This is a genomic window from Enterococcus sp. DIV2402 (assembly GCF_017426705.2).
Lineage (GTDB): Bacteria > Bacillota > Bacilli > Lactobacillales > Enterococcaceae > Enterococcus_F > Enterococcus_F lowellii.
In genome coordinates this window covers 2,702,501-2,817,843 of sequence record NZ_CP147251.1, presented here as the reverse complement: position 1 = coordinate 2,817,843, position 115,343 = coordinate 2,702,501, and the positions used below count along the sequence as shown (strand labels likewise).

General features: G+C 35.4%; 118 protein-coding genes, 1 tRNA gene, 1 rRNA gene, 1 other RNA gene and 1 pseudogene (2 of these 122 running past the window's edge). 86 read left to right on the top strand and 36 right to left on the bottom strand.

What is annotated here, in order from left to right; genetic code table 11:
- Positions 1–260: the end of a TetR/AcrR family transcriptional regulator gene (locus DOK78_RS13765; protein ID WP_207941731.1), read on the top strand. 328 nt of this gene lie to the left of the window's left edge; the window shows 260 of its 588 coding nt (coding positions 329–588); the start codon falls outside the window, past its left edge; it ends in the stop codon at positions 258–260.
- Between the two features lie 88 nt (positions 261–348).
- On the opposite strand, the gene DOK78_RS13760 is transcribed toward DOK78_RS13765, so the two are convergent.
- Positions 349–789 carry a flavodoxin gene (locus DOK78_RS13760; RefSeq protein WP_207941732.1) on the bottom strand — a complete coding sequence of 147 codons (441 nt, stop codon included), beginning with the start codon at positions 787–789 and terminating at the stop codon, positions 349–351.
- Between the two features lie 158 nt (positions 790–947).
- Here DOK78_RS13760 and map point away from each other — a divergent pair, with 158 nt between their 5' ends.
- The 12 genes from map (at position 948) to DOK78_RS13700 (ending at position 9,898) form a co-directional block, all read left to right on the top strand.
- On the top strand, positions 948–1,712 hold the full coding sequence (gene map, locus DOK78_RS13755; RefSeq protein ID WP_207941733.1) for a type I methionyl aminopeptidase: 765 nt from the start codon (positions 948–950) through the stop codon (positions 1,710–1,712).
- Positions 1,713–1,725: 13 nt separating this feature from the next.
- A complete protein-coding gene (locus DOK78_RS13750) occupies positions 1,726–2,661 on the top strand; it encodes a YihY/virulence factor BrkB family protein (RefSeq protein WP_207941734.1) in 936 nt (311 codons plus the stop codon).
- A complete protein-coding gene (locus DOK78_RS13745; protein WP_207941735.1) occupies positions 2,661–3,779 on the top strand; it encodes a glycosyltransferase family 4 protein in 1,119 nt (372 codons plus the stop codon). Before DOK78_RS13750 ends, DOK78_RS13745 begins: the two co-directional genes overlap by 1 nt.
- A 93-nt stretch (positions 3,780–3,872) precedes the next feature.
- The gene (locus DOK78_RS13740) at positions 3,873–4,820 is read left to right on the top strand and encodes an ABC transporter substrate-binding protein (RefSeq protein ID WP_207941736.1); all 948 of its coding nucleotides are present in this window, start codon (positions 3,873–3,875) and stop codon (positions 4,818–4,820) included.
- Positions 4,804–5,559 (top strand): ABC transporter ATP-binding protein, encoded by a 756-nt coding sequence (locus tag DOK78_RS13735; RefSeq protein ID WP_207941737.1) that lies wholly within the window; start codon positions 4,804–4,806, stop codon positions 5,557–5,559. Before DOK78_RS13740 ends, DOK78_RS13735 begins: the two co-directional genes overlap by 17 nt.
- Positions 5,556–6,305, top strand: a complete 750-nt coding sequence (locus DOK78_RS13730; RefSeq protein ID WP_207941738.1) for an ABC transporter permease — start codon at positions 5,556–5,558, stop codon at positions 6,303–6,305. Before DOK78_RS13735 ends, DOK78_RS13730 begins: the two co-directional genes overlap by 4 nt.
- A gap of 108 nt (positions 6,306–6,413) precedes the next feature.
- Positions 6,414–6,860 (top strand): CopY/TcrY family copper transport repressor, encoded by a 447-nt coding sequence (locus tag DOK78_RS13725; protein WP_207941739.1) that lies wholly within the window; start codon positions 6,414–6,416, stop codon positions 6,858–6,860.
- Positions 6,857–7,066: a copper chaperone CopZ gene (gene copZ, locus DOK78_RS13720; protein WP_207941740.1), complete on the top strand. Its 210-nt coding sequence runs from the start codon at positions 6,857–6,859 to the stop codon at positions 7,064–7,066. The genes DOK78_RS13725 and copZ overlap by 4 nt, the downstream gene beginning before the upstream one ends.
- 174 nt (positions 7,067–7,240) lie before the next feature.
- Positions 7,241–7,780: a type II toxin-antitoxin system Phd/YefM family antitoxin gene (locus DOK78_RS13715; RefSeq protein ID WP_207941741.1), complete on the top strand. Its 540-nt coding sequence runs from the start codon at positions 7,241–7,243 to the stop codon at positions 7,778–7,780.
- A gap of 171 nt (positions 7,781–7,951) precedes the next feature.
- Positions 7,952–8,281, top strand: coding sequence for a DMT family transporter (locus DOK78_RS13710; protein WP_207941742.1), 330 nt, complete (start codon positions 7,952–7,954; stop codon positions 8,279–8,281).
- Positions 8,278–8,589, top strand: coding sequence for a DMT family transporter (locus DOK78_RS13705; RefSeq protein ID WP_207941743.1), 312 nt, complete (start codon positions 8,278–8,280; stop codon positions 8,587–8,589). Before DOK78_RS13710 ends, DOK78_RS13705 begins: the two co-directional genes overlap by 4 nt.
- A 139-nt stretch (positions 8,590–8,728) precedes the next feature.
- Positions 8,729–9,898 carry a pyridoxal phosphate-dependent aminotransferase gene (locus DOK78_RS13700; protein WP_207941744.1) on the top strand — a complete coding sequence of 390 codons (1,170 nt, stop codon included), beginning with the start codon at positions 8,729–8,731 and terminating at the stop codon, positions 9,896–9,898.
- Between the two features lie 163 nt (positions 9,899–10,061).
- On the opposite strand, the gene DOK78_RS13695 is transcribed toward DOK78_RS13700, so the two are convergent.
- The gene (locus tag DOK78_RS13695) at positions 10,062–10,547 is read right to left on the bottom strand and encodes a GNAT family N-acetyltransferase (RefSeq protein ID WP_207941745.1); all 486 of its coding nucleotides are present in this window, start codon (positions 10,545–10,547) and stop codon (positions 10,062–10,064) included.
- Positions 10,548–10,697: 150 nt separating this feature from the next.
- Here DOK78_RS13695 and DOK78_RS13690 point away from each other — a divergent pair, with 150 nt between their 5' ends.
- Positions 10,698–11,588, top strand: coding sequence for a phosphate ABC transporter substrate-binding protein PstS family protein (locus DOK78_RS13690; protein WP_207941746.1), 891 nt, complete (start codon positions 10,698–10,700; stop codon positions 11,586–11,588).
- 55 nt (positions 11,589–11,643) lie between these two features.
- On the opposite strand, the gene DOK78_RS13685 is transcribed toward DOK78_RS13690, so the two are convergent.
- From DOK78_RS13685 to DOK78_RS13675, 3 genes are read right to left on the bottom strand one after another with little or no spacing between them, the layout of a single operon-like run.
- Complete coding sequence (locus DOK78_RS13685; protein WP_207941747.1) at positions 11,644–12,009, bottom strand: YbaN family protein; 366 nt, start codon at positions 12,007–12,009, stop codon at positions 11,644–11,646.
- An 8-nt stretch (positions 12,010–12,017) separates the two neighbouring features.
- The gene (locus DOK78_RS13680; RefSeq protein ID WP_207941748.1) at positions 12,018–13,721 is read right to left on the bottom strand and encodes a sensor histidine kinase; all 1,704 of its coding nucleotides are present in this window, start codon (positions 13,719–13,721) and stop codon (positions 12,018–12,020) included.
- The gene (locus DOK78_RS13675; protein ID WP_207941749.1) at positions 13,718–14,425 is read right to left on the bottom strand and encodes a response regulator transcription factor; all 708 of its coding nucleotides are present in this window, start codon (positions 14,423–14,425) and stop codon (positions 13,718–13,720) included. The genes DOK78_RS13680 and DOK78_RS13675 overlap by 4 nt, the downstream gene beginning before the upstream one ends.
- A gap of 131 nt (positions 14,426–14,556) precedes the next feature.
- Here DOK78_RS13675 and DOK78_RS13670 point away from each other — a divergent pair, with 131 nt between their 5' ends.
- From DOK78_RS13670 to DOK78_RS13645, 6 genes are all read left to right on the top strand, one after another.
- Positions 14,557–15,021, top strand: coding sequence for a DUF523 domain-containing protein (locus tag DOK78_RS13670; protein ID WP_207941750.1), 465 nt, complete (start codon positions 14,557–14,559; stop codon positions 15,019–15,021).
- Entirely contained in the window at positions 15,022–15,360 is a 339-nt protein-coding gene (locus tag DOK78_RS13665; RefSeq protein ID WP_207941751.1) for a putative DNA-binding protein, read from the top strand.
- 15 nt (positions 15,361–15,375) lie between these two features.
- Positions 15,376–16,797, top strand: coding sequence for a signal recognition particle protein (gene ffh / locus DOK78_RS13660; RefSeq protein WP_207941752.1), 1,422 nt, complete (start codon positions 15,376–15,378; stop codon positions 16,795–16,797).
- A gap of 54 nt (positions 16,798–16,851) precedes the next feature.
- On the top strand, positions 16,852–17,685 hold the full coding sequence (locus tag DOK78_RS13655) for a S66 peptidase family protein (protein ID WP_207941753.1): 834 nt from the start codon (positions 16,852–16,854) through the stop codon (positions 17,683–17,685).
- 73 nt (positions 17,686–17,758) lie between these two features.
- The gene (locus DOK78_RS13650; protein WP_207941754.1) at positions 17,759–17,947 is read left to right on the top strand and encodes a CsbD family protein; all 189 of its coding nucleotides are present in this window, start codon (positions 17,759–17,761) and stop codon (positions 17,945–17,947) included.
- Between the two features lie 172 nt (positions 17,948–18,119).
- A complete protein-coding gene (locus DOK78_RS13645) occupies positions 18,120–18,833 on the top strand; it encodes a hypothetical protein (RefSeq protein ID WP_207941755.1) in 714 nt (237 codons plus the stop codon).
- Between the two features lie 43 nt (positions 18,834–18,876).
- On the opposite strand, the gene DOK78_RS13640 is transcribed toward DOK78_RS13645, so the two are convergent.
- The 3 genes from DOK78_RS13640 to DOK78_RS13630 are packed head-to-tail and all read right to left on the bottom strand — an operon-like array spanning position 18,877 to position 21,382.
- Positions 18,877–20,109, bottom strand: coding sequence for a hypothetical protein (locus DOK78_RS13640; protein WP_243430622.1), 1,233 nt, complete (start codon positions 20,107–20,109; stop codon positions 18,877–18,879).
- On the bottom strand, positions 20,106–20,999 hold the full coding sequence (locus tag DOK78_RS13635; RefSeq protein ID WP_207941756.1) for an ABC transporter ATP-binding protein: 894 nt from the start codon (positions 20,997–20,999) through the stop codon (positions 20,106–20,108). Before DOK78_RS13635 ends, DOK78_RS13640 begins: the two co-directional genes overlap by 4 nt.
- The gene (locus tag DOK78_RS13630; RefSeq protein ID WP_207941757.1) at positions 20,996–21,382 is read right to left on the bottom strand and encodes a GntR family transcriptional regulator; all 387 of its coding nucleotides are present in this window, start codon (positions 21,380–21,382) and stop codon (positions 20,996–20,998) included. Before DOK78_RS13630 ends, DOK78_RS13635 begins: the two co-directional genes overlap by 4 nt.
- A 141-nt stretch (positions 21,383–21,523) precedes the next feature.
- Between DOK78_RS13630 and DOK78_RS13625 the strand changes: the two genes are divergently transcribed.
- On the top strand, positions 21,524–22,069 hold the full coding sequence (locus tag DOK78_RS13625) for a dihydrofolate reductase family protein (protein ID WP_207941758.1): 546 nt from the start codon (positions 21,524–21,526) through the stop codon (positions 22,067–22,069).
- 179 nt (positions 22,070–22,248) lie between these two features.
- Positions 22,249–23,277, top strand: a complete 1,029-nt coding sequence (locus DOK78_RS13620) for a glycoside hydrolase family 18 protein (RefSeq protein WP_207941759.1) — start codon at positions 22,249–22,251, stop codon at positions 23,275–23,277.
- Between the two features lie 67 nt (positions 23,278–23,344).
- Here the strand turns inward: DOK78_RS13620 and DOK78_RS13615 are convergent, their stop codons facing one another.
- From DOK78_RS13615 to DOK78_RS13600, 4 genes are all read right to left on the bottom strand, one after another.
- Positions 23,345–23,773: a GNAT family N-acetyltransferase gene (locus tag DOK78_RS13615; RefSeq protein ID WP_207941760.1), complete on the bottom strand. Its 429-nt coding sequence runs from the start codon at positions 23,771–23,773 to the stop codon at positions 23,345–23,347.
- A 140-nt stretch (positions 23,774–23,913) separates the two neighbouring features.
- On the bottom strand, positions 23,914–24,465 hold the full coding sequence (locus DOK78_RS13610; RefSeq protein WP_207941761.1) for an NADPH-dependent FMN reductase: 552 nt from the start codon (positions 24,463–24,465) through the stop codon (positions 23,914–23,916).
- 67 nt (positions 24,466–24,532) lie between these two features.
- Positions 24,533–24,742 carry a helix-turn-helix domain-containing protein gene (locus DOK78_RS13605; protein ID WP_207941762.1) on the bottom strand — a complete coding sequence of 70 codons (210 nt, stop codon included), beginning with the start codon at positions 24,740–24,742 and terminating at the stop codon, positions 24,533–24,535.
- Between the two features lie 13 nt (positions 24,743–24,755).
- Positions 24,756–25,301: a hypothetical protein gene (locus DOK78_RS13600; RefSeq protein WP_243430623.1), complete on the bottom strand. Its 546-nt coding sequence runs from the start codon at positions 25,299–25,301 to the stop codon at positions 24,756–24,758.
- A gap of 201 nt (positions 25,302–25,502) precedes the next feature.
- Between DOK78_RS13600 and rpsP the strand changes: the two genes are divergently transcribed.
- The 7 genes from rpsP to DOK78_RS13565 all read left to right on the top strand — a co-directional run bounded on the left by rpsP (position 25,503) and on the right by DOK78_RS13565 (position 30,378).
- The gene (gene rpsP / locus DOK78_RS13595; RefSeq protein WP_207941763.1) at positions 25,503–25,778 is read left to right on the top strand and encodes a 30S ribosomal protein S16; all 276 of its coding nucleotides are present in this window, start codon (positions 25,503–25,505) and stop codon (positions 25,776–25,778) included.
- A gap of 11 nt (positions 25,779–25,789) precedes the next feature.
- Positions 25,790–26,035, top strand: a complete 246-nt coding sequence (locus DOK78_RS13590) for a KH domain-containing protein (RefSeq protein ID WP_207941764.1) — start codon at positions 25,790–25,792, stop codon at positions 26,033–26,035.
- 155 nt (positions 26,036–26,190) lie between these two features.
- On the top strand, positions 26,191–26,451 hold the full coding sequence (locus tag DOK78_RS13585; RefSeq protein ID WP_207941765.1) for a hypothetical protein: 261 nt from the start codon (positions 26,191–26,193) through the stop codon (positions 26,449–26,451).
- 37 nt (positions 26,452–26,488) lie between these two features.
- Positions 26,489–27,397 (top strand): hypothetical protein, encoded by a 909-nt coding sequence (locus DOK78_RS13580; protein WP_207941766.1) that lies wholly within the window; start codon positions 26,489–26,491, stop codon positions 27,395–27,397.
- Positions 27,398–27,528: 131 nt separating this feature from the next.
- The gene (locus tag DOK78_RS13575) at positions 27,529–28,389 is read left to right on the top strand and encodes a VOC family protein (protein WP_207941767.1); all 861 of its coding nucleotides are present in this window, start codon (positions 27,529–27,531) and stop codon (positions 28,387–28,389) included.
- 147 nt (positions 28,390–28,536) lie between these two features.
- Complete coding sequence (locus DOK78_RS13570) at positions 28,537–29,214, top strand: ABC transporter ATP-binding protein (RefSeq protein ID WP_207941768.1); 678 nt, start codon at positions 28,537–28,539, stop codon at positions 29,212–29,214.
- Positions 29,215–29,226: 12 nt separating this feature from the next.
- On the top strand, positions 29,227–30,378 hold the full coding sequence (locus DOK78_RS13565; protein ID WP_207941769.1) for an ABC transporter permease subunit: 1,152 nt from the start codon (positions 29,227–29,229) through the stop codon (positions 30,376–30,378).
- A 126-nt stretch (positions 30,379–30,504) separates the two neighbouring features.
- On the opposite strand, the gene DOK78_RS13560 is transcribed toward DOK78_RS13565, so the two are convergent.
- On the bottom strand, positions 30,505–31,098 hold the full coding sequence (locus DOK78_RS13560; RefSeq protein WP_207941770.1) for a TetR/AcrR family transcriptional regulator: 594 nt from the start codon (positions 31,096–31,098) through the stop codon (positions 30,505–30,507).
- A gap of 183 nt (positions 31,099–31,281) precedes the next feature.
- Between DOK78_RS13560 and DOK78_RS13555 the strand changes: the two genes are divergently transcribed.
- The 3 genes from DOK78_RS13555 to DOK78_RS13545 are packed head-to-tail and all read left to right on the top strand — an operon-like array spanning position 31,282 to position 34,272.
- Complete coding sequence (locus tag DOK78_RS13555) at positions 31,282–32,166, top strand: ABC transporter ATP-binding protein (protein ID WP_207941771.1); 885 nt, start codon at positions 31,282–31,284, stop codon at positions 32,164–32,166.
- A 16-nt stretch (positions 32,167–32,182) separates the two neighbouring features.
- Positions 32,183–33,796 (top strand): ABC transporter permease, encoded by a 1,614-nt coding sequence (locus tag DOK78_RS13550; protein ID WP_207941772.1) that lies wholly within the window; start codon positions 32,183–32,185, stop codon positions 33,794–33,796.
- A gap of 50 nt (positions 33,797–33,846) precedes the next feature.
- Entirely contained in the window at positions 33,847–34,272 is a 426-nt protein-coding gene (locus DOK78_RS13545; protein ID WP_207941773.1) for a universal stress protein, read from the top strand.
- 19 nt (positions 34,273–34,291) lie between these two features.
- Here the strand turns inward: DOK78_RS13545 and DOK78_RS13540 are convergent, their stop codons facing one another.
- The gene (locus tag DOK78_RS13540; protein WP_207941774.1) at positions 34,292–35,770 is read right to left on the bottom strand and encodes a helix-turn-helix domain-containing protein; all 1,479 of its coding nucleotides are present in this window, start codon (positions 35,768–35,770) and stop codon (positions 34,292–34,294) included.
- Positions 35,771–36,520: 750 nt separating this feature from the next.
- Between DOK78_RS13540 and amaP the strand changes: the two genes are divergently transcribed.
- From amaP to rplS, 6 genes are all read left to right on the top strand, one after another.
- Positions 36,521–37,084 (top strand): alkaline shock response membrane anchor protein AmaP, encoded by a 564-nt coding sequence (gene amaP / locus DOK78_RS13535; RefSeq protein ID WP_207941775.1) that lies wholly within the window; start codon positions 36,521–36,523, stop codon positions 37,082–37,084.
- A gap of 13 nt (positions 37,085–37,097) precedes the next feature.
- Positions 37,098–37,292 carry a DUF2273 domain-containing protein gene (locus tag DOK78_RS13530; protein WP_207941776.1) on the top strand — a complete coding sequence of 65 codons (195 nt, stop codon included), beginning with the start codon at positions 37,098–37,100 and terminating at the stop codon, positions 37,290–37,292.
- Positions 37,293–37,315: 23 nt separating this feature from the next.
- Positions 37,316–37,861 carry an Asp23/Gls24 family envelope stress response protein gene (locus tag DOK78_RS13525; RefSeq protein WP_207941777.1) on the top strand — a complete coding sequence of 182 codons (546 nt, stop codon included), beginning with the start codon at positions 37,316–37,318 and terminating at the stop codon, positions 37,859–37,861.
- A gap of 43 nt (positions 37,862–37,904) precedes the next feature.
- On the top strand, positions 37,905–38,150 hold the full coding sequence (locus DOK78_RS13520; protein ID WP_207941778.1) for a GlsB/YeaQ/YmgE family stress response membrane protein: 246 nt from the start codon (positions 37,905–37,907) through the stop codon (positions 38,148–38,150).
- 288 nt (positions 38,151–38,438) lie between these two features.
- Positions 38,439–40,127, top strand: a complete 1,689-nt coding sequence (locus DOK78_RS13515; protein ID WP_207941779.1) for a methyl-accepting chemotaxis protein — start codon at positions 38,439–38,441, stop codon at positions 40,125–40,127.
- A gap of 173 nt (positions 40,128–40,300) precedes the next feature.
- The gene (gene rplS, locus DOK78_RS13510) at positions 40,301–40,648 is read left to right on the top strand and encodes a 50S ribosomal protein L19 (RefSeq protein ID WP_207941780.1); all 348 of its coding nucleotides are present in this window, start codon (positions 40,301–40,303) and stop codon (positions 40,646–40,648) included.
- A gap of 486 nt (positions 40,649–41,134) precedes the next feature.
- Here rplS and DOK78_RS13505 read toward each other — a convergent pair whose 3' ends face one another.
- Positions 41,135–41,506 (bottom strand): DUF3021 family protein, encoded by a 372-nt coding sequence (locus tag DOK78_RS13505; RefSeq protein WP_207941781.1) that lies wholly within the window; start codon positions 41,504–41,506, stop codon positions 41,135–41,137.
- A 661-nt stretch (positions 41,507–42,167) separates the two neighbouring features.
- Between DOK78_RS13505 and DOK78_RS13500 the strand changes: the two genes are divergently transcribed.
- The 9 genes and pseudogenes from DOK78_RS13500 to DOK78_RS13460 all read left to right on the top strand — a co-directional run bounded on the left by DOK78_RS13500 (position 42,168) and on the right by DOK78_RS13460 (position 49,714).
- Complete coding sequence (locus DOK78_RS13500; RefSeq protein ID WP_207941782.1) at positions 42,168–42,599, top strand: PTS sugar transporter subunit IIA; 432 nt, start codon at positions 42,168–42,170, stop codon at positions 42,597–42,599.
- On the top strand, positions 42,583–43,056 hold the full coding sequence (locus DOK78_RS13495; protein ID WP_207941783.1) for a PTS system mannose/fructose/N-acetylgalactosamine-transporter subunit IIB: 474 nt from the start codon (positions 42,583–42,585) through the stop codon (positions 43,054–43,056). Before DOK78_RS13500 ends, DOK78_RS13495 begins: the two co-directional genes overlap by 17 nt.
- Complete coding sequence (locus DOK78_RS13490) at positions 43,053–43,832, top strand: PTS mannose/fructose/sorbose/N-acetylgalactosamine transporter subunit IIC (protein WP_207941784.1); 780 nt, start codon at positions 43,053–43,055, stop codon at positions 43,830–43,832. The genes DOK78_RS13495 and DOK78_RS13490 overlap by 4 nt, the downstream gene beginning before the upstream one ends.
- A complete protein-coding gene (locus DOK78_RS13485; protein ID WP_207941785.1) occupies positions 43,829–44,644 on the top strand; it encodes a PTS system mannose/fructose/sorbose family transporter subunit IID in 816 nt (271 codons plus the stop codon). Before DOK78_RS13490 ends, DOK78_RS13485 begins: the two co-directional genes overlap by 4 nt.
- A gap of 3 nt (positions 44,645–44,647) precedes the next feature.
- Positions 44,648–45,694 carry a tyrosine-protein phosphatase gene (locus tag DOK78_RS13480; RefSeq protein WP_207941786.1) on the top strand — a complete coding sequence of 349 codons (1,047 nt, stop codon included), beginning with the start codon at positions 44,648–44,650 and terminating at the stop codon, positions 45,692–45,694.
- Between the two features lie 19 nt (positions 45,695–45,713).
- Positions 45,714–47,600, top strand: a complete 1,887-nt coding sequence (locus DOK78_RS13475) for a BglG family transcription antiterminator (RefSeq protein ID WP_207941787.1) — start codon at positions 45,714–45,716, stop codon at positions 47,598–47,600.
- Positions 47,601–47,760: 160 nt separating this feature from the next.
- The gene (locus tag DOK78_RS13470) at positions 47,761–48,378 is read left to right on the top strand and encodes an FMN-dependent NADH-azoreductase (protein WP_207941788.1); all 618 of its coding nucleotides are present in this window, start codon (positions 47,761–47,763) and stop codon (positions 48,376–48,378) included.
- A gap of 109 nt (positions 48,379–48,487) precedes the next feature.
- Positions 48,488–49,218: pseudogene (locus tag DOK78_RS13465) on the top strand (class I SAM-dependent methyltransferase).
- A 157-nt stretch (positions 49,219–49,375) separates the two neighbouring features.
- Positions 49,376–49,714 carry a glycine cleavage system protein H gene (locus DOK78_RS13460; protein WP_207941789.1) on the top strand — a complete coding sequence of 113 codons (339 nt, stop codon included), beginning with the start codon at positions 49,376–49,378 and terminating at the stop codon, positions 49,712–49,714.
- A gap of 53 nt (positions 49,715–49,767) precedes the next feature.
- On the opposite strand, the gene DOK78_RS13455 is transcribed toward DOK78_RS13460, so the two are convergent.
- On the bottom strand, positions 49,768–51,588 hold the full coding sequence (locus DOK78_RS13455; RefSeq protein ID WP_243430626.1) for a heavy metal translocating P-type ATPase: 1,821 nt from the start codon (positions 51,586–51,588) through the stop codon (positions 49,768–49,770).
- Between the two features lie 295 nt (positions 51,589–51,883).
- On the opposite strand from DOK78_RS13455, the gene DOK78_RS13450 reads away from it, so the two are divergent.
- Positions 51,884–52,333, top strand: coding sequence for a GNAT family N-acetyltransferase (locus DOK78_RS13450; RefSeq protein ID WP_207941790.1), 450 nt, complete (start codon positions 51,884–51,886; stop codon positions 52,331–52,333).
- 87 nt (positions 52,334–52,420) lie between these two features.
- Positions 52,421–54,394: an alpha-amylase family glycosyl hydrolase gene (locus DOK78_RS13445; protein WP_207941791.1), complete on the top strand. Its 1,974-nt coding sequence runs from the start codon at positions 52,421–52,423 to the stop codon at positions 54,392–54,394.
- Between the two features lie 53 nt (positions 54,395–54,447).
- On the opposite strand, the gene DOK78_RS13440 is transcribed toward DOK78_RS13445, so the two are convergent.
- Both DOK78_RS13440 and DOK78_RS13435 read right to left on the bottom strand, forming a co-directional pair.
- Positions 54,448–54,756 (bottom strand): hypothetical protein, encoded by a 309-nt coding sequence (locus tag DOK78_RS13440; RefSeq protein WP_207941792.1) that lies wholly within the window; start codon positions 54,754–54,756, stop codon positions 54,448–54,450.
- Positions 54,757–54,866: 110 nt separating this feature from the next.
- Positions 54,867–55,694 carry an AraC family transcriptional regulator gene (locus DOK78_RS13435; protein WP_207941793.1) on the bottom strand — a complete coding sequence of 276 codons (828 nt, stop codon included), beginning with the start codon at positions 55,692–55,694 and terminating at the stop codon, positions 54,867–54,869.
- A 116-nt stretch (positions 55,695–55,810) separates the two neighbouring features.
- Between DOK78_RS13435 and DOK78_RS13430 the strand changes: the two genes are divergently transcribed.
- From DOK78_RS13430 to DOK78_RS13420, 3 genes are all read left to right on the top strand, one after another.
- On the top strand, positions 55,811–56,689 hold the full coding sequence (locus tag DOK78_RS13430; protein WP_207941845.1) for an EamA family transporter: 879 nt from the start codon (positions 55,811–55,813) through the stop codon (positions 56,687–56,689).
- A gap of 277 nt (positions 56,690–56,966) precedes the next feature.
- Positions 56,967–58,154: an elongation factor Tu gene (gene tuf, locus DOK78_RS13425; protein WP_207941794.1), complete on the top strand. Its 1,188-nt coding sequence runs from the start codon at positions 56,967–56,969 to the stop codon at positions 58,152–58,154.
- A gap of 164 nt (positions 58,155–58,318) precedes the next feature.
- The gene (locus DOK78_RS13420; RefSeq protein WP_207941795.1) at positions 58,319–59,257 is read left to right on the top strand and encodes a hypothetical protein; all 939 of its coding nucleotides are present in this window, start codon (positions 58,319–58,321) and stop codon (positions 59,255–59,257) included.
- Positions 59,258–59,332: 75 nt separating this feature from the next.
- Here DOK78_RS13420 and trmD read toward each other — a convergent pair whose 3' ends face one another.
- Positions 59,333–60,070, bottom strand: a complete 738-nt coding sequence (gene trmD, locus DOK78_RS13415) for a tRNA (guanosine(37)-N1)-methyltransferase TrmD (protein ID WP_207941846.1) — start codon at positions 60,068–60,070, stop codon at positions 59,333–59,335.
- A complete protein-coding gene (rimM, locus tag DOK78_RS13410) occupies positions 60,060–60,584 on the bottom strand; it encodes a ribosome maturation factor RimM (protein WP_207941796.1) in 525 nt (174 codons plus the stop codon). Before rimM ends, trmD begins: the two co-directional genes overlap by 11 nt.
- Positions 60,585–60,698: 114 nt before the next feature.
- Here rimM and DOK78_RS13405 point away from each other — a divergent pair, with 114 nt between their 5' ends.
- The 5 genes from DOK78_RS13405 (at position 60,699) to DOK78_RS13385 (ending at position 65,734) form a co-directional block, all read left to right on the top strand.
- The gene (locus tag DOK78_RS13405; protein WP_207941797.1) at positions 60,699–61,385 is read left to right on the top strand and encodes a response regulator transcription factor; all 687 of its coding nucleotides are present in this window, start codon (positions 60,699–60,701) and stop codon (positions 61,383–61,385) included.
- Entirely contained in the window at positions 61,382–62,368 is a 987-nt protein-coding gene (locus DOK78_RS13400; RefSeq protein WP_207941798.1) for a sensor histidine kinase, read from the top strand. Before DOK78_RS13405 ends, DOK78_RS13400 begins: the two co-directional genes overlap by 4 nt.
- A gap of 92 nt (positions 62,369–62,460) precedes the next feature.
- On the top strand, positions 62,461–63,222 hold the full coding sequence (locus DOK78_RS13395; protein ID WP_207941799.1) for an ABC transporter ATP-binding protein: 762 nt from the start codon (positions 62,461–62,463) through the stop codon (positions 63,220–63,222).
- 1 nt (position 63,223) lies between these two features.
- Entirely contained in the window at positions 63,224–65,236 is a 2,013-nt protein-coding gene (locus DOK78_RS13390) for an FtsX-like permease family protein (RefSeq protein ID WP_207941800.1), read from the top strand.
- Between the two features lie 63 nt (positions 65,237–65,299).
- A complete protein-coding gene (locus DOK78_RS13385; RefSeq protein WP_207941801.1) occupies positions 65,300–65,734 on the top strand; it encodes a universal stress protein in 435 nt (144 codons plus the stop codon).
- A gap of 54 nt (positions 65,735–65,788) precedes the next feature.
- Here DOK78_RS13385 and DOK78_RS13380 read toward each other — a convergent pair whose 3' ends face one another.
- A complete protein-coding gene (locus DOK78_RS13380; RefSeq protein ID WP_207941802.1) occupies positions 65,789–67,216 on the bottom strand; it encodes a peptidoglycan DD-metalloendopeptidase family protein in 1,428 nt (475 codons plus the stop codon).
- A gap of 194 nt (positions 67,217–67,410) precedes the next feature.
- Between DOK78_RS13380 and DOK78_RS13375 the strand changes: the two genes are divergently transcribed.
- Together DOK78_RS13375 and DOK78_RS13370 are read left to right on the top strand one after the other, a co-directional pair.
- Complete coding sequence (locus DOK78_RS13375) at positions 67,411–68,073, top strand: winged helix-turn-helix domain-containing protein (RefSeq protein ID WP_207941803.1); 663 nt, start codon at positions 67,411–67,413, stop codon at positions 68,071–68,073.
- A gap of 12 nt (positions 68,074–68,085) precedes the next feature.
- Positions 68,086–68,550 carry a GAF domain-containing protein gene (locus tag DOK78_RS13370; RefSeq protein ID WP_207941804.1) on the top strand — a complete coding sequence of 155 codons (465 nt, stop codon included), beginning with the start codon at positions 68,086–68,088 and terminating at the stop codon, positions 68,548–68,550.
- Positions 68,551–68,632: 82 nt separating this feature from the next.
- On the opposite strand, the gene DOK78_RS13365 is transcribed toward DOK78_RS13370, so the two are convergent.
- Complete coding sequence (locus DOK78_RS13365) at positions 68,633–70,180, bottom strand: helix-turn-helix domain-containing protein (protein WP_243430627.1); 1,548 nt, start codon at positions 70,178–70,180, stop codon at positions 68,633–68,635.
- A 143-nt stretch (positions 70,181–70,323) separates the two neighbouring features.
- Here DOK78_RS13365 and DOK78_RS13360 point away from each other — a divergent pair, with 143 nt between their 5' ends.
- The 7 genes from DOK78_RS13360 to DOK78_RS13330 all read left to right on the top strand — a co-directional run bounded on the left by DOK78_RS13360 (position 70,324) and on the right by DOK78_RS13330 (position 77,619).
- Positions 70,324–71,883, top strand: a complete 1,560-nt coding sequence (locus tag DOK78_RS13360) for a PTS transporter subunit EIIC (RefSeq protein WP_207941805.1) — start codon at positions 70,324–70,326, stop codon at positions 71,881–71,883.
- Between the two features lie 4 nt (positions 71,884–71,887).
- Positions 71,888–73,243 (top strand): class-II fumarase/aspartase family protein, encoded by a 1,356-nt coding sequence (locus DOK78_RS13355; RefSeq protein WP_207941806.1) that lies wholly within the window; start codon positions 71,888–71,890, stop codon positions 73,241–73,243.
- Between the two features lie 13 nt (positions 73,244–73,256).
- Complete coding sequence (locus DOK78_RS13350; protein WP_207941807.1) at positions 73,257–73,724, top strand: PTS sugar transporter subunit IIA; 468 nt, start codon at positions 73,257–73,259, stop codon at positions 73,722–73,724.
- 304 nt (positions 73,725–74,028) lie between these two features.
- Positions 74,029–74,395: a transfer-messenger RNA gene (ssrA, locus tag DOK78_RS13345) on the top strand.
- Positions 74,396–74,612: 217 nt separating this feature from the next.
- Positions 74,613–75,446 carry a PRD domain-containing protein gene (locus DOK78_RS13340; protein WP_207941808.1) on the top strand — a complete coding sequence of 278 codons (834 nt, stop codon included), beginning with the start codon at positions 74,613–74,615 and terminating at the stop codon, positions 75,444–75,446.
- 2 nt (positions 75,447–75,448) lie between these two features.
- Positions 75,449–76,849 carry a PTS transporter subunit EIIC gene (locus tag DOK78_RS13335; RefSeq protein WP_207941809.1) on the top strand — a complete coding sequence of 467 codons (1,401 nt, stop codon included), beginning with the start codon at positions 75,449–75,451 and terminating at the stop codon, positions 76,847–76,849.
- On the top strand, positions 76,846–77,619 hold the full coding sequence (locus DOK78_RS13330) for a ChbG/HpnK family deacetylase (protein WP_207941810.1): 774 nt from the start codon (positions 76,846–76,848) through the stop codon (positions 77,617–77,619). The genes DOK78_RS13335 and DOK78_RS13330 overlap by 4 nt, the downstream gene beginning before the upstream one ends.
- A 50-nt stretch (positions 77,620–77,669) precedes the next feature.
- Here the strand turns inward: DOK78_RS13330 and DOK78_RS13325 are convergent, their stop codons facing one another.
- Positions 77,670–78,440 (bottom strand): Cof-type HAD-IIB family hydrolase, encoded by a 771-nt coding sequence (locus tag DOK78_RS13325; RefSeq protein WP_207941811.1) that lies wholly within the window; start codon positions 78,438–78,440, stop codon positions 77,670–77,672.
- Between the two features lie 145 nt (positions 78,441–78,585).
- On the opposite strand from DOK78_RS13325, the gene DOK78_RS13320 reads away from it, so the two are divergent.
- Genes DOK78_RS13320 through DOK78_RS13310 form a run of 3 tightly spaced genes read left to right on the top strand, consistent with a single transcriptional unit; the run spans position 78,586 to position 81,079 of the window.
- Complete coding sequence (locus DOK78_RS13320) at positions 78,586–78,921, top strand: SdpI family protein (RefSeq protein ID WP_207941812.1); 336 nt, start codon at positions 78,586–78,588, stop codon at positions 78,919–78,921.
- On the top strand, positions 78,918–79,634 hold the full coding sequence (locus tag DOK78_RS13315) for a response regulator transcription factor (RefSeq protein WP_207941813.1): 717 nt from the start codon (positions 78,918–78,920) through the stop codon (positions 79,632–79,634). The genes DOK78_RS13320 and DOK78_RS13315 overlap by 4 nt, the downstream gene beginning before the upstream one ends.
- On the top strand, positions 79,634–81,079 hold the full coding sequence (locus tag DOK78_RS13310; RefSeq protein ID WP_207941814.1) for a sensor histidine kinase: 1,446 nt from the start codon (positions 79,634–79,636) through the stop codon (positions 81,077–81,079). The genes DOK78_RS13315 and DOK78_RS13310 overlap by 1 nt, the downstream gene beginning before the upstream one ends.
- Positions 81,080–81,139: 60 nt before the next feature.
- Here DOK78_RS13310 and DOK78_RS13305 read toward each other — a convergent pair whose 3' ends face one another.
- The 3 genes from DOK78_RS13305 to DOK78_RS13295 form a co-directional block, all read right to left on the bottom strand.
- Positions 81,140–81,625 (bottom strand): hypothetical protein, encoded by a 486-nt coding sequence (locus DOK78_RS13305; protein WP_207941815.1) that lies wholly within the window; start codon positions 81,623–81,625, stop codon positions 81,140–81,142.
- Positions 81,604–82,353: a hypothetical protein gene (locus DOK78_RS13300; RefSeq protein ID WP_207941816.1), complete on the bottom strand. Its 750-nt coding sequence runs from the start codon at positions 82,351–82,353 to the stop codon at positions 81,604–81,606. Before DOK78_RS13300 ends, DOK78_RS13305 begins: the two co-directional genes overlap by 22 nt.
- Positions 82,354–82,468: 115 nt before the next feature.
- Positions 82,469–84,619 carry an LTA synthase family protein gene (locus DOK78_RS13295; RefSeq protein ID WP_207941817.1) on the bottom strand — a complete coding sequence of 717 codons (2,151 nt, stop codon included), beginning with the start codon at positions 84,617–84,619 and terminating at the stop codon, positions 82,469–82,471.
- A 213-nt stretch (positions 84,620–84,832) separates the two neighbouring features.
- Here DOK78_RS13295 and DOK78_RS13290 point away from each other — a divergent pair, with 213 nt between their 5' ends.
- From DOK78_RS13290 to ybaK, 3 genes are read left to right on the top strand one after another with little or no spacing between them, the layout of a single operon-like run.
- A complete protein-coding gene (locus tag DOK78_RS13290; protein ID WP_207941818.1) occupies positions 84,833–85,999 on the top strand; it encodes a class I SAM-dependent rRNA methyltransferase in 1,167 nt (388 codons plus the stop codon).
- Between the two features lie 17 nt (positions 86,000–86,016).
- The gene (aroD, locus tag DOK78_RS13285; RefSeq protein ID WP_422389685.1) at positions 86,017–86,769 is read left to right on the top strand and encodes a type I 3-dehydroquinate dehydratase; all 753 of its coding nucleotides are present in this window, start codon (positions 86,017–86,019) and stop codon (positions 86,767–86,769) included.
- A gap of 12 nt (positions 86,770–86,781) precedes the next feature.
- Entirely contained in the window at positions 86,782–87,264 is a 483-nt protein-coding gene (ybaK, locus tag DOK78_RS13280; RefSeq protein WP_207941819.1) for a Cys-tRNA(Pro) deacylase, read from the top strand.
- 89 nt (positions 87,265–87,353) lie between these two features.
- Here the strand turns inward: ybaK and DOK78_RS13275 are convergent, their stop codons facing one another.
- The gene (locus DOK78_RS13275) at positions 87,354–88,616 is read right to left on the bottom strand and encodes an NAD(P)/FAD-dependent oxidoreductase (protein ID WP_207941820.1); all 1,263 of its coding nucleotides are present in this window, start codon (positions 88,614–88,616) and stop codon (positions 87,354–87,356) included.
- Positions 88,617–88,729: 113 nt separating this feature from the next.
- Between DOK78_RS13275 and gdhA the strand changes: the two genes are divergently transcribed.
- Both gdhA and DOK78_RS13265 read left to right on the top strand, forming a co-directional pair.
- Positions 88,730–90,076 carry an NADP-specific glutamate dehydrogenase gene (gdhA, locus tag DOK78_RS13270; protein ID WP_207941821.1) on the top strand — a complete coding sequence of 449 codons (1,347 nt, stop codon included), beginning with the start codon at positions 88,730–88,732 and terminating at the stop codon, positions 90,074–90,076.
- A gap of 85 nt (positions 90,077–90,161) precedes the next feature.
- Positions 90,162–91,508: a glucose-6-phosphate isomerase gene (locus tag DOK78_RS13265; RefSeq protein ID WP_207941822.1), complete on the top strand. Its 1,347-nt coding sequence runs from the start codon at positions 90,162–90,164 to the stop codon at positions 91,506–91,508.
- A 59-nt stretch (positions 91,509–91,567) separates the two neighbouring features.
- Here the strand turns inward: DOK78_RS13265 and DOK78_RS13260 are convergent, their stop codons facing one another.
- The 6 genes from DOK78_RS13260 to DOK78_RS13235 form a co-directional block, all read right to left on the bottom strand.
- Entirely contained in the window at positions 91,568–92,116 is a 549-nt protein-coding gene (locus tag DOK78_RS13260; RefSeq protein ID WP_243430629.1) for a histidine phosphatase family protein, read from the bottom strand.
- Between the two features lie 135 nt (positions 92,117–92,251).
- Complete coding sequence (locus DOK78_RS13255) at positions 92,252–92,401, bottom strand: hypothetical protein (protein ID WP_207941823.1); 150 nt, start codon at positions 92,399–92,401, stop codon at positions 92,252–92,254.
- A 301-nt stretch (positions 92,402–92,702) separates the two neighbouring features.
- On the bottom strand, positions 92,703–94,505 hold the full coding sequence (locus tag DOK78_RS13250; protein WP_207941848.1) for a glycerophosphoryl diester phosphodiesterase membrane domain-containing protein: 1,803 nt from the start codon (positions 94,503–94,505) through the stop codon (positions 92,703–92,705).
- Positions 94,506–94,592: 87 nt separating this feature from the next.
- The gene (locus tag DOK78_RS13245; protein WP_339076291.1) at positions 94,593–95,135 is read right to left on the bottom strand and encodes a TVP38/TMEM64 family protein; all 543 of its coding nucleotides are present in this window, start codon (positions 95,133–95,135) and stop codon (positions 94,593–94,595) included.
- A 133-nt stretch (positions 95,136–95,268) separates the two neighbouring features.
- Entirely contained in the window at positions 95,269–95,736 is a 468-nt protein-coding gene (locus tag DOK78_RS13240) for a threonine/serine exporter family protein (protein WP_207941825.1), read from the bottom strand.
- The gene (locus DOK78_RS13235) at positions 95,733–96,494 is read right to left on the bottom strand and encodes a threonine/serine exporter family protein (protein ID WP_207941826.1); all 762 of its coding nucleotides are present in this window, start codon (positions 96,492–96,494) and stop codon (positions 95,733–95,735) included. The genes DOK78_RS13240 and DOK78_RS13235 overlap by 4 nt, the downstream gene beginning before the upstream one ends.
- 327 nt (positions 96,495–96,821) lie before the next feature.
- Between DOK78_RS13235 and DOK78_RS13230 the strand changes: the two genes are divergently transcribed.
- Positions 96,822–97,397, top strand: a complete 576-nt coding sequence (locus tag DOK78_RS13230) for a TetR/AcrR family transcriptional regulator (protein WP_207941827.1) — start codon at positions 96,822–96,824, stop codon at positions 97,395–97,397.
- Between the two features lie 55 nt (positions 97,398–97,452).
- Here DOK78_RS13230 and DOK78_RS13225 read toward each other — a convergent pair.
- Positions 97,453–97,539 (bottom strand) — tRNA-Ser (locus DOK78_RS13225).
- Between the two features lie 80 nt (positions 97,540–97,619).
- A complete protein-coding gene (locus DOK78_RS13220) occupies positions 97,620–98,423 on the bottom strand; it encodes a Cof-type HAD-IIB family hydrolase (RefSeq protein WP_207941828.1) in 804 nt (267 codons plus the stop codon).
- Positions 98,424–98,708: 285 nt separating this feature from the next.
- Between DOK78_RS13220 and DOK78_RS13215 the strand changes: the two genes are divergently transcribed.
- A complete protein-coding gene (locus DOK78_RS13215; protein ID WP_207941829.1) occupies positions 98,709–100,148 on the top strand; it encodes an NCS2 family permease in 1,440 nt (479 codons plus the stop codon).
- Positions 100,149–100,417: 269 nt separating this feature from the next.
- Positions 100,418–101,620, top strand: a complete 1,203-nt coding sequence (locus tag DOK78_RS13210; protein ID WP_207941830.1) for a multidrug efflux MFS transporter — start codon at positions 100,418–100,420, stop codon at positions 101,618–101,620.
- A gap of 43 nt (positions 101,621–101,663) precedes the next feature.
- Here DOK78_RS13210 and DOK78_RS13205 read toward each other — a convergent pair whose 3' ends face one another.
- Positions 101,664–101,867 (bottom strand): YjzD family protein, encoded by a 204-nt coding sequence (locus DOK78_RS13205; protein WP_207941831.1) that lies wholly within the window; start codon positions 101,865–101,867, stop codon positions 101,664–101,666.
- Positions 101,868–101,987: 120 nt separating this feature from the next.
- On the opposite strand from DOK78_RS13205, the gene dnaE reads away from it, so the two are divergent.
- The 9 genes from dnaE to DOK78_RS13160 form a co-directional block, all read left to right on the top strand.
- A complete protein-coding gene (gene dnaE / locus DOK78_RS13200; protein ID WP_207941832.1) occupies positions 101,988–105,305 on the top strand; it encodes a DNA polymerase III subunit alpha in 3,318 nt (1,105 codons plus the stop codon).
- Positions 105,306–105,468: 163 nt separating this feature from the next.
- The gene (gene pfkA / locus DOK78_RS13195; protein ID WP_207941833.1) at positions 105,469–106,431 is read left to right on the top strand and encodes a 6-phosphofructokinase; all 963 of its coding nucleotides are present in this window, start codon (positions 105,469–105,471) and stop codon (positions 106,429–106,431) included.
- Between the two features lie 75 nt (positions 106,432–106,506).
- On the top strand, positions 106,507–108,291 hold the full coding sequence (pyk, locus tag DOK78_RS13190) for a pyruvate kinase (protein ID WP_207941834.1): 1,785 nt from the start codon (positions 106,507–106,509) through the stop codon (positions 108,289–108,291).
- A 227-nt stretch (positions 108,292–108,518) separates the two neighbouring features.
- On the top strand, positions 108,519–109,073 hold the full coding sequence (locus tag DOK78_RS13185; RefSeq protein WP_207941835.1) for a YceD family protein: 555 nt from the start codon (positions 108,519–108,521) through the stop codon (positions 109,071–109,073).
- A gap of 57 nt (positions 109,074–109,130) precedes the next feature.
- A complete protein-coding gene (rpmF, locus tag DOK78_RS13180) occupies positions 109,131–109,310 on the top strand; it encodes a 50S ribosomal protein L32 (RefSeq protein ID WP_207941836.1) in 180 nt (59 codons plus the stop codon).
- Positions 109,311–109,501: 191 nt separating this feature from the next.
- Complete coding sequence (gndA, locus tag DOK78_RS13175) at positions 109,502–110,923, top strand: NADP-dependent phosphogluconate dehydrogenase (RefSeq protein WP_339076290.1); 1,422 nt, start codon at positions 109,502–109,504, stop codon at positions 110,921–110,923.
- 140 nt (positions 110,924–111,063) lie between these two features.
- Complete coding sequence (locus tag DOK78_RS13170) at positions 111,064–111,750, top strand: response regulator transcription factor (protein ID WP_016175539.1); 687 nt, start codon at positions 111,064–111,066, stop codon at positions 111,748–111,750.
- Positions 111,747–113,261 carry a HAMP domain-containing sensor histidine kinase gene (locus DOK78_RS13165; protein WP_207942612.1) on the top strand — a complete coding sequence of 505 codons (1,515 nt, stop codon included), beginning with the start codon at positions 111,747–111,749 and terminating at the stop codon, positions 113,259–113,261. The genes DOK78_RS13170 and DOK78_RS13165 overlap by 4 nt, the downstream gene beginning before the upstream one ends.
- Positions 113,262–113,874: 613 nt before the next feature.
- Positions 113,875–115,343 (top strand): 16S ribosomal RNA (locus DOK78_RS13160) (it continues 89 nt past the right edge of the window).

Here is a 115,343-nt window from a genome sequence, read left to right as displayed (position 1 = left end):
CTGAATTAGAAGAATATTCCTATGATTATTTCTATGATGGAGTCATTAAAGGAACCGAATATGAAGAATTATCTAATGAAAAACTAGTTTCGCTTTATACAGGTTTTTGGATTGTTGTGTCTGGTGTAGCTGCTTTGACTTCTTCTAGTATTATTACACCTTCAAGAGAAGAAACGATTGAACTATTAGAAGATTCATTTGATATGATGAAAACGCAAAATCGTCCAGTTGATCTTTCATTCAAAACATTACGTCCATAATAAAAAGAACGTCGTGTGCTGTAGGACTCCAAAAAGTTAGTACAAAAAACTAGCTTTGGGAGGTCGCTTCAGCTTACGACGTTCTTTTTTAAATTTTTTCAACTAAAGATTTAGCGAATGCTTCAAGATTTTGAATATCTTCTTCTTCGGCGGCTAAATCAACTTTAACATTTTCAGCCCCTTTGACCGCCCCGGTTTTGATGAATGCCTCTTCAAAATCATCGACTGCTTTACAGAAGAAATCATAAAAGGTATCGCCTGAACCACAAACACCAAAGATTTTTCCTGACAAATCTAATTCTAATAAGTCATCATAAAAATCCATGATTTCATCAGGCAAATGCCCGTCGTCATATGTGTAAGTTGCTACAACACAAATATCAGCATCTTCAAAATCAGAAGCGTCAACTTGCGTACATTCATCTATTTCAACTTCAATGCCCATATCTTCCATTGTTTCAGCAACGATATCAGCAATTTCTTCGGTATTTCCAGTCATGCTTGCATAAATAATTTTTGCTAAGGTCATAATATCCTCCATTACATAATTAAAACTTGTATTTTAGGTTGATTATAGCAAAATAAACGTCTAATGGAAACTATCGGTTAAACTGGATGGAAGGAATTTGGAAAAAAATTCATTCCTATGGTAAAATAGATAAGATTTCAACAAAGGGGATAAGAAGAATGATTACATTAAAATCACAAAGAGAAATTGAACGTATGGCAGAATCAGGTGCCTTATTAGCAGAGGTACATAAAGAATTACGTACATTTATTAAACCAGGAATTACTAGTTGGGACATTGAAGTATTTGTTCGCGACTACATTGAAAGTCACGGTGGTGTTGCAGCTCAAATTGGCTTTGAAGGCTACAAATATGCTACTTGTTGCAGTATCAATGATGAAATCTGCCATGGTTTTCCAAGAAAAAAAGTCTTGAAACAAGGCGATTTAATTAAAGTAGATATGTGTATTGATTTAAAAGGTGCTATTTCGGATTCTTGTTGGTCTTATGCTGTTGGCGAACCAACACCGGAAGTGAAAAAATTAATGGAAGTAACTAAAAAAGCTTTATACTTGGGTATTGAACAAGCACAAGTAGGAAATCGCATTGGAGATATCGGTCATGCAATTCAAACGTATGCAGAAGCAGAAGGTTATGGTGTAGTTCGTGATTTTATCGGACATGGCATTGGTCCAACTATCCATGAAAGTCCAGCTGTTCCTCATTATGGAGAAGCTGGGAAAGGCCTACGCTTGAAAGAAGGTATGGTTATTACGATTGAACCAATGATTAATACTGGCACTTGGAAAATGAAAATGGATCCAAATGGTTGGACAGCTTACACATTAGATGGTGGGTTAAGTTGCCAATATGAGCACAGCTTGGCAATTACTAAAGATGGTCCACGTATCTTGACTTCTCAAGGTGAAGAAGGTACCTACTAAAAAGGAGAAGGCGATGAATGCACTAAAAAAATTCCGAACGAATAAAGAAGTGACACGCTTTGTCCAAACCGTGCAAGCACGGGTGACTGATTCAGAATTAAGTACAAGCTCAATTGTGGTTGCGTATTATTTATTGCTTTCATTGTTTCCATTGCTGATTGCTGTGGGAAATTTGTTGCCATTTTTGCAGATTGACCCCAATACAGTTCTACCTTATATTCAAGAAATCATTCCAGAACCCGTCTACGATTTCTTAGGTCCAGCAATTAAAGACCTTTTAACACAAGGTTCAGGTAGCATGTTGTCTATTTCAGCGATTGCCACATTATGGTCAGCAAGTCAAAGTATCAATGCTTTGCAAAAAGCCTTGAATAAAGCGTATGGTGTAGACGAAAGAGGCAATTTTATTATTGTTCGTATTGTATCCGTTGTGGTAGTCGTCTTATTGTTAATTGCGATTGTCGGAGTGACTCTGATTGTTGGGTCAGGTAAACTAATTTTAGATCAGTTGCAACCGATTTTACTATTTTCAGATGAGATTATTCGTACTTTCCAAACAGTAAAATGGCCATTGACAATTGTGACGATGATGACATTAATGAGTGTGATTTATTGGATTACACCAAATGTAAAGGTGCGGTTACGTTCCGTTCTTCCAGGTGCTGTTTTCGCCACAATTGGTTGGATGTTATTGTCACAAGTTTTTGGTTTGTATGCGCAATATTTTGCTGCAAGAGTCAGCGGTTATCAAATTATTGGAAGTTTTGTTGTCCTTATGCTCTGGTTGAATTTTGCTGCTACGGTTATCGTATTAGGTGGTGTCCTCAATGCGGTAGTTGAAGAATTTGTTGGTGGTGAAGTTGTTGAGCGAACTGGACCGGTCGACAAAGTGAAAAAAGGCTTCAAAAAACATTGGTCCAAAAAGAGTGATGAAAGTGAGAAAAGCTAATGGGATTTACATTTCAATTTATTGTAAGACTATTTCTGACAACGATTCTTGCAGCCATTTTGACACCTTTAATCAAGCTCCTTGCATTTAAAATTGGTGCAGTGGATAAGCCAGGAGAACGGCGTATTAATAAAAAAACGATGCCTACTGCGGGAGGATTAAGTATTTTTCTTGCTTTTTCTATCGCCGTATTGTGGGAGTTTAGTGATACATTAGATGTTCATCGAATTTGGCCCATGCTTTTAGGTGCCACGATTGTAGTTATAACTGGCTTGATGGATGACGTGTTTGAATTAACACCTATGCAAAAAACGATTGGCCTCACCTTAGCCGCGTTAGAAATTTATTTTATTGCAGGCATTCGGATTAGCACGGTTTCCATCCCATTTATTGGTTACTTTAATCTAGGGTGGTTAAGCTTACCTGTTACTTTATTATGGATTTTAGCAATTACCAATGCAGTGAATTTAATTGATGGCTTAGACGGCTTAGCTGCGGGTGTCTCGATTATTGCTTTAGTAACTATGGGCTTAGTTAGTTATTTCTTTTTACCAAGCAATGGGGTTATATTAGCCATTTTAATTTTTACACTGGTTGCGGCAATTGTTGGATTTTTCCCGTATAATTTCTATCCCGCAACTATTTTTCTAGGGGACACTGGGGCTTTATTTTTAGGTTTTATGATTTCAGTCTTTTCACTTCAAGGATTGAAAAATGCCACATTTATCTCAGTTTTAACGCCAATGTTTATTTTAGGCGTACCGATTACAGATACGATTTATGCAATGATTCGTCGTCGTTTTAATAAACAACCCATTTCTTCTGCAGATAAAATGCATTTGCATCATCGTTTATTGTCATTAGGATTTACGCATCGTGGGGCTGTTTTAACGATTTATGCGATGGCGATGGTCTTCTCATTTATCGCTTTATTGATGAACTATGCCAGTAATTGGGCGATTGTTTTATTGATTATCAGTACAACATTTGGTTTAGAATTATTTATTGAATTGATTGGTTTAGTGGGTGAAAATCGACAACCACTAATGAAAACCTTGAAATTTTTAGGAAATCGTAGCTATCGACAAGAAGTAATGAAAAAAAATAAACAGAAGTAAAACATTTATCCTTCGTGGTAAATGTTTTTTCTTTTTTTACAGAAAATAGTGGTAAAATAAATAGTTGAGAATAGATGAAAGGAATTGTTAATAATGAAAAAATTACTTGTAAGTTTTGGCTTAATGACGTTATTTTTAGTGGGGTGTGGAAATGCTAGTGAGAACAAAACAGGCGCTTCTGAGTCTGAGGATGCAACACCAACGGTTACAGTTGGCGTAATGCCTTCGACAGATAATATGCCATTTATTGTAGCGCATGAGCAAGGTTTTGATAAAAAGCATGGAGTCACTATTGAATTAGAAACCTTTAAATCAGGTAAAGACCGTGATGCCGCTTTTCAAGCAGGAACTGTTGATGGAATCAATGCCGACTTAGTAGGCGTAGCTGCTTATTTACAAGGAGGTATGGATGTCAAAATTACTAGTTCAACATTTGGTCAGTTTGACTTAATCGCCACAGCAGAAACTAAAAGTGTGGAAGAGTTAAAAGGAAAAGAAGTTATCGTGTTAAAAAACCAAGGGCCCGAATATGCTGTCGATCAAATTTTAGCTCAATCTGGGATGACAGGTTCAGATGTCAAAATTGTGGATGTTCCGCAAGTTCCTAGTCGTGTAGAATTATTGCAAAACGATCAAGCGGCAGCAGCAATTTTACCTGAACCTTTTGTGACAATGACAACAACGAAAGGTATGACTAATTTAGGTTCAACGCGTAGCATAGGGATTAATCCATTTGTCTTATGTTTTACAACAGAGGCAATTGATGAAAAGTCAGACGCATTACAAGGGATGTACGATGCTTACAATGAAGCAGTAGATTGGATGAAAGAACATGATAAATCAGAATACATTCAATTATTTATTGATGAAATTGGTTTCCCAGAAGAGTTAAAGGAGGACATTCAAGTTCCTGAATATCCACATGCAAGTCAAGCAACGGCAGAAGATATTACTAAAGCGTTTGAGTGGGCGAAGGAAAAAGGCATTTTGAAAGAAATGATTGAGCCAAAGGATGTATTGAGTGATGTCTACTTTAAATAAAAGCTTTCAAATAAAAAATGTTTCTTTCGAGCTTGAAGACAAAACGATTTTACAAGATATCTCTTTAACGCTGGCAGATCAAAAAATTTATGCATTAATTGGGGCTTCTGGAGCGGGCAAAACGACCTTGCTACAATTGCTGGGAGGGTTAAAAGAACCCACTAAGGGAACACTCACTTATGCCGAAAAAAGCCCTAAAGATGTTGTGATTTCTTTAGTTCCGCAAGAATATGGATTGTTACCGTGGCAAACTGCGCGTCAAACTGTTTTGGCAGGAAGAAAAATTAGTCAAAAGCAACGACTTACACAAGACGATCAATTAGCTGTACGACAATTATTTGAACAAATGCAACTAACTGATGTGGCGGATAAATATCCAAATCAACTAAGTGGTGGACAAAAACAACGTGTAGCGATTACGCGTGGCCTTGCAAGTCATAGTGAGTTATTGTTAATGGATGAACCTTTTTCTGCATTGGATGCTTTTACAAGGGAAACCGCGCAACAATTATTTTTAGATAGTTGGCATCAAGCACCGCGTTTAACCGTGTTTGTTACGCATGATATTGAAGAGGCATTATTATTGGCGCATGAAGTGATTGTTTTAGCACCCAATCCTGGGCGTATTAAACATAAAATGACTTCTCCTTTCCAAGAAAAAGAACACTTGGCTGGCGAACGCCAATCTGAGCTTCTGTTTCAAACGACACAAGTGTTGCGAAAGGAGATTGAAGGATGAAAAAAAGTCTTCGTCAATTCTTGGGTGCAGTCGCAGCGATTATTTTGATAGGAGGTATTTGGTGGCTGGGCAGTTTTACCTTACAAAAACCCTTATTACCGACACCAACAGTTGTTTTAGCGCGCATTCCTAATTTGTTTGCAGAAGGGATGTTTCAACATTTACAGGCTAGTTTCTATCGAGTGATTGTCGGTATCTTTCTCTCTATTTTGGGTGGTTTTGGGTTAGGCTTAGTGATGGGGAGTTTTCCAAAATGGAATCAGTTTTTTGATCCCTTAATTTATTTAACTTATCCAATTCCTAAAATGGCCTTATTACCGATTGTCATGCTACTGGGTGGATTAGGTGATGGGTCAAAAATTACCATGATTGTCTTAATTGTTTTGCCTCAAGTCACCATTTCGGTTCGAGATGCCGTGAGAGAAATTCCTCATCATTATTATGATGTATATCGTGGTTTAAAAGCGACTCGTTGGCAACAGTTTTCTGCGATTACTTTTCCAGCTACCTTACCCGCGATGTTTAGCTCAACGCGTATTTCATTAGGAACAGCGATTTCTATTTTGTTTTTCACTGAAAATTACGGCACTGAATTTGGAATGGGCTATTTCATTATGGATGCTTGGACGCGGATGGACTATCCGGCGATGTATGGGGGTATTTTAATTTTGAGTAGTTTCGGCTTCTTTTTGTTCCTGTTGATGGATTTTCTTTCATGGTATTTCTTTAAATGGCAACGAAAATGAATCGGATTCCAGAAGTAATTCTTCTGGAATCTTTTTTTAAAAAAGTGAGCGTTTATTTTTGACAAAAAAAGATTACAGTTGTAAATTATATAAGAAGGAGGGATGTTGATGACCATAATCAATGAACCAGTAAAAATTAGTGATTCTGAATGGGAAGTGATGCGTGTCATTTGGAATAATGAACAAATCGATGCAACGACCATTAACGAACTTCTCAGTGAATCAAAAGGGTGGAAAATTGCCACAATTAAAACTTTATTAGGACGATTAGTAAAAAAAGATGTTTTACATACTGAACGAGAAGGCAAAAAGTTTCTTTATTCGGCAAAAGTGAGTGAATCAGAGACTGTTCGTAGCGCAACGGAAAATCTATTTTCACATATTTGTGCACGTAAAGTTGGTCAAACCATTGCCGATTTAATTACTGAAGTCGAATTAACTTCAGCAGACATCCAAGCAATTCAAGAGGTACTAACAACCAAACAACCTGTAAAAGAGATTGCTTGTAATTGTATTCCAGGACAGTGTGAGTGCCAAAAGGAGGAAAATCAATGAAACAAAAATTTGCGATTAAAGGGATGAGTTGTGACCATTGTGCAAATCGTGTTGAAACAGCAATCAATGAATTACCGGGTATTCAAAAAACAAAAATTCATTTGAAAAAAGGCCAAGGTGTGGTTAAATTTGACGAAGCGCAAGTTAGTGCGAATGAGATTGCCGAAAAAGTCAGTGCAATTGGTTATGAAACGACGATAGATTAAGGAAAAAAGGCAGAGATTTTACGTCTCTGCCTTTTTTTAACTAGACAGGCGAACGTATGTTTGTTAATATAAGTAAGAAATAGTTTGTGGTTTTCACCATGTTTTTTCGATTCGGATGAAATCTACAGGAAAAGTTATGATATAATGTGAAAGTTAAGACAAGGAGGGGAAAAAATGGAACTGAAAAAGCTCGAAGTTCCCACAACTTCAATAACCGAAGTGAAGAAGTCTCCCATGGACGTATTTAGCCAAGCGCGCGAAGCAGGTACCGCTGTGTATGTATTTAATCGTGAAAAAATCGCAGGTGTGATGCTTACGCAAGAACAGTACGAAACATTACTGCAAGAACTACATGAATTAAGAGCACGTCCAAATCAGCAACCGATACAGGAAGTAGAATCAGAACAAGTCTCGGTGAAGGGCATGGAAGATTTTTCTAATACGTTACGCAAGGCATTGATTACTGGATCAACAATGTCTGCTAAAAATGTGGATGAACGAATGGTTGCTTTAGGTTTTATTACGAAAAAGACGGGTTTTGGTGGCGTGATAGATATGATTCATGAACTAAATGAGACGGGTAAACTTGTCTATCAATTAAGAAAAAAATCAGAAAATAAAACGATTACGGCGGAAATTATTGCTGAACATGACAATAATTCGCATTTATTCGATAAATTAATTATTAGAAAAATCTACTTAAAAACAATATAGCATAGCTACCGAAGTGAACATTGCTTCGGTTTTTTTGCTAGTTGACTTTAAGAAACAGAATGAGTATAATTCAGTGAAATATGAAATACACATCGCCGGATGAACGCAAGAAACTAACTTTTAGGCCTCGTAAGTTAGTTTGTTGCCTTTTTTGCGTTTAAGGAGGAAAATATGGCATTTACAAAGTTATTAATCGCAGGATTGCTAGAAATATTTTGGGCATTTACCCTAGGAAAGAGTAATGGTTTTACCCATCCAGGTTGGGGAATCGTGACAATCATCGTATTGCTTATTAGTTTATATTTCTTAGAGTCTGTCGTGCATCGTTTTGGTGTGGGGATTACCTATGCTGTTTTCACAGGAATTGGGACAGCGGGTACGGCTATCTTAGATTTAGTCGTTTTTCATGAACCAACCAATATATTTAAGTTCATTAGTTTGATTGTCTTGTTAATCGGGATTGTTGGCTTGAAATTAACGGATAAGGAGGCAAGCAAATGAGTTGGTTATTATTAGGAATTGCTGGCTTAATGGAGCTCGTTTTTGTTATCTGTTTGGAAAAAGCGAATCACGGCAACAAAGGTTGGCTGTTATTTTCCATAGTGGCTATTTTAATTTCGATTTATTTATTAGGTCAAGCGACAACCTATGTGTCATTAGGTGTGGCCTATGCAGTATGGACGGGCATTGGATCTGTATTAACTGTAGGGTATGGTATTTTATTTTTAGGTGAAAGTCGTAATAAATCGAAGTTATTTTTTGTGTCTTTCATTGTTGTTGGGATTATCGGACTAAAATTGTTTAGTTAAAATAATTCGTTCATGTTTCTTAAAAATCGTGGACGAATTTTCACTTCTAAATTGTTAGAAAATTTCGATAAAAATAATAAAAAAATGACAAAAATCTGTGAATTTATGGTAGGATATCAACAATGAGGAGTGAGGAATAATGACGGATTTAACAAAACGATTCAATAAACAAGTGGATAAAATTGCAGTATCTTTAATTCGCCAATTTGATGAGCGTGTTTCAGATATTCCAAACATTTTAAAATTAACGCTAGGTGAGCCAGATTTTAATACACCAGAACACGTAAAACAAGCTGGGTCACAAGCGATTGAGGATAATTTTAGCCATTATACTGGGATGTCAGGTTTACCAGATATTCGTCAAGCAGCGAGTAAATTTTTAGAAGAAAAATACCAAGTTAGTTACGACTGGCAATCAGAAGTTTTGGTTACTGTTGGAGCAACTGAAGCTATTTCTGCTAGTTTATTAGGAATTTTAGAAGCTGGCGATAAAGTTTTACTACCATCACCAATTTATCCTGGATATGAGCCTATCATCACTTTAGCAGGTGCCGAGCCTGTCTACATTGATACAAGTGACAATGGCTTTGTATTGTCTCCAGAAGCGCTAGAAGCGGCTTTAGAGGAACATGGAGAAGCGGTAAAAGCAGTGATCTTAAATTATCCAAGTAATCCGACTGGAGTAACTTACTCTCGTGAAGAAGTAAAATCTTTAGCAGAAGTGTTGAAAAAATATCCAGTTTTTGTTATTAGTGATGAGATTTACAGCGAGTTAACGTATGACGAGGCACATGTGTCAATTGCCGAATATTTGCGTGAACAAACGATTTTAATCAATGGATTATCAAAATCACATGCAATGACAGGGTGGCGAATTGGTTTTATTTATGCACCGAAAGAGTTAACGAAAGAAATCATCAAAGTACATCAATATTTAGTAACAGCAGCAGCGACTGTTTCACAAAAAGCAGCCGTACGTGCGTTAATTGAAGGAATCAATGATGCACAGGTGATGAAAAAAGAATATCAAGCGCGTCGTGATTTCGTTTACGATAAGATGACAAGCTTTGGTTTTGACGTTGCGAAACCCTCAGGAGCCTTTTATATTTTTGCTAAAATTCCAGCAGATTGTCTTCAAGACTCAATGGAATTTTGTGTAGAATTAGCGCAAAAAGAAGCGTTAGCAGTCATCCCAGGAATTGCATTTGGTGATGCCGGTGAAGGGTATATCCGTATCAGCTATGCTGCAAGCTTAGAAAACTTAAAAGAAGCTATGGCACGCATGGAGCGTTACGTCAAAGGAAATTAAAAGGCAGTCGCAAGGAATTCCTTGCGATTGTTTTTTTGTAAAGAAATAGTAAGTCAGAATTTATGGAAAGAATACATTTAATAGGCTAGGAGCGTGAGGGTAGTTACTGTAAAAATTAGATGATTTGCTGCGACTATCGAGGTAAGCAAATAGAAAAAGATAACTAGCATAACTTATTTTCTAATAAAATTTCTTTATTAAAGAATGTTATCGTCATGTTTTCTTGTATAGGATGAACTTCTTTTTGTTGAATATATCCTGCTTTTTGGTAAAAATGAACTAGTTTTTCTTCTTGTAAAATGGTACTTAGTTGCCAGCGTTTAATTTCTGAAAAGTGTTTTTCGGCTAATGCTAAAGCTTGTTGTCCAAATCCGTGGTTTTCTTGTTCTGGTAAAATAGCAATGGGAGAAATTCTAGCATGTGTTTGCATATCATTTAGGACAATCCGAATAAAGCCGATTTTTTCAGAAGTTACAATAAAGAAAAAATAATTGTTTGATTGATGATACTTTTCGGCTAATCGTTTGAAGGTTTGAGTATAAGGCGATGTTTGATGGTCGTGATAAGTCTCATACAGTTTTTTAAACGCCATTTTCTGAATGTGTAATACTTCGGATAACTCATTTTCTTTCACGGGAATAAGTTGCATGATTTCTCCTCCTACAGCCTTTTTAACAAGAGCATAACATGTTTACACAATTTTTACATATGTTGATGAATTCTTTACATAAAGTCCATCAGGGATTTACATTCGCTTGTTAGACTATGGGTGTGAGAAAGAGAGAGGAGAATTTCATCAATGAAAAAAATCACAGGATTACTAGTATTAGCAGGAGTATTATTAGCAGGCTGCGGCGGAGGGAATGGTTCTACTAACGAATCTTCTTCATCAGCAAGTGGCTCAAATGAAAAAGTAGAAATCGTAGCTGTTGGTTCAACGGCGTTACAACCTTTAGTAGATGCAGCCAAAGATAGTTTTAGTGCTGAAAATCCAAATTACACCATTTCAGTTCAAGGTGGTGGTAGCGGAACAGGGCTAAGTCAAGTAGCAGCAGGTGCAGTAACAATTGGAAATTCAGATGTATTTGCTGAAGAAAAAGACGGTGTTCTAGCCGATGAATTAGTTGACCATAAAGTTGCTGTAGTAGGGATGGCGCCAGTCGTGAATAAAGAAGTTGGCGTTACTGATATTACTAAACAACAATTAATTGATATTTTCACAGGTAAAATCACAAACTGGAAAGAAGTTGGCGGCAAAGATCAAGAGATTGCTGTTGTCAACCGCGCATCAGGAAGTGGTACACGAGCAACTTTTGAAAAATGGGGCTTAGATGGAGCTGAAACGATTCAGTCACAAGAACAAGATTCTTCAGGAACTGTTCGTAAAATTGTTGCAGAAACACCAGGAACAATCAGCTACTTGGCATTGTCTTATATTGACGATTCCATGCAAGAATTATCAATTGATGGTGTGAAACCAACACCTGAAACAATTCAAACAAATGAATGGAAAATCTGGTCTTACGAGCATATGTATACAAAAGGCGAACCTGATGCAAACGTCAAAAGTTTCTTAGATTATATGTTAACAGATGAAATCCAAAACGGTGTCGTAAAAGAATTAGGTTACTTACCAATTACAGACATGAAAGTTGAACGTACAGTTGATGGTGAAGTAAAAGATTTATAAAAAAATAAAAATAAGTGACTATCTTTCCCCCTATGCGATAGTCACTTATTTTTTTTTATGCGATTGTTTTAATTTTAAAAATAAAATACAACATTAAACAGCACCAAATACCAGCTAGCATCAATTGTAATAAGGGACGTTGCTGAACCATCAAAAAACTAAAACCCATTGTTAGGGTGACGGTAATCATCGCACGCCGTTTTGTTTGTCTACTCATTCCTTGACCATTCACAAAAGTAGCAAGATGCTTTTCATAAAGGGAGGTCTGAATGAACCATTGATGCATCCGTTCAGAACCCTTGGCGAATGAATAAGTTGCTAATAATAAAAAAGGAACAGTAGGTAAAACGGGAAGGACTGTTCCAGCTGCTCCTAAACCAAGACTTGCGCAACCTAATGTCAGATAAAATACTTTCTTCATTTCTCCTCCTAGTTCATCGGTAAGAAGACATGGAATGTTGAGCCAACACCTAAGTGACTATCCACATGAATGCTTCCTCCTAAAATTTCCACATAATCCTTGACGATTGCTAACCCTAATCCTGTCCCACCAGAATTGCGAGCCCGCGCTTTGTCGACACGATAAAAACGCTCAAAAATCCTTACTTGTTCTTCCTTTTCAATGCCAATACCAAAATCTTGAACATAAAAGACTAGTCCACTTTTTTCTGCAAAATGAATTTTGATTTCTCCTTGAGGTAACGAATAATTGATGGCATTTTCAATTAAGTTTTTGCAGATAGGAGTAAACAATTCCATTTTTGTTGTAAAGAATAGATTCGTATCTCCTTCAAGGGTTATAGTAAGTTGTTTTTCTTCAATTACAGGTGTATAATCCGTTAAAATTTGTTGAAAAACTTGGTCCACATTAATTGTTTGAATGTGGTAATCAATATCTGCGCTTTTTGAAAGCTGAATGATTTCTTGAATTAAATTCTCCAAACGATAAGCGTCTTTTTGCATGATTTTTAAAAAGGCAGTTAACGTTTCTGGATTATCTTTTGCGCCATCTAGCAAAGTTTCTGTAAATCCAATCAATGAAGTGACAGGTGTTTTCAATTCATGAGAAACATTTCCAACAAAATCTTTTTGCAATTTTTCTAATTGACGGATACGCGTTAAATCATATGAAACGCCCAAAATTTGTTTGGCTTCTTCAAAATAACGCAAGGTGATATCTAGGACCCGCTCATTAGTTGTTTGAATTTCTTCATGGGTAAAGGGATGTTTGTCATTAATTTGATAAATCATTTGAATTAACTGTGTATCTGTAATTGTTTCAGTGAATGATCGCTGTAAAGGGGCAGCAAAATTGCCAAGTTGTTCTTGCATGGTAGCATTCATGAGCAATAACTTGCCGTCTTCATCAATAATAAAGACACCAATCATTAATTCATTTAAAAGAGTATACAGTCTTTTTTCACTGGCGCTATAGGCTTGATACGTATGGCTCATTTGCTCACTTAACAGGTTCACGCTTTGATACAATTCTTTCCATTGTGGTGAAGACTGCATAATAATTTCTGGATTATCGGGATGTTTAATCATTTTTTTGATTACTGGTAAAATTGTTTCAACCGGGCGATTACGACGGCGTAAGATTTGTAAAATAATGCCGCTTAATATCAACCAAAAAAAACTATAAACAAGAAAAATAGCTTGTTTCATTCTTTGAGCACTAGGCAAGAAGTTTGCTGTCGGTTCGGCGATGCGAATAATCGCTTTTAATTGTCCATCTTCTTTAATTGGAATTGCTACGTAGAGCAATTCTTTATGTAATGTTGGACTCATTCGAACGGCTCGCCCTAATGAACTTCCTTTTAATACAGCATTTACTTCAGGGCGTTTGGATCGTGTACCAGACAGTGTAGAATCATACGTATCAAATAAAATATTTCCCTTTTCATCCAACGAAGTAATCCGTTCTTCAGAATCGATGACATATTGTTTCGCAATGGTTTCTAAAGATTGGTCACTGGCAGAGAGACGGATAAATAAATCAGCTTTTTGTTGTAAATACGTTTCATGTTGCATGAGTACTTGCTGGTCATAAAAATTACGGATGAATTGCCAACTACCGATGAAAATAGTGAAAAGTAAGAGTAACCATCCGAGGTAGTTTTGTTTTTTCATCCTTCATTTGGCTCCAAAAATTTATAGCCAAAGCCACGAACAGTTTGTAAGTATTGGGGATGTTTTGGATCTTGCTCAATTTTTTCACGTAAATGACTCACATGGACATCAACAATGCGACTTTGACCGTCAAAATCAAAATGCCAAATTCGTTCTAATAAGGTATCGCGGTCAATGACGCGTCCTTTACGTTTCATAAAGTAGACAAGCAATTCAAACTCTTTCGGCGTTAAAACGATAGGTTTTCCGCTGACTGTCACGTGATAATTGGTCACGTCTGCGACGATTTCACCGACGATTAATTCTTCTTCGCTTTCTTCTTGATTGGCTTGTTTACGAGGTTCCATTCGGCGGAAAATAGCTTTCATTCGAGCTAACACTTCTCGTGGGCTAAACGGTTTCGTTAAATAATCATCTGCCCCAATTTCCAAACCTAAAATACGATCGATTGGATCATCTTTAGCTGTTAAAACTAAAATGGGGGTTTCGATTTTTTCTTGACGTAATTTTCGCGTGATTTCAATACCATCCAAATTTGGTAACATCACATCTAAGATTAAAAAGTCAAATGAGTGTGTTAAGGCAAGTTCATAGCCTTCTAATCCATCACTGGCACTGGTCACTTGATAACCTTCTTTTTCTAGATTAAATGTTAATAAAGTGACGATTGATGGTTCATCATCAACGATTAAAACTTTTTTCATGAGGAAACTCCTTGCAAAACATATTTTTGAAACTAGGTTTATTTTACCATGAATGCACGCTAGGGACTATTGTCAGCTCTAAATAAATGTTATAATATAAAACGACTTTAGTAGAAACGAGGCGTGATAAAATGATTGGGATTAGTGCGTGTCTAGGTGGTATTTGTTGCCGTTATGATGGGAATCATCAAGAAGTTGTCGGTTTAACTAAACTAATTGAACAAAATCAAGCCATTCGTGTTTGCCCAGAAGTCCTAGGGGGCCTACCCATTCCGCGTGATCCTGCTGAAATTGTTGGTGGTAATGGTTTTGATGTCTGGGAAGGCACGGCACATGTAGAAACGAATCAAGGGGAAGACGTGACGAACATGTTTAAAGATGGCGCCAAACGTGCTTATGAGAAATTACAAGCGCAAGGCATCACACAGCTCGTCTTAAAAGATAAAAGTCCCTCTTGTGGCAGCCAAATCATCTACGACGGAACATTTTCGGGAACTAAAGTTCAAGGCGTGGGCGTTGCTACAGCGTATTTTATCTTACAAGGAATGACAGTTCAATCGGAAGTTCAATGGTTAGCACAGCAAGGAGGGGAATAGATGGAAATCGAAAAAACAAATCGGATGAATGCTCTCTTTGAATTTTATTCAACGTTGCTGACAGAAAAACAAATGAATTATATGGAATTGTATTATGCGAATGATTTTTCTTTAGGAGAAATTGCAGAAGAATTTAATGTCAGTCGTCAAGCAGTTTATGATAATATAAAGAGGACCGAAAAAATTCTAGAAGACTATGAACGGAAACTACATATGTTTTCTGATTATATCGTTCGTAGTGAATTATTGGATCAATTAAATGATTACTTAGCCAAGCAATACCCGCAAGATGAGAAGCTGGCTAATTTTGTGCGGGATATACAAGAAATCGAAGAATAAAGGAATGAATAAAAGATGGCATTTGAAAGTTTAACAGAACGTCTGCAACAGGCGATGAGCAAGCTTCGTAAAAAAGGCAAAGTCTCTGAAGCAGATGTAAAAGAAATGATGCGCGAGATTCGTTTGGCATTGTTAGAAGCCGACGTTAACTTGCAAGTGGTAAAAGAATTTACAAAAAATGTGCGTGAACGCGCGATTGGTGTAGAAGTATTAGAAAGCTTATCTCCTGCACAACAAATTGTAAAAATCGTTGATGAAGAATTAACCAAAACATTAGGTTCTGAAGCAGTTGGTATTGAGAAAAGTCCTAAGATTCCAACGGTGATTATGATGGTTGGTTTGCAAGGTGCAGGTAAAACAACCTTTGCTGGTAAATTAGCCAATCATTTAATTAAAACAGAAAAAGCACGTCCTTTAATGATTGCAGGTGACGTTTACCGTCCAGCAGCGATTGATCAGTTGAAAGTATTAGGCCAACAATTAGACGTGCCTGTGTTTGATATGGGAACCGATGTTAGTCCAGTGGAAATTGTCCGTCAAGGGATGAAAGTAGCTCGTGAAAAGAAAAATGACTATGTATTAATCGATACCGCCGGTCGTTTGCATATCGATGAAGCATTGATGGATGAGTTAAAACAAATCAAAGCAATCGCTGAGCCCAATGAAATTCTATTAGTTGTTGATGCCATGACCGGTCAAGACGCGGTAAATGTTGCCGATAGTTTCAACCAACAATTAGGTATTACGGGGGTTGTTATCACCAAATTAGATGGTGATACTCGTGGTGGTGCGGCACTATCGATTCGTTCGGTCACAGGTGCACCAATTAAATTTACAGGTACAGGTGAAAAATTAACTGATTTAGAAGTTTTCCACCCAGATCGTATGTCTAGCCGTATTTTAGGTATGGGTGACATGCTGACCTTAATCGAAAAAGCCCAACAAGATTACGATGAGAAAAAAGCCGAAGAATTAGCGCAAAAAATGCGTGAAAATAACTTTGACTTTAATGATTTTATTGAGCAATTTGAACAATTAGAAAACATGGGGCCTTTAGAAGATTTGATGAAGATGATTCCGGGAATGAGTCAAATGCCAGGATTAGAAAACTTCAAATTAGATCCAAAAGACATTGCGCGTAAAAAAGCGATGATTTATTCAATGACCCCTGCTGAACGTGAAGACCCCGATTTATTAAATCCAAGTCGTCGTCGTCGAATCGCGGCTGGTTCTGGAAATAGTGTCGTTGAAGTCAATCGTATGATTAAACAATTCAAAGAATCACGTAAAATGATGCAACAAGTTTCAAAAGGAAACATCAACAACATTCCAGGCATGGATCAAATGTTTGGTGGTGGCGTTAAAGGGAAACTTGGTAAAATGGCAATGAACCGTATGGTGAAGAAAAACAAGAAGAAAAAGAAAAAACGTAAATAAAAATAGCCGAGTCAACAGCGATGTTGACTCTCTTTTTGTAGAAGGAGGCATACGATGCAGTTAAAAACAGGTGATACCATTGCGCTGGTTGGGAATTCCAATCCCCAAACCAATCCGCAAGAAATCGAACAGTTATGTCGATTATTGCAAAACATGGGCGTGATAATTGTCAAAAGTCCCTTATTATTTGATGAGGCTACAACCAACGCCTCTAAAAAAGCTACTGTACTCCAAAGTTATTTTGAAAATCCGACCATCAAAGCTATTTTTGATATTTCCGGTGGCGATTGTGCCAATAGCGTGTTGCCTTATTTAGATTACGAACAACTGGCAAAACATCCAACCCCGTTCTTTGGTTACAGTGATTTGACTGCTGTGTTAAATAGTTTATTAGGCAGTCAATCAACCGAATTATTTCAGTTGAAAACATTACTTTGGGAGGAAACGGGGCAACAACGTCAAAAATTTTATGAAACGTTTTTTGAAGGCAAGAAAACCTTGTATGATGTAGAATGGGAATTCGTCCAAGGAAAAGCAATCAGCGGGATAGTTATTGGCGGGAACATTCGTTGTTTTCTAAAGTTAGCAGGCACAAATTATTTACCAGATGTAAGCAATAAAGTGTTGTTTCTTGAAAGCTTTGGTGGAGATAAACATGCGCTTTTTTCTATGTTGCATCATGTATTTCAACTGCCCAATATCGAACAAATTAAGGGAATTTTATTAGGAACCTTTACTAGTTATCAAAAAGCCGAAAGTTACCCAATTGAACAGCTAGTAAAAGACGTACTCCCATTTGATGTTCCGATTGCCAAAACAACACAAATTGGACACGCAAAAAATTCACGTGCACTTTCTTTAGGAAAAGTTATTCAATTACATGCGTAAATATCATATTATTGGTTCTTTCTAAAAAAGGATGTTATTATAAAGATACATTCATGAAAAGGAGAGATACACTATGGTAAACAAAGAACAAGTTGAAGGTAAAGTAACCGAAGCTAAAGGGAAAGTAACTGGTGACGACTCCGAAGAATTAAAAGGCAAAATCAAAGAAAAATACGGTGAAGCCAAAGAAAAAGCCGAAGAATTAGTGGATGACGTCGCTAGTAAAGTGAACGATTTATTCGATAAAAAAGATAAAAAATAAAAATAAAATCAATTTAAAACGGTAGCGATTGTTTATTACAATCGCTACCGTTTTTTATATTTACGACGTTTAGGCATGAAATAATAACGTTTGGGGCAAAAATGATTTTTGTCAATGGTTCTAGCGTATAATGAATTTATCTGAACAGCAAGAATGAAATGGGAGGATAATTATGAAAAAATGGATTTTTGGTGTACTTGTGGGGTTAATCATATTTGGGGGCGTTGCGTATTGGTCAATAGGACAAAAACAGCAGGTTGCAGGAAAAGCGTTAATTCAAGTGAATAAAAATAACCATCAAGTCAGTTTAACAGGAGACCTGCGCAAGCAAGTTAAACAGCTAACCAATAATGGCTATTTAAAAGAAAATATTACTAAAAAAGAAGTCGATACGTTAGCCAAAGAGTTGAAAAAATTGAAAAGAACCAATCAATATCTAATTTCGGAATATCATTTGGATAATATCTCCTTTGATGATTTTGCTTTTGTAGAAAAACAGCTAGATATTGTTTATGAGAAATTAGAAATTCAGGAGTCAGTGAACGAGTTATTTGAGTCTAAGGATATGGCATTAAATGGCGCAAAAATCAAAGATGACTTACCGTTAAAAACAAATTTAAAAGACTCGGAAATTATCGTTTTGCGTCGTGATTTGCATAACGTTTTTGGTAGTCGAGATGTCGACTTCCAAGAAAGCATTGAACGACTTTTAGCAACAACAGAAGAACAATTACGTTTGAAAAATTCTGCGCTAGACAAATTGAACAAAGCGCAAAAAGAGCAACATTTAACTGAAATAGACCAACATTATGTTGAAATGGTAATCGATATTTTGAACAATGAAAAAGATAAGGCACAAATAGAAACTGAATTAAAAAAGTTTTAATTGAAAAATCCGTTCCCGAATCAAGGAACGGATTTTTTGCGTATCATTTTTGTTGTATGCGTAAGTCACGTTTGGCAAGCAACCAATTGCGAATGTTTTGAGAGTAGACAAGAGTAACACTGACGACGATAATCACAACAATTTGTATCAACAAATCTCTCCAAAAATAAGGATATTCGTTCACTACCATACCCGTCAAATCAAAGTTCAATAATCCAAAGAATAGGAGGCTTCCAATAATTATGGTAATACAAACCGGTAATCGGATTTCTGGTGAAGTAACAAATTGTCCATTATTTTCTAAAGAAATTTTATGAAACATGCGTTCACCAAGGTATAAAAAGAGGAGACTTACTCCAAATAGAATCAGTAAGAACAGCCAAGGACTACCTGTTTTTCCTGGTTCTGTAACAAAAAGGGCTGTAGCCGAAACAAAGCGGACTTGCGGGAAAAAATACGTAACCATAAGATTTAAGTTTGAATATGCCCAATTAAAATTCCCGGATAAAAGCAAGATACCTGCCAAGATAGCTAAGACACCAAAGACTAGATTTCCTAACATTGTTCCAAAGAAAATACCAGCTGTCAATGCGAAAACAAGATACATCCAATGACTAAAGCTAGAGTACAGTAATTGTAACAAGGTAACATTCATGTAGGGTTTTGGAATACCCCAATACAGGATGAGTGAATAACTCACAATCATGAGAGCTAAAAAACCAAGAAGTGGAAGAGCGACATAAACGACTTTTCCAAGAAATAATTCTCGACGTTTAAAAGGAAGTGAGAATAAAAAGCGATTGAAATTTGTTTTTTGATCGACAAAAAACAAGAGAAACCCTAAGCAGAAAATGACACGTGCAACTATTGTGATGTAACTATAAAGTTGTGAAGAATACCAACCACCAACTTGATAGTCATTCGCTTCACCTTCAATCAATTCGTAATCATTATTCGTGTAATCAGATAGGGTGCTCTCTGCTGGCGCTAAGTGAGAGAAATAAAACTTATCAAAAACTGTTAGAGCATCATCGCGATATTCTTGAATCGATTGATAATAAACAGGTATTTCATGTTGATAGTCTTTAATTTGATAAGATGTATCTTTGTCATAGCTATGACTAAACTCTTCCGAATAGAAATACTCTTTTAGTTCATACCAAGAACCAACAGAGTTAACTCCTGAGCCAACATAAATGAATGTGAACACTCCCATCAGTACCAGCAATATTTTTCCGTAACGTTGATAATAGATATTTTTAAGCATTGAATTCATACATATTTCAACTCCTTTGTCAGAGATTCGTTTGCTAAGTTTGCTTCAAATAAATCTTCTAGTGTTAAAGGTAATTCCTCAAAAACAATGGGTTCTAAGGCATTAATTTTATTGGCTAGTTCTTCTGTAAAATTTTCAAACAAAGCAGTAACAACCCGGCCTTGGAAAGCTAGAGCTTTTGAATGTTGTTTGACTAGCTCAGGAACTTTTTTTGTTTTAAAGACCATTTGAATTTTTTTAGCTTGTTCACGAACTTCTTCCAACCGATAATCATGGGTAATGGTGTTCCCTTTTAATAGTAAGGCACGGTCAATAATATTTTCTAATTCATTGAGATTATGTGACGCAATTAACGTTGTTCGCTTACTCTCGCTCATATTATCTAACAATAGTCTAATCACTTTTTTCCGAACGATAACATCTAATCCATCAAAAGGCTCATCCAATAGTAAATACGTTGCATTTGAAGCAATGGCTAAAATCATTTGGAAGAGGCCTTGCATACCTTTAGACATGCGATTGTAAGATAAGCGCAGGGATAACTCGTGTTCTTTTATCAAGGATAAAAATAAATCTTGATCAAAGTTAGGATAAGCAGCTCGATAAAAGGTATTGAGTTTTTTTAAAGAATACTGACCCAAAAAGTTTTCTTTTTCATCAATATAAAAAATATGCTGGCGTTCTTTGGGAAAAAGTTCGATATTTTCGTTGTTAATGGTTATTTCTCCACCGTCAGTATAATAATGACCGGCTATTGTTCTAAATAGTGTGGTTTTTCCTGAACCATTCCGACCAATCAGGCCAACAATTTCATTTGTTACTAAGTCAAAATTGACATCTTCTAAAATAGCTTGTTGATCGATTTTTTTTGTAAGGTGTGCGACTTTCATGCTTGTGAACCTCCTAAATCTTTTTTTGCTTGTTTCAACCACTGCTGAATTTCTTCATCGGTGACTTGTAAATGCTTGGCTTCAATGACTAAAATGTGGAACTGTTGTTGCAATTCTTGGATTCTGTGTTCATCACGAGGCATGTTCTCTTGCTTTTTTACAAAAGTTCCTTTACCTTGAACTGTCACGAGTACTTGCTCAGATTCCAGCACCTTGTATGCTTTGCTTACAGTATTAGGATTCATTAACAACTGTTTGGCCATTTCGCGAACAGAAGGCACTCTTTCACCAGGTACTAAGATGCCATGAAGAATATCTTCTTTAATCCCGATGACTAACTGCTCATAGTAGGGACGACTACTGTTTTTATTAATGGTAACCATGTCAGACTCCTTTCTGTATGACTAAAGTGTACTACGGATAGTCATACACTTGTTTGTGTGTACTATTATGAGTGGTACACTTTAAATTTGCAAGCCTTTTTTTCATATTTTTGTTAAACTTAGAGAAAAAGGAGGTCTATTATGCGTAAAATTGTATTTTATGGCGCCATCAGTTTGGACGGATTTTTAGCAGATGAACAGGATAATTTACAGTGGTTATTTGATACGGATTTAGCGGGCGTTTCCACCTATGAAGCATTTGATAAAGATGTAGATACCGTTGTTATGGGAAGAGTAACTTACGAGGAAACGAAGAAAATTTTAGGTGATGAAAACCTTTTTCCCGGTAAAGAAAAAATTATTTTTTCACGAACAGAAAAGGAAGAATTAGAAGAAGGACGTTATGTTTCTGGAGATACGGTCACAATTTTAGAAGAATTACAAAAACAAGCAGGCGATAGTATTTGGATTGTTGGTGGGGGTGGTTTATTTACAGAATTGGTTATGGCGGATATGATTGACGAATTTTGGATACAAATTGCACCAGTTCTTTTAGGAAAAGGGAAACGTTTATTTGAAGAAGGCAAGTACCGTAAACGGTTAGAATTTGTGGAAACTACACAAATGGGTGAATTAACAGAATTGCATTTTCGAAAAATAACAGCAAACAAGTCAAACACACGCTAGCTAAAAAACACATATTGAATAATTGAAACCCTTTTCTTAAGATAGACATTAAGGAAGGGGTTTTTTGAGTAAAAAAGAGAAACACCTATAACTCTACAAATGATGTCGCTTAATAATCCCTCCATGAGTATCAGTAACGTATCTTTAACGATCAAAAAAATAAAAAATGAGGTGTACACATGACAGAAGTAATTGCGTATCTAGATGACAACAAAGAGTGGACGAAAGAAGAGATTGTAGCAACGGATTTAACATGTATTAATTATGCCTTCGCCAATATTATCGGATTAGAGATTGTGCGTGACTTAAAGAAAATTCATTTGATTAATGAACTAAAAGCAGAGCATCCTCACTTAAAGACATGTATTAGCATTGGAGGATGGAGTGCAGATGGTTTTTCAGAAGGGGTAGCAACGAAAGAAAATCGCCAAATATTAATTAAAAATTTAATTGCCTATATGCAAAAATACCAGTTTGACGGCATTGATTTGGATTGGGAATATCCAGGAATGGATATTGCAGGAATTAAAGCTTCAGAAGACGATGCTCAAAATTTCTTGTTTTTTGTGCAAGAATTACGCTCTCAATTAGATGAGTTAGGTGCAAAAAATCAGAAGTCGTACTGGTTAACAACCGCAATTGGCGCAGAGAAAAAATTGTTGGATACTATGAGTCCAAATGATCGTTATGAATATATTGATTTTCTCGATTTTGTTAATGTGATGACTTATGATATGCGTGGTAGCTTTACTAAAACTGCTGGACATCACACAAACTTAGCATCTTATAGTCAATTAGAAGGCGAATTAAGCACACAACAAGCAGTAAAAAATTTACAGGAAAAAGGGGTTCCAGCTGATAAAATTGTCATTGGCGCAGCTTTCTATAGTCGCATGTGGACAGGGTTTCCTAAAGATGCAACACATCCAGTTGGGTGTCCAGCAGAAACATTTGGTAACCAAACAGAAAATTATCATTCTCTAAAAAATAAATTAGCGAATCATCCAGAATATGTTTTTTGGGATGATGAAGCGAAAGCGTCGTATTATTTTGATGGTCAAGAATTTATTTCCTATGATGATGCACAATCTATGAAAGAAAAAGCCCGATACGTTAAAGAAAATAACTTACGAGGGCTGATGTTTTGGGAATATTCTTTAGAGCTTGTAGACTTATTACCACCTGCTGCCGAAATTTTGCTTAGATAATCATATCTTGTACACCCTTGCAAATTGCAAGGGTGTTTTTGTCGATTGTGTTGAATAAGAGCTATGGTTACGTCCAAGTCATCACAAATTCAGATTCATTTGTATGCGCATCTAGTTGTTTCTTTTCGATGAGAAAATTTTCTGCTAAATAGAACTTCACAGCCTTATTATTTTTTTCGAAAACTGTTAGTGTAAGCTGCTCATGATTGGCTTTTGCTGCATGTAGTAGTTTTGTTCCAATCCCCAAATTTCTATAGGATTTCTCAACAAACAAACCTGCAATATAATTGTCCATCAGCCCGATAAATCCCAGAATTTTATCGTTGGTGGTATAAATATATAGTTCAGACTCGGGTAAAGTTTTTTTGACGAAGGGCAATTGCTCTTGCCAATAACGCTTATCGATGAAAGCGTGAGCGTCAAGATTACTATTTAGCCAAAGTGTTAGTAACTGAGCCAGTTGTTTCTCGTTTACTGTATGGAGTTTTTTCATCATAGCAAGCCTTCTTTCTTTTTTTAATTTATAGTATACCAAAAAAGAAAAGGTTATCTGAGAGTAGTTACTATTTCTATTTTCTACAAATAAAAAGTGAGTAGCAATTATCGCTACTCACTTTTTATTAATCAAATTAGTCTTTAAGCTAGTTTTTCAAAAAATTCAATATATTTGTTAGTAATTAATTGGAAGAAGTTAACAGTATCATCAATGAACGTACCATCTTCATTTAATAAATTGAGGACATTCCCAATATATGCTTCTGGTTGTTGCAATGTTGGCATATTTAAAAAGACTAGAGACTGACGTAAATGATGATTTGCACCAAAACCACTAACTGCGCCTGGAGAAACACTTACTACTAAAGCAGGTTTTCCATCCCAAGCACTTTCACCATAAGGTCTTGAACCAACATCAAGTGCATTTTTGATTGCTGCTGGAACTGAACGATTGTATTCAGGTGTAAAGAAATACACGCCATCAACTGTTTTTAATTCTTCTCTAAAACGTGTCCAGCTTTCTGGAACACTGCCTGCTACATCTAAGTCTTCATTGTAAAGAGGTAGATCGCCAATTTCTATAAATACTGCTTCATAGCCTTCTGGTAACAGATTTACAAATGTTTCTGCTGCTTTACGATTGAATGAATCCTTACGTAAGCTGCCGACGATAATGCCAATTTTTTTGCTCATGATAATTCCTCCTTTAAATGTTTACACTTGTATCTTACTAAAAGTTAGTTAAAAAGACAAAGAATAACTACTTTTCTTCTTGATATTCCAAAATATCGCCAGGTTGACAGTCTAAAGCTCGACAAATTGCTTCTAAAGTAGAAAACCGAACGGCATTGACACGTCCATTTTTTAGTTTTGAGAGGTTAACATTACTAATGCCAACTTTCTCAGACAATTCATTGAGACTCATTTTTCGATCAGCCATTACACGATCAAGTCGTGAAATAATCGCCATAGTCTATCCCTTTCTAAACAGTTTCATCCACTTCATATTGTAACACAGCACCGTATTTAAAGACTTCAATTAACAAAGAAACGCCGATTGCAAATAATAAACTGGCATCTATACCAATACGTATTTCAAAGGAGCGTGTAAAAATATATGAGATGATTGGATCAATAATCATTGGAGCAAGTGCATATACATAAAGCCAAAAAGCAATGTTATTCAGTTGTTGGATAATTTTTGAATCAAACACAGGCAAGCCATATGAAATTTTTTTAAATAATTGTTTCGTTTGATAAAAAATTATGATTAACAGTGAGTTATATAAAATTAAACGGGCAAGCGAAAGATTTCTCAACATTGTTTCTGATGTGGAATCAAAAGTTTGAGAATAGTTAAAGAAGAGACCAAAATTTTCTGATGATTTTTTTATATCAAAGGTTAGTGGATAATGAAAAAAGACTAACAAGATAAGGGCAATAACGGTAAGAAATACAAAAAGAAAAAATAAAAATTGAAAAATCAAAGCGAAAAATTTTGCTCGCTTTTGAATTTTTTGTAGATTCATCAAAAGAATCCCCTTTCTTTTTTATTTTATTTTAGCAGTTTATTTAATGAAAAACAATTAATAATTAACGTTTATCATTAAAAATAGAAAGAAATACTATTTTTTTGAAAAAAGTTCAACGTGTAAAGAAAAAACTCTTTACACCTTTGTCAAAACCTGTTAAACTAGCTCTTGTGATTAAAACCAATGGAGGTGTAAATAATGGCAGTAAAAATTCGTTTAAAACGCATGGGTTCTAAAAAGAGTCCTTTTTACCGTATTGTAGTAGCAGATTCACGTTCTCCTCGTGACGGACGTTTCATCGAAACAGTAGGTACTTATAATCCTTTAACAAACCCAGCTAAAGTAACAATCAAAGAAGACTTAGTTCTTGATTGGTTATCAAAAGGTGCGCAACCTTCTGATACAGTTCGTAACTTACTTTCTAAAGAAGGCGTTATGAAAAAACATCACGAAGCTAAATTCTCTAAGAAATAAGGAGATAAAGTATGAAAGATTTGACAGATTTAGTCTTAACAATCGTTCGTCCTTTAGTAACCCAGCCTGACAAAATTTCTTTAGAAATTGTGGAGTCAGACGATTTCTTTGAATATAATTTATCTGTTGCACCGGAAGATATTGGTCGCATCATCGGTAAACAAGGTCGTGTAGCAAAAGCTATTCGTACAATCGTTTATGGGGTGCGCACAGAAGGACCTAAAAAAGTTCGTCTAAATATCTTGGACGGTAAATAAGCATGAACACCAAGTTGTCTTAGTAGGATAACTTGGTTTTTTTGTTATTTTTTATGAGAAACGAATAAAAATTTTGTATGAAAAATCAGTCTTTAGCACCATGTTCCTTGACCAAATTCCAAGGATAATAGAAAATAAAGAGAGGAGGCGATTGAATGGAACAACTGATTGCTTTAGTTATCGTGATTTTACTTATTGTTTTTATTATCAAAGTTGGTTCAGCCATCTGGCGTTTATTAGGGATTTTATTGTTAGCCTTTCTTGTGTGGGTTTTCCGATCGGAAATTATGGCACAAATTAATGAATGGGCACGAATGTTAGGTTCTGAGAATTTCTTAGAACAGGCAAAACAGTTTTTTGTAAGTATTTTGGAAAAGTTAGTTCAATGGTTTGGTGACTTTATTAATCAATTTTAATCACCACTAGTGATAGACGAAAGAAGAGGCGAGAAAGATGAAAAAAATAGCATTCGTTGGTATTCCAATGTTTTTACTCTTATTGGTGGGATGCGGACAAACTAGCGAGAAACCAGGAGAAACAGTAACAACAAATGAAACCGAAGTAGCAGAAACAACTCAGACAAGCGATTCATCAAAAGCGGAATCCAGTATGAATACTACGACTGAGGAGTCAACGACAGCAGAAACGAATGCATCTACATCTAGCGTTGAATCAGAAACAACTAATACGTCATCAGCAACCAATACGTCAGTAACTGAAACGGAGTCATCTGAGACTACTGCGTCAAATGAAGAAACTCAAACAGATGCGATGACACAATTGCAAATGAATTTTCCAACCATTGCCTTTCCAACAAATGTTCCACATACACAGGGCAATGTCGTCAACGTAGCAAGTTCAGGTGATGAAAATCAATTGTCAGTTTTATATTATGATATGTCTACACCTATGATTTTGAACAAGCAGGAATTAAATTATGAAACACCGATTGCAGGTTTCCAACAATCAATTTATCCATCAGAAACAGAAGCGAAAATTGCAGTGGAATTACGGGTTGATATGAGTGGTCAGCCGGTTGATTTAGGCTATAACATTACGGGCTATCAACAAGGTGCTGCAGGTTCTTCCTATGTAGCATGGAAAGAGGGAAATTGGAACTTGCTGGTACGTGCAAATAACCTGGAACAACAAGATCCAGTAGCAATGGCTAAGCAAGTCGTAGAATATTTAGAAGTAGCCATGCTACCAGCACCGCAACACATTGGTCAAATCACTATCGATATGGGTGGTTCTGGCTATGAAACCAATCTAGTCACATGGCAAGTTAACAATGTCGTGTACACGATTAATCATCAAGATGCAATGGCAGCTTTACAAATGGCTGTTTCAACCTTGCAATAGACAAAATACCGTTGAAATTTTTTCAGCGGTATTTTTTTACTATAAATTGGCAAATGGCTAAGCAGATTTATAACACTTACATTTAGTAAGAGTTATAATGAGATGACAACAAATGAAAGAAGGGGTAAATGATGGGCATTCAACAAACAACATTTCAATTATCTGAACAAACACATCCAGGAATCGTTGCTTTAAAAGTAGCTGATTTACAAAAGATGACAAACTATTATCAAGGAATTGGTTTACAGATATTAGAAACAACGCCACAACAAAGTATTTTAGGAGTGGAACAAACACCGCTATTAATTTTAAACCAAATTGCATATCCTAATCCGTTAACTCGAAAAACCGGATTGTATCATGTCGCATTTGTATTACCAACTAGAAAAGATTTAGGAAATACTCTTTTTCACTATTTGACAGCGAAAGTGCCTATTTTGGGTGCAAGTGACCACGGGTACAGTGAAGCTTTGTATCTGACCGATCCTGAAGGAAATGGCATTGAAGTTTATCGAGACAAAGATATGTCAGAATGGGATATTCGTGAAGATGGAGAGATTGTCGGTATCACGATTGAAATGGATGCGGATGGTGTTTTAGCTGCGGGTGATCGCAGTCGCAAAGATTTTCCTGAGGGAACGAAAATTGGACACGTACATTTAAAAGTAGCTGATTTAGAAACAACTGAAACATTCTACACTGAAATTTTAGGTTTTTCATTAAAAAGTGATTTTGGGCAACAAGCTAAATTTTTTGCAGCGGGGAACTACCATCATCATATAGGAACAAATATTTGGAACGGCCGTCAGTTACCGCCAATGGATGAGAAAGATTTAGGTTTGGAATATGTTACCTTTTTAGTGAATAGTCAAGAAGAACTGGATAATTTAGAAACAAACTGGCAAGCAAAAGAAGTTCTTTATGAAAAGATAGACAATCAATTACAAATTATTGACCCAAATGGGATTAGTTTTTATTTTCAAGTACAGTAATCATACGCAATAGATAAAAAATGCGGAATAATTTCTTAAATAAAAAGAAATTGTTTCGTGTTTTTTGTTTGGATTTTGGAACATTGATGACTAGAAATAAGATTTAATGGTAAAATAAAACACAATAAGTCATAACGAGGTGAAAAAATGTTAGAAGTAAAACAAGTGCATGTCGCATTTAAAAATCAACTAATTTTAAAAAATGCTTCTTTTACTGTTGAAGACAGTATGATTGCTTGTTTAGTTGCACCGAATGGTAGGGGAAAAACAGCCTTACTTAATGTTATCTGTGGTTTAGTGCCTAGCAAAACAGGTGGTATTAAATGTAATGGTATTTCTTTACGTTCTAAACGTCGGGCTTTTTTACATCAATTATTTTATGTGCAAAGCACGGAAGATTTATTTGGAAATTTAACCGTGAAAGATCACTTGCGCTATGTGAAAAAAATGTGGCAATCCACAATTGATATTACAAAAGTATTAACACGAGTAGAGTTAACAAATAGTCAAAACAAGCAAATTCAGCAGTTGTCTTTGGATAAAAAACAACAAGTATTGCTAGCGATGGCGATTGTCAGTGACGCGCCTGTTTTGTTAATGGATGAACCTTTAAACGGTTTGGATGTTGAAGCTACACGAAAATTTGAAGAAATTTTTGTTGAATTGCGTGGACAAGGAAAAACAATCGTATTTGCCTCTCATCAGTTAGATAGTATCGAACGAGTAAGTGATAAATTATTATTTTTGAAAGACCAACAAATTCTAACCGTTGAAAATATGGGGCAAGATGTCGAAATGCAATATGGAGAAATGTATTTAACTTAGGAGATGAATGAAATGTTTGAACAAATGCGTATAGAAATGAAGCGCTATATAAAATCAAGGTTTGCATTCTTCTCCTTTTTATTATTAGCCCTTCTTTTTTTGGCAAGTTTATTTAGTGGTTTGGCGAAAGCAAACACGCAACAATTGACGATGTTGGGTGCCATTCAAGAAACCACTTCACAAGTAGAGGCGAAAGCAAATCAATTATCAAAAGACAAAAAAACAGAAGAATCAGATCGTGAAAAAGAACGATTAACATACTTAGAACCACTAATCTCAGCATATTCATCAACAGGAGATGCCCAAACCCGCAATGAGTTAAACTTAGCGTATGCCAACTTTAATTTGCAAGAATTTACAGCAGGGCGTCAAAAGGATATTCAGCTGATTCCATATCCAAATAAGGAACAAGAAATTACGCAAGCTTCCTTGCAACAAGATGTTTTATATTATCAATATCTTGTCGATCATAAATTAACCGAAGTTCCAGATAGCCGGAATCAACCAGCAGTGAATTATCTGTCAAACCAACTTATTTATCGGATTTCATCTATTTTATTATTTGCTTTTTTAGCCATTCAGGCAGCACATTTCTTTATGTTAGATAAACGACAAGGTTCGATTCGTTTTCTCAACGTGTTACCAATTTCTAAACATAAATTAGTCATGAGTAAAGTGTGGACATTCTTTTTACTGAATACAGGCTTATTTATAGTGGTGGCAGTTATCGCTTTAGTAGTAGTCACCCTTTTAAATGGATTTGGTCATTTAAGCACACCGATTGTTCAATCAATGGTTGGGAAAACGGATGTAGCAACTATAGGAGAATTCTTACTTGCATACAGCGGTCTGTTTATCGCAGGAGTTTTCTTCATATCCATGTTTAGTGCGTTTATTAGCTTGTTTACTCGATACTTTATTTCGCACATAGTTTGGATATTCGCTTTATTAGTCGTTGTACAATTTGGTTGGCTACAAGCGAACAATGCCCATGAATGGTTCTATTATCTCCCCTTCCATTATTTAGATATTTCAACCATGCTATTTGGTGAAACATCGATGTTTATGCATCCAATTGGATTAGGAGCAGTCATTTTAATTGACTGGGCAGTGGTCTTTTATGTGTGTATGTTACTCACATTTGGTTTCCGCAAACGATTATAAACAAACGTCTTATGTAGGGGTTATAACTACATAAGACGTTTTTAGTTAGGGAATGGAAGATGAGCAGATAGATAGTCCATTCGAATATATAGCATATAATTGGTGAACCAACACTTAGTGTGTGTTTTACTTGGGTGCCATGCCTGCTAAAAGGATTTCTGTCCATTCCTCACTATAAGGCAACATTCGTTCGTAGATAGTTGGGTGTGACATGCCTTCAACCAAAGATTGAAAATATAAAATTAAAAATTCATCTGAATATTTTAAGTCAACTTTGCCTTCTTTACGGCCACGGTGAAAGAGATCAAGGAGCATATCAATACTTTCTTTTGTATATTTTTCCATCAAGATAGATAAGCCGTTTTCGTTTTTTTCGGTCATATAAACCATCATGTCTAAATAAAATTGTTTGCTAATTTGATTAATTGCGCGCATTTTATTTTGGCTTAAGGCGATTAATGTTTCTTCAAATGGGAGATTTTTTTCCATTTCAGCATGGGCTTGTTGGCGAATTTGATCGATAAATACTGCAAACGTTTCATGGATCAATGTTTCCTTATTACCAAAATATTTAAAAATAGTGGTTTTACCAACATTTGCTTCTCTAGCGATGTCTTCGATCTTTAAAGATTGGATGCCTTGTTTCTGATTGATTAAGGTAAATGTAGCATCAATAATTTGTTGTCTTTTTTCTAACGTTCTTTTTTCAAATCCATTCATCAAATACCCTCCATTAACAAACTTTTTTTACCTAATTATTCGCAATTTTCTTTCCTATATAGTATAAGGAATAAATTACATACTTTCAAATGATTAAAGTTCATAACTTGATGAAAATTTGTTTGACCTTAGATTGGAAGCTCACTATAATGGGTGCATGCGTAAGCAAGGGAGGTTCAGAAAATGACAGAAGTAGTCAAAGTAAAAAATGTTCAAAAAAAATTCGGGAAATTCCAAGCATTGTCGGACGTTACATTTACTGTTGATGCAGGTGAAGTCGTTGGATTTATTGGTCCAAATGGTGCTGGGAAATCAACGACTATTCGGATTTTATTAGGAATTATCAACCGTCAAGCAGGAGAAGCTCAAATTTTTGGGAAAGATGTTTGGAAAGACAGCCTTGACATTCATAAACGAATTTCCTATGTGCCTGGTGATGTAGCTTTATGGGGAAGTCTAACAGGTGGCGAAATTATTGATTTATTTATGAAATTGCATGGAGGTGGAGACCAGCAAAAACGAGACGAATTGATTCAACGGTTTGAACTGGATCCCAAGAAAAAAGCGAAGAGTTATTCGAAGGGAAATCGACAAAAAGTTGGGTTGATTGCAGCATTATCTGTTCACTCCGATTTATATATTTTTGATGAACCGACATCTGGTTTAGACCCGTTAATGGAAGCTGTTTTTCAAGACGAAGTAGAAAAGTTAAAACATGCAGGTAAGGCAATTTTACTTTCGTCTCATATTTTAAGCGAAGTGGAACGTTTAGCAGACAAAATTGTAATTATTCGTCAAGGTAAGGTCGTTGAAACAGGAGTACTAAATGAATTACGCCATTTAACACGTTCAACAATCACTTTAGAAACAATCCAGACAATCAGTGATTTTGCACGAGTGGTTGGAGTGCATGATTTTCAACAACAAGATGAACATAGTGCAGTTTTTTCAGCTGATAATCATTTTATTAATGACATCTTAGTTGAAGCTACCAAATTAGGTGTGAAAAAATTTGAATCTGTCCCTCCAACGTTAGAAGATTTATTTATGCGTCATTATGAAGGATAGCTTAGGAGGGGAATAAATGAATGAAAAATTTGCTCGTAGCGGAGTATTATTTGTCCAATATTTGAAAAGAGATTGGACAAAAATTATTTTTTGGCTCATTGGATTAGGAATTTTTTCTGGTGGTTTTGTACCAGCCTTTGAAGAAATTTCTAAAGGGCAAGGCTTAGTTGGGATGTATGAAACACTGAAAAATCCTGCGATGATTTCTATGGTAGGTCCTACTGCTGCAAAAACCGCTACCGATTACACGATTGGTGCTATGTATGCTCATACGATGTTACTTTTTTGTGCACTATTTGCGATGATTGTTACTGCTTTGCATGTGGTTAGTCATACACGTAAAGAAGAAGAGTTAGGTTTAACCGAGTTGATTCGTTCTTTTCAAGTGGGGCGCCAAGCTAATTCGTTAGCAGTTGTTTTTGAAATTATTCTCATCAATAGCATATTAACAATCATCATTGCTGGCATGATGGGATTTTTCCAAGTATCATCAATTGATTGGGAAGGTTCATTTTTGTTTGGTTTATCGATTGGTGTAGCAGGTATTTTTGGTGGTCTACTGGCACTCGTTTTTGCTCAACTTATGCCGAATTCATCCGGAGCAACTGGCATAACTTTGGGAATAATCGGAGTGCTTTATATGGTACGTGCAGGAACGGACGTCTCTAACGAGGATTTGACAGCGTGGAATCCGCTAGGTTGGACCTATCTAACGTATCCTTTCACTGAAAATAATTGGATGTATCTTTATTGGTTACTGATAGGTACGTTAGGCTTATTTATCTTAGCGGTACTTCTAGAGAATTATCGGGACATGGGTGCTGGTTATCTGCCTGAAAAAACAGGGCGAGCGTATGCTAAACGGTCGTTGCTTTCTATTCGTGGTTTTTTGATTCGGATTAATCAGGGAATGATTGTGGGTTGGCTGGTTGCTTTTGCAGCATTAGGTGTTGCCTATGGATCAATTTATGGCGATATGCAGAAATTTTTAGATAGCAATGAGTTGATGAAACAAATGTTTACGCATACTGGAACTTCGATTGAAGCTTCTTTTACCAGCACGATTGTTGTTGTTTTAGTGATGTTCGTGGCTATTTTACCGATTGCGATTATCAACAAATTGTTTGCCGAAGAAACCCATTTACGCTTTAGTCAACTTTATGTAACGAAAGTAACGCGAGCAAAATTATTTGTGACAACTATGCTTTTAGCAATGCTAGTTAGTATCATTGGTATTTTTCTATCTGTTAGTATGCTCGGCGGAAGTGCTCTTTATGTAATGAATGAGTCTGCTACTATCACCGTTTATGATTTTCTAGCAGCTGGCTTTAATCTTTATCCAGCAGTATGTTTTTTCATAGGATTATCCGCTTTTCTTTTAGGCTGGTTTCCAAGATTAGGCATGGTGAGTTATATTTATTTGAGTTATGCGTTCATATTGGATTATTTTGGCGGAATTTTAGATTTACCTGATTGGTTTGCGAAAACAGGAATCTTTAAGTGGCTACCTAAATTACCAATGGAGGCTTTTGATGGTGTAGCTTTCAGTAGTATATTGGCAATTAGTGTTTTACTAGTAATACTTGGATTTTATGGATACAAACACCGCGATTTATTGGAAGGTGCGTAGCTTTTTTGTTAAAATAAAAGAAGAAGCTATCCGTAGAAAGGGTGTTAATGGTGCATAAACATATATTAGTAGCAATTGATGGTTCAGCGATGGAAAGAAAAGTGATTGCGAAAGCTGTAGAAGAAGCAAAATTAAAAGAAGCCAGTTTGACAGTCGTACGAATCTTAGATACTCCTAGCTATTTATTAAATTCACCGCGTTTGATGAAGATGATGGAAGGAACACGCAAGTATTTAGTAGAAGAGTTAGCCAGTATTAAACAAGAGATTGCTCAAACATTACCTGAGGACAGTCTATCAGTGATTGTTTCATATGGTAATCCTAAACAACAAATTATTGCTTATGCTACCGAACCAGAACGAGCAATTGATTTAATTATTATTGGTGCAACAGGCGAATCTGAAGAAACACTCGCTGGTTCTACGACAACATATTTAATTAATCGTGCGCCATGTGATGTGCTGGTTGTACGCTAAAAAAGTGACGCATTCTCGATTAAGAATGCGTCACTTTTGTTTCTTCTAATAGCGTAGAAGTAAGTTGAATAAGGGCTTCTTCAATTTTAGAAAAATCATTTTCTGAAATTTTGGAATTAATTAAAATAATGGGTACCAAGTTTTTGAAGTTGGTTACATAATCGTCCAGCTCATTTAAAGATGTCGTACTTAAAATAATATCGGCTTGATGAATATCAGTTGTAAACTCAATAAAATATTGATCACAAAAGCGTGTTGAAACGCGAAATTCAATATGCTTCGTATATAGAAACGTTAAATCAGAACGAATAAAAATTTTGATTCTTGGAAAGAATATTTTTTTAGGAACAAGATAAAAACATAGTAATAAACTTTCGATTCTAAAATATTCATAGGCTGATTCAGATGTTTTTTGAAGAAATTCTTGCCACAAACTATCGTATTTATCAAATAAAATAGGATAGAGCGTTTTTAATTCGTCGCTATAATGCGTGGTAAAATTATTCAAGCTATTTTCATCAGGTTCAAAAAAGTGATTAGCTAATAATTGTTTGACAAATTTTTTATAAATAAATTCTTTTTGAATATCTGTTAGTGGAAGAAATTTTTCTTCAAATAGTTCAATCCAAATCTCTGCATCTTGTAACGGTAAAACTTTTTCAAGCGATGATAAGTTCACTTGTAGATGGAAATCAATAATATCAGAGCTGTAAATTGCTATTACTAATAGTTGCCAATCTTCATTTTTCCAATCAGTTAAGAAAGGTGGACGTTTTGGTAAAGCAAAACCTTCTAGAATTTGTTTTTCGTTGTCATCATAAGTGAGTGGCCAACCGTATTTCACAGCCGAATTGATAATAAATACCCAAATCGATAAAATTTCAATTGTTTGACTATTCGATTCAAGAGATAAATCAGCAACAATTTGTTCGGATAATTGATTAATTGTTGCCTTGTTTTCGACCCAAGAAATAAATGAAAACTGGCGATGAATCGTAAATAAAAAGACAAAAAAGAAAGAACGTAATTTATATTCTTCACCACTAATTGTAATTTCGTTTGACAAAGTAATTCGGAGCTTGTGTTTTTTTAACGATGAATTAATGTCTTTGATTTTCCGGCGCAATTGCGATTCACTAATATAATGACTATTACAAAAAGCAATGGTGGAGATGGAACGTTTAAGTAATAACTGTTGCAATAACTCATAACCTAATTCGGACGAAAAAATAGTCGCAAGTAATTTTTGATAATTGATAGAAGGTTGTCGTGTTAATTTAATTCCATTTCGCTGATCAATAATTAGTGTTGAAACATCAGTAGGATAGGTTTGTTCAATCTCTTCTTGCAATTCTCGACAGATTTTTTTTATCGTTGATTGACTGTAGTCACCCACAATTTGTGTGAGTTCGCGACTAGAGATAAATTGTATTTCTTCTTCTAAAGCAAATAAAATGTTTTGTTTCAACCAGGCAGTTGAAGAAATTCCGTACATCATAGTTGTTGGTCCTTTCTTGACACACGCTTTAGATGGATAAAAGTTAAATATTTGTTATTTTAATTATAGCCAAAAACAGTTTAGAAAAAGAAAAGCACTTTTATGTTATCTAAAACTTATGTGTTTTATTATACGTTTTTCTTAGGGAGAAAAGATACTACTTTCATTTAAATATCCACACTGGTATAAAATATGAAATAGGTATGATAGGAAATATATCAAAGATTATGTTAAAATGTTATTGTAAGCGGATACTTAAAACCGACTAACCAAAATATCTATACGGTTGCTAAAATTCAAGTTTTTTTATCCTTTCTTTATGTGTGCTATCCTTTGATAGAACAGGAACAAGTGTAATTTTTAATTTGTAAATTGTCCAGTGTAGGTTAAAAAATGGCGGTTATTTTGAAAAAAAGCGTTGTACAATGAATGTATCGATAACAAAGAGGGCAAATATTAAGTAACAATTTAAGTATGTTTAAAAAAAATATGAACATTGTTTCTTTTGATTTAAAAATAATCATACGATATAATGTGATTGTAAGTTTACACGTGTAAAATTTTTAAAATAACAAAAACATTATGTTCTTTTTCGAAATTCGTACGTATTTTGATCTGCCGTTTTCTCTTTTTCGATTGCTCCATTCATTATATACCATTTTAAAAAGGAATGCGCATCATTTCCTTTTAAGCAAAACTTGTATGATTTATTTTTAAATGCAACCATTTTTTGTTAAAAGAGGTGAAAGTATGAATAAGATATGGAAGTGGCTGATAGGAATTTTTTTGCTCTTGACAATTAGTATTTTTGCTTTTGTGATGATTGAAAATCAAACTGTAACATATCTCCCGTTTCGCTTGCTTTCTATGTATGATTACCCATTTATTGGTGGCATCATCCCTTACTTTTTATTCTGGGGAAGTATGATTTGCTCGATTATCCTTTTAGTCTTGCTCGTAGTGGTGATTTTTTATCCAAGCGCGAAGCATTCAATTACTTTAGAGGATGAAAATGGCAAATTAACTATCCAAAAAAAGGCAATTGAACATTTTGTTTTGCAAATTGTTCGTAAAGAACCTTTTCTTGAAAATCCCTCAGTGAAGGTAGTTATGCGTAAGAAAAATATTAAAGTGAAGATTCAAGGGAAGATGCGGAAAGTAATTGCTGTTCCACAGCAACAACGCTTATTGATTGAAGAAGTCACGGCTGAACTTAGACAATTGTTAGGTACTTCAGACAAATTGACTACACAAGTTGTTTTGGAAGATTATCAAGAAACCAAAAAAAGCAACGATTCTCGTCGTGTAGAGTAAAGGAGAGGATCACATGAACGGACTATTTCAACAATACCAATATCCGATAATAGGTGGAGTGGCAGGTTTGATCTTGGCGATTCTTCTCATTACAGTCGGTTTTTTCAAAACAATATTGGTTATATTTTTAACAATTCTTGGCGCGTATCTAGGTTTTTATTTGAATTCGATCGGTTTTTTCGATTCATTTAAACGACCTAAAATATAAAATAATTATTAGGAGGAACTAACATGGAAAAACAACCAAACGTACCAGTAGTACCAAATAAAGAAGTGGCACCAAAAAATATTACAGGAGAACTTACTTTTGACGATAAAGTAATTCAAAAGATTATTGGCATTGCTTTAGAGGAAATTGATGGGTTATTAACGGTTGATGGTGGATTCTTCTCAAATTTAGCTGAAAAATTGGTTAATACAGACAATGTAACATCAGGAATCAGCACGGAAGTTGGTAAAAAACAAGTTGCGGTTGATATGGATGTTGTTGTTGAGTATGGCAAAGATATTAAAAAGATTTACGATGAAGTCAAAGAAGTAATTGCACGAGAAGTGGGCAATATGACACATCTTGATGTAATTGAAGTCAACGTAAATGTAGCAGACATCAAATCGAAAAAAGAATACGAAGAAGATAGCGAAACTGTTCAAGATAAAGTAACAGATGCAGCAAGTACTGCAGGTAGCTATATTTCAAAACAATCAGCCAAAGCGAAACGTGGCGTAGATAAAGGCGTTAACGAAATTCAAGAACGTACAGAACCTCGTGTAGAATAAAAACATGAGGATGAATTAAACGAAAGCAAAGGAGAGGAACAACATGGGATTATTATGGTCATTAATTGTAGGTGGCGTTATCGGAGCAATTGCAGGAGCAATTACTAACAAAGGTTCCTCCATGGGAATTATTGCGAACGTTGTAGCTGGATTAATCGGTTCAGCAGTCGGACAATCATTACTAGGAAATTGGGGACCAAAGCTTGCTGGTATGGCAATTTTACCTTCAATTATCGGAGCAGTGATTGTGGTAGCAGTCGTATCATTCTTTACTAGAAAATCTGCGTAGATTCAATTAATTCCCCAAAATTCTTACTAAACAGGAAGTAGAATTTTTATAATAAAAGCTGGTAGATTAACCATCCCTAATCTACCAGCTTTTTATTTGCGTTGTTTTTTTAATGTGAAATTCACAAATTTCTTTGTGGAAAAGCCTATCATAGAATGGATATACTTATATAACGAAGGTTTTTCTTTTTTAGGAATGGTTTAAAAGATTAAACTTTGTGAAATTACAACCGATAAGAATAATAATCCTGTTACATTGATAGGAAATAATTAAATTGGGGTTGTTGGTATGAGTATAGGCAAAAAATTAACTCTTTCATTTTCCGTATTGATTCTATTGTTAGCAGTATCCATAGGGCTAGCTATTTTTGATTTGAATAAAATTCATCGACAAGTGGAAGAAGCGTTAGATCATCGCTTGTCACAATTAGTATATATTGCAGATATACGGTATGAAGGAGGGATGCAATCCAACCATATTCGCGCTGTTATTTTAGATCCCGAAACTGCCGTTCATCGAGAAAACTTAGAACTGGCTGATAAAAATTTAGACAATAGTCTTGTTGAGCTAGGCAAAGATCTTCCCTCGAATGAATTTAGAGGTTACTGGGAAAGTGCAAATACCGCTAATCAAGAAATTAATGAGGCAATCACTGAGGTACTTGCTACTGTTGATGCTGGAAATATAAGAGAAGCGACAGAAATTGCCAATACACGCATTCAAGAAATTAATACCAGGATGTTCCAAGCAGCAGAGGACATGTTGACATTTCAAACTAAACGCATGGATGCGATTAATAAAGAAACCGAGAAAACTGTGTCCAATTCAATGATTATCTCAATAATTATTTTTATAATTAGTTTAGGTGTGGGAATAGGCTTGATTGTTTATGTACGACGAGTAATTACGATGCCTTTATTACGAGTCATCCATATAGCACAAGAATTTGGAGAAGGAAATTTAGCAACAGAAGACATTCAAGTATCATCTAAGGATGAGGTTGGGCAATTAGGAAAAATTTTTAACGAATCCAAACATAATGTTCGCAGATTAATTGTCAGTATTCAGCAAAGCGCTGAGATTCTAAGTAGCTCATCTGAAGAGCTATCTGCAAGTGCAGAAGAAGTTTTAGCAACCACGGAAGAAGTCGCTCACCAAGCATCCAAGACAACTGATATTGCACAAAATTCTGCAAGTGCGGCCAATGAAAGCTCATTTGCGATGGATGAGACCGCACAAGGGATTCAACGGATTGCTGAAGCTACTCAAGTATTATTTGATTCATCTAATGCAACAAATGAACTAGCCACAAATGGAACCACTGTTGTTAATCTAGCACGTCAACAAATGACAAATATTAGCGAATCAACAGGTTCAGTCAATGACTTGATTCAAAAATTAGCAAAGGAAACAGAAGAAATTGAAAATATTGTTAGGATTATTACCAATCTAACCGATCAAACTAATTTGCTGGCTCTAAATGCTACGATTGAAGCAGCTCGTGCAGGAGAACAAGGCAAAGGATTTTTAGTTGTCGCGGATGAAGTACGAAAATTAGCAGAAGAATCCAAACAATCTGCCACATCCATTACAAAATTAACGACAGAAATTAAGAATGATACAAAAACTGTAGCAAAAGCAATGGAAAGCACGTTGCCAGCTGTTGAAAAAGGGGTAGACGTTATTACCGATGCGGGCAATTCATTTGAAGCCATTGTTGGAGCTGTTCATGAAATGACAAACCAAATTCAGGATATTTCAACTACCTCTGAAGAACTATCTGCAAGTGCTGAACAAGTTTCAGCGTCAGTTGCAGAAATCGCTACAGGATCAGAAGAAACATCGACTAATATTGAAGCAATTGCCGTTTCAATGAATGAACAATCTGAAACGATTAATGATGTAGCAACTGTTTCGATGTCCCTTAGTCAAACTGCGCAAGGATTACAAGAAGAAGCTCGTAAGTTTAAAGTATAAATTAAACGTCCTATGTCTGAAGAATAAAAATGAGAATGACAAGAAAATTTTCTTTACACCTAATATGAAGTATGCTAAGATATTTCAGTGAGTGTAATGCTCAACTATTACAATATTCCGCTGAAGTGACGAAATACTTTATGAATATTTGGAAATAAGGAGAATGATAAATTATGAATCCATTGATTCAAGAACTAACTCAAGAACAATTACGTACTGACATCCCAGCTTTCCGTCCTGGTGACACTGTTCGCGTTCATGCGAAAGTTGTCGAAGGTACTCGTGAACGTATCCAGTTATTCGAAGGCGTTGTTATCAAACGTCGTGGTGCTGGAATCAGCGAAACTTATACAGTTCGTAAAGTTTCAAACGGTATCGGTGTAGAACGTACATTCCCATTGCACACTCCACGTGTTGCACAAATTGAAGTTGTTCGTTACGGTAAAGTACGTCGTGCAAAATTGTACTACTTACGTGCATTACACGGAAAAGCAGCTCGTATCAAAGAAATTCGTCGTTAATATTTTGTTATCTGACAAACGAGAAACTCTTGTTAAATCAAGGGTTTCTTTTTTTTTATTAGTATATTTATAAGAAAACAGATGATGAATATGCTCAAATGGCAGTGAGTAGGGCTGCAAAGGCAGTGCAATAGCGTACTGTGCGTTAAAAACACTGCAAAGTGGTTGGACAAGATTTGTTCCTGATGGGTGGGATTGATTGTGCGGGGATTGTAAAGTGAAACAATCAAAGCAATCACTAAGACTACCAATGAATAGAAAGTACGTGAGTTGTATAATTTAATTATTGATTCGTATAAGTTCGAATTTTTGTTTCCAGTATAATGGATAAAAAACTCTAAAGTGTCGATTGTTTCTATTATACTGGAAACAAAGAGATGAGACTGTGATTGTCAGAAAAATTTTATCTTGTATTCAGGTAAAGACCACGATGAAAGAATGGTTTGGGCTTTTTTTCTAAAATAAAAATAGGTGACCATCACACGATTACCAATTAAATTTTTTAGCAAGAAATAACAGAACACTCCATAAAATCGCTCCTGTTACTAAAAAATAGCCAAAAATGACTAAAGCATCGGTAATATTTTGCAATGGAAACCATCCGCTAAATAATAAGATTGGATAGATTGTTAGTAACATTAATAAAAAATGAATGACAGTTTTTTTGGTCAAACTCCATTGATTAATATCGTATATAACTGTAGCGAAACCAACGATAAAAGCAATCAATGCAGCATAAAAAGTTCCTTTTGCGTCTGTAATACTGTTTTGTAAATAGAGAATATACGCTATGATACTCATAATCACAAAAGGAATTCCACCACGTAACATACCTTTTAGAAATAACTGGATTTTCATAAGCAACCTCTTTTCTATTTACATAATTTTAAAAGATTCACTTTCATTCTACCATATCTAGGGGAAGCTTGAATGAGATTGTCAAAACTTTATAAAAGCAGAACCGCTCTAACATGGAGGACATAGTCTATTTTAACTAGAACTATTAAGTGAATCGGGCAAATACAAATCACGAATTAAAACCCCAAGTGTGGCTTATTTTAAGCCACACTTGGGGTTTTAACGAACGAGGAGAGGCTATTGTTTATTTGCTTTTTGGATGAAGGAATCTACTTGTGCAGCTGGAATTTCCATCATTTCTGCAGCATGTAAAGTATATTTTCCGACTATCTGTATCGCTTAATAGATCCAGAACCTTATTGTTATTTAATATACAGTAGGTAGGGCGTATGCTGAATACAGCAAAGTTTTCTTGAAAGCAATTTAAGAATGCAGATAGTGCGATGCAGTAAATGTAGTTAATTAAGAGAGGAGAGGGGATTGCCATGAAAAATGAGTGTAGGTACGTTTTATTATTCAAAATACTGTTGATTCGTAGTAATTCCCTTTTGTTAGTGAAAATCACGTTGTTGAAAACGTTTTTAATAGATATATAATAAATTATACAAACAGGAGATGTTTGTAAGTGAAAAAATAAAAGGTATTGAAAGGGGAAAGTGAAATGTCAGATACAATTGGTTTATTAATTATGACGCATGGAGATTTTGGTAAAGCAGCCATTGAAAGTGCAGAATTAATTGTTGGAAAACAAGAAAATTACGATACAATGAGTGTTTTTGTCGTAGACCAAGTCGATGATTTGAAGCAAGAAATGTTTGATAAAGCAGATCAACTAGCAACAACAAAAGGTTTATTGGTTCTAACCGATATTGTTGGTGGAACACCCATTAACTTAGCAAGTTATTTATTGGAAAGAGAAAATACGATTGTTGCATCCGGAGTCAATCTACCAATGTTACTAGAAGTATTGATGGCTCGTACAGGGGATTTTGCAACAATTGAAGAAACATTACGTAGTGCTTATGCACAAGGTCTAACAGTTCGTACAAACGCAGATTTGGAAGGAGAAGAAGATGATGAGTATAGTCTTTAGTCGTATTGATGACCGTTTAATTCATGGTCAAGTAGTAACAACATGGGTGAATATGCATAAGGTAGAACAAATTATTGTTTTAAATGATAAGGTCGCAGGAGACAAAACACAAAAAAGTATTTTAACAATGGCAGCACCTGCTGGAATCAATGTACGTGCATTCCCAGTTGAAAAGTTTGGTGAAATCATTAAGAAAAACGCGATTACACGTCGTACGATGCTATTATTTACAAATAGTGAAGATGTTTATCGTGCAGTAGAAGCAGGAATTCCAGTTGAAGAATTAAACGTTGGAGGTATGCGTTTCCAAGAAGGAAGAGAGCGTTTAACAAAAGCTGTCTCAGTTACACCAGCTGAACGTGAAGCTTTCAAAAAATTATTAGAGAAAAGTGTGAAAATAACAATTCAAATGGTTCCAAATGATGAAAAAATTGACTTAAAGGAGGTCATTTCATGATATCAGCATTATTAATTGCAGCGTGGGCCGGTATTTGTGCAATTGATGATATTGGTACACAAATGATTCGTCGTCCATTATTAATTGCTCCCGTTGTTGGCTTAATTATGGGCGATTTAGAAACTTCTCTTTTAATTGGTGCCACTTTAGAAGTTATGTGGATGGGTGTCGGAAACGTCGGTGCTTACTCTGCACCAGATATTATTTCTGGTACAGCCATTGGTACTGCATTAGGAATTGCGTCAGGCGGTACAGCGACTGCGGTTGCTCTAGCGGTTCCAACTTCACTGTTAGCACAGCAATTATTAGTTTTATATCGTTCTAGTATTGTATATTTGAACCCGATTGCCGATAGAATTGCCGAAACTGGGGACTTTTCAAAGATTTTTCGTATTAACTACATTCCAATGTGTATTGCCTTCTTAATTCGCGCCGTACCTACTTTCTTAGCAATTTATTTTGGTTCAGGTGCTATCGATACTGTTGTTGCAGCTTTACCTGAAGATATTATGAAAGGGTTAACAGTTGCTGGTTCAATTATTCCTTCTGTCGGTATTGGCTTATTAATGTTAATGATGATTAAAAAAGGGGAACTATGGACATTTTTAGTAGCTGGTTTTACTTTAGCGGTTTATTTAGGATTATCCGTATTGCCAATTACTTTAATTGCTTTGCCAATCGCATTAATTTACGATTTAGCAACACAACAAAAAGTAGTCGTTCAAAGTTCTGCTGGTACAGTAGATGATGAAGATGAGGAGGATTATGATCTATGAGCGAACAGACAAATAAAGTAACTGAAAAAGACTTGACGAAAGTCTTTTGGCGAATGCAGTTATTAAATGTAACGAATAATTTTCAATCGATGCAAGCGATTGGTTTCTTATCTAGTTTTGCCCCTGTCTTAAATCGTTTATATGCAGACAAACCAAAAGAATTACGTGTAAAAGCGATGAAGCGCCATCTGGAATTTTTCAATAGTCATGTCAATGCCGATGCTTTGATTTTAGGAATTACAGCAGCAATTGAAGAAACAACGGATGAAGATCAAAAAGAAACAGTTACAGGGATTAAAACAGGCTTGATGGGTCCTTTAGCTGGACTTGGCGATAGTATTTTAAAATTTACTTGGTTACCAATTTGTGGAAGTATCGGAGCAGCCTTAGCTTTAAATGGAAGTATATTAGGTCCAATTTTGATGTTTTTACTATACAATTCATTGAATGTAGCAAGTAAATATTATGGAATTCATTTAGGTTACAAAAAAGGAATGGACTTAATTGAGGGAACAGGTGGCAACATCCTACAACGTCTTGCGAACATGGCGAATGTTGTTGGTCTAATGGTTATTGGTGCTTTAATCGCTTCAGTTGTTAAAGTGAATATTGTGTCTGAAATTGCAGCTGGGGAAAATGTTATTGCCTTTCAAGAAATGTTTGATAAAGTAATGCCAGGACTATTTAGCCTATTAATTACTTTTATTGTTTATAAAATTTTGAAAAAAACCAATGGGAAACATGCGCCTTTATTAATTGTGGGAATCATGATTATTTCAATTATCTTAACTATGTTAGGAATCTTAGGGTAGCCTATGGTAAATAAATATGAAGTAACCCAAGTAGCAACAAACCAGTTTCATTTTCAAAGACCTACTTCTGAACAGGCGCAAGAAGTAGCCATCTATGTGATAACATCACCAGATGAACGTCCTGGTGAATTAATCGTTAAAACAAATGAAGATGAAATTACGGTAGAAGTGGATGCAACAAACAATCGTCCTTATTTCTATATTCAAACTGAAAAGGAAGGTTATACAGTTGCCGAACGTACATTACCGGTTGAAGGAATGAATAATTTCCGTGATATGGGTGGGTACGAAACCGCTGATGGACATACCGTGAAATGGGGAAAATTATATCGTTCGGATCATATTCATAATGCGACAGAAAATGGTGTTTCCTATTTGAATAAATTAGGAATTCATACAATTATCGATTATCGAAGTGATGATGAAATATCTAAATATCCGAATAAAAGATTAACTCCGGAACCAAAAACGGTTCATTTAGATCCTGCAGCCCATGCCGCAGAATTAGCCGCACAATTCCAATCATCAAAGGAAAATGAAGACATTAATTTAATTACCAAAATTATTGAACAACAAAAAGCGGGTACATTAGTAAATCAAGCAGATGTTGTATTGAAGCAATATCGAGTATTTGCTAATAAAGACGAATCAAAAAGAGCGTTTGCGGAAATGCTCAGAGTGGTAGCTCAACCTGATGCACCAGCAGTTGTTCAACATTGCCGAGGTGGAAAAGATCGTACAGGCTTTGGTGCGATGCTTGTGTTAGGCGTATTAGGAGTACGTAAAGAAGATCTTATCGCAGATTATTTACTAACTGCTAAAAATCGAGAAGAGCGTAACCGAGTTAAAATGGAAGGCTATAAAAAATTAACGACGGATCAAAGTGTATTGGATCATTTATATTCATTTATTGATACAAAATCCGAATTTTTAGAAGCATCTATAGATACAATTATTGAAACATATGGTTCAATTGAAAATTATGTGACTTCCGAACTCAAAATAACGCAAGAAATGATTGACACTATGAAAGAGCTTTATTTAGAATAGTGGTAAAGGAGGTGAGACTATGCACTTAGGAATATCTGAGAAATTAAAATTTTTAGATGAAAAACCTAGGCACAAAGCATTGTTTCTCCTTCTTTTTCGTGCAGATGATTATTTGACGAGTGAAGAGCTAGCTGACCAACTTAAGGTGACCTCCCGAACCATTAAAACCGATATCAAACAGTTGAAAGAAGAAATTGACAGTCCAGAAATGGCGATTGTTTCCAAACGCTCACTTGGGTATAAGATGGAAATCCTTGAAAAGGAATACGAGAATAAAATTAAAGAATTTTATCAAATTTTTCCATCAACAACAATTGAAAGTGAGTTTGATCATCGCGTAAATTATATTGTCCGTTGCTTTTTATCATCAAAAAAACCAATTAAAGTAGAAGAAATTCAAAGAAAATTAGTTATCAATTATTCAATTAATCGTGAACTGCAAGAAGTAAAACAAATGCTTTCACAATATGATTTATCTTTAGTTAGTCGTCCACATTATGGCATGATGATTAAAGGAGCAACCTTCAAAAAAGTTTTATTAACTATTCGAATGTATCGCTATTTTGACAAGAATGCCAGTAATGATTTTGGTATTCCAGAATATAGTGCGTTTTTCTATTGTGACAATTGTGAAAAAGAAAAAATTCGACAAACTTTTTTTAAATCAATTACTAAATCTCGTATTGTATTTTCCGATATTAATGCTGAACGTTTTATTGTATATTTGCTCTATTTTCGTAATCAAACTTTATATAAAAATACTATCACGTTAGGTTTACCAGAAATTTTATTTGAGTATAAGGAGACAGATGAGTATTATTTAGTGATAGAAATTCTTCAAAAATTACGAAATAAATTTGAGGGCTTTGAATTTACTGAAGAAATTATTCAGTTTTTGACCTATATTGCGATTTTTAGTACCGATTTATATCGTTTTGTTGATTGTAGTAAAGAAAATTATAATTATTTAATTAATTTAGCAGAAGAAACTAGAAATTTTTTATTAAGAGAAGTCTCTGAATATTTACAAATTGATGCATTTGATGATTATACATGCTTAAAAGATTTATTAAAAATTATGATTCCTATCAGTCTAAAAATTATGTTGAATGTTTCTGATAGCATCGATTTAAGATACAATGATTTCAAAAATGATGGTCATCAACCTATTCTTCGCTATTATATGAAAAAAATCTATAAAAAATTTTTTAAGACATATCATTATCATTTTTCAAAACGTGAACAGCACTTAATCTTTTTGACTTTTTATGGAATGTTAAATCGAATTGTGTTAGAACACAGAAAATTAAATGTAGCTATTATTGCTATTGATGGACGTTTATCAACGCAGCAATTAAAATTTAACCTTCAACATCATTTTTCTGAATTTATTGATCGAATTGAAACAAAAGTGCTTTATGAACTAGATTTGCAAAGTAATCATGCATATGATCTTTATTTATGCTCAAATTATGGCAAAAAATTAAATATTCAACATAATCCAATTTATTTTGTTGAAGAAGAAATGGATGAATTACAATATATAGATTCATTGAAATATTTATTTTTCCAAGCGTTTGAGTATGAAAAAAAATTACCACCGTTTAGTTTTGAGATTCAAGCATTAGAAGAACCGATTAAGCAAGTAGCTTCTTATGACTATCTTCCTTTAAATGGCAATATTCATCTTTATCTAAATCTTGATTCTGAAAAAGAGAACTTTAAAATTTTACGATTAGAAAAATCCAATCAAATCGAATATTGTTTATACGTCGATTTGGCAATTAAAGAAGATAAGCAAAAGTTAAAGATGCTGTTTAATATCATTCAACGAATTGTGGATGATTCAACGAAACTAGAAGAACTTTCTCGTACGGAAACGCGTTATAGCTATTTTTTGATGTAAAAAGTTTTACAATTATACTCCTCTTTTTTTTATTGAATAGACTGAGGGTTAATCAATATAATTATTTACTTATATATAGTAAGTGCTTATTTATTGTAAGTGAAATAAATCTATAGTATACTAACCTCTGTTATAACTTATTGAAAAGGTGGAAATTGATTTGAAAAAGATTTTAGTTGTTAAAGCAAATAACCGTCCGGATGGCGTCTCTGCAAAAATGTTTGATGTTTTTGTAGAAAATTTAGATAAAAATAAAGTGGAAGTAACAACATTTGATGTTTATGCACAAGCAATGCCTTATATTGGTCAAACATTATTTGATTCATTTGGCAAACAAGCACAAAATCAAGAATTAAATGAAGAAGAACAAGCATTAATGTCTGTTCGTCAAGAAGTGATGGATAAATTCGCTGCAGCTGATACGATTGTATTTGCTTTCCCAATGTGGAACTTAACTATTCCAGCAGCATTGCATACATTTATCGATTATATTTTCCAAGCAGGTTTTACATTCTCTTACAATGCAGATGGTTCAATGAATCAATTATTAGCAGACAAAGAGATTGTTTTATTGAATGCTCGTGGTGGCATTTATTCAGGTGACATGAGCGTAATGGAAAATGCAGTGACGTTTATGGAAAAAGTTTTTGGTGGTATGTTTGGTATGACAATTACGGATGAAGTAATTATTGAAGGACACAATGCAGATCCTTCAAAAACTGCTGAAATTATCGCTGAGGGAATGGAACGCGTTGCCGCAGTAGCGAAAAAGTTTTAAGCTAACAAATGAGCGTCTAGTGCTTTTCAAGCATTAGACGTTTTTTTATTTCAAAAAAACAGCAAAATTATATATGATAAACCTATGCAGTAACAAAGGAGGGACGAAAGTGAAAGAAAATAAATATAACGACGAGAAATTTTTTCTAAAATACAGCGAAATGTCACGTTCCAAACAAGGATTAGAAGGAGCTGGTGAGTGGTCAGAATTAGAAAAATTCTACCTGATTTTCAAAATAAGTACGTATTAGATTTAGGGTGTGGTTATGGCTGGCATTGTAAATATGCGGTTGAAAATGGTGCAAGTGAAGTAGTTGGTATCGATCTTTCAGATAAAATGTTACAAATTGCTCAAGAAAAAAATGGCGATGGAAAAATCAGTTATCAATGTATAGCGATGGAAGATGTGACTTTTCCAGCAGCAACGTTTGATGTAGTGATTAGCTCGTTGGCTGTTCATTATGTAAAAAATTTTGAATCTTTAGTGACTAATATTGCCAAGTGGTTGAAACCCAAGGGTGAATTTGTTTTTTCAGTTGAACACCGTATATTTACCTCACAAGGCACACAAGATTGGTATTACGATGAGAAGGGTGAAATTTTACATTTTCCTGTAGATAATTATTATTATGAAGGAAAACGTGAAGCGACTTTTTTAGGCGAAAAGGTAACGAAATATCATCGTACACTAACCACTTATTTGAATACCTTGTTACAAAATGGTTTTGAATTCCAGCACATTATTGAACCTCAACCACCAGAAGAAATGATGGACTTAGTGGGAATGAAAGATGAGATGCGACGTCCAATGATGTTATTGATATCCGTTAAAAAGAAATAATTACACAAAAAGGAACAGCTATACTTGCTTACATTCAGAAAAAAGCGTAGCTGTTTCTTTTTTAGTATAAAAATCTGTTTATAAACTAGAATATCAGATAAAAGCAGCCGATTGTTTAATATAAGAGCTTAAAAAACAAAGGGAAGGATTGTCTGAGATGAAGAAAATAGTTTTTAAAGAAACAGAACATTTTTGGATTTTATTTAATGGAAAAGAATACGTTGTTGGTTTAACCAAACTGTCACAACAGGCGTTAAAGACAGCAACACACCTGGAACTTCCAAAAGAGCTTCAAGCTTTTCAACAAGGAGAGCCATTAATTGAATGTAACTTCAATCAAACTGTCAGTAAGTTTGTGAGTCCTTTAACAGGTGTAATTTCTTCAATTAATGAAAAAATAAATCAAGACATGCAGGTATTACACACTGAAGATGAATTGGATGCTTGGGTATTAGCTTTTAAAGATGTTGAACAAGATGAATTTATTGCCTTATAAATAAGATACCCTCTCTGAGCACTACATCATTAGCGTTCAGAGAGGGTACCTTTTTAATCATGGATAGTTTTTAGTAAACGGAGTCCATTCAGAATTACTAAAATAGTGCTGCCTTCATGTCCAATGACAGCTAGTGGAATTGTTAAAATTTGTAAGATATTAATGAGAACCAATAACAGAATAATAGCAATACTAAAAATAATATTTTGTTTAATGATTTGTTTCATTTTTTTTGATAATTTATGAGTATACACTAATTTCGCTAAATTATTTTCTAAAATAACTACGTCAGCAATATCCATCGCTACATCCGTTCCTTCGCCCATGGCAATCCCGATAGTCGCAGTAGCAAGAGCGGGCGCATCGTTCACACCATCACCCAGCATCGCATTTTTCCCGAACTTTTGTTTTTGCTCGTTTAAAAAAGCAACCTTATCTTCTGGTAATAACTCTGATTGGTATTCAGCGATACCAAGTTCATGCGCAATAGTTGTTGCTGTATATCGGTTATCGCCTGTGAGCATCAGTGTATGAACATTGGCCTCATTAAAATAGTGAATGACTTCTTTGGCATGTTTATTTAACGTATCTAATAATGCGATTGCGCCAATAAATTGTTGATTACATTCCATATAAACCACAGTTTTTCCTTGCAATTTCCACTTTTTAATCTGAGGATTATCTTCATAGCAGCCCATTTTTTTTCCAATATAATAAATGTTTCCATCAACCATTCCTTGAATACCCTTTGCTGTTAGTTCTTCAACCACTAATTGTTTTTTTTGATGTGTTTGCCAATTTCTAACGATTGCTTTTGCCAAAGGGTGGGTACTTTTTTCTTCTAAACCAATGACAATCGGAATGATTTCTTGTTCGGGAACAGTCCAAAAAACATTGGTAACAGTTGGTTGCCCATTTGTTAAAGTGCCCGTCTTATCAAAGGCAATACTTCTGATTTCTGCTAGTTCTTCTAAGTAAGTGCCTCCTTTAAACAAGACACCATGACGAGCTCCGTTACTGACCGCACTCAATAATGCAGGCGTACTACTAGCGACTAGCGCACATGGACTAGCAACTACTAATAAATTTACGCCACGATAAAAACTTTCATTCCACGACCAATTTAAACTGAAATGAAACAGTAAAATGGCTAAGGGAACGCCCAAAAGAATACTTAGAACATAACGATTTTCGATTTTTTGAATAAATGTTTCGGTTTTTGTTTGACTATTTTGTGCATCCTCGACTAGTTGAATGATTTTTGCGAAGACTGTTTCGGATTTGTTTTTGTTCACTTCAATAATTAATTCATTTCCTAAGTTAATTGTACCGCCAAAAACTTCTTCATTTATTTTCTTTAAGCGAGGCATACTTTCACCATTGACGACGGCTTCATCCAATTCGGAAGCACCTTGTAAAATGATGCCATCAGTAGGGACGTTTTCCCCTTTGAAGATAGCCAAGTGATCGCCTATCGTTAATTGATTGGCATCGATCATTTGATATGTACCATCATCCAAAATTTTTCGTGCAATTTTCGGTTGTCGATTAATGAGATGATTGATTGCACGGGTACTTTTATCCGTTGCATATTTTTCAAGTAAATGACTTAAACTAAAGATAAAAATGAGGAGCGCACCTTCGCGCCAATCACCAATGATTCCTGCACTAATGGCAGCAATCATCATTAATAAATCAACATTAAAATGCTTTTCTGTCACTAATTCTCGTAAACCTGCAATGGTAATTTCCAATCCTCCAAAAAGAATCCCCATAAGATAAATTAGCCAACTACCTTCAAAATGCATAATATCTGATATTAAACCAGCTAATAAACTAAGCGTGCAAGCGATAGTTCCAAATAATGTCCACATAATTAATGCCCTCCTTCATAAACAACATAGCACTAGGCTAATTATTTAGACATTGGAATCCCTTAGTTGATAAAGAGAATCGTTTCAGAAATGATGTTGAGGTTTTGGAGTACCCTTCTGAAATATGGTATTATAAACGTAGCATTAAATGTACAAAGAAAAGTTGGCTGTTTGAAGAATATCATGGAAATAGAATAGCCATTCTTTATTTAGTTATAGAATAATTAGGCATGGTTCAAAATACGGAAAAGGAGATAGTCCGGATGGATAGTCTCAAAAATGAGGAGACTGTTTTATGATTGTTTTAAAAAAAATTAATCAAACAAATTATAAAGAATGTATTTCCTTAAGGACGACAGATGAACAGAAACAATTTGTTTGTGTGAATTGGTACTCGTTATTAGAAAGTTTGTATGAAAAGAATCGTCATGCATTAGGTATCTATTTAGATGACGCAATGATTGGTTTTATGATGTTTAGTCATTATCCTGCTGATGCTAGTTATGCCTATGATTCATGGTGGATTGAACGCTTTATGATTGATACAAAATTTCAAAATATGGGGTATGGCAAAGAAGCATTGATTCAAGGAATTCATTGGTTTGATCAAAATATTTCCGAAAATGTCTTACGGATAAGCGCAGTAAAAACAAACGACGTGGCATTGAAGTTATATGAAAAATTATCTTTTATTCGTACTGGGGAGGAATTAGAAGGAGAAATTGTATTGTTAAAGACGCGATGATTGGAGGTAGTAGTTATTTTCTAATAAATCATATATATAATAGGCAGTCTCTTCTTTTCAAATATTGAATTAATAGGAGGTACCAATATGCTTAGTGAAAAAATTTTAGAAATTGATCCATTTTTAAAACCATATATTTCAGATATTCGTTTAAGAAATCAAAATTATTTAACAACTAAAAAACGATTACTAGAAAAAGGGCAAAAAATTTCTAGCTTTGCGAATGGTCATCATTATTTTGGATTTCATAAACAAAAAAATGGCTGGATCTATCGCGAATGGGCGCCAAATGCGAAAAAAATTGCTTTGATTGGAGAGTTTAATCAGTGGAATCGTACAAGCCATTTATTGAAAAATATTGGTGATGGTGTTTGGGAGATTCAACTTACAGATGAAGATCAGCTTGTTCATGGTTCTAAAGTGCGCATTGAAATTACGACAGAGAACGATAAATTTGAACGCATCCCAACTTATTGTAAGCGTGTGGTACAAAAAAAAGAGACGGTTGATTTCGATGGTCAAGTTTGGGATCCACCGCAGCCTTTTGAGTGGACGGACCAAGAGTTCAAACGACCACAAGATGAACCGGTATTAATTTATGAAAGTCATGTTGGCATGGCGGGAATCAAAGAAGGAATTTCATCATTCCAAGAATATATTGAAACCGTTTTACCTAGAGTGAAGGAATTAGGCTACAATACGATTCAATTGATGGCGATTGCAGAGCATCCATATTATGGTTCATTCGGTTACCAAGTGTCGAATTTCTTTGCTGTTTCTTCTAAATTTGGTACGCCAGAGGATTTAAAATTATTGATTGATACAGCGCATAGTTTGGGTATTAGTGTATTGTTAGATATTGTTCATTCACATTCTGCAACAAATGTTGTCGAAGGGTTAGCACAATTTGATGGAACCGAAACTCAGTATTTCCATGCAGGTGATAGAGGAACACACCCTGAATGGGGCTCAAAATTATTTAATTATGGTAAAACAGAGGTCATTCATTTCTTATTGTCCAACGTTAAATATTGGTTGGAAGAATATCATTTTGATGGGTTCCGTTTTGATGCCGTAACATCCATGCTTTACCATCATCATGGTTTAGGGGTCTCTTTTGATCACTACGATAAATATTTTTCTATCAATACAGATACAGAAGCGTTAACCTATCTACAATTAGCAGCAGAAGTCGCTAAAGAAGTTGCTCCAGATTGTATTTTAATTGCTGAAGATATGAGTGGCATGCCAGGAATGTGTTTGCCAATTGACATCGGAGGCATTGGTTTTGATTATCGTTTGGGAATGGGAGTCCCTGATTTTTGGATTAAAACATTGAAAAATACATCTGATTACGATTGGAATTTAGGCTCGATTTGGTATGAATTGAACCAAAGACGCCCTCAAGAAAAAGTAGTGGGCTACTGTGAATCACATGACCAAGCTTTAGTCGGAGATAAAACTATCATGTTCCGTTTAGCCGATCAGGAAATGTATTGGAAGATGGATGTCTTTTCACAAAGCGATATTATTGATCGCGCAATTGCTTTGCATAAAATGATTCGTTTAATTACTTGTACTTGCGCTGGTGAAGGGTATTTAAATTTTATGGGTAATGAATTCGGTCATCCTGAATGGATTGATTTTCCAAGTCCGGATAATAATTGGAGTTATTCGAAAGCTAGAAGACGGTGGGATTTAGCGGAAGATACTAATTTAAGATATCGTTTCTTGCAAAGCTTTGATCATGCGATGATTGAGTTAGTGAAAGAAAATAATTTGTTAGCAACCTCTTCCGAATTATTATTGCATCATGAAGATCATAAATTATTAGCTTATCAAAAGGGAGAATTTGTTTTCATTTATAATTTTCATCCGGTAGAACAGCATACAGTAAACTTGCAGATTGATGCCACGAAGGCGAAGTTAATTTTACATTCTGATTGGCAAGAGTTTGGCGGTTACTTAGATTCGACAAATGAACAGAAACCTTTAGTAGCTTCAAGCACTCAATTTAGTATACCGATTAATCGACGTTCAGTAGCTGTGTATAAAATCTAATTAGAAAACCGAACAATTTTAGAGCAAGGGTGCTTTAGAATTGTTCGGTTTGTTTATATGCACTTTTTTGTTTTGATTTGTTCCAATATGATTTCGGCATTCAAACTGATATAGGAACTAATTGTAAAATTCAGTGTTTTTATTTTTTTAGGAATCCGTCTTATCACGCGATGATTTAGAGAAATCATTGGATCGACAAATATCATTTTTTCATCAGTGAAGCGATGTGTTTCTAGTTGCCCTAATGTTAGAACAGTCACTTCGATGGTATCGTGAGACATTAAGCGAATATTACGTGCTAGAATTTTAATGACACTTCCTGCAAGGCTAGAGCGATCCACAAATAGTACTTTTTCAGTCATTTTTATTTCTCTCCAATATATTTTTATCATTTAATTAAGTATATTAATTAAATGAAGATTTGTAAATAGTTAAACTAAAAAAAATACTCCTACATTTTTGAAGGAGCAGTTTAATTAAATTGTTTACGAAATTTGAGTGGTGTGCAATGATATTTTTGCTTGAACTTTGTAATGAAATAACTAATATTGTTAAAGCCTACAAAGTAACAAATTTCTGAAATGGAATAATCTGTTGCTTGTAATAATTCTTTCGCTTTATTTAACCGAAAATCAATGACGTAATTAATAGGTGAAAGCTGTGTATATTGGTTAAATAATGCTGTGCACTTATTTTTGTTAATCGGAATTGATTGCGCAATGTCATCTACAGAAAGCTGCTTTTGATAATTCGCATGGACAAAATCTAACAATTCATAGATAGGCAGAGGTCTTTTTTCAAAGAATCTTTTATCTGTTTTTACTTGCGATAAGATTCCTAATAATAATTCGTAGAGACTAAAGTAATTAAGATTGTTTGGGGATGAAATGATTTCTTTTAAGATAGCCTCTTGTCGAGTATTTAACTGAACAGACGTGAAGATAAAATTTGTCTGCTGTTGAATGGGAGTCACAATTTTTTGATAAAATAATTCATTGATGAATAATGGTGAAAAATCGATACAAAGATAGTCTACTTTTTTACTAAGTGGTTTTGCACTATGTAATTTTGAACTATTAATTAAAATACCTGATGATGAAGATAAGGGGACTGTATGTGCTTCAATAGAATAATTTAGTGTACCCTCAATCACCCAAATAAATTGAAATTCTTTGTGCCAATGAGGCATGATTGTATCTTGTTGCTGCTGGTTCAGTGTTCGTTGGTAAATAGCCAAAGGGAAATCGTCAGTAATATGCTGAGTCATTTCATTTTGCGATGCGTTAACTTCAAAATACATTAATTGTTCCTACCTTTACAGAATAATGATAAAAATAGCCAGAATATTGAAAGATTTATATGGATATGAAAACTATAATAATATAATACAAAAAAGAAAGAAAGAGGAGAAGGCTTATTAAAACGAGAGGAATTTTATCTGCTTGTACAGCAGCAAGTTTATGGGCAATTTCTGGTGTTTCCGGGCAGTTGTTATTCGAACAATTTCATTTTTCAGCGAGTTGGTTAGTAGCTACCCGATTATTACTGGCGGGGATTATTTTATTAGTGATAGCTTTTGTTCGAAATAAATATCAAGTCTTTCAACCTTTTAAAGACAAAAAAGATTTTTTTGACTTACTTGCGTTTTCTATTTTAGGCATGTTTTTAGTTCAATTTACTTATTTTAAAACCATTGAATTAAGTAATGCTTCATTTGCGACAATTGTTCAATATACGGGTCCTTTTTTCGTTGTTTTATATGAGTCCTTGAAAGCAAAAAAAATGCCATCATTTGTAACTCTATTTTTGATGGGAATCACGTTATTTGGGGTCATTTTAATTGCTTCGAAAGGTGAAATATTGACGGTGTTTACTTCGAGGGATTCTTTAGTTTGGGGAATTGGTTCAGCAATTGCTTTAGCGTTTTATTCTATCCAACCAAGAAATTTATTGCGAAAATATGGTAGCTTTACGATTGTAGGTTGGGGAATGGTTTTAGGAAGTGTAGTAGCTAATTGTTTTCACCCAATCTGGCAAGTAGATGGAATGATAACTAGGGAATCATTCGTGCAGCTGTTAATTGTTGTTCTTTTTGGTACAGCTATTGCGTATTTAATTTACTTATCCAGTTTAAAATTTATCTCTGCTTCATTGGCGAGTATCTTAACTGCATTTGAGCCAATTTTAGCTACAGTTCTATCTGTTTTATTTTTTCATTTGACGTTTTCATGGTTAGAAATTATTGGATTTATTTGTGTCTTAGGTTCCATTTTAGTTTTACAAAAGAGAGTTTAAAAGAAACGAGATCAGGCTTTCTAGTTTCTTTTTTTACGTATGTTATTAAAGACTACTCACTGATTTCCTATACATAAATCATCAGCTTATTCGTTAAATATAGCAAGAGAGTAGTCAAAGAAATGAAGATAGGTGTTTTTTGAAGCATGTTAATTGACTTTGACCAATTTTGACGTATAATAAGTTTAGATTCGATACTTATATAAAGTAAGTGTTGAATCTATAAAATCGAAAACTAAAATAGCTTTTCGATCAACTTATATAGGAGGTTTGTAAAATGGCAAAACAACATTATGACAGAAGTAAACCACACGTTAATATCGGAACAATCGGGCATGTCGATCATGGGAAAACTACTTTGACGGCTGCAATCACTACAGTATTAGGAAAACAAGGCCTAGCAAACCCGCAAGATTACGGTAGCATTGATGCAGCGCCTGAAGAACGTGAACGTGGGATTACGATTAATACAGCACATGTTGAATATGAAACACATGCAAGACACTATGCACATATTGATGCACCAGGTCATGCGGATTATGTAAAAAATATGATTACCGGTGCTGCACAAATGGATGGCGCAATTTTAGTTGTTTCCGCAACAGATGGTCCAATGCCTCAAACACGTGAACATATTTTACTTTCACGTCAAGTTGGCGTAAAACATTTGATTGTCTTTTTGAATAAAATTGATTTAGTCGATGACGACGAATTAATTGATTTGGTAGAAATGGAAGTTCGAGAATTACTTACAGAATACAATTTTCCAGGCGATGATATTCCAGTTATCAAAGGTTCTGCATTACGAGCTTTAGAAGGTGATGCACAAGCCGAGGCAGCAATTATGGAATTGATGGACGCTGTGGATCAATTTATTCCAACACCAGATCGTGAAAATGACAAACCATTCTTATTGCCAGTTGAAGATGTATTTTCAATTACTGGTCGAGGAACTGTTGCATCAGGTAGAATTGAACGTGGGACAGTTTCCGTTGGTGATGAAGTAGAAATCATTGGTATCAAAAATGAAACAAAAAAAGCCGTGGTAACAGGAATTGAAATGTTCCGTAAAACATTAGATTATGGCGAAGCAGGCGATAATGTAGGGATTTTATTACGTGGAGTGACCCGCGATGAAATTGAAAGAGGGCAAGTATTAGCAAAACCTGGTTCTATCACGCCACATACGCAATTTAAAGCAGAAATTTATGTGTTGACGAAAGAAGAAGGTGGTCGTCATACGCCATTCTTTAATAACTATCGTCCACAATTTTATTTCCGTACAACTGACGTTACAGGAACGATTCAATTACCAGAAGAAGTGGAAATGGTGATGCCTGGCGATAACGTGACCATTGATGTTGATTTAATTCATCCAATTGCTGTTGAACAAGGTACAACGTTCTCTATTCGTGAAGGTGGACGGACTGTTGGTTCAGGAATGGTTACAGAAATTAAAAAATAGCAACGAACTCTCTAGGAAATTTTTCTAGGGAGTTTTTTTATAAACTAGTCAGTAATGTTCGTTTTATGGTTAATGAAAACGCATTATTTGACACGTATTTGATACTCCGATAGACTTTTAAGTAACATTTTTATTAAAAAAGTGTGACAAAAGGAGGAGAAAAAATGGAACGACCGTATGTAAAATCATTAGAGAAAATTGCGACACAGTTAGAACTATCTTTAGACAAGCCAACGTCAACAATCTATGGTGTAATGAATGGGTATAAATTTTGTCTAATTCCATTCAACGAAACATACCGTTTTACATTGAAATTCTCATTAAAGCAAGAAAATGAATTACCAGATGCTAATTTGTTAAAAGAAATTGTTGCAGAATCAAAAAGTATTGTCGAATGCCAAGTGCAAGGACATCAAGTTTTTTATGTATTAAAAACTGGAATGACTGCGAATAAAAGCGCAGAGAAACTACAAGAAGTGTTACCATTAATTACACAATTTTTAGCTAGCAATTATTTTCAAAATTGTTGTCAAAATTGTGGTGCAGAAGGTGAAGATGTTTATAATGTAGCTGGGACACCAGTTATTTGTTGTGAAACCTGTTTTAAAGAATATTCCGAAGCGGTAAATGCGAATGAACAGGCAAAAAATCAAAAGAAAGAAAATATTGTTGCTGGATTAGTGGGTGCTTTTTTAGGGAGTGTACTTGGTGTAATTGCCATTATTGTTTTAGGACAATTAGGCTATGTAGCGGCACTATCAGGGATTGTTTTAGCTATTTGCTCATTAAAAGGGTACGAGTTACTTGGAGGTAAGCTAAGCAAGCAAGGGATTATTGGCAGTAGTATCATTATGATTATCATGGTGTATGTTGGGATGCGCTTAGATTGGTCCATTAGCGTTGCTAGCTATTATCAAGAAGCAGATGTTTTCAGTGCTTTCCGTCTAATGCCACAGCTATTAAGTGAAGGTTATGTTGAATCAAGTGCTTACTATGGTAACCTTGCTATGTTGTATCTATTTACAGCATTAGGAGCGATTCCGACAATTTTAAATGTCTTACGTAATCGTAAATTAGGCAGTGAGAGTTATAAATTAAGTTAAGGAATAAAAAATACAACCTGCTTTAAACGATATAAAAACACTCTTTCGCGAGTATTTATCGCGAAAGAGCGTTTTTTACTGCTCTTCTTTTTGAATTTCTGTCAGTAATTTCTTCATTTGCTGGGTTAGTTCTAATTTTTCTAACATATCTGGACGACGTAAATAGGTCCGACGTAACGATTCTTTTAACTGCCATTCTTCGATCAATTTATGATTACCGTTCATTAAAACAGCAGGTACATCCATGTCATTAAACGAAGCAGGACGTGTGTATTGAGGATGTTCTAACAACCCTGTAGAATGAGAGTCTGTTTGAGCAGAAATATTATTGCCTAAGACGTCGGGTAGTAAACGAACCGTTGCATCAATCATTACCATGGCACCTAATTCTCCGCCAGTCAAGACGTAATCCCCTAAAGAAACTTCATCCGTCACTAAAGAGCGGATACGTTCATCATATCCTTCATAATGTCCGCAAATAAACACAAGATGTTCTTCTTCTGAAAATTCTTCAGCCATTGCTTGATTAAATGGCTTACCCGCTGGATCAAGTAAGATGACTCGTTTTTTAGTGGGAGGTGTCTCTTTTTCAATGGCTTTGATATTGTCGTAGATGGGTTGAACTTTTAACAACATACCTGCGCCACCGCCGTAAGGATAATCATCCACTGTTTGATGTTTGTTATCCGAATAGTCACGGAAATTGGAAACATTCATTTCGAGTAAGCCTTTTTCGCGGGCTTTACCGATAATTGATTCGCCCATTGGACCTTCAAACATTCGTGGGAAAAGAGTTAAGACATCAATCCGCATCATCTAACAACCCTTCTGGAATTTCTACATGCACTTCATTAGCATCTAAATCAATTTCTTTAACTACTGATTCGATATAGGGGATTAAAGCGTCTTTTTCTCCTTTGCGTTGAACAACCCAAACATCGTTCGCACCTGGAGATAAAATTTCTTTGATTTTTCCAAGTAAGTTACCTTGTTCATCAATGACATTTAACCCAATAATTTCATAGTAATAATATTCGTTTTCTTCCAAGTCTGTTAGAAATTCTTCTGCTACTTTTAAAATTCCATCACGAAAGGGTTCTACATCATTGATAGTTGGATAGCCTTCAAAGGTTAATAAATCAAAATTCTTATGTTTACGATGGCCAGATACAGTTACATCTAACGGAGCGTTGCCTTTACGGAACAATGTTAATTTTGCGCCTTTTTGATAACGTTGTTCAGGGAAATCTGTTTGAGAAATCACACGGACTTCACCACGAATTCCATGGGTATTAACAATTTTACCGACATTTAAATATTCAGTCACTTTTCTTCCTCATTTCTTTTAAAGTCCTACTTATTTTAGCATGGTTAGCAATTGAATTCTAGATTTCTTACTTTGAACTTTTATGTTATAACTAAATTGAAGGAGATTGACTGTATGAAAAAAACAATTTATTTAATTGAAGACGATGAAACGATTGTGACGGTTGTGAAAAAACATTTGGAAAATTGGGATTATCATGTCGTTTCTCCACAAAATTTTCAAGCGATACTGGCAGAATTTCAAATTCTCACCCCCGACTTAATTTTGTTAGATATTTCGTTGCCGTATTTTAATGGTTTTTATTGGTGCCAAGAAATTCGCAAATTTTCAGAAGTACCGATTATTTTTCTATCATCTGCAGAAGAGAAGATGAATCAGATTATGGCGATGAATATGGGGGCAGATGATTTTGTTGCAAAACCATTTGATTTAGGTGTTTTAGTAGCAAAAATCCAAGCTCTTTTGCGCCGAAGTTATCAGTATGGACAACCTGTCTTGACCTATCAATTGGGAGTGGTTACGTTTAATCCTTTAGAAAATCAGTTGAAATCAGCTGTTGACTTAGTCACTTTGTCACCGACTGAAACGCGAATTTTGGCAGCATTAATGCAAAAGCAAGGTGAGATTGTTTCCCGTGAAGAAATTATTCAGGCATTATGGAATAGCGATGAATTTATTGATAACAATACGCTAGCTGTTAATATGACACGTTTACGAAAAAAATTACAGAGCATAGGGATTGTTGATGTGATTCAAACTGTTAAGAATCGTGGATATGTGATTGAAAAGGAGTTCAAATGAAACTGATAGGGAATTATTTGAAAGAAAATATCAAAGTTTACGTAATGTATGTGCTATTTACGGGGCTAACTCTTGCGACGATTTATTTATACGAATTACCGTTAGACTTGTTTTTGGATATCGCTTTGTTTTTAACATTCGTTTTGGTCGTGTATTCGTTGATTGAAGGGTATCGTTATCGTCAAAAAATTAAACAATTGCAACATCTTCAAGAACGATCTTTAACCTTACACAGTATGGCGTTTTTTCCAAAAGCAACGCAAAAGAATGAACAAATCTACCAAGAATTATTGCAAAAATTACTGCAAGAAAAAGAAATACAACAACAGCAGACTATCGAACAGCAAGAAATCTTTTTAGAAGATTTTGGCTTATGGATGCACCAAATTAAAACCCCCATTGCGGCGTTAGACTTACTAGTACAATCATCTGAAATAGATCGAAAATTGATGAAAAATGAACTGTTTAAAATCAATGAATGTCTACAATTGATGCTAAATTATTTACGTCAAAATTTAAGTCAGGAAGATTTAGTCATTGAAAAAATTCAATTAGAGCCCGTCGTCAAAAAGGTTTTAAAAAAATATGCGATTTTCTTTTCGCAAAAAAATTTACGCTTAGTATTAAAAGGATTGAATATAACAGTTTATACGGATCGGAAATGGCTGATTTTCATTTTGGAACAAGTGGTGTTTAATGCGATTAAATATACAGAAAACGGAGAAATTGCCCTTTGCTGGGAAAATCAACTTGTTATTGCGGATACAGGAATGGGCATTCGACCAGAAGACGTGCCAAGGGTATTTGAAAAAGGGTATACAGGTTATAACGGTCGTGAACAACAACGTGCAAGTGGGTTAGGTCTCTATTTATGTACCATTGTAGCTGAAAAAATTGGCATCAGTTTGTCACTTACTTCTGAATTGGGAAAAGGCACAAAAGTCATGCTTGATTTTCCAACTGAACAAAATTTTAACGAATAATCCAAACTTACAGTTCTGTAAGTTTGGATTTCTTTTTGTAAGTGGTGAAAGGAAACAACTAACGGTATGATAAATAAAAAAGGAGGAGCACAATGACACGCTTATTAACCGTAAAAAATGTGAAAAAAACCTATCAAAGTCGTTTGAATGGTCAACCAGTTGAAGCGCTACGACATATGAATTTTACAGTAGAACAAGGAGAATACGTAGCGATTATGGGAGAATCAGGCTCAGGGAAAAGCACGTTACTTAATTTAATTGCGACTTTAGATAAACCAACAGCTGGTTTAATTCAGCTTGAACAAATGAATCTAAGTGAAATTCCAGAAAAAGAAGCCGCGAATTTTCGAAGAGAGCATCTAGGTTTTGTTTTTCAAGATTTTAACTTATTAGAAAATTTTTCTGTCAAAGATAATATTTTATTGCCGCTAGTCTTATCGCGGATGCCGCATTCTAAAATGCAAACGCGTTTAATATCTGTCACCACGGCTTTAGGGATTGATTCTCTAATAGAAAAATATCCGTATGAGCTATCAGGAGGACAACAGCAACGAGTGGCGATTGCTCGTGCCATCGTCACACAACCCGAATTACTTTTAGCAGATGAACCCACAGGAGCATTAGATTCAAAAACTTCTAGTCAATTATTACAAGTGTTAGAACGTTTAAATGATAACGGGCAAACTATTTTAATGGTTACGCATAGCTCTTTAGCAGCTAGTCATGCGAATCGGGTGCTTTTTATTAAGGATGGTCAAGTTTTTCATCAGATCTATCGTGGCGAAAAAGACAATCAACAATTTTTTGAGACGATTACAGAAACAATGACTGCTTTAGTGGCAAAGGGGGGATAAAATGTTTTTTGCAAAATTAAGTTGGCAAAACATTCGGAAAAATCTTCCCATCTATTTACCTTTTTTGATAGCAATGACGTTAATGGTAGCGATTAATACGACAATTTATTTATTGGTACACAATGCTGGGATGGATACGCTCACTGAAAGAGGAGGCGTACGTCACGCTTTTTATCTCGGACAAATTGTTATTGTCGTGTTCACATGGATTTTTGCCATTTACGCTAATCAATTCTTGATGAAGCAACGGACACGTGAATTAGGTCTTTTTCATGTGTTAGGATTAGGCAAACAAGAGTTGTATCAAGTCGTTTTTTGGGAAATTATCTATGGCTTGCTGTGTTCGCTGATGAGTGGGTTACTGGCAGGATTTGTATTATTTAAGTTTACGGCGCTTGTTTTAGTAAAAATGTTAGATATTGGAAAAGTGTTTACTACCCAAATGACAATGGCTAGCATCTTAATGATAACCTTGGAATTTTTGTTGATATTCGGTGTTTTATTTGCGTTGAATTGTCGTCAAATTTATCGAACGAATCCCATTGAATTATTGACTAGTGATAAGAAAGGCGAAAAAGAACCGAAAGCACGAATTATTATGACCGTTATTGGCGGTATTTCTTTAGTTGTCGGTTATGGAATTGCCTTAAGTATTCATTCGCCAATGCAAGCCATGTTTTTATTTTTAATTGCGGTATTATTTGTTGTTTTAGGAACGTATTTGCTCTTTATTGGAGGAAGTATTACGTTACTGAAATTTCTAAAAAAACGACCTGAAATTTATTATCGACCGCGTTCGTTTGTGGCTATTTCGGGAATGATGTACCGTATGAAGCAACATGCGGCGGGGTTAGCGAGTATTTGTATTTTGTCAACGATGGCGCTAATTACGATTGCGATGACTGCTAGCTTGTATTTTGGCCGACAAGCAGAATTAGATGCTGAATATGCGTATGACATTACGTTCACGCCTTCAATAAAAATGACTACCGTGCAAGATACTACCTATGAGTTAGCGGAAAAAATGAATATCCAGATTACAGATTCGTTGAATATAAAAACATTTCAGGCAGTACCTTATGGGCAGAAAAACGGTCAGCTAACATGGGTGAGCGATTCAGATGCAAGTTTTAGTAGTGCGGCTGAATTTATTTCAGCGACTTATTACCGCTTTATTTCCGTAGATGAATACAATCATGCAACCAATTCGACGTATTCATTGAAAAAAGATGAGGTGATGGTTGATCAGTTAGGAAGCAAAACCAATGAAAAAGAAATTCATTTTAAAGATAGTCAAACATTTAAAGTAGTAAAAAATACGAATCGATTAGCACCGATTTTTCAAGAAATTCCATTACCAACTGTATTGCTTGTTTTTAGCAATGAAGAGCAAATCAAGCAAGTGTTAGAAGAAACGATACCTGAAATAACAGAAGGTAGACGGATTATTGAAAAAGAATATCGTTGGTCCTTTAATTTTGTCGAAGATGACCGTAAGCAGCGACTAAACTTTGTTGAAGGCTTTACTAAGATAGTTAATGAAAGTAGTTTAAATAGTCAACGTTCGTATTCGTATAGCTTGAAAACTAAAGATGTGGCGATTGAAAGTGCGCATGTTTTTGATGGCAGTTTCTTTTTTATTGGCTTGCTATTAAGTATTGTTTTTATGCTAGCAACGACATTAATTATTTATTTCAAACAAATTTCAGAAGGATTGGAAGATCGTCGTCGTTTTATCATTATGCAAAAAGTTGGAATGAGTCAACAAGAGGTGAAAAAAACCATTCATCAGCAGGTTATTATGGTGTTTAGCTTACCTTTAATTGTGGCGTTAAGTCATGTAGTATTTGCTTTTCCAATGATGAAACAATTACTATTATTATTTGAAATTACCCAAAGTGATATATTTGTTAAAGCAACTATCAGTGTTGTTCTCTGCTTTATTTTGCTTTATTTAGTCGTCTATTCTTTGACAGCCAAAATTTATTATCACCTAGTCGAACGAGAAATTTAATTATCGTGAGTTTTGCTTGTTGGAAACGACAGTGTTATAATAAAGAAAAAGGAGGCGCTTACAATGTTAGAAACTTATAAAAATTTATTAGTTGCCGTAGATGGTTCCGCCAAGTCAGAAAAGGCATTTGATGAAGCCGTTGCAATTGCTAAACGTAATCAGTCAACAGTCTACTTAGCATGGATTATTAATGATGTTGAGTTGACAACAAGTGCTTATGCGTTTTCCAAATTGTTACAAGATGAAAAAACTTTTGTTGAAGATTTCATGGAGAAGAAAGTTGAAGAAGTAAAAGCTGCGGGAATTGATGATGTACATGTAGTCATCGAAGTTGGGTCGCCAAAACGTAAAATTGCTGTCGATATTCCTGAAGAATACGATATCGATTTAATTATCATGGGCTCGACAGGAAAAGGCGCAATTTCGCAAGCTTTAATTGGTTCCACAACGGCATTTGTAGTCAACCATGCAGTTTGTAATGTGATGGTTGTCAAATAAGTAAAAAAAGAACGAGCATTGTTTTTGCTCGTTCTTTTTTTCTACATAATGAAATTAAGCGCCAATAAAGGGTGCTGGATTTACAAAACCGGACCAAACGCCAGTTCCAATACCAAAGTGTAAATGAACACCGGTTGAATTACCTGTTGTCCCCATACCTCCGACAGTGGCACCTTGGCTCACAGTTTGTCCGTTAGCAACGCCAATGCTGCTTAAGTGTAAATAGTGAGAGAAATAACCATCACCATGATCGATAATGACATAATTACCACCACTAGGATCAAACCCAGTTTGGACAACTGTTCCAGATTTCGCTGCAAAAATTGGAGTACCTGATGAACCAACTAAATCAATACCATTGTGAAATTCTGTGCCGGCACCTGTTGGGTTAGCACGCATACCAAATGGACTTGAAACAGAAATACTACTTACAGGAGATGCCCAACCAGATGAATTTGAAGATGAAGCAGCAGGTGTTTCATCTTTTTCTTCGACAGGTTGTTCCACAACTGGTTCTTCAACAGCTGGAGCTTCTTGACGCTCAACTTTTGTTTCAACAGCTGGAGCCGCAACTTCTAGATTTTCACGCTCAACTTTAGTTGTGGCTGGTTCAGGGACAGCAACTGATTGCGTCTCTTCTTGAATCGCTGCTTGTTCAGCATTTGTTTGAGCTTGTTGTTGGGCTGCTTGTTCTTGTGCTTGACGTTCTGCTTCAGCTGCTGCACGAGCTTCTTCTTCAGCAATTTTCTTACGTGCTGCTTCTTCACGAGCTCGTTGTTCAGCTAAAGCTTTTAATTGTTCTTGACGCTTACGTTCCGCTTCTTCTTTTTGTTTGATGAATTTTTGTTTTTGTTTTTTCTCAGTAGCTACGGATACTTGAATTTCTTGAATCGCCACTTCCTGGTCCAGTTGAGCTTCAACTAACTCTTGTTGCTTTTCATGTAATTCTGCGCTTTTTTCCTCAATTACGCGTATACGTTCTTCTGATTCAATGGATAATTCTTCTAAGCGTTCTTTATCTTTTTGTTGTTCTTGAAGAATTTCATTATTAGCATCAACAATTGTATTTAATGCTAAAGCACGACCGAATGCTTCATTAATTGATTCAGAATTGATAATTGCTGCTAGAAAATCATCAGTATTATGATTGACTTGCACATCACGCGCTTGCTCTTTCAATTTTTCATCTCGTTGAGCAATCACTTCTTTCAAATCTGCAATTTCTGTATTTATTTCATTTAGACGCTGTTCTTCTTTCAATTTTGAAGCTAATACGTCTTCTATTTCTTGCTCAATTTGACCAATGTGTGTTTGAAGTTCTTGTAATTTTTTCTCCGCATTTTTTTGATCTTTTTCTAGAGCTTCAATTTTTTGGTCTTGTTCTTGAATTTTTGCATCAAATTCGTCTGCTACAGCAAGAGCAGGACTAGCTAATAAAACAGCTAACAAAGTCATTGATGCGACTTTTTTTAACTTAATCATAAATAACCTCGCACTTTTTTTAATGTTCACTTCATCCAATATAATGAAACAATGTGAGTTTTGTGTGAGGGAATGAAAATTTGTTAAAAAAATCTTTAATTTTAACCTAATTGAAATAATCCTAAACGATTTGACACAATCTGTTATTTGGAAAAAATATTCTTCATTGTATAATGTGGGAGAGGTGAGATATAATGAATATCCAATTACTATCGCATCAACCAGAAAGCTATCAACCATATATCCAGTGGTTAAAAACCGAATTACCATTTGCCGCTTGTACGCTTTCTAATAAAATTGAAAAGAATCAAGACTTAATTTTTGTGTTTCCAGACCAGTTCAAACGCTTTGAATGGCGACCACTTGCAGAAGAGTCTAAGGAAAAGACATGGTATATCTGTTTTGATGATGCCTTAACTGCTGAAGAACGATGTCAATTGCTAAACGAAGGCATGGATCTTATTTGGGATTTTTCAATGGAAAAAAATGAATGGATTGCTCGGATTAAAGCCATTTTTCGTATCATTGAACGCTATCGTTTACCAGAAGCTTTAAGTTATAATGAAGACGAATTAATTTTACAAACAGAGACACAACAAGTATATGTTGAACGACAAGAAGTGTTATTGACAGCTTCTGAATATCAATTATTATTGCAATTTATGCAACATCCTAATCGTATTTATTCCCGCGATGAATTGTTAGTGTTATTGAACAATCAGCGAGGAACCCATCGAGCAATCGATACTCACATAAAAAATTTACGTCGGAAAATTGCCTTAAAGAGCAGAAATTTTGAGTATATACGAACTGTTCATGGACGCGGCTATCGTTTTCAATATCAATTAGATGACTAAGGAGTGAACCATTTGGACAAAGAGAAAAAACGCCAAGCGTATGAATTATTGCTAGCCCAACAAAAAGGCTTATTAGAAGCAGAAACAAACTGGATTGCCAGTCTATCGAATTCTTCTGCCATCTTAAATGAAACATTAGAAAATACAGTGTTTGCCGGGTATTATTTATTTGAAGAAGGCGAATTAATTTTAGGTCCTTTTCAAGGCAGAGTATCGTGCACACGGATTAAATTAGGTAAAGGGGTCTGTGGCGAATCTGCCGAAAAACAAGTAACTTTGATTGTTGATAACGTTAAAGAACATGAAAATTATATTTCTTGTGACTCTGCAGCAATGTCTGAAATTGTTGTGCCAATGATTAAAGATGGTAAGTTGATTGGCGTATTAGATATTGATAGCAGCCAAACTCATAGTTACGATACCATTGACCGAGAATTTCTAGAAAAATATGTTGAATTAATGTTAAGCATTAAATAAAATTTTGCTATCAAAGAGTGCTAAAAACACCTGAATGTTAGAGAGGAATGTATTTGTCTCTAACGTTCAGGTGTTTTTTTATTTAGACAAAAAAATTGGGATAGGTGTCTTTTAAATAGTGACTGAGTGATTCCGACGGGCATTGTTGAATTTCAGAAACAAAATCAGCAGCGATTAGTTTACGGTGCGAATTATTTGAAAAATTTAATTTGGTTAAATAGTCGATGTCGGTCGGGTGGAAATAATAATTAACTTTAATATTTGGAAAACCATTTTCGTTTAAAATCGTAGAAATACGATTCGAGAAAGTCATCAGATTATCAAATTTTAAATATTTTAATTGATACAATTCGTTAATATTTAAAATAGCAATCACTTGTGTATCAAAGTAATAGAGTAACTGTTGTGAGAAAAAATTGCTTTTTTCTTTTGCTGAATTGGTGATAATGACAATTTTTTTCAAATTTCTACCAGCAATTTTATTTTTCAAGACATGTTCACGAAAAATTAAGGTTAACGTACTAAGTTGATGTTCATCAAGGGTGATTTTTTTTGATAAATAACGCTGGTAGCAATATTCGACCAATTGATATAAAAAAGAAAATTCTTTTTTGACGTCATCTAATTTATTGTCGTAAAAATCATAGTTTAAGAAATGGCGCATAATACATTTATAAAGATACTGATCGAGATTGCGCGCCAGTTGTTCTTTTGAGTAGAACGTAGTATGTATCCGATCCTCTACATAAGAAAATAACTGTGTGCGACAGGTTATGACTAATGAATCATTCGGGTACATAATTTTTCCATGATTATCTAAACTAGCCAATATCATACTCAAAGCGAAATCTTCCTGCTCGTGATGAAATAGTCTGTACTCATGAATTTTGACAGGTACATTGTTTCGATGGTCAATGAAATGCGTTAGCTGTTGTCTACGCAAACTAAGTGAATAATATACATACAGAAATTTCATGGAAGTATAGTTTAAAGTTAAGGCATGTTTGTTGATAAACTGATGCAATGAGCTTTCTTCAGCTATTGGGTCAAACAGATTATTGATTAAAGAATACAATAATTGCTCACAAGGATTATTTGCTTGTCGAGGAACGATTTTATTTTCTTCATCAATTTCAATAATTTTACTCAAAATTAACGCAGCTTTGATTCGTAAGGTTAATTCATCGCCAATAATTGAGACACCTTTTCCTCTAAATGAGTGCAAAGTCAGACCAGCTTGTTGAAGAAGCTGTGAGAAGATGGGGCGATCTTTTTTTTTCGTGGATTGACTGATTTCTAACAGCTCATAAAGCTTCGAAAAATTAGTAAAGTCATTGGTCATTGATAAACAAAGTAAGAATTGGAGACGTTCTTCTCCTGTAGTTGAAAAATCTGAAATAGTCAATTCTTGAATAAAATGAACAAATTCAGTATAACTCAGTTGGTTAATAATCGTTGATTCGGTAACAATAAATTGTTTATTCAAAGGTAAATAATCATTTAATGTGTGAATCGCTCGACGAATTGTTGCTGAGGAACGGTTGGTTTTATTTGCTAATAAGTCAATTTTGATTTGGTGTGCTTCTTGTACACGATTGGCAACATATAACGAAAATGTGTTGATAGTCATAAAATCATCTCCTAATGAAAGTATATCATGTTCATTTAGTCCTTCATGGTTATTTATTGAAAAGAAAAACGAACAACAATGAACCTTGTTGCGTAACCGATTTCAATTTATGCTAAGGTCATAAAATTAAAGGAGGAAATAAAATGAAAAAAGATAATATAAAGAAAGGAATACAAAAATTTGGTCGCTCGCTACTACTACCAATTGGGGTAATGGCTCCAATCGGTATGGTGATGGGATTAACGAATGCCTTAACACAAAGCTATATGGTTGAACAATTGGCATGGCTAGGCACGCCAGCTGTTCAAGCAATTTTAAATAGTTTAAAAACAATCACCAGCGTCGTATTTGAAAATATTCCGTTATTATTTGCCATGGGGGTTGCGTATGGAATGGCAAAAATTGATAAAGGAATTGCAGTGTTCTCTTCAGTTTTGGGATATGTGACCTTATTAATTGTTGTAAATGTTTATTTAACGCTCACTGGAGCTATAGCTGATGTTGAGGTAATGTCTGAAGTAGGACAAGGAATTGTTTTGGGGATTCAAACCTTGAAATTGGATGCAGCAGGTGGGATTATTGCTGGTTTAGTTGCTGCATATTGTACAGATAAATACTACAAGACACAATTACCACTAGCCTTTGCATTTTTTGGTGGAAAGAAATTTGTTCCGATTGCGACTTTCTTCTATATGATTGTCGTTGGGTTTATCATTCCGATTGTCTGGGGACTTTTTACTAAATTCTTAATCTTTATCTCACCAATCTTTATGAATGATGTTTTTGGTGTTGGTGTTTATTGGTTTGCACATCGAGCATTGATTCCATTTGGTTTGCATCATGTTTTAGCATCGATTGTTCGTTTTACTGAAGCGGGTGGGGTCTACATGATTGATGGCCAACAATATATTGGGATTTTAAATGCAGCAAACAAAGTATTGTTTGATTTAGGCCCAGATAATGCGGCTTGGAAATTAGCACCAGATTTATTCAAATATCTAGCAACTGGACAAATGTTGACTACATTATTCCGTGTTCCAGCAATTGGTTTGGCAATGTATCACACAGCCTTTTTAGATAATAAAAAAATTGCTAAAGGTGCTATTTTAACCGTTGTATTAACAGCTTTCTTAGGCAATATCACAGAACCATTAGAGTTTTCATTTCTATTTATCGCTCCACAATTGTTTGTTGTTTATGCGGTATTATGTGGAATTATGGCTATTCCATTGAACTTCTTAAATATCGGTATCGGTTATATTCGGGGAACTATTTTTGACTTTGGAATCTTTGGACTAATGTATGAAAATACAAACTGGTGGAATCTATTAATTTTAGGAGCAATTAACTTTGTTGTATTCTATTTTGTTTTCAAATTTGCGATTGTTCGCTTCAACTTAGAAACACTTGGGCGTGAAAAAGGCTTGAAAAACAATACGTTATTAGCTGAAAAACAATTTGATAAAATTGCGGCGATTGTTATTCAAGGTTTAGGTGGGAAAGAGAATATCAAAAATGTTGATAACTGTGTTTCTCGTTTACGTATTGACTTGAAAGATCAAACAAAAGTGGATGTAGAAGTGGTCAAGGATTCAGGAACATCCGGTGTATTTTTCCCACAAGAGAATCATATACACGTTGTATTTGGTCCTTATGTAGAATTTGTCCGCAATGCTGTGGACGATGAAATGAAGAAGGGGTGATTCCATGGGCGCATTATATGATTCGATGAGTAAATCATTGGATGATCGTGGTATCAAAAAACTGTTGAGTAGCAAGGCAAAATACCAAACATGGTTGGATGTAGAAGCAGCTTTAGCTCAAGCACAAGGTGAATTAGGCGTGATTCCTAAAGAAGCAGCAGAAACGATTGTTCAAAAGGCGAAAGTTGAAAATCTAGACTTTATTAAAATGGATGAAATTTATCGGAAAGTGGGACATGGATTTGTCCCTTTCCTAAAAGTTTTTGTTTTAGCTTGTGGAGAAGAGAGTGGTAAATATATTCACTATGGTGCAACAACACAAAACATTCAACAGACATCACAAAATTTAGTAGCCAAACAAATTCATGCGCAATTCTTAGCTTTTACAAAAGATATTTTAAATAATTTAGCAACTTTAGCAGAGCAAGAAGCGGATTCAGTCATGGCAGGGAGAACGCATGGAAAACATGCCATTCCAATCACGTATGGGTATAAAGTAGCGGTTTGGATTTCAGAAATTTTACTTTCAGTAGAACGTATGCAGGAAGTAGAAAAAAGAGTGTTTACAACCATGATGGGTGGAGCAGTGGGGGCTTTCAATTCAACGGGAGAAATCGGAATAGCTGTTCAAGAGAGAGTGGCAGAAATTTTAGAAATGCCTGCGATGATGATTCCTTCACGAAATATTAGCTCACCTAAAATTGAATACATTAACTGTATCGCTTTATTAGCTAATAATTTACACAAAATTGCAGAGGAAATTTTTCAAACATCAATTGAAGAATTCGGTGAAGTGTCAGAAGGCTTTAGTAAAGGGACAGTTGGTAGTAGTACAATGCCACATAAAATCAATCCTAAATTATCAAAAGGTATGATTGCTAACGCACAAAAACTATATAGTTTAACTTCTGTAGGTTACTATTCAGCAGCACGTCCCTTTGAAGCAGATAGTACATCAAATATGTTATTTGATGGCATTGTCACAGAAGCAATGGAACTAATGACAGAAATTTTGATTCGTGCGGAAGAATTAACTCGTACATTAACTATTCATAGAGAACGGTTAGCTCAAAATGCGGATATGAATAAAGGGTTGGATAATAGTGAATATATCATGATGTTCTTTGCACAACGGATTGGTAAAGATAAAGCACATGAATTGGTTTATGAGTTAGCAATTGAATCAGAACTGACAAAGCAAAATTATCGTGATGTATTGTTGGCTAATGAGGATGTGCGAACAGCCTTTACCGAAGATGAATTATTAGAAATGTTAAAACCAGAAAATTATACAGGTCTTGCTAGTCAATTAGCAAAAGAAGTTGCTCAAAAATGTCGTGAGGTTGTGGCACAGTTATAAGAAAGGATAGGTTATGTTTAATTTATTTAAAAAGAAAAGAAATGAAATTGCTAGTCCGATGACAGGTCAAGTGATCCCTATTACTGAAGTAGAAGATGCGGTATTTTCTTCAAAAGCAATGGGTGATGGTTTTGCCGTTCAACCATCTGAAGGAAAGGTATATGCACCGATTAAAGGAAAAATCACTAGTATTTTTCCAACTAAACATGCTTTAGGACTAGTCGATGAAAAAGGGTTGGAGGTATTACTCCACATTGGTATTGATACAGTCGAATTGGCAGGAAATGGTTTTGACATTTTAGTTCAAGAAGGTGCAGAAGTCGATTTTGATACACAATTGGCAACTGTCGATTTAGACTATCTAAAATCCAAAAACAAACCGACAACTACGATGGTCATTTGGACGAATGGTGAAAGTGCGACACTGGATATTAAAACAGGCCAATATACAGCTAAAACAGTAATTGGTGAAGTGAAATAAAAAAGACGAGACAGGAAGTTCTGAAATACCTTCTGTCTCGTTTTATTATTTACCATTACCCGAGAGAATCCCGTATAACCAATCAAAAGGTGCAAAGAATAATTCTTCCATAATCTCGTCCTCCTTTTTATATAAAAAATAGTAGCATGAAAAACGATTACAATTAGATGAGTTTTGTTACATTTTGTAAAATTTTACGTCAATTATGACAAATGTTGATTAGTCAAGACTGGTCAAAACTTTTTAGTTGAAATCAAGCGGAGTTGTGTTATACTAATATTCGGTAGCAATACCCCCTTTATAAGGGGGCGTTACGGATTCGACAGGCATAGTTCGAACTTGAATTGCGCTTCGTAGGTTACGTCTACGTAAAAACGTTACAGTTAAATATAACTGCTAAAAACAATAACTCTTACGCTTTAGCTGCCTAAAAACAGTTAACGTAGATCCTCCCGGCATCGCCCATGTGCTCGGGTCAGGGTCCTATTCTAAGTGGGATACGCTAAATTTTTCCGTCTGTAAAATTTAGAAGAGATCATCAGACTAGCGATATAAGTAGCCTGTCACTCGGCGATTTATTAAGCGAATCTCTTAAATAGAACTGACTATGAGCGTAGATTTTTGAGTGGCGATATGTTTGGACGCGGGTTCGACTCCCGCCGCCTCCATATGGCTAAAAAGCTTCAAATCATTGTTTAACAATGATTTGAAGCTTTTTTATGTCAATTGTTGGCAAGGTAGTCTCTTTATTGCTAGAAAAAATATTGACAGCGTTTTCTAAATGTGGTAAATTATGAAAAATAAATGGATTGTTACTCTCTGGAGGCATTACCATACCTGAAAGGGGTGGAGTATGCATTCAGGGAGTTTTTTTGTGGGGTGAAAGTAATGAAAGTGATAAAAAAAATCAATAACAATGTTGCTGAGTGTGTGGATAGTAAAGGCAACCATTTAATTGCGTTTGGAAAAGGCATTGGGTTTCCTAAAACGCCATATGAATTAGCAGACCTTAGTCAAATTACAATGACATTTTATAAGTTGAATAAACATTTTGAGTTATTGCTAAATGAAATATCTGAAGAAATTATGGATGTTAGTACAGAAATAGTGGTTATGGCACAAAAAGAATTAAACGAACAATTAAATCCTACGTTGGTTTTTAGTTTAGCCGATCATATTCAATTTGCCATCCAAAGTTTATCAACTTATAAAGACGCTAAATTAAATTATTCACATGAGATGGAGCAATTGTATCCTAAAGAAACTCATTTAGCGACGGAAGCAGTAAAAATTATTCAAAGAAAACTCTTAGTTTCTTTACCGAAAAGTGAAATCACGAGTATAACGATTCATTTTTTGAACAGTCAAGAAGAATATAAAATGACACAAGAAGAATTGGCAATTGATGAAACGATTGAACAAATTACAAGTTTAGTAGAAGACGAGCTGGATATAGCAATCGATCGTCAAGAATTTAATTATAATCGATTTCAAATGCATATGTTGTATTATTTCAAGCGAGTGAGAAATGATGGGCAGTTTATCAACAAAAGTAATCATTTATTAGACAGTATAAAAAAAGAGCATCAACAAATTTTTGAAATTGCTGTGAAAGTAGCAATCTTGATTAAAGAACGTTTACGGATTGAAACGTCGAATGATGAGTTATTGTATTTGATGATCCATATCAACCGATTATATGAAAAAAATATGGAGGGATAAGTATGAGTGAGAAGTATCAACAAATGGCAGAGAATATTTTAATAAGTATTGGAGGAAAGGATAACGTTGCTAATGCGACTCATTGTATGACGAGACTTCGTTTAAATTTGAAAGATGCTAGTATTGTAAATGAAGCAGAAATAAAACAAATCAATGGTATATTAGGGGTAGCACAATCCGGTGGTCAATTTCAAATTATTATTGGTCAAACGGTGCCACGGGTATATGAAGCTTTCATGCAACAAGCAGGATTACAAGAAGAAACTTTGGGCAGTATTTCATCTGATAAAAAGGAAAAATTAACGTTTAAATCTGCAGGCAATAAAATTTTAGATGGATTAGCAGGCAGTTTAACCCCACTGATTCCAGTTTTAGTTGCTGCATCTATGTTTAAAATGGCAGTTGCTTTGCTAGGTCCCTCTATGTTAGGGATTTTGGCAGAAGGAAGCGACCTATTTACGTTATTAACTTTTGTAGGGGATGCAGGATTTTATTTTTTCCCAATCATGATTGGGTATACAGCCAGTCGTAAATTTGGCGTAACACCTGTTTTGGGCATGTTTTTGGGTGGAATTTTGATTCATCCCGTTTTAATTCAATTGGCAACAGAAGGAGTCAACTTTACCGTTTTTGGTATTCCTGCCAACACTCAAAATTATACGAGTACAGTTATTCCAATTATTTTATCTGTTTGGATTATGTCATATATTGAAGGCTTTTTAAAAAAAATGATCCCTGCTACTTTAGCTACTATTTTTGTTCCGACATTAACAATAGTAATTATGTTGCCAATTTCATTAATTGTCTTAGGTCCAATCGGATTTATCGTAGGGGAATACATCAGTCGTTTCTTATTATCCTTGGATTCTTTAGGTGGTTTCTTAGCTGTCGCAGTAATTGCAGCATTGTGGCAATTTTTGGTTATGACAGGTATGCACCTATTAATGATTACTACGATGATTACAGTATTTGCTCAGAGTGGTCAAGAATCTGTGGTATCACCAGCTGCTGTCGTAGCAAGTATGTGTGTAGCTGGAATGAGTTTAGGAGCATTTTTAAGAATTAGAAATAAAGAAGAGAAGGCCTTAGCATTTTCCTTTTTAATCGCTTCATTTATTGGAGGTGTGACCGAACCAGCGTTGTATGGCTTAGGAGTACGCTATAAAAAACCATTTATTGGATTGATTGTCGGCGGTTTTGTTGGCGGTTTGTATGCAGGAATTACAGGTGTAACAATGTACTCTTTAATCCCAGTTGCTAGTTTTATTTCAATGACCGGATTTTTTGGAGGGACAAATGCGAATACGATTAATGGCTTGATTGCGTGTGGTCTTGGTTTTGTTGTAACAGCAATTGTGACTTATGGATTAGGTGTAACAAGTAAAGAGAAGGTGAAAATATGAATAAAATTTTATTGAGAGCGGATGATTTAGGTTATTCAGAAGCTGTAAACTACGGTATTGAAAAATCGGTGAAAGAAGGATTGATTCAAAGTGTGGGCGTAATGGTCAATATGCCAGCAACACAACATGGTGTTTCATTACTAATAAACGAGGATATTGCATTTGGGCAACATACGAATATTTGTGTGGGAAAACCAATTTCTGATGCTACACAGATTCCATCAATGGTAGATGAAAAGGGGAATTTTAAATCTTCAAAAGAATATCGTGAAGCCACATCAGATTTTGTCGTTTTTGAGGAAGCTTTGATTGAAATTGAAGCACAATATCATCGTTTTTTAGCATTATTTGGTAAGAAGCCCGATTATTTTGAAGGTCATGCGATTGCTAGTGCGAACTTTTTTAAAGCATTAGAGTTTTTTGCAAAAGAGCATGACTTAGTCTATTCAGGATTACCTGAGGAAGCGGAGCCTAATTCCTTAGAAAAAGATGCTTCTGTTCAAATTAATCAGACAAAAGTTTATTTGATAATGGAGAGTATGAGTAAAAACTATAATCCATATCAAACATTTGAGAACATGCTTGATCATTTGCATGAAGATGGTGTGAGTATGATGATTTTTCATCCAGGATACTTAGATGCGTTTATTTTAGCTAATTCTTCTCTATTGATTCCACGTACACAAGAAGTGGAAATGTTGATTGATCCTAGAGTAAAACAACAAATTATTGAAAGAGACATTGAATGTATTGATTACAGAAAGTTATAAGAAAAACTGCCACCTTAAGGATAATTAAGGTGACAGTTTTTTCTATTCTGTTAAATTAAATCAAAATGCTTCAAGGCGTGAATGATGCCACCCTCTGTATTTTTTTTCGTGACAAAGCTGGCGATTTCTTTCAAGCCATCGACAGCATTTCCCATGGCAATTTTATGGTCGCAAGCTTCTAAAAGGGCAAAATCATTGTTGCCATCACCAAAACCAAATGTTGGTACATGTTCTAAGTTCATTAACTGTTGCAATCTGTTCACAGCTTTTCCTTTTGACGTTCCTTTATTGACCGTATCAATTGAATAAGGACCATTTCGATAGAAAGTCAATTCTGGAAATAATTCATGATAATATTCATCGCCATCTTGTGAAAGGATCAATAACATGTTCACGTCTTTTTCTTTATAGCCTAATGGATCGATTGTAGGCATTTTACTGTGAATAAAGTTATACGCTTTGTGCATGTTATCGTTGTAATCAGTTGACCAATAACCAGTCGGATTATAAAACGACAAAGCATGTTGTTTTTGTTCAACAGCATGAAGCATTCGTTCAGAAATAGTCGGATCAATTGTTTCATTATAAACTTCTTCTCCATCAATTCGGATAAAAGCACCATTCATCACGATATTTGATGTAATACCGGCTGCTTCACGAATATGATGTGTTTCAGTTTCTGTCCGTCCAGTTGCGATGATGGGTAAGACATGGTTGTTTTTTAATTGTGTCATTGCTTCAGTAATTTCAGGGGTGATTTTGGAATGCTGGTCCAATAAAGTACCATCTAAATCAAAAAAAGCTAGTGCTTGATAGGTCATAAATTACTCTCCTTTAAATTGTATCTTCTTTATCTTAACAAAGAATGAAAAAAAGACAAATATTTATAGTAGAAAATATGAAGTTGTTGGTGTGAAACGAAATTTCGAGTATACTAGAACAAGAATGTAAACTAGGAGTGTCAAAATGATTTTTTTGTATTGTGGTGGTATTTTTCTAGTCATTGGGTTAGCCTTTTTATTATTGCCAGCTAAGATGGAGAATTTGGTTTATGGGTATCGTTCTTATTTATCAAAGCAGAGCCAAGCGCATTGGGCATATGCACAAATGGTAAGCGCCCGCTTCTTTTTATTCGTTGGTTTTATCATGGCAGCTATCGGCTTTTTTTTGAATTATACACATCGAACAAATTTTTTTATTGTCGAAATGTTAGCAATTCCTTGGTTTATTGCGCCGATGTTTGGCTGTATTGAAACAAAATTAAAAAAGTTTGATTTACAACATAGAGGTGAAGAAGAATGAATATATTAATGATTGAAGACAATGAATCCGTATCAGAAATGATGCAAATGTTTTTTCTAAATGAAGGCTGGGAAGCAACCTTTAAATATGACGGAAAGGAAGGGCTAGACACGTTTTTGGCAGAACCAGAACATTGGGATATGATTACCCTTGATTTGAACTTACCAAGCATGGACGGGATGACAGTTGCGCGTGAAATCCGTAAAATATCAAGTACAGTACCGATTATCATGTTGACTGCACGTGATTCTGAAAGCGATCAAGTAATTGGTTTGGAGATGGGAGCCGATGATTATGTAACAAAACCATTTAGCCCGCTAACACTGATTGCTCGGATGAAAGCTTTGCATCGCCGTAGTGAACTAGCTGAAAAAGTCATCGCTTCTGCGGATGACGATCAAACATTTGATGTAGAAACAGACCATTTTAAAATGAATACCAAAACACGTGAAGCCTATTTAGATAACCAACCGATTGATGGTTTAACGCCTAAAGAATTTGATTTATTGTACACCTTAGCGAAAAAACCACGCCAAGTGTTCTCGCGTGAACAATTGTTAGAACTTGTTTGGGACTACCAATATTTTGGTGATGAGCGTACAGTAGATGCGCACATTAAAAAATTGCGACAAAAAATTGAAAAAGTGGGTCCACAAGTGATTCAAACTGTATGGGGCGTTGGGTATAAATTTGATGATTCAGGTGTTGCCTAATGCGATATCTTTATCAACAATTACTAGCTTTTTGGTTTGTTATTGGCATTACGTTGATGACATTGGGGATTGCCTTTATTCAAATGACAAGACAAACCATAGAAACCAATAATTACAATCAACTATTGGGGTATGCAAACGCAGTTGTCAAAGTAATGCATGCAACCAGCGACACAATTCCATCTTATGATTTGGAATTGGACTTAATTCGGGCGTTGACTATTTCAGAAATGACGTTAAACCAACAAGATGTAACGTTTGTGTTTTTAAAATACGATGGCGATGTTTTGTATCCAGTAACCAACGATCGACAAATAGTATTTCCTGGTCAAGAGTATTGGGATAAATTACAAGAAGGTCAGACACCACAAGTAACCTTGCAACAAGATATTTTTGGGAAAAAAGGAACTACGTCTTATACAATGATTCCTGTAAATTTAAACGATGAATTTTATGGAGCGTTGATTGTGACACAACCGGCTCGAAATATCCAAGATACCGCCAATGAATTTACGTTGAATTTAATTAAAGGATTTGCGTTGTCGGGAATTGTAGCTTTAATCATTAGTTACTTTTATGCGATGTTCCAAGTACGGCGAATTAATCGAATGAAAGGTGCCACCAAAGAAGTCGCTAATGGGAATTTTGATATCATTTTACCAGTCCATAATCGCGATGAGTTTGATGAACTAGCAGAAGACTTTAATCAAATGACCTTCTCCTTGAAAGAATCACAAGAAGAGATTAAGCGCCAAGAAGAGCGCCGTCGACAATTTATGGCAGATGCTTCTCATGAAATGCGTACACCTTTGACAACTATTAATGGTCTATTAGAAGGTTTGGAGTACAATGCCATTCCAGAAAATCAAAAAGAAAATGCAATTCGCTTAATGAAAAACGAAACAGAGCGCTTGATTCGTTTAGTAAATGAAAATCTAGATTATGAAAAAATTCGAACCAATCAAATTTCGATTGTTGTAAAAAAATTCAATGCTACCGATGCCTTGAAAACCATTTTATCTCAATTAGAAAGTAAGGCCGAGCCTGCTAATGACCAACTTATTTTGGAAACTACACAAGAAATCGACATCTTTGCTGATTATGATCGTTTTGTGCAAATCATGGTAAATATTATTCAAAATGCTATTCAATTTACAAAAGATGGCGAAATTCGTGTAAAAATCGAAAAAGGTTACTTAGAAACCATTATTGAGATTTCAGATACAGGTATCGGTATGACAGAAGAACAGTTGAAAAATATTTGGGATAGATATTATAAAGTCGATCCCTCACGTAAGAATCGTAAATTTGGTGAGTCTGGTTTAGGCCTGCCGATTGTACAACAGTTAGTCCGTTTGCATAAAGGAAAAATTGATGTGAAAAGTGAATTAAATCAAGGGACAACTTTTAGAATTAGTTTCCCTGATACAGAGATTAAAGATTAATATAGCAACAATAAAAATCCCGAACACTTGCGCGTTTATGGCGCTTTGTTCGGGATTTTTTTAGAGAATTTTATCAATATAGGGTGTAGTGGTCAATTGTTTATCTGAACTAAATAAAAGAATTTTTAATTGTTGTGAGTGAGCGAGTTCTTGGCAAAATGGTAAGAACCATTGAATTTCTTGAATCGATAGCGATTCGCAACAATGCGTTAAAAAGAGGACTTTTTTCTGTTGCAATAGTTGACGTATCAGCTGTAATTTGAGTTTATCTAATGAAGAAAGCTCATCGATTGATTGTGTAAAGACATCAGGTGATAGTTCCATATACAATAAATAAAAACGCAATTTAAGTTTCATCCGACGTTTCACACCGAGTAACAAATTATCTTTTAAAGATAGGAATGGCAAAACCTGTAAATCATTGGTGATATTTCCAACCTCTTGGGGTTGAACAGCCGTAGTTTGGAACATATCTTGTTTACAGTCATCACGTGTAATTAAATAGAATCCTGACTTTAGTTGATTTAATGGGATGAGTTGTTCCAATGTCGATACCTCCAATAACTATAACTTGTGAGTGTTGTAAGACCAATTAGTGAAATTGTTAGAAACAAGGTACGGATTGTTTTCCAAAGAGTCGTAAAGAAAATACTTAACCATTCTTTGCTTGTTAGTTGTATAGACGCAATTAATGCATCATTGGTTGTTGGAAAACGAATAAATAACTGATTCACAGTATGGGTTTCACTTAAATGAACATTAGGTGATGTGCCGTTCACATGATTGATAAATTCTAAATGAATCATTAAAATAAATTTTCCAATAGCATGTTGATAAAATAGAAAGAGAAACGAGAAAACAATTGTTACTATAAGTAGTGGAATGAGACATTCACTTAAATTCAAGCTCACCCAATTCCAAAATGAACTTCCAGATTGGTACCATACAGTAAATTCTTGCACTTTTTTTCGTTGATAGAATAACAGTAGAAAGAAGAAAATAATACTAAATGCCACTAGCAACCATGAACGTAGTTGGTCATAATAAAGTAATAACCGTTGACTATTTGTGTGCAACTGCTGAAAAACAGCTTGTTTTTCTTCTTGATAACCGGATGCATCAATTAAATCCTGTGTCTGCTTGATTAAAACAGGTACAGATTCGCGGAGACTATCTATTAATAAAAACAAACAGCTACTCATGGTCAAGAAGACTATGTAAATGAAGGTGGCATGTTTATGATACTTCATGCTGGCTAGTGCGAACTTAAACACGATTTGCTTCCTCCTTTCTTATCTTTAAGTATATAAGAGGAATTTGAAAAAAATATGAATATCTTATATTAAAAAAAAGAATCCGTTACCTTATATATAGTAACGGATCCTTTTTTTATTTTGCTTCACTTTCAGAAGTCGAAGTCACTGTTTCTTCACTTGTTTCTGATGGGTGATAGTCTTTGTAAGATTTTGTATCGTATAAATCAACGGTTGATTGATTATTGTTTTGTGAGAAGACACTTGTCGATTGCTCTCCCAGTGTTGTTTCTTGTTCTAATAAGCGTTCCATAATGTTTTTGTAGCTATACTCAGATGGATCAATTGGTTCTAAGCCGCTACCTGTATGGAAACGAAGCAGATCACCATTGTTAATTTTATCTGAGATTTCTAATTGCTGATTCGCTTCTTTTTGTAATTCATCAATTTGGGCTTGGAGCTCTTCAGATGGTTCAGTGATTGGTAATTGGGTTTCATTGTCATACAACGTACCATTATAGAACGTGTATTTTGAAGTCATAAATGAACCATCACGGAACACAGCTAAGTCTTTATGATCGTTAGAGAACAAATCTTGTCCTAATTGAATGTAATTTTGAGTATCAATCCCTAATAAGTGTAATAACGTTGGTAGAGAATCGATTTGCGCACCATACGTATGATTGATGCCACCATTTTCTTGACCAGGAATATGAATCATAAATGGCACACGTTGCATTTGTGCATTGTCAAAATCATTCCAAGAGCTACTTGTTTTGCCAACTAATTCTGCAAGACTACGGTTACGACCATTTGATACGCCATAATGGTCACCATATAAAACAATCACTGAATTATCATATAAACCACTTGCTTTTAGGTAATTGAAGAATTCTTCAACAGCTTTATCTAAGTAGTTCGCTGTAGCAAAGTAGCCATTGACTGTTTCATCTGGCGTATCTGCCATTGGGAAACCAGCATCATCATTGGTAAACTCAGCATATGGATAGTGATTAGATACAGCAATAAATTTTGAATAAAACGGTTGTTGTAAATGTTCTAGATATTGCGCAGATTGTTCAAAGAATGGCTTATCATGCAAGCCATATTGGAATGAATTCTCTTCATTGACATCATAATAAGAAGCATCAAAGAAATAATCATAACCAAAACGTTTGTAAATTTCATTACGGTTCCAGAAGTTTCCTGAATTTCCGTGGAAGACGGCGGTTGTATAACCTTGCGTTTGTTTTAAAATATCTGGAGCCGCTTCAAAGGTATTTTTACCACCAAATTGCGTGAAGAAGGCACCTTGGTTTAGTCCGAATAAAGATGTTTCTAATAAAGTTTCAGCATCACTGGTTTTACCCGCTTTTACTTGATGGAAGAAATTATCAAAGCTATAGGTACTCTTGTCATGGTAAATGCTATTAACAAATGGCATTACTTCATGTTCCACACCATTTTCGTCTTTTAATTTATAATCAATTAAAAATTGTTGTGTACTTTCTAAGTGAATATAAATGACGTTTTTGCCTTTAGCAATTCCAAACATATCATCATTTGGTTGAGCGTAATGTCCTTTAACATAATCTTCAACTTCTTTCATGTCATTTGGACTAGCTTCGGCACGAACTTGAGTGGTTTTGTAAGTTTGAACCGCATCATAAGCAGTAAAAGCGTTGATGCCCAAGTACTTAACAAGGTAATCACGAGAAAATGTTCTAGTTAATAAGCCAGAGCGATCGGTTTCTGCTAAGAAAAGGTTACCTGAAAAAATCATGACTGCTAGTGTTGAGACAGCTAAAGCAACTCGAGCACGAATTGGACGTTTATCCATTTTAATTTTTTTCGTCATCAAAGCGCCACCTAATAAGATGAAGTCAATGAAATAAAAAATATCGGTTGGATGGAACAATTTCAATGCACTTTGTCCTAAACCTTCTGCAACTTTTCCGGCACCTAATATCGTATTAATAGTAATAAAGTCAGTAAATTCGCGATAGTAAGTGACATTTGAGAAAAGCAAGACGGTCATAACAAAATAAATAAGCATCATAGTAATATAAGATAGTTTCGTTCGTCTCACATATAGGGCAATCGACAATAGTAACAAGGTCGTTGCGATTGGATTAATAAACAAAATAAAATACTGCATTGGACTTTCGATTCCTAAATTGAATTCAGTCATGTATGCAGCGATATTTTTAATCCAAAACAAAACAGCTAGTAAGCTGAAGAAGCCCATACGAGTGTTTAAGAAATTTGGTATTTTTAAATTTTTCAAAGGAGTACTCCCCACTTTCTTGAAATCTTTCGTGAAAAACAGGTTCACTTATTTTCAATCATCTCTATTATTCTACTAAGGAGTAGAAAGTGTGTCAATGAAATAAGAAGAACCTTTGTGAAATTAAATTTTTCTTTAAAATCAGAGGTGGCAGACAAAGAAAAATGTTTTTGTTATACTACATACAATGAGTACAAAGCAGGTGGAGGAAATATGAACATTAAAGTGACGCAACAAGCAGCCAAAAAAATCAAAAAAGGCTATCCTTTAATTCAAGAAGAAGATTTAGTACAAAAAATTGAGACAAACGAATGGGTAACTTTTACTGATTCGAAAGGAACATATCTAGCACAAGGCTATTTAGGAAGACAAAATAAAGGGATTGGTTGGCTCTTAACAAGAGAGAATTGTCCTATTAATCATGATTTTTTTGTACAACGATTTGCAACTGCTAAAGCAAAGCGCCAAGCTTATTATGCAGATGCGCAAACAACTGCTTTTCGTGTAATTAATGGTGAAGGCGATGAATTGGGCGGTCTAATTATTGATCTATATAATGAATATGCCGTTTTTTCTTGGTACAATGAAACGTTTTATCATCAAAAGGCAACTATAGTAGAAGCTTTCCAAGAAGTGTTTCCAGAAATTAAAGGTGCGTATGAGAAAATTCGTTTTGAATCCACCTTGCCAGAAAGTCAATTTGTGTACGGCGAACAGGCACCAGAACCGTTAGTGATAAAAGAAAATGGCATTCAATATGCTACGTATCTAAATGAAGGTTTAATGACTGGGATTTTTCTCGATCAACGTGAGGTAAGAGGATTGTTAGCAGAGGGCTTTGCTTCAGGCAAAACCGTTTTAAATATGTTTAGTTATACAGGTGCTTTTTCAGTTGCAGCAGCAATGGGGGGGGCCATTCAAACAACAAGCGTCGATTTAGCGAAAAGAAGTTTACCTAAGACTAAAGAGCAATTTGCTGTGAATGGATTAGCAGAAGACCAACAAAAAATCCATGTAATGGATACTTTTGAATATTTTAAGTATGCTAAGAAAAAAGAATTAAGCTTTGATTTAATTGTTTTAGATCCACCAAGTTTTGCACGTAATAAAAAGAAAGTTTTCCGTGTGGCAAAAAATTATGGTGAATTAATTGAAGATAGCGTGGATATTTTAACTAAAGACGGTGTGATTATTGCTTCAACTAATGCTGCCAATGTGTCACCACAACGTTTCCAACAAATGATTGAAGATGCTTTTGTGAAAAAAGGAGTGGACTTTGAAAAAATCGCTACGTATCATTTGCCTAGTGATTTCGCTGTTTACCCACATTTTCCAGAAGGAGATTACCTAAAAGTTTATTTCTATCAAGTGAAAAAATAAAAAATGGGGTGTTTTTTTTGTTGCAAGTACGAAAAATGACAATCGGATCAGGACGACCAAAAATTTGTGTACCGCTAGTTGGCTCAACAAAAAAGGAAATAATCGAACAATGTATGCGAGCGAATGAATCAGCTGCGGAAATTATTGAATGGCGTGTCGATTATTTTGATGATGTTGCTGACTTAGAAAAAGTATATGATGTTGTAGCAGTTCTTCGTGAAATGACGGATAAGCTTTTGTTGTTTACCTTTAGAACCAAAGAAGAAGGGGGCGAACAATCCATTTCTTTAACTGCCTATCAAAACTTATACACGAATATTGCGTATTTAGGTTTGGTTGATTTAATGGATGTGGAATTGAGTGTAGCGCAATTTTTAGGACGTGATTTCATTAACGATTTAAAAAATGCTGCTGTAAAAATAATTATGAGTTCTCATGACTTTGAAAAAACACCTGCCGATGGTGAATTAGTTTATCGCGTGAATGTGATGAACCAATTTGGTGCAGATATTGGAAAACTTGCTGTAATGCCCCATAATTTACAAGATGTTTTGCGAGTAATGGGCATTCCGCAAAAAGTTCGTGTCTTTAATCAATTACCGCTAGCAGTAATGGCGATGGGAGATTTGGGCAAAGTTACTCGGGTAAGCGGTGAGATTATTGATTCAGTGTTTACATTTGGTTCATTGGATCAAGCGTCTGCTCCTGGGCAAATTCCTGTCGAGCAATTAGCCCAAATTCTTGATGCACTGCATGTAACCGAACAATAGGAAGTGGCAAATGTGGCAAAGAAAAAAAGTGTTAAAACCAATGCTATTCGCTTGATTGAACAACAAAAAATCCCTTATGTGGAACATCAATATGAATGGTCTGAAGATCACTTGAGTGCGACTGACGTGTCGGAGCAATTAGGTGTGCAAGAAAATATTTATAAAACGTTAGTAGCAGTCGGGAACAAAACAGGCCCATTAGTAGCTGTAATTCCTGGAAATCGCGAACTGGACTTGAAGAAAATTGCCAAAACAAGTAATAATAAAAAAGTCGAAATGCTCCATTTACGTGATTTAGAAGCGACGACGGGTTATATTCGTGGAGGTTGTTCACCTGTAGGAATGAAAAAATTATTTCCCACATACATCGATCAATCTGCTACATCATTGGCTACAATGATCGTTTCAGCTGGGCGCCGTGGATTACAGATGGAATTAGCTCCGCAAGATTTAGTCAAGATTACTCGAGGGCAATTGGTAGATATTACCGAATAAAAAATATCCGAACGCATGAGAAGCGCTTGTTCTTACAAATTTGCGCTGACAATCTCTATCGCTCGGATATTTTATTGTTCACTTATGGCTTAGTAATGAAAATAAGAAGCAACCTCTGCTGCATGTTTGCCAGCAGAATGTCCTGTACAAAAAGCAGCAGTAATGTTAAAACCACCCGTATATCCATTGATATCAATCAATTCACCACCAAAGAATAAGCCAGGCATCATTTTACTTTCCATAGTTTTTGGATTGATTTCTTTTAAATGAATGCCGCCACCAGTGACAAATGATTTTTCTAATGGAAAAGTTTTGACAATTTGAATAGGAAAATTTTTCCATAAATCAACAATTGCTGCTAATTGATCGTCAGTTAATTGATTGGCAGGTAAATCTGCTATGTCTAATTTTTCTAAATAGAAATGCAGCAGACGCTCAGGTAAAAATGTTTGTAAGGCATTTTTCAGAACTTTTTTCGTATCAGTGAGTATTGCTTGTATCTGTTTCGTTAATTCTTCTTCTGATAGGTCTGGGAAGCAATCTAAGGCAACAACGACATGTTCTTGGGTTTCTAATAGTTGATTAACAAACGACGAACAGCGCAATGCTGCAGGCCCTGAGACGCCAAAGTGCGTAAACAATAAATCCATTTTATGACTCGTGACCGTTTTTCCTTCTTTATTTAAAACAGATAAACAAATATCACGTAAAGAAATCCCTTGTAAGGTTTTCTCACAAATGAAAGATTCCTCAGAAATAAGTGGTGATTCTGTAGGATAGAGTGGTGCAATTGTATGACCAACTTTTTTGGCTAATTTGTAGCCATCACCAGTTGAACCAGTAGAAGGATACGTGCGTCCGCCAGTTGTTAAAACCACACATGGAGCATAAAATGTTTCAAATTCTGTCTCCACACCTGTGATTTCTGTTTCGTGTAAAAGTTTCTTAACCACTGTATTGGTAGCAATTGTAACGCCTAATTCTTTTACACGATTAACTAATGTATCGACAATTGTTTTGGATTTATTGCTCACAGGAAACATTCGTCCATGATCTTCTTCTTTTAATGATACACCTTGAGATTCAAAAAAATTCATAATATCTTGATTATTGAATTGTGCAAACGTACTATATAAAAATTTTCCGTTTCCTGGGATGTGATGAATTAAATCATCGACCATGCGATTATTTGTGACATTGCAACGTCCACCTCCAGTCATCAATAATTTCTTTCCAAAGCGCTTGTTTTTTTCAATCAATAGTACCTTTGAATTGCTTTCTGCAGCTGCAATTGCAGCCATTAACCCACTTGTTCCGCCTCCGACAACGATTACGTCATAGGATGATTCCATATATATCACTCCAATGTAAATAGTCTGAAAATTTCAACTTTTTGTTAAAAAATGCGTGCAAAATCAATTTTTTTCTGCTAGAATTCATACTACCAAAACAAGGGGGTATTTTCATGACAAAAGCATCAGAATATGTAAAAAGCATTCAAGAAGAAATTCACGCAAAGGATGCAAATCAACCAGAATTTTTACAAGCAGTAGATGAGTTCTTAGCAACAGTTGTTCCATTCTTAGAGAAACATCCAGAGTATGAAGATAGCAACTTGTTAGCTCTTATTACAGAACCAGAGCGTTTCATTCAATTCCGTGTGCCGTGGCAAGATGATAAAGGAAACTGGCAAGTAAACCGTGGTTACCGCATTCAGTTCAACTCAGCATTAGGTCCATATAAAGGCGGCTTACGTTTCCACCCAAGTGTTAACTTAAGTATTTTGAAATTTTTAGCATTTGAACAAATTTTCAAAAATAGCTTAACTGGTCTACCAATTGGTGGTGGTAAAGGTGGAAGTGACTTTAATCCTAAAGGCAAATCTGATGCAGAAATTATGCGTTTCTGCCAAAGCTTCATGACGGAATTATCTAAATATATTGGCCCAAGCTTAGACGTACCAGCTGGTGATATTGGTGTTGGTGGACGTGAAATTAGTTACCTGTATGGTACTTACAAACGCTTGAAACAATACGATGCAGGCGTATTAACTGGTAAACCATTAGACTTCTGGGGTAGTAAAATTCGTACAGAAGCAACTGGTTACGGTGCAGTTTATTTTGTAAAACATCTTTTAGCTGACTTAAATGAAAACTTTGAAGGCAAAACAGCGGTTATCTCTGGTAGCGGAAACGTTGCGATTTACGCCATTGAAAAATTACAAGCTTTAGGCGCAAATGCGGTTACTTGTTCAGATTCAAATGGTTTCATCTACGATAAAGATGGTATTGATTTAGCTTTATTAAAAGATATCAAAGAAGTAAAACGTGAACGTTTAACAGCTTATGCTGAACAACGCCCATCTGCAGAATACCATGAAGGTTCTGTATGGGACTTTGACGTTGATGCTGAACTTGCTTTCCCATGTGCAACACAAAATGAAATCAACATTGACCAAGCAAAACGCTTAGTTAAAAATGGTGTTCGTGTAGTTGCAGAAGGTGCAAACATGCCAAGTACCCTTGAATCAGCAGAATACTTCATCGAAAATAATGTTTACTACTGCCCAGGTAAAGCTGCAAATGCTGGTGGAGTTGCTGTTTCTGCATTAGAAATGAGCCAAAACTCTCAACGTTTACAATGGGAAGCAGAAGAAGTAGATGCTCGTTTAGACGGCATCATGAAAAATATCTATGAAGCATGTCGTGATACTGCAAATGAATTTGATGCAGAAAATAACTTCATGTTAGGCGCAAACATTGCAGGTTTTTCAAGAGTTGCGAAAGCAATGTACGCACAAGGTCTAGTTTAGACAGAATTTACTTGAAAAAAAACATTAAAAAAAGTAAAGTAGTAGTTGTAATGACTACTACTTTATTTTTTAGGAGGATTCAAAAATGGGACACATTTCATTTGACCATTCTAAGTTAACGCCATTTGTTCGCGAACATGAGCTAGACTACATGCAAACTCAAGTAACTGCAGCAGATAAAGCGCTACGTGAAGGAACTGGTCCAGGAAACGATTTTACTGGTTGGATCGATTTACCAAAAGACTACGATAAAGAAGAATTTGCGCGCATTAAAAAAGCAGCAGAAAAAATTCAATCTGACTCTGACGTTTTAGTTGTAATCGGTATCGGAGGCTCTTATTTAGGTGCTCGTGCAGCAATCGAATTTTTACAACATTCATTCTACAATGTTTTACCAAAAGAAGAACGCAAAACACCGCAAGTCTTCTTCGCTGGAAACTCAATTTCTTCTACGTATTTAGCAGATTTAATTGAAGTAATCGGTGATCGTGACTTCTCAGTGAACGTTATTTCTAAATCAGGAACAACAACTGAGCCAGCAATTGCTTTCCGTGTCTTCAAAGAATTATTAATCAAAAAATATGGAAAAGAAGAAGCCAACAAACGTATTTATGCAACAACTGACCGTGCGAAAGGCGCTGTTAAAGTGGAAGCAGATACAGAAGACTGGGAAACATTTGTTATTCCAGATGATGTTGGTGGACGTTTCACTGTTTTAACACCAGTTGGTTTATTACCAATCGCAGTAAGTGGGGCAGACATTGATGCTTTAATGCAAGGTGCAGCAGATGCTCGTGAAGCTTATTTAACGCCTGATTTGAACGAAAATGAAGCGTATCAATATGCTGCTTTACGTAATATTTTATACCGCAAAGGCAAAGCAATTGAAATCTTAGTTAACTATGAACCAGGCATGCAATACTTCTCTGAATGGTGGAAACAATTGTACGGCGAATCAGAAGGAAAAGACCAAAAAGGCATTTATCCTTCAAGCGCAAACTTCTCAACTGACTTACACTCTGTTGGTCAAACGATTCAAGACGGTACACGTAACGTTTTTGAAACAGTGGTTAAAGTTGAAAAAGCCCGTAAAGTCATTGATATTCCCGTTCAAGATTCAGACTTAGATGGTTTAGGCTATTTAGAAGGCAAAGATGTTGACTTTGTAAACACGAAAGCTTTCGAAGGGACGCTATTAGCGCATACTGATGGAAACGTACCAAACCTATTAGTAAAAATCCCAACAATGGATGCTTACACATTAGGACATTTAGTCTACTTCTTTGAAATTGCAGTAGGAATCTCAGGTTACTTAAATGGTGTGAATCCATTTGACCAACCAGGTGTAGAAGATTACAAACGTAACATGTTCGCCCTTTTAGGCAAACCAGGCTTCGAAGAATTAGCGAAAGAATTAAACGAACGTCTATAAAAGACTTAATCAACCGCTTATAAAATTTAGCACATGCTGAAGCTTTATAAGCGGTTTTTTTAAGTTAATTTAATAAACGCTTCAAGTGAATTCATTTGATATTCTGCTAAGAAAATATCAGGCATTAGCATTTGTTCAAAATCTTGATAGGTGAAGTTTCCTTGAGTAAGATGATGAAACAAGACAGAAAATGCTGTTCCATGTCCGCAAATAATGATTGTCTCTGCTGAATGATTTAAAATGTGTTGATAACTAGGTAAGATACGTTGTTTCACTTGATTTAAAGATTCACCCTTTGGTAATCGATAGTCAAAATCTTGCCATTGTTTTCTAGCAAAAGTCGGAAAATCACTAACCCAAGTTCCAACTTTTCGTTCTCTTAAATTCGAATCCGTTACGATTTCTAAATCAAAAAAATCAGCTAGTGGTTGGACCGTTTGCAGCGTGCGTACATAAGGGCTAGCAAAAATTCGTTCAATTGACTTATCTTGAAAAAAATCAATAAGTTGATGAGCTTTTCTTTTTCCTAGAGAGGTTAGCGGGGCGTCTTGGTCGTTTTTATTCGTAATATCGCGAATTGAATGACGAACAAAATAAATTTGTTTCATGAGAGTTCTCCTTAAGTAAGTAGTCTATTGATTATATCTTATTTGAGAGCAACAAAAAACCGTCTTTAGTTTGAACGAACTAAAGACGGTGCTAATACGGACTAGGTGAAGTCATGAATTGGGATCCTTTCTATATTAAGCCATAGTTTTTAAGTTTTTAATTGCTTCTTCGATCGTTACACCGTAAGCGATACGTGTTTCATCTTTGCTATCAATTGCCATAAACATGTTTGTTTGTGTATCAAAGGCAATGCGATATTCTAAGTTTGCTTTTGTGAATGTCATATAAATTCCTCCTTTGTACTAATCATTCAGCCGCGACTCTAATGTAGCACGAATAAGACGAATTTTCAAAGATAAACCTCAAACTTATTAAAGCATCTTAAGAAATTAATTGTTTTCTTTTAAACCAATGAGTAGCCCAAGGGTTAGCGTGAAGAAAATCACTGTTTGGATAAAAATCATGAGTCATTCCTCCTTTAGTTTCTAATACGAGTATAGAGTCTAAAGGAGGAAGAAACACGAACACCATAGTAACAAAGAGATAACAAAATTGTCATGCTCTTGATTACTGTGGTGGATAAAATTAACCGACACCTAATACAAAGTTTACTAGCTTATCAGAATAAGTCATCGTGTCATCGGGTTGTCTGATTGTTTTATTTAAAATTCCCATCTGATCTGTAATAATTCCATCTACACCATAAAAAAGCATCCGATTCATTGTATCCTCATCGTTGGGTGTCCACACATAGACTTGTTTGCTATCTGCATGTGCAGCATTGATAAAATTACGGTTCAAAGTTGTATATTCCATTGTTAGAAAATCTGCTTGTGAAATAGGAGGGCCCACTAAACTAAACGGTAAAATATAGCCAGCTGTTAATTCAGGCGCTGTTTGTTTAATCTCTTCGATAACTTGGAAAGAGAGGCTTTGAATAATATGTCCTTTTTCAATCAGTCGTTCCTCATATCGATCTAAGAAGGTTTGTACTAAATCAGAGACATCCTTTTTTTGAGTTTTAATTTCAACCATTAATGGCTGTTCTAATTTATCCGCTGCATCAAGATACTCATCAAACGTACTGATTTTGGCTGTTTCTCCATTTTCTTTAACAGTTAATGCTAAAGCTTCTTTTAACGTTGATTCTTCTGGTTTTTGTCGAAAGCCAGTTAATGATTTAAAATTAAAATCATGATAGACAATAAATTCATTGTCTTTAGTTAATTGAACGTCCATTTCAATATAATTAGGATGAAACTTTTGACTAGTTGTTTCTAGAGCAGCAAGCGAATTTTGAACCCCATTATTATTACTAACCCCACGATGCGATACTGTTGTCGGAGTTTTTAGGGTAAAATTGGTTAAATAATTATGATTATATAAACTTACGCCAACACCAAAAAAGATAGCTAAGACCAAAAGACTAGTTTGTATCAGTCCAGAAAAACGAGCAGGAGTGGTTTCTTTTAATTCAAACCATGTAGGAATTTCCGGTAAAAATCCTTCATCATCCATAAAATCAATTGTGACATAAAAAACAGCAACAGTGGATAAGACGATGTTGACTAATAAGACCGCTTGTAGCAAGGTCATTGCAAAGACAGCACTGATTAATGAATAGTCTGGAAAAAAAGACTCGACAAGTACTTGAGATGAAATCACTAGGAAAAATCCTAAAGATGCAAGTAATAACGTACTACCTGTAATAATGACAAACTGAGCAATAATTGCAAAAAAGCGTTTTTTTGTTAAACGCCAACTTTCTTTGACCGCTAATTTAAATGGACGATCACGTAAAATCATTTCCGGTAAGGCAAAAATGACGCGAATACCGAGATAAATCATCGCCAGATAAAACAAAATAAAAGAAGAAACAATAGCAAGTCGATTTGCAAAAATAAAATCAACAATAAATGCCGGGATTTTCACCTTGGATAATAAATCGGAATGAAAAGAGAACCCACCGATTGGTAAAATTAAAAAGAAATAAAAAAAGAAAAATAAAATCGTCTCAATTCGTACTTTTTTTAATTGTAAAAAGGTGACTCTTAATAACTCGATTAAACGAATGGGTTGTTGCTTTTTGATGAAATAAACGCTTAATAACAAAAAAGTAAATTCAAAAAAAATAGCAAGGACAATCCCAATTAAAACAATGAGCAAGGAAAGCGAAACGCCTGGGTGATTTATAATAATTTCACCAATATTATCAAATGAAATGTAATTGATTTGCCCTTGCCGTAAAATAAATTTTGTTGAACTGCTTAGCAATGGTATTAATAAAAAAAGCATAAAACCATGCATGAGTAATACGTTTTTAAAATAAGAACGTGTCCCTAATAAGAAGTCTCGTGTGTTGATGAGACTATGTTTTAAATAATTCACTGTAATCACCTTTTTCTCCCCATGATTCTCTCATCATACTACAAAAAAACAAGCTATCCAAGATTTTTGGATAGCTTGTATCTACTTTTAGAATAATTGTGTAAGGAACGATCCACCATAGACTAAGCCCATGCTGTAGAGCAAAATAGAAGCTGGTTTAGCTAATAAAATAATCCAAATATATTTCTTTAAAGAGATGTTCGTTAAGCCAGCCATCAAACATAAAGCATCATCTGGTGCGATAGGTAAGAAAATTGCTAGCGCGAATAATTTATCAAAACGGCTTTGATTTTCTAGCCAGCCTGAATACTTATCATATGTTTTTTCACTAACCATTCTTAAAACTAATGGTTTACCATATTGACGACTTAATAAGAAAATAATTATTGAGCCGATACAAATACCGATATAGTTATAAATGAATCCTTCGACAGGGCCAAACAGCAAGACACCTGCTGCTAAGGAAATTCCTCCAGGGATAATCGGGATAATCACTTGTAGAATTTGAATTAAGACAAATAAAATAGGTCCAGTTAGTGTCGAATGTCCGACGAGACTTTGTAAGGCGTTCATATCTCTAAAGACACCTAGTTGAAAGAAATAAACAGTTAGAATAATTGAGACTGCCATCCCACTAAATGAAATTAAATTTAGAATTTTTTGGTTTTTGCTACGCTCATTAATAGACACTTCCTTTGCCGTATTTATCTTGATTATAATCGGAAACTATCAAAAAAGCATACATCTAAAGACCGAATTTCAATTAATTTATCTTTTTATTAAACTTTCTATGAAGTGTGCTCTTTTTCCACTTTATTATAATCCGTTCGACTAAGCTTGTCATCATGAAAGCGCCAGCAATGCTGCCAGCAGTGATTGTAACGGTCATGATATTTTCAAAGGCTAAACTGTTGTTTCCTAAAACTAATTCGCGAACCGCTTTATATGCAGGACCTCCTGGAACAAGTGGTACTAGACTGGGAATATTAAAAATAATCATGGGGATTTGTTTTTTTCGAGAAAAGAAAATACTAAAACACCCAATTACAAAAGCGGCAAAGAAATTAGCCACCCCTAGTCCACCACCATTCGTATGAATGCCAATATAAATTAACCAACCAATACATCCCGTAATCCCACTTGCTAGCAGTGCACGGCGAGGAATATTGGTTAAAACACCGAAAGCGATGGTGCTAAAAAAGCCAGCGATAATATGCACAAAAAGCATCATAAAATATTCCCTCCAAATAACATGAACGCAGTCGCAATACCTACGCCAATTGATGCTGCGATAATGATGGCTTCTGTTCCTCGAGCTAAACCGCTAATTAAGTGACCCGCTAAAATATCTCGAAATGAGGTCGTGATAGCTACTCCAGGGACTAAAGGCATAACAGCACCAATAATAATATTATCGACATTATTTGCCCAGTGAAGTTTCACTGATAAAAGAGCGAGCACACCGATAATAAAAGAAGCTAAAAAATTGTCGAAGAATTGTAACTTTAAGATTTTATTGGCATAGTAATTGACTGTAAAACCAATCATACCAATGATAGCTGTCGCGACAAAATCATAAGATGAACCCCCGAAAGCATACATTAATAAACAACTCATCACACCTGCACAAACAATCTGTAACCAAAGAGGAAACACGGGTGTATCATAGTCGATTTTTTTTAAGGAGTTATGCAAAATTAATAAATCTATTTTATGCTCAGCGAATTCACGCGATAATTGATTGACTGCAACAACTTTTTCTAGATTAATCGATCGAGTACCGACATTTTCAACTTGTGTGTAATGACTATTACGTAATCCCATGAAAATACCTGTGGCTGTTACATAACTTACACTATTGGGTTCGTTAGCATTGGTTGCAATGCGCTTCATGGTATCTTCTACACGATAAACTTCAGATCCACTTTCCATCATAATTTTTCCAGCTAACAAACAGGTTTCTACTACTAACTCTTTTGATGCAGTCATTTCTAAGCTCCTTTAAACGTATTTATTTGATAGAATTTTTTTTGTAAGAATGATTTTATTCTATCTGTTTGCTTAGAAACCTACAAGAATTCTTTATTATGTTTTAATAACATAACGACTGAATCCAAACATTCTCTTTCATTCTTTTTCCGAAAATTTACAACAAAACACTCGTTAAAATGAAAGAGAATTGCGACTAATCCTTGAAAAAATCATTTTTTTAATGAAAAAATCAAATTTTATTTTTTTTAATAAAAACCCTTTAAAAAATATAGAATGTCGGTTAAAATAACATTAACAGATTAAATTTTGATGAGGAGGGTTCTTATGCGACATAAAGTATATACACGTGAACACATCTTGAAAGCCGCTTATGAAGTAATTGCAAAAGATGGTTTTACGAATTTTACTGCTCGAAACGTAGCGAAAAAAATGGGGGTGTCCACGCAACCCATCTATCTCGAATTTGAAAATATGCAGGATTTAAAAAATACACTTGTAGAAACAGTTTATGAAGATTTAAAGAAAAAAGTTTTTTCTGTTGAGCATACGGGTGATAAATTAATGGATTTAGCGATTAACTATATTGATTTATCACAAAAAAATCCGAAGCTGTTTATTGCGTTATTCATTGATAACTATGGCGGTGGTAAGTTGATGTATAAGCAGTCTTATGATCATTTCTGTCAAACAATTCATGAGCACCCAGAATACGCCGATTTATCTGAAGAACATCTAAAAGCTTTGCATACGGGAATTTGGATTTCTGTAACAGGAGTGGCCGCTTTGATGTCTTCTGGCGTGATCGAACCAACACGGCAACAGATTATTACCGTTGTTCAACAAACGATCGATTCAATTTTAGCAATTGAAGCAAAGAAAAATGAAGAAACTAAGGAATAAGCAAAAAAAGCTAGCCAGTTCGTTTTGAATTGGTTAGCTTTTTTGTTACTCGATAAGGAGAGTACGGGATTTGAACCCGTGCACCGTTTAACACGGCTCGCTGGATTTCGAGTCCAGTGCATTACCACTCTGCCAACTCTCCACAACGATTTATTTTCTTCCTTTTTTTCAAAAAATGCAAGTGAAAACAAAAAAGCCAGAGGAAATCCTCTGACTGTCCATTTATAGAGAAAGATATTTTTCAAGATAATTTGCTAGACCATCTTCATCATTGGTTTGAGTGGTTACATCATTTGCCACATTTTTCAATTGATCGATACCGTTACTCATCGCCACACCCCAGCCAGCATAGTCGAGTAGTTCTAAGTCATTGTGTTCATCGCCAAATGCAATAACATCTTTTTGATCAATGTTTAGAGAATCAGCAATCACTGATACCGACATCGCTTTTTGAACACCTTTTGGCACAATTTCCAAAATGGCGTTGGGACCACCCCATGTACGAACGTCGATTTTATTTTCAAACTGTTTTGTCAATGAATCAGAAACCTGTGCCGAAAATTCATGCTGTGTTTTGATTAATAAAGAAGTGGGATTTGTTGTTAAATTACTAAACAAGTTTGCTTCACTTACTTTATCTGTTGCAAAAAAATGGCCTTCAAAATCTTTTAAGTCATTAATATAAAATGTTTCGCGATTTTCAGCAGCGATAAAATCTAAATTTAATTTTTCTTTTTGTGCCAAAATTTCAAAAGCAATATCTCTTTCAATGGATAGTTCACGTTCAAATGCCCATTTTTGATAAGGTTTGTGGACAAGTGCACCATTGAAATTTACCATTGGTGTATCTAATTTTAGCTGACGGTAAAAATGTTCACTCATGCGAAAAGGACGTCCAGTTGCAATACTAACGTAGTGACCTGCTTGTGTTGCTTTTGTTAAAACTTCAGCTGTTCGAGAGCTAATGAGCGACTGACTATTTAATGTTGTTCCATCTAAATCGATAGCAATTAATTTTTGAGACATAAAAGGATTCCTTTCTGTTAATAAATGCTCACCCAAAGTGTAACATATTCTAACGATTTGACAAATGTGGAACCTTGCTAACACCTTGTAGAATCAAGTATGAGCAAAAGTGAATGGGCTAAACACGAACGATTACTATATTTATTAAAATATTTGTTAATAAAATGTTGAAAAAAAGATAGAAGCTCACTATAATCGGTAGTTGTTCAACGGAAAGCTTAAAATTGCCTTTATTTTCTTTTTTCTTTCCGATTGTTTAATTAAATTTAGGAGTGAAGATGTATCATGGAAAAGTTTTTCAAATTAAAGGAAAACAACACTAGCGTATCAACGGAAGTCGTAGCAGGGATTACCACGTTTTTTGCAATGAGTTATATTTTATTTGTGAATCCGTCGATCTTGTCAGCGTCAGGTATGCCATTTCAAGCTGTTTTCTTAGCAACGATTATTGCTTCAATTATTGGAACCTTAATCATGGGATTGTTCGCCAATGTTCCTTATGCGCAAGCACCAGGGATGGGATTAAATGCCTTTTTCACATTCACGGTTGTTTTTGGTTTGGGTTATACTTGGCAACAAGCTTTAGCAATGGTTTTTATTTGTGGATTAATTAATATTTTTATTACAGTGACAAAAATTCGTAAAATGATTATTCGTGCTATTCCCGAGAGTATGCAAAATGCTATTGGTGGCGGTATTGGTATTTTCGTTGCTTATGTAGGTTTAAAAAATGCCAATTTACTAAACTTTTCAGCTAGTTCAGATGTCATTACTAGTTCTGTAGTTGAAAACGGTGAAGCAGTAAATGTTACGATGAATGGTGGCATTGTTCCTGCATTAACGAATTTTAACAATGCACCAGTTATTCTTTCACTGATTGGTTTAGTGTTAATGACGATTTTAGTAGTAATGAATGTTCGTGGAGCGGTATTATTAGGAATTGTCGGAACAACAATAATCGGTATTTTAATGGGTGTCGTGGATTTAAGTTCGATTGATTGGAAAGCAAATTCTTTAGGTAGTTCAATTGGTGAACTAAGTACAACGTTTGGAGCAGCATTTGGACCAGAAGGCATGCAATCATTATTTAGTGATTCATCAAAGATCCCTCAAGTTATTATGACTATTATTGCTTTTAGTTTATCAGACACATTTGATACAATCGGAACCTTTATTGGAACAGGTCGCCGTACTGGAATCTTCTCTAAAGAAGATGAAGTGGCGTTAGAAGATAGTAAAGGTTTCAGTACAAAAATGGATCGTGCCTTATTTGCCGATGCAGCCGCAACGTCAATTGGTGCCATCTTTGGAACGTCGAATACAACGACTTTTGTAGAATCAGCAGCCGGAATTGGTGCCGGTGGACGCACGGGTTTAACTTCGGTGGTTGTAGCTGCTTTGTTTGCTTTAAGCAGTTTGTTCTCACCGCTAATTGCCATTGTACCTGCACAAGCAACTGCACCAGCTTTAATTCTAGTTGGAGTTATGATGATGGCATCGTTTAAAGATATTGAATGGACAAGCTTAGAAGAGGCAGTACCTGCATTCTTTGCATCGATTTTCATGGGCTTATGCTACAGTATCTCGTACGGAATTGCAGCGGGCTTCATCTTCTTTGCAATTGTGAAAGTAGTCAAAGGAAAAGCTAATGAAGTTTCGCCAATTTTATGGGTGGTTAACGCCTTGTTTATTTTGAATTTTATTATTTTAGCTCTATTAGGATAAAATGGACACTCTTCATTCGTTGAAGAGTGTTTTTGTGTCTAAAAGAGTGAAAGGTTGAAGAGTTTCTTTTAACATTCTATAATAAAAGTGATAGATTAAAAAAGTTTAATCATAAAGCTAATTTTTGCTAGAAGTAAAACACCCTCTTATTTGATTGGTTAAAAAATAATGAGATTTTTTTGTAACGAACGCTTCTCATGGGATTTCAGTTTACTGAACTTGAAAATTCATGAAAATAGTCTATATTTGAATAGAAAGAAGGTTTGTGTATGAAAGTAGATTGGAAAAGAAATTTATTGATTTCTTGGATAGGATGTTTCTTCACAGGAGCGAGTTTTAGTTTAGTTATGCCCTTTATTCCCATATATATTGAAGAATTAGGAGCCCCAAAAAACCAAATTGAGCTTTTCTCAGGTTTGGCAATTTCTGTCACAGCATTTGCAGCTGCTATCGTGGCACCGATTTGGGGAAATTTAGCAGATCAAAAAGGCCGACGTTTGATGATGATTCGTGCATCTATCGGAATGACTGTTACGATGGGATCGTTGGCATTTGTGCCCAATGTTTATTGGCTGTTAATTATGCGTTTTTTCACAGGAGTATTATCAGGTTATGTTCCAAACGCCACAGCATTAATTGCTTCTCAAGCCCCACGAGAAAAGAGCGGTAGCGCATTAGGGACTTTAGCAACGGGTGCCATTGCAGGAAATTTAATTGGGCCTTCAATGGGTGGCGCACTTGCCGAAACATTTGGAATTAAAAATGTTTTTATTATTACAGGGGTAGTTTTGTTTATTACTTCATTACTGACAATTTTTTTAGTAAAAGAAGATTTTGTTCCAGTTGAAAAGCAAGAAATGTTAACAATGAAGCAATTATTTGAAAAAATGACGAATTCACAAGTATTGATAGGTTTATTTATTACGTCATTAATTTTACAAATTGGAATTACGAGTATTAGTCCGATTTTAACTTTGTATATTCGTCAATTAAGTGGTAATGCAGAAAATATTTTGTTTGTTAGTGGGATGATTGTTTCCGTCTCTGGTATCTCTGCTATTATCTCTTCACCTATCTTAGGACGAATTGGTGACCGTATTGGTAATCATAAAATTTTATTGGGTGGTTTAGTTGCGTCGCTTCTTTGTTTCATTCCAATGGGATTTGTGCAAACGCCTTTTCAATTAGGTGTCCTTCGTTTCTTATTAGGGTTTTCTACAGGTGCACTAATGCCGTCAATTAATACATTGATTAGTAAAATTTCGCCACCAGAAGGAGTAAGTCGAATTTATAGCTATAATCAAATGTTTATGAATTTTGGACAGGTATTAGGTCCATTAGTAGGGTCAACAGTTGCTCACAGTATGGGGTATTCTTCGGTATTTTGGGTGACCAGTTGTTTTGTAGGCTTCAATCTTTGTTTATCGCTATTTAATTTTAGAAAGTATTTGAAAAAAGATACAATTAGTTGAAAAGAAAAAAAAACCAGTTACAATAAAATGTAACTGGTCTTTTTTATGCATGTTTTTGATCGTTTGATACAGATTTTTTTTCATCTGGTACAGCAAATTTTCCAATAATAATTACAAAAACTGCTGCAATGATAGAAGCGATTAAGGTCATTTTAAAATCGTAAGGGGATTTAGATAAAGCACCGCCAAGAAAACCCACGATTTGACCTAAAAGAATTGCCCAAACAAATGTTACAATGTAGTACATTGCTACACCTTCTTTCAAACTTGAAATGTTGCTTTTAGTTTACCACATTTTTAAGACTTGTAAAGATTTTCACGTTTTCTTTTTATGTTTTCAATGAAGAATAATCTAGGAGGAATCAACATGACACGTGCCGCTCAATTAACGACAAAGACGGCGTATTCTTTGTTACAAAGTACTATTAAAATTCCTCAATATGTCACTATAGCCAAACAACTAGGTTATCAGCAATTAGGGATAACCGATGTAGACAATTTACACGGAGCTTTAGAATTTATGCAAGCTTGTCAAAAAGTTGATATTAAAGGGATTGTTGGCTTGTTATTAAACTATCATTCTACTGAAACAGAACAAGAGCATCCCATTTTTCTATTTGCGAAAAATTATGCAGGATATCAACAGCTAATGAAACTATCCAGTCAAAAAATGATTACGGGAACAGTTACCTTAGAATCGTTAGACCCCACGCAACAATTGATTGCAATTTTACCTACACAAAATGAATTGAGTCAGTTATTTTCATCGGATGTTCCCTTGGCAACAAAACGCTTGAATGAATTACAACAATGTTTTGATAAAGACGCTTTCTTTTACGGTGTAGCGCCTCAGGAAGCATTAATGCCTGAACAAGTCGAGTGGTGGACATCGCAACAAGTACCTCCTGCAGCCTATCAATTGATTGATTCTTTGCACAATGAGGAAGCCTTTGCAGTCAATGTTCTCCAGCGCATTAAAGAAGGGACACATATCGATGATTTGCGTCAAGAATTACAGCAATTAACCGATAACAGTCTTGTTACAGCGAATGAGCAACAAGAATGGTATGAGGCTCATTTCCCAGAAGCTTTGCAAAATACGATAGCGATCGCTGATAGCTGTCACTTAGAATTACCGGTTCATCAAAAACTATTGCCCCATTATCCATTGGAGAATCAAACGGCACGTGAGCATTTACATGAGCTTTGTTTTGATTTGTTACCAAAGCGAGTACCACATTTTGATGAGCGTTATCACGAACGCCTGACCTATGAGTTATCTGTTATCAATAAAATGGGCTTTGATGATTACTTTTTAATTATTTGGGATGTCATGGCTTTTGCCCATCGCGAACAAATTGTAACAGGTGCTGGGCGTGGTTCAGCTGCGGGTTCTTTAGTAGCATATGTCTTATCTATTACCGACGTTGATCCGATTCAATACCAATTGCTATTTGAACGATTCTTAAATCCAGAACGGTATACTATGCCAGATATTGATTTGGATATTCCAGACAATCGCCGAGAAGAAGTATTATTGTATGTAAAAAATAAATATGGTCAAGAACATGTTGCGCAAATAGCGACGTTTGGTACGATGGCTGCTAAAATGGTTTTACGTGATGTGGGTCGAGTTTTTGGACTTTCTCAAAGCGAAGCAAATCGTTGGTCACGTGCAATCCCTAACGCGCTAAAAATGACGCTAGAAAAAGCTTATAAAGAATCAAAAGCGTTACGTGAATTAGTTGTTTTAAATGAACGCAACACACGAATTTATCAAGTAGCCAAACTGTTAGAGGGCTTGCCTCGTCATGTGTCTACCCATGCTGCCGGTGTGGTCATCAGTGACAACAAGTTGGCAGACATTGTCCCTCTACAAGCTGGTTCTGAAGAAATTTGGCTAACCCAATTTACGATGAATGATGTTGAGACAGTGGGATTGTTGAAAATGGACTTTTTAGGATTACGAAATCTGTCAATCATTGATGATACATTACAAGGAATTCGCCAACTAACGAAACAATCCTTTACACAAAAGGACATTTCTTTAGAAGATGAGCAGACCTTAGCCTTATTTCAACGTGGAGAAACAGCGGGTGTTTTCCAATTTGAGTCAGCAGGTATTCGCAATGTGTTACGTCGCTTGCGTCCTGAAAATATTGAAGATATTGCAGCGGTGAACGCGTTGTATCGCCCAGGTCCTATGCAAAACATTGATACCTTTATTCGCCGCAAACAAGGAAAAGAAAAAATCACTTATCCAGATGTTAATTTACAACCTATTTTAGAAAATACGTATGGCATTATGGTGTATCAAGAACAAATTATGCAAGTCGCATCTCAAATGGCTGGTTTTACGCTAGGACAAGCCGATATTTTACGTCGTGCAATCAGCAAAAAGAAAAAAGATGTTTTAGATGAAGAACGTCGACATTTTGTAAAAGGTGCACAATCAAAAGGGTACAGTGAAGAAAAAGCGAATGAAGTATATGACTATATCGAACGTTTCGCTGATTATGGATTTAATCGATCACATGCGTTTGCTTATTCCTTTGTTGGTTTTCAGATGGCCTATTTAAAAGTGCATTATCCAGCGCCTTTTTTTAAAGCGTTGTTGCAATCGGTTCGCCATAATCCGACTAAAGTAAAAGAATATATGAATGAAGCACAGAAACATCATATTCAATTACTTCCACCATCGATCAACCAGAGCGGTTATGGTTTTTGGTTAAATTCTTTAACTGAAATACGTTTTGGTTTAGGGACTATTAAAGGCGTTCGCCGTGATTTCTTGTCGGATATTTTAGAAGAAAGAAAAACTAATGGTCGTTATACCTCAATCGATCAATTCTTAGTTCGCTTGAATCAACGGAATAGTAAATGGTTAAAAGAAGAGTTAATTACTCCGCTAATTTCAGTCGGCGCTTTTGACGAGATTGAAACAAATCGCCAGCAAGCGGTTACACAACTTGAGGGTAAAATCCAAAATGTACTTTACAGTGGGGGAAGTATGGAATTGTTGGGGATGATGACGTTAAAAGACCAAACAATGCCAGACTACACTTTAGAAGAAAAATTAGCGATGGAAGAAGAATTATTAGGTGTATATTTATCAGGTCATCCTGTGCAACAATTCTCAAAAATCCGTCAACGAAAAAATGTTCAAGATGTAGCGGAACTGGTGACCAATCAACCAGTCCGAGTTTTATTATACATTAAAAATATTCGAGAAATTCGAACCAAAAAAGGCGAACAAATGGCATTTTTAGACGGAAATGATGCCAGTGGTGATATTTCAGTTACCATTTTTCCTACACTCTATCGCCACATTCGTACAAACGTTGCGTTAAGTCAAGTTCTGTATATAGAAGGAAAGGCAGAAACGAGCTCATTTAATGGTGAATTGCAAATTTTAGCATCGCGAATTGAACGAGCAAGCCAAATGGAAGAAAGCATTGCCGATAAAACATGCTATTTGCGAATTAGCGCACAAGAAGAAAAAGATGTCTTGCCCAATTTGGCAAAATTGTTGGTAGAATATACGGGAAATGTCCCTGTTATTCTCTTTTTTGAAGGGAGTCACAAAAAACAATTATTGGATGAAAAAAGTTGGATTGTTTTTACAGACAAGTCAGAAATGGCGTTAAAACAGCTATTAGGCGACGATAATGTCGTATTTCGTTAGTTTTCTGTAATTTTTCATTAGTTGTTTTCATTTTTTTGGTTTTTTTCTTCATAATTCAAGACATTTGTCACAATTAATGGTAGAATACTACTGGTAGTTAATGCTTATTAAAGCAATTAATTGGAATTTACTAAAATATAAATTTGATGAGGTGAAATTGAATATGAAACGCATCGGAATCTTAACCAGTGGCGGAGATGCACCTGGTATGAATGCTGCAATTCGTGCGGTAACTCGTAAAGCTATTTTCAATGGAATGGAAGTCTACGGAATTAACTATGGTTTTGCCGGTTTAGTTGCAGGTGATATCCGCCAGCTAACAATTGCTGATGTTGGCGATAAGATTCAACGAGGAGGAACGTTCTTATATTCTGCACGCTACCCTGAATTCGCAACCGAAGAAGGGCAGTTAAAAGGAATTGAACAATTAAAAGCACACGGAATTGAAGGATTAGTTGTTATTGGTGGAGATGGTTCTTACCATGGTGCACTAGCTTTAACAAAACGTGGTTATCCTGCAGTTGGTATCCCAGGAACAATCGACAACGATATTCCAGGAACTGACTTTACGATTGGTTTTGATACAGCAATTAATACTGTATTAGACTCATTAGACCGCATCCGTGATACTGCTACTTCTCACGTACGTACATTCATCATTGAAGTAATGGGTCGTGACGCAGGAGACATCGCTTTATGGGCAGGTGTTGCCGGTGGAGCAGACGAAATCATTATTCCAGAACACGAATTTGATATGGCAACTGTTGCAAAACGTATCAAAGAAGGCCGTGACCGAGGCAAAAAACATTGCTTAATCGTTTTAGCTGAAGGTGTAATGGGTGGAAATGAATTTGCAGATAAATTAAAAGAATACGGCGATTTCCACGCACGTGTAACTATTTTAGGACACGTTGTACGTGGAGGTTCACCAAGTGCGCGTGACCGCGTTCTTGCAAGTAAATTTGGTGGTCATGCTGTTGAATTATTACAAGAAGGCAAAGGCGGATTATGTGTAGGTATGTTAGACAATAAAGTTGTTGCTTCTGATATTATTGATACATTAGAAAATAGAAAACATAAACCTGACCTTTCATTATATGCATTAAACCAAGAATTATCATTCTAAGCAAATAAAGATTATATTGTTTTGAGTAAAAGGCATTAAGCTGTTATAAAAAAACGAATAGGAGCATAACATTCAATGAAAAAAACAAAAATCGTTAGCACATTAGGACCAGCTAGTAATACTGTGGAAATTATCTCTCAATTGATTGAAGCAGGAGCAAATGCGTTCCGTTTCAACTTCTCTCATGGGGATCATGAAGAACAATTAGCTCGTATGAACTTAGTTCGCGAAGCAGTAGAAGTAACAGGAAAAGATGTGGCAATTCTTTTAGATACGAAAGGTGCTGAAATTCGTACAACTGTTCAAGATACAACAGATGAAGACTACGGACGCGCTGGTTATATCAAGTTTAACGTAGGCGACATCACTCGTATTGCAATGGATCCAGATTTAAAAGGAACAAAAGAAAAAATCTCTGTAACTTATCCTGGATTATTTGATGATGCTCGTGTTGGTGGACACATCTTATTTGACGATGGTTTAATCGACATGGAAGTTATTGAAAAAGACGAAGCAAATCGTGAATTAGTAGTAGAAGTTAAAAATAATGGTATGTTAGGATCTCGTAAAGGGGTTAATGCACCAGGTATTTCAATCAGCTTACCAGGGATTACTGAAAAAGATGCAGAAGATATTCGTTTTGGTTTAGATAATGAAATCAACTTTATTGCTGCAAGTTTTGTACGTAAAGCACAAGACGTTTTAGAAATCCGTGAAATTTTAGAAGAGAAAAATATCACACACGTGCAAATTTTCTCAAAAATTGAATCTCAAGAAGGTATCGATAATATCGATGAAATCTTAAAAGTTTCTGATGGTATTATGGTTGCTCGTGGTGACATGGGTGTAGAAATTCCAGCTGAATTTGTACCAATGGTTCAAAAAGACATCATTAAAAAATGTAATGCTGCGGGTAAAGCCGTTATTACAGCGACACAAATGTTAGAATCTATGCAATCAAATCCACGTCCAACACGTGCAGAAGCATCTGACGTAGCAAACGCAGTATTTGATGGAACAGATGCAACAATGTTATCTGGTGAATCTGCAAATGGTTCATACCCAGTGGAATCTGTAGCGACAATGGCTCGTATTGATGAAGAAGCTGAAAAATCAATGTTGAAATTAGGCACTTATCAAATCAATCAATTTGACAAAACAGACGTGACTGAAACAATCGGTTTATCTGTTGCACGTGCAGCGAAAAACTTAGGTGTTAAATGTATCGTAGCAGCGACTGAATCAGGTTACACTGCTAAAATGATTTCTAAATATCGTCCAGATGCAGATATCTTAGCTGTAACATTTGACGAACGTACAAAACGCGGTTTGATGTTAAACTGGGGTGTTTATCCAACTGTTGCTGAAAAACCATCAACAACAGATGAAATGTTCGACTTAGCAACTAAGAAAGCTGTTGAATTAGGTTTTGCAGAAGAAGGCGATTTAATCCTTATTACAGCCGGTGTACCAGTTGGTGAACGTGGAACAACAAACGTAATGAAAATTCAATTAATCGGTTCTAAGTTAATTGAAGCTCAAGGTGTGGGTGGACGCGCAATCGTTGCGAATGCCGTTGTTGCAGCAAATGCAGAAGAAGCAATTGCTAAAGCGAAAGATGGTATGGTATTAGTTGTACCAACAACTGATAAAGAATATATGCCAGCAATCGAAAAAGCAGCAGCATTAGTTGTTGAAGATGGTGGATTGACTTCGCATGCAGCTGTTGTAGGTATTGCTAAAGACCTTCCAGTAATCGTTGGTGCGAAAGATGCAACAACAATTATCCAAGATGGCGAATTAGTGACTGTAGACCCTCGTCGTGGAATTATCTACCGTGGAGAAACAACAGCAATCTAAAACGTTGTGTTTAAAGCAGGGAGTTAATCATCCCTGCTTTTTTTGTAAAAAATAGCAACAAACAAGAGAATTCCTATAAGTAAATGAGATGTTTTTCATAAAAAGATAGCTTAAAAATAACAATTTGACTCTATTTTTGAAAAATGAAAAAGGTGTCAAGAAAATTTCATTGACAAAGGAAAATAACCTCTGTATAATAGCTTTTGTTGCTTAGAGGTGATGAAAAAATGAAATGGTCTTTATTAGAATTACGAAAATATCAAGACATGCCCCTAACGTTTGAAGAGACATTGACTCTTAAAAACGAATTGATGGCGCGAGACAATCAAATAATCGATTTGGCTCCAGTCAAAGTACAAGGAATGGTAACTGTAAGCAAGAAAGAATATATCTTACATTATACTGTGAATACAGTTATTACATTACCATCTACTCGTTCTCTTGAACCCGTAGAATTACCCTTGGAATTTTCAGTCAATGAGGTATTCATGACACCGGAGCAATATCAGCAAAGAGATGAGCTGCTTCCAGAAGAAGAGATTTTAATTTTAGAAACTCAAACATTGGATTTAGACGATTCTGTCGCTGATAATATTTTGCTAGAGATTCCGATGCAAGTATTGACTGAAGCAGAGCAAGAGTCAAATGACTTACCATCAGGTGATGATTGGGTAGTCCTCTCTGAAGATGATTTCCAACATCAACAAGAATCACAAGAGCAAACAACTATCGATCCTCGTCTTGCAAAACTATCCGCTTTATTTGAAGAGGAAGAAGAGTAAGATTGGAATATATCGCAGCCAATTCGGTTGCTTGCAATTTTAAGGAGGTGTAGCAAAATGGCAGTACCAGCTAGAAGAACTTCAAAAGCTAAAAAAGCTAAACGTCGTACACACTACAAATTATCTATCAACGGTTTAAACGAATGTCCAAACTGTGGTGAATTGAAAAAAAGCCACCACGTTTGCGGAAACTGTGGACATTATGATGGTAAAGATGTAGCAACAAAAGAAGATTAATTCATTTTTTCAGAAAATGAATTTCAAACCTTAGGCTAACCATGGAGCCTAAGGTTTATTTTTTTCATGTTATTTTCAAAAAATTCCAAAAATTTATCAAACTTAGAATAGTTTTCATTTGAATGAAAAGCATTTTGAGTTATAATAAAAGAGGTTAAAAATTTCCAATGATTGATATAGGAGGAGTACAGATGACAAAACAACAAATTGGCGTTGTTGGGATGGCCGTAATGGGTAAAAACTTAGCGCTAAATATCGAAAGCCGCGGCTATTCTGTTGCTTTATACAACCGTACCGGTTCAAAAACAGAAGAAGTGGTTCATGACAATCCAGATAAAAATTTAAAAGGAACTTACAGCGTGGAAGAATTTGTTGATTCTATCGAAAAACCACGTCGTATTGTATTAATGGTTCAAGCGGGCCGCGGAACAGACGCAACCATTCAATCCTTATTACCACATTTAGATCAAGGGGATGTGCTAATTGATGGCGGAAATACCTTCTTCCAAGACACGATCCGTCGTAGTAATGAATTAGCAGACTCTGGCATTAACTTTATTGGAACCGGTGTTTCTGGTGGAGAAGAAGGTGCCTTAAAAGGCCCATCAATCATGCCTGGCGGTCAAAAAGAAGCCTATGAATTAGTGGCACCTATCTTAGAAAAAATTTCTGCGAAAGCAGAAGATGGCTCCCCTTGTGTGACCTATATTGGTCCAGATGGCGCAGGTCATTATGTAAAAATGGTGCATAACGGCATCGAATACGGAGATATGCAATTAATTGCGGAATCGTATGATTTAATGCAAAACATTTTAGGTTTGTCTGTGGATGAGATGGCCGAAATTTTTGCCGAATGGAATACAGGGGAGTTAGATAGTTTCTTAATTGAAATTACTGCGGATATCCTAACACGTAAAGACGATTTAGGCACAGGGAAACCAATTGTCGATGTAATCTTAGATGCAGCTGGCAATAAAGGAACTGGGAAATGGACGAGTCAAAGTGCCCTAGATTTAGGTGTCCCCTTACCATTAATTACAGAATCTGTTTTTGCTCGTTATATCTCTGCATATAAAGAGGAACGTGTACAAGCAAGTAACGTTTTACCAAAACCAGCCGCGTATCAGTTTGAAGGCGATAAAAAAGAATTTGTTGAAAAAATTCGTCAAGCCTTGTATTTCAGTAAAATTATGAGCTACGCGCAAGGCTTTGCGCAATTACGTTCTGCTTCAAAAGAATATAATTGGGAATTACCATTCGGTGAAATTGCGAAAATTTGGCGTGAAGGATGTATTATCCGTGCGCAATTCTTGCAAAAAATTACCGATGCCTATGATAAAGAAGCTGATTTAGAAAACTTATTGTTGGATGATTACTTTAAAGACATTACTGCGAACTACCAACAAGCTGTTCGTGATGTGGTCGCGTTAGCCGTTCAAGCAGGAGTACCTGTACCAACATTCTCATCAGCCATTTCATATTTCGATTCATATCGTTCCGATCGTTTGCCAGCGAATTTAATCCAAGCACAACGTGATTACTTCGGCGCACATACGTATGAACGTACAGACCGTGAAGGAATTTTCCATTATTCATGGTATGACGAAAAATAAGAACAATTTTTATTAAAAAAGAAAGAGATTTGTCTATTATGAGAAGAAATAGACGAATCTCTTTTTTAATTTAGCTATCCATGATAAAATTGGGATAACATTTTAATATGTAATGACTGATAAAAGGGGAATATAATTAAATGAGTAATATTCTAATCATAGAAGATGAAAAGAACCTCGCTCGATTTGTAGAATTAGAATTGAAACATGAAGGTTACAAAACAGAAGTTCATTATAACGGCAGAACGGGTCTGGATGCTGCATTAAATAGTGAATGGGATGCAATTTTGCTTGATTTAATGTTACCTGAATTAAACGGATTAGAAGTGTGTCGTCGTATTCGCCAAGTGAAAAATACACCGATTATCATGATGACAGCAAGAGACTCTGTTATTGATCGTGTATCTGGTCTAGATCATGGAGCTGACGATTACATTGTGAAACCATTTGCTATCGAAGAATTACTAGCACGTTTGCGCGCATTATTACGCCGAATTGATATTGAAGGTGATAAGAATGTCGCTAAACAGACAACAATTACGTATCGCGATTTAACTATTGAAAAAGAAAACCGTGTTGTGCGTCGTGGGTCTGAAATTATTGAGCTAACTAAACGTGAATATGAACTACTATTAACTTTAATGGAAAACGTCAATGTAGTATTAGCAAGAGATGTTTTGTTAAATAAAGTTTGGGGTTACGAAACAGAAGTTGAAACAAACGTTGTTGATGTGTATATTCGCTATTTACGTAATAAGATTGACGTTCCTGGGGACGAAAGTTATATTCAAACGGTTCGCGGAACAGGTTATGTGATGCGTTCATGAAACGTTTGAAATTAAGAATAATGAAGATACGAGAACTACAGAAGCCCTCTTTGACTATCAAATGGGCTTTTGCCAGTTCTTTCTTTATATTTGTTGTTTTTACAATTTTTTCTGTTTTGACCTATAAATCAGCAGTTGCTTTATTTGTTGAAAAAGAACGTAAAAATGCCGAGCAAGCAACCTACGAAGTTGTCTCTCGACTAGCAAATGCTAATAGTCAATTGAGTTTGGTAAATACCTATCGAAATTTAACAAATAGTGCCAATGGTGAAAATCGCCTATATGATCGTACATCTACCTTGGAAGGTATCTTGATGAACATTGATCCATTTATTTCTGAATTAGGGCAACCAGAACTAACTTTATATGTTTATAATTTAAGTGAAGAGTTGATTTTTAAAACGAGAGAAAAGAATTTACAACTGACCCAAACAGAAGTGAAGAAACCTTCAGTAGTAGAAATTGACGGTTTGACAGGTTTTATTATCGTACATCCAATTTATTCCAAAGAAACACGAGAAAAAATTGGTTATGTACAAACCTTTTATGAATTAACGTCGTTTTATGCGATTCGTGAACGTTTATTGATTTTGTTGATCGTTATCGAAATTATTTCTATTATAGTGAGTAGCATCTTGGGTTATTTCTTATCTTCATATTTCTTAAAACCTTTAAAAATCTTACGTGATACGATGGAAAAAATTCAAGAAGATCCTCAGACAGATATTCATACTCCTAAAATCGATACAAATGATGAGCTAGCTGATTTAGCAGAAATTTTCAATGGTATGTTAGATCGTATGCGTTCGTATACTGAACAGCAAGAGCAATTTGTTGAGGATGTCTCTCATGAATTAAGAACGCCCGTGGCAGTCATTGAAGGACATTTGAATATGTTAAATCGCTGGGGAAAAAATGATCCAGAAATATTAGAAGAATCTTTAGCCGCGAGTATGCAGGAAATTAGTCGAATGAAAACTCTTGTTCAGGAAATGTTAGACTTATCGCGAGCAGAACAAGTGGATGTCTATTATGGCAACGAGACCACTCAAGCAAAAGAAGTGGTTTATCAAGTTTTCAATAATTTTAAGATGTTATACCCAGAATTTGTTTTTACATTAGATGATGATTTAGCGACAGAAAAGACATTGAAAATCTATCGTAATCATTTTGAGCAGATTTTAATTATCATTATGGATAATGCGGTCAAATATTCAACAAACAGAAATGAAGTTCATGTGTCTATTTCGAGCAATACCAAAGATTTTGAAATTGTGATTCAAGATTTTGGAGAGGGCATTTCTGAAGAAGACATACCAAAAATTTTTAATCGGTTTTACCGAGTAGATAAAGCACGGGCACGAACAAAAGGTGGGAATGGGTTAGGACTTTCGATTGCAAAACAACTTTTGGAGAGCTATAAAGGCAAAATTATTCCTGAAAGCAGTCTAGGACAAGGCACTATTTTTAGAATTTATATTCCAATTGCTAAAAGTACATCCGATTCCTAATAATTACTGGTGAAATTATCCGAAAGTTAATTTTATAACACGTGATTTTTGTGAAAAAAGAGATGTTTTTACGAACGTTAGAAGCGAAGTTTTTTTATAAAATTCGCTTCTAATTTTTTTTTGTAAAATATTTATATATTCTAGTTGCTTTTTGGTTTCAGACTTGCTATATTAGTAAATGTCCTCAACGACAAGTTCAAAAAATAATTTTGAAAAAAGTTGTTGACGAAACAAACAACAAATGATATTATAACAAAGTCGCCAAGAAAAAATGGCTAAAAACGTTGAATTATCAACGAAAAAAGTTAAAAAACTTGTTGACAAATAACATGATTGAATGTTATGATTTGTAAGTTGTTAAAAGTAGCTGAAAGAAATTGTTTGGAAAATTCTTCAAAAAATATTTTAAAAAAGTATTGACATTAAGTTGTCTAGCTGATAAGATATAAGAGTTGCTAGAACAGCAAAAGTAGACCTTTGAAAACTGAACAAAGCAAGCAAACGAACCAATTGTGTAGGACACTTCTATTAGATAGAAGTAACACAAAACAAGCAAGCAGTAATGCTAGCAAACGTTATTTATGAGCTTAACAATCGAAAGATTGTTTCAACTTTTTATGAGAGTTTGATCCTGGCTCAGGACGAACGCTGGCGGCGTGCCTAATACATGCAAGTCGAACGCTTCTTTTCCGCCGAACTTCGGTTCACTGGAAAAGAAGAGTGGCGAACGGGTGAGTAACACGTGGGTAACCTGCCCATCAGAGGGGGATAACACTTGGAAACAGGTGCTAATACCGCATAATGCTTTTTCTCGCATGAGAGAAAGCTGAAAGGCGCTTTTGCGTCACTGATGGATGGACCCGCGGTGCATTAGCTAGTTGGTGAGGTAACGGCTCACCAAGGCAACGATGCATAGCCGACCTGAGAGGGTGATCGGCCACACTGGGACTGAGACACGGCCCAGACTCCTACGGGAGGCAGCAGTAGGGAATCTTCGGCAATGGACGAAAGTCTGACCGAGCAACGCCGCGTGAGTGAAGAAGGTTTTCGGATCGTAAAACTCTGTTGTTAGAGAAGAACAAGGATGAGAAGAGAATGTTCATCCCTTGACGGTATCTAACCAGAAAGCCACGGCTAACTACGTGCCAGCAGCCGCGGTAATACGTAGGTGGCAAGCGTTGTCCGGATTTATTGGGCGTAAAGCGAGCGCAGGCGGTTTCTTAAGTCTGATGTGAAAGCCCCCGGCTTAACCGGGGAGGGTCATTGGAAACTGGGAGACTTGAGTGCAGAAGAGGAGAGTGGAATTCCATGTGTAGCGGTGAAATGCGTAGATATATGGAGGAACACCAGTGGCGAAGGCGGCTCTCTGGTCTGTAACTGACGCTGAGGCTCGAAAGCGTGGGGAGCGAACAGGATTAGATACCCTGGTAGTCCACGCCGTAAACGATGAGTGCTAAGTGTTGGAGGGTTTCCGCCCTTCAGTGCTGCAGCAAACGCATTAAGCACTCCGCCTGGGGAGTACGACCGCAAGGTTGAAACTCAAAGGAATTGACGGGGGCCCGCACAAGCGGTGGAGCATGTGGTTTAATTCGAAGCAACGCGAAGAACCTTACCAGGTCTTGACATCCTTTGACCACTCTAGAGATAGAGCTTTCCCTTCGGGGACAAAGTGACAGGTGGTGCATGGTTGTCGTCAGCTCGTGTCGTGAGATGTTGGGTTAAGTCCCGCAACGAGCGCAACCCTTATTGTTAGTTGCCATCATTTAGTTGGGCACTCTAGCGAGACTGCCGGTGACAAACCGGAGGAAGGTGGGGATGACGTCAAATCATCATGCCCCTTATGACCTGGGCTACACACGTGCTACAATGGGAAGTACAACGAGTTGCGAAGTCGCGAGGCTAAGCTAATCTCTTAAAACTTCTCTCAGTTCGGATTGTAGGCTGCAACTCGCCTACATGAAGCCGGAATCGCTAGTAATCGCGGATCAGCACGCCGCGGTGAATACGTTCCCGGGCCTTGTACACACCGCCCGTCACACCACGAGAGTTTGTAACACCCGAAGTCGGTGAGGTAACCTTTTT

Excerpts from the sequence above, each read along its gene's own strand:
- DOK78_RS13760 (WP_207941732.1), bottom strand. The coding sequence starts at position 789 with ATGACCTTAGCAAAAATTATTTATGCAAGCATGACTGGAAATACCGAA.
- map (WP_207941733.1), top strand. The coding sequence starts at position 948 with ATGATTACATTAAAATCACAAAGAGAAATTGAACGTATGGCAGAATCA.
- DOK78_RS13750 (WP_207941734.1), top strand. The coding sequence starts at position 1,726 with ATGAATGCACTAAAAAAATTCCGAACGAATAAAGAAGTGACACGCTTT.
- DOK78_RS13745 (WP_207941735.1), top strand. The coding sequence starts at position 2,661 with ATGGGATTTACATTTCAATTTATTGTAAGACTATTTCTGACAACGATT.
- DOK78_RS13740 (WP_207941736.1), top strand. The coding sequence starts at position 3,873 with ATGAAAAAATTACTTGTAAGTTTTGGCTTAATGACGTTATTTTTAGTG.
- DOK78_RS13735 (WP_207941737.1), top strand. The coding sequence starts at position 4,804 with ATGTCTACTTTAAATAAAAGCTTTCAAATAAAAAATGTTTCTTTCGAG.
- DOK78_RS13730 (WP_207941738.1), top strand. The coding sequence starts at position 5,556 with ATGAAAAAAAGTCTTCGTCAATTCTTGGGTGCAGTCGCAGCGATTATT.
- DOK78_RS13725 (WP_207941739.1), top strand. The coding sequence starts at position 6,414 with ATGACCATAATCAATGAACCAGTAAAAATTAGTGATTCTGAATGGGAA.
- copZ (WP_207941740.1), top strand. The coding sequence starts at position 6,857 with ATGAAACAAAAATTTGCGATTAAAGGGATGAGTTGTGACCATTGTGCA.
- DOK78_RS13715 (WP_207941741.1), top strand. The coding sequence starts at position 7,241 with ATGGAACTGAAAAAGCTCGAAGTTCCCACAACTTCAATAACCGAAGTG.
- DOK78_RS13710 (WP_207941742.1), top strand. The coding sequence starts at position 7,952 with ATGGCATTTACAAAGTTATTAATCGCAGGATTGCTAGAAATATTTTGG.
- DOK78_RS13705 (WP_207941743.1), top strand. The coding sequence starts at position 8,278 with ATGAGTTGGTTATTATTAGGAATTGCTGGCTTAATGGAGCTCGTTTTT.
- DOK78_RS13700 (WP_207941744.1), top strand. The coding sequence starts at position 8,729 with ATGACGGATTTAACAAAACGATTCAATAAACAAGTGGATAAAATTGCA.
- DOK78_RS13695 (WP_207941745.1), bottom strand. The coding sequence starts at position 10,547 with ATGCAACTTATTCCCGTGAAAGAAAATGAGTTATCCGAAGTATTACAC.
- DOK78_RS13690 (WP_207941746.1), top strand. The coding sequence starts at position 10,698 with ATGAAAAAAATCACAGGATTACTAGTATTAGCAGGAGTATTATTAGCA.
- DOK78_RS13685 (WP_207941747.1), bottom strand. The coding sequence starts at position 12,009 with ATGAAGAAAGTATTTTATCTGACATTAGGTTGCGCAAGTCTTGGTTTA.
- DOK78_RS13680 (WP_207941748.1), bottom strand. The coding sequence starts at position 13,721 with ATGAAAAAACAAAACTACCTCGGATGGTTACTCTTACTTTTCACTATT.
- DOK78_RS13675 (WP_207941749.1), bottom strand. The coding sequence starts at position 14,425 with ATGAAAAAAGTTTTAATCGTTGATGATGAACCATCAATCGTCACTTTA.
- DOK78_RS13670 (WP_207941750.1), top strand. The coding sequence starts at position 14,557 with ATGATTGGGATTAGTGCGTGTCTAGGTGGTATTTGTTGCCGTTATGAT.
- DOK78_RS13665 (WP_207941751.1), top strand. The coding sequence starts at position 15,022 with ATGGAAATCGAAAAAACAAATCGGATGAATGCTCTCTTTGAATTTTAT.
- ffh (WP_207941752.1), top strand. The coding sequence starts at position 15,376 with ATGGCATTTGAAAGTTTAACAGAACGTCTGCAACAGGCGATGAGCAAG.
- DOK78_RS13655 (WP_207941753.1), top strand. The coding sequence starts at position 16,852 with ATGCAGTTAAAAACAGGTGATACCATTGCGCTGGTTGGGAATTCCAAT.
- DOK78_RS13650 (WP_207941754.1), top strand. The coding sequence starts at position 17,759 with ATGGTAAACAAAGAACAAGTTGAAGGTAAAGTAACCGAAGCTAAAGGG.
- DOK78_RS13645 (WP_207941755.1), top strand. The coding sequence starts at position 18,120 with ATGAAAAAATGGATTTTTGGTGTACTTGTGGGGTTAATCATATTTGGG.
- DOK78_RS13640 (WP_243430622.1), bottom strand. The coding sequence starts at position 20,109 with ATGAATTCAATGCTTAAAAATATCTATTATCAACGTTACGGAAAAATA.
- DOK78_RS13635 (WP_207941756.1), bottom strand. The coding sequence starts at position 20,999 with ATGAAAGTCGCACACCTTACAAAAAAAATCGATCAACAAGCTATTTTA.
- DOK78_RS13630 (WP_207941757.1), bottom strand. The coding sequence starts at position 21,382 with ATGGTTACCATTAATAAAAACAGTAGTCGTCCCTACTATGAGCAGTTA.
- DOK78_RS13625 (WP_207941758.1), top strand. The coding sequence starts at position 21,524 with ATGCGTAAAATTGTATTTTATGGCGCCATCAGTTTGGACGGATTTTTA.
- DOK78_RS13620 (WP_207941759.1), top strand. The coding sequence starts at position 22,249 with ATGACAGAAGTAATTGCGTATCTAGATGACAACAAAGAGTGGACGAAA.
- DOK78_RS13615 (WP_207941760.1), bottom strand. The coding sequence starts at position 23,773 with ATGATGAAAAAACTCCATACAGTAAACGAGAAACAACTGGCTCAGTTA.
- DOK78_RS13610 (WP_207941761.1), bottom strand. The coding sequence starts at position 24,465 with ATGAGCAAAAAAATTGGCATTATCGTCGGCAGCTTACGTAAGGATTCA.
- DOK78_RS13605 (WP_207941762.1), bottom strand. The coding sequence starts at position 24,742 with ATGGCGATTATTTCACGACTTGATCGTGTAATGGCTGATCGAAAAATG.
- DOK78_RS13600 (WP_243430623.1), bottom strand. The coding sequence starts at position 25,301 with ATGAATCTACAAAAAATTCAAAAGCGAGCAAAATTTTTCGCTTTGATT.
- rpsP (WP_207941763.1), top strand. The coding sequence starts at position 25,503 with ATGGCAGTAAAAATTCGTTTAAAACGCATGGGTTCTAAAAAGAGTCCT.
- DOK78_RS13590 (WP_207941764.1), top strand. The coding sequence starts at position 25,790 with ATGAAAGATTTGACAGATTTAGTCTTAACAATCGTTCGTCCTTTAGTA.
- DOK78_RS13585 (WP_207941765.1), top strand. The coding sequence starts at position 26,191 with ATGGAACAACTGATTGCTTTAGTTATCGTGATTTTACTTATTGTTTTT.
- DOK78_RS13580 (WP_207941766.1), top strand. The coding sequence starts at position 26,489 with ATGAAAAAAATAGCATTCGTTGGTATTCCAATGTTTTTACTCTTATTG.
- DOK78_RS13575 (WP_207941767.1), top strand. The coding sequence starts at position 27,529 with ATGGGCATTCAACAAACAACATTTCAATTATCTGAACAAACACATCCA.
- DOK78_RS13570 (WP_207941768.1), top strand. The coding sequence starts at position 28,537 with ATGTTAGAAGTAAAACAAGTGCATGTCGCATTTAAAAATCAACTAATT.
- DOK78_RS13565 (WP_207941769.1), top strand. The coding sequence starts at position 29,227 with ATGTTTGAACAAATGCGTATAGAAATGAAGCGCTATATAAAATCAAGG.
- DOK78_RS13560 (WP_207941770.1), bottom strand. The coding sequence starts at position 31,098 with ATGAATGGATTTGAAAAAAGAACGTTAGAAAAAAGACAACAAATTATT.
- DOK78_RS13555 (WP_207941771.1), top strand. The coding sequence starts at position 31,282 with ATGACAGAAGTAGTCAAAGTAAAAAATGTTCAAAAAAAATTCGGGAAA.
- DOK78_RS13550 (WP_207941772.1), top strand. The coding sequence starts at position 32,183 with ATGAATGAAAAATTTGCTCGTAGCGGAGTATTATTTGTCCAATATTTG.
- DOK78_RS13540 (WP_207941774.1), bottom strand. The coding sequence starts at position 35,770 with ATGATGTACGGAATTTCTTCAACTGCCTGGTTGAAACAAAACATTTTA.
- amaP (WP_207941775.1), top strand. The coding sequence starts at position 36,521 with ATGAATAAGATATGGAAGTGGCTGATAGGAATTTTTTTGCTCTTGACA.
- DOK78_RS13530 (WP_207941776.1), top strand. The coding sequence starts at position 37,098 with ATGAACGGACTATTTCAACAATACCAATATCCGATAATAGGTGGAGTG.
- DOK78_RS13525 (WP_207941777.1), top strand. The coding sequence starts at position 37,316 with ATGGAAAAACAACCAAACGTACCAGTAGTACCAAATAAAGAAGTGGCA.
- DOK78_RS13520 (WP_207941778.1), top strand. The coding sequence starts at position 37,905 with ATGGGATTATTATGGTCATTAATTGTAGGTGGCGTTATCGGAGCAATT.
- DOK78_RS13515 (WP_207941779.1), top strand. The coding sequence starts at position 38,439 with ATGAGTATAGGCAAAAAATTAACTCTTTCATTTTCCGTATTGATTCTA.
- rplS (WP_207941780.1), top strand. The coding sequence starts at position 40,301 with ATGAATCCATTGATTCAAGAACTAACTCAAGAACAATTACGTACTGAC.
- DOK78_RS13505 (WP_207941781.1), bottom strand. The coding sequence starts at position 41,506 with ATGAAAATCCAGTTATTTCTAAAAGGTATGTTACGTGGTGGAATTCCT.
- DOK78_RS13500 (WP_207941782.1), top strand. The coding sequence starts at position 42,168 with ATGTCAGATACAATTGGTTTATTAATTATGACGCATGGAGATTTTGGT.
- DOK78_RS13495 (WP_207941783.1), top strand. The coding sequence starts at position 42,583 with ATGAGTATAGTCTTTAGTCGTATTGATGACCGTTTAATTCATGGTCAA.
- DOK78_RS13490 (WP_207941784.1), top strand. The coding sequence starts at position 43,053 with ATGATATCAGCATTATTAATTGCAGCGTGGGCCGGTATTTGTGCAATT.
- DOK78_RS13485 (WP_207941785.1), top strand. The coding sequence starts at position 43,829 with ATGAGCGAACAGACAAATAAAGTAACTGAAAAAGACTTGACGAAAGTC.
- DOK78_RS13480 (WP_207941786.1), top strand. The coding sequence starts at position 44,648 with ATGGTAAATAAATATGAAGTAACCCAAGTAGCAACAAACCAGTTTCAT.
- DOK78_RS13475 (WP_207941787.1), top strand. The coding sequence starts at position 45,714 with ATGCACTTAGGAATATCTGAGAAATTAAAATTTTTAGATGAAAAACCT.
- DOK78_RS13460 (WP_207941789.1), top strand. The coding sequence starts at position 49,376 with ATGAAGAAAATAGTTTTTAAAGAAACAGAACATTTTTGGATTTTATTT.
- DOK78_RS13455 (WP_243430626.1), bottom strand. The coding sequence starts at position 51,588 with ATGTGGACATTATTTGGAACTATCGCTTGCACGCTTAGTTTATTAGCT.
- DOK78_RS13450 (WP_207941790.1), top strand. The coding sequence starts at position 51,884 with ATGATTGTTTTAAAAAAAATTAATCAAACAAATTATAAAGAATGTATT.
- DOK78_RS13445 (WP_207941791.1), top strand. The coding sequence starts at position 52,421 with ATGCTTAGTGAAAAAATTTTAGAAATTGATCCATTTTTAAAACCATAT.
- DOK78_RS13440 (WP_207941792.1), bottom strand. The coding sequence starts at position 54,756 with ATGACTGAAAAAGTACTATTTGTGGATCGCTCTAGCCTTGCAGGAAGT.
- DOK78_RS13435 (WP_207941793.1), bottom strand. The coding sequence starts at position 55,694 with ATGTATTTTGAAGTTAACGCATCGCAAAATGAAATGACTCAGCATATT.
- tuf (WP_207941794.1), top strand. The coding sequence starts at position 56,967 with ATGGCAAAACAACATTATGACAGAAGTAAACCACACGTTAATATCGGA.
- DOK78_RS13420 (WP_207941795.1), top strand. The coding sequence starts at position 58,319 with ATGGAACGACCGTATGTAAAATCATTAGAGAAAATTGCGACACAGTTA.
- trmD (WP_207941846.1), bottom strand. The coding sequence starts at position 60,070 with ATGCGGATTGATGTCTTAACTCTTTTCCCACGAATGTTTGAAGGTCCA.
- DOK78_RS13405 (WP_207941797.1), top strand. The coding sequence starts at position 60,699 with ATGAAAAAAACAATTTATTTAATTGAAGACGATGAAACGATTGTGACG.
- DOK78_RS13400 (WP_207941798.1), top strand. The coding sequence starts at position 61,382 with ATGAAACTGATAGGGAATTATTTGAAAGAAAATATCAAAGTTTACGTA.
- DOK78_RS13395 (WP_207941799.1), top strand. The coding sequence starts at position 62,461 with ATGACACGCTTATTAACCGTAAAAAATGTGAAAAAAACCTATCAAAGT.
- DOK78_RS13390 (WP_207941800.1), top strand. The coding sequence starts at position 63,224 with ATGTTTTTTGCAAAATTAAGTTGGCAAAACATTCGGAAAAATCTTCCC.
- DOK78_RS13385 (WP_207941801.1), top strand. The coding sequence starts at position 65,300 with ATGTTAGAAACTTATAAAAATTTATTAGTTGCCGTAGATGGTTCCGCC.
- DOK78_RS13380 (WP_207941802.1), bottom strand. The coding sequence starts at position 67,216 with ATGATTAAGTTAAAAAAAGTCGCATCAATGACTTTGTTAGCTGTTTTA.
- DOK78_RS13375 (WP_207941803.1), top strand. The coding sequence starts at position 67,411 with ATGAATATCCAATTACTATCGCATCAACCAGAAAGCTATCAACCATAT.
- DOK78_RS13365 (WP_243430627.1), bottom strand. The coding sequence starts at position 70,180 with ATGACTATCAACACATTTTCGTTATATGTTGCCAATCGTGTACAAGAA.
- DOK78_RS13360 (WP_207941805.1), top strand. The coding sequence starts at position 70,324 with ATGAAAAAAGATAATATAAAGAAAGGAATACAAAAATTTGGTCGCTCG.
- DOK78_RS13355 (WP_207941806.1), top strand. The coding sequence starts at position 71,888 with ATGGGCGCATTATATGATTCGATGAGTAAATCATTGGATGATCGTGGT.
- DOK78_RS13350 (WP_207941807.1), top strand. The coding sequence starts at position 73,257 with ATGTTTAATTTATTTAAAAAGAAAAGAAATGAAATTGCTAGTCCGATG.
- DOK78_RS13340 (WP_207941808.1), top strand. The coding sequence starts at position 74,613 with ATGAAAGTGATAAAAAAAATCAATAACAATGTTGCTGAGTGTGTGGAT.
- DOK78_RS13335 (WP_207941809.1), top strand. The coding sequence starts at position 75,449 with ATGAGTGAGAAGTATCAACAAATGGCAGAGAATATTTTAATAAGTATT.
- DOK78_RS13330 (WP_207941810.1), top strand. The coding sequence starts at position 76,846 with ATGAATAAAATTTTATTGAGAGCGGATGATTTAGGTTATTCAGAAGCT.
- DOK78_RS13325 (WP_207941811.1), bottom strand. The coding sequence starts at position 78,440 with ATGACCTATCAAGCACTAGCTTTTTTTGATTTAGATGGTACTTTATTG.
- DOK78_RS13320 (WP_207941812.1), top strand. The coding sequence starts at position 78,586 with ATGATTTTTTTGTATTGTGGTGGTATTTTTCTAGTCATTGGGTTAGCC.
- DOK78_RS13315 (WP_207941813.1), top strand. The coding sequence starts at position 78,918 with ATGAATATATTAATGATTGAAGACAATGAATCCGTATCAGAAATGATG.
- DOK78_RS13310 (WP_207941814.1), top strand. The coding sequence starts at position 79,634 with ATGCGATATCTTTATCAACAATTACTAGCTTTTTGGTTTGTTATTGGC.
- DOK78_RS13290 (WP_207941818.1), top strand. The coding sequence starts at position 84,833 with ATGAACATTAAAGTGACGCAACAAGCAGCCAAAAAAATCAAAAAAGGC.
- DOK78_RS13275 (WP_207941820.1), bottom strand. The coding sequence starts at position 88,616 with ATGGAATCATCCTATGACGTAATCGTTGTCGGAGGCGGAACAAGTGGG.
- gdhA (WP_207941821.1), top strand. The coding sequence starts at position 88,730 with ATGACAAAAGCATCAGAATATGTAAAAAGCATTCAAGAAGAAATTCAC.
- DOK78_RS13265 (WP_207941822.1), top strand. The coding sequence starts at position 90,162 with ATGGGACACATTTCATTTGACCATTCTAAGTTAACGCCATTTGTTCGC.
- DOK78_RS13260 (WP_243430629.1), bottom strand. The coding sequence starts at position 92,116 with ATGAAACAAATTTATTTTGTTCGTCATTCAATTCGCGATATTACGAAT.
- DOK78_RS13255 (WP_207941823.1), bottom strand. The coding sequence starts at position 92,401 with ATGACATTCACAAAAGCAAACTTAGAATATCGCATTGCCTTTGATACA.
- DOK78_RS13245 (WP_339076291.1), bottom strand. The coding sequence starts at position 95,135 with ATGGCAGTCTCAATTATTCTAACTGTTTATTTCTTTCAACTAGGTGTC.
- DOK78_RS13240 (WP_207941825.1), bottom strand. The coding sequence starts at position 95,736 with ATGATGCTTTTTGTGCATATTATCGCTGGCTTTTTTAGCACCATCGCT.
- DOK78_RS13235 (WP_207941826.1), bottom strand. The coding sequence starts at position 96,494 with ATGACTGCATCAAAAGAGTTAGTAGTAGAAACCTGTTTGTTAGCTGGA.
- DOK78_RS13230 (WP_207941827.1), top strand. The coding sequence starts at position 96,822 with ATGCGACATAAAGTATATACACGTGAACACATCTTGAAAGCCGCTTAT.
- DOK78_RS13220 (WP_207941828.1), bottom strand. The coding sequence starts at position 98,423 with ATGTCTCAAAAATTAATTGCTATCGATTTAGATGGAACAACATTAAAT.
- DOK78_RS13215 (WP_207941829.1), top strand. The coding sequence starts at position 98,709 with ATGGAAAAGTTTTTCAAATTAAAGGAAAACAACACTAGCGTATCAACG.
- DOK78_RS13210 (WP_207941830.1), top strand. The coding sequence starts at position 100,418 with ATGAAAGTAGATTGGAAAAGAAATTTATTGATTTCTTGGATAGGATGT.
- DOK78_RS13205 (WP_207941831.1), bottom strand. The coding sequence starts at position 101,867 with ATGTACTACATTGTAACATTTGTTTGGGCAATTCTTTTAGGTCAAATC.
- dnaE (WP_207941832.1), top strand. The coding sequence starts at position 101,988 with ATGACACGTGCCGCTCAATTAACGACAAAGACGGCGTATTCTTTGTTA.
- pfkA (WP_207941833.1), top strand. The coding sequence starts at position 105,469 with ATGAAACGCATCGGAATCTTAACCAGTGGCGGAGATGCACCTGGTATG.
- pyk (WP_207941834.1), top strand. The coding sequence starts at position 106,507 with ATGAAAAAAACAAAAATCGTTAGCACATTAGGACCAGCTAGTAATACT.
- DOK78_RS13185 (WP_207941835.1), top strand. The coding sequence starts at position 108,519 with ATGAAATGGTCTTTATTAGAATTACGAAAATATCAAGACATGCCCCTA.
- rpmF (WP_207941836.1), top strand. The coding sequence starts at position 109,131 with ATGGCAGTACCAGCTAGAAGAACTTCAAAAGCTAAAAAAGCTAAACGT.
- gndA (WP_339076290.1), top strand. The coding sequence starts at position 109,502 with ATGACAAAACAACAAATTGGCGTTGTTGGGATGGCCGTAATGGGTAAA.
- DOK78_RS13170 (WP_016175539.1), top strand. The coding sequence starts at position 111,064 with ATGAGTAATATTCTAATCATAGAAGATGAAAAGAACCTCGCTCGATTT.
- DOK78_RS13165 (WP_207942612.1), top strand. The coding sequence starts at position 111,747 with ATGAAACGTTTGAAATTAAGAATAATGAAGATACGAGAACTACAGAAG.